The organism is Brevundimonas sp. KH_060 (genome assembly GCF_057838275.1).
This window is the reverse complement of record NZ_CM174463.1, coordinates 3240043-3349032: the sequence shown is the minus strand read 5'-3', so window position 1 is coordinate 3349032 and position 108990 is coordinate 3240043. Positions and strand designations below refer to the sequence as shown.

Below are 108990 nucleotides of genomic sequence, written 5' to 3'. Positions count from 1 at the left end.
TCCGCGAGGTGTTCTGCGCCTCATCGACGATGATGAAGGCGTGGCTCAGGGTGCGGCCGCGCATGAAGGCGATGGGGGCGGCTTCGATCTCGCCCTTCTCACGACGACGGCGCACGTCGTCGACGCCCAGGATGTCGTTCAGCGACTCCCAGATCGGGGCCAGATAGGGGTCGACCTTCTCGTTCAGATCGCCCGGCAAGAAGCCCAGCTTCTCGCCCGCCTCGACGGCCGGACGAGTAATGACCAGCCGGTCCACCTGCCCCCGCTTCAGCAGGGAAGCGCCATAGGCCGCCGCCAGGAAGGTCTTGCCCGTACCGGCCGGGCCGACGCCGAAGGTCAGCTCGCAGCGGCCCAGCATTTCCAGATAGCGCGCCTGCGACGCCGTCTTGGGCGCGATGGCGCCGCGGCGGCCGACCGGCAGGGCCGCGCCCTCCGGCACGCTGCGACCGGCGCTGCGGCCCGCGGGTTCGGCGCGCGGCTGGGTCACGGCGGCGCCCAGGGCGGTGCGCACGTCGGCCTCGGTGATCTCGGCGCCCCCCTCGGCCCGGTTCGACAAGGCCTCGATCACCCGGCGCGCCTGCGCCCGATCACGCGTCGAGCCGTTGATCGACACCCCGCCGCCCGGCGTCTCGACCAGCACCTTGAAGGCGTCCTCGATCAAGGCCAGGTGGCGGCTGTTCGGCCCGATGACGGCGCGCAACGCCGCATCGCTGAGGGACAGGAACTCGGACTCTCGCGCCATGAAGTCTCCTTAAGAGTCCCTATCGCCTCGCACGCGGTGCGAGGCTGCTTGAGGGACGATATTGAGTGTTCCTAACGCCTCACGCACGGCGTGAGACTGCTTGAGGAACGTAGCGTGGGGCCGCTCGCGACACATGCGTTGAGAGAAACCCGTCAGTTCGTCTGGATCAGGCGACCGCTCAGGCTGTTCTGCTGGCCGCTGATGATCTCGACCGGAACGATCCGGCCGATCAGTTGATCCGCGTCGTCGACGTGGACCGATTGCAGATAGGGCGAGCGGCCGACGGCCTGGGCGCCGTGGCGGCCCTTTTTCTCGAACAGCACCGGCAGGACGCGCCCGGCCAGCGACTGGTTGAAGGCGGTCTGCTGCTCGGTCAGCAGGGCCTGAAGGGCGTGCAGCCGCTCTTTCGCCACGGCGTCCGGGACCTGGGCCGCCATGGTCGCGGCGGGCGTGCCGGGACGCGGCGAATACATGAAGGAGAAGGCGCTGGCGTAGTTGACCCGCCGCACCAGATCCATGGTGTCCTCAAAATCGCGGTCCGTCTCGCCGGGGAAGCCCACGATGAAGTCGCCCGCCATCGCCATGTCAGGCCGCGCCTCGCGGATGCGGTCGATCAGATCGAAATACTTCTGACGCCCGTGCTTGCGGTTCATCAGGCGCAGGATGCGGTCCGACCCCGCCTGAACCGGCAGGTGCAGATAGGGCATCAGGGCGTCCAGCTCCCCGTGCGCGGCGATCAACTCGTCCGACATGTCATTCGGGTGGCTGGTCGTATAGCGGATGCGATCCAGCCCCGGAATCTCGGCCAGCGCATAGGCCAGCTTCGCCAGGGTGAAGGGCTTTCCGTCCGGCCCTTCGCCGTCATAGGCGTTGACGTTCTGGCCCAGCAGGGTGACTTCGCGCACGCCCCGGTCGGCCAGGGACCGGGCCTCGGCCAGCACCGCCGCCACCGGCCGCGACCACTCAGCGCCGCGCGTATAGGGCACGACGCAGAAGGTGCAGAACTTGTCGCAACCCTCCTGCACCGTCAGAAAGGCCGTGACTCCTTCCGTACCGCGCGTTGCGGGCAGGGCGTCGAACTTCTCGTTCGGCGCAAAGTCTGCGCCGATGCGCTCGCCGCGCGCCCGCGCCGTGCGGGTCAGAAGTTCCGGCAGCTGATGATAGGCCTGGGGGCCGACCACCAGATCGACCGCCGGCTGGCGCTTCATGATCTCCTCGCCCTCGGCCTGGGCGACGCAGCCGGCCACGGCGATCGTCATGCCGTTCCGCCCCTCCGCCAGGCGCCGATCCCGCATCTCCCGCAGCTTGCCCAGCTCGGAATAGACCTTTTCCGCCGCCTTCTCGCGAATGTGGCAGGTGTTCAGGATGACGAAGTCGGCGTCTTCAGGCGTTTCGGTCGAGGCATAGCCCAACGGGCGCAGCACATCCGCCATGCGCTCCGAGTCATAGACGTTCATCTGACAGCCATAGGTCTTGATGAACAGGCGCTTGGGCGCGGCGCTCGCGTCAGATGCGCCAGCGTCCGCCGGGGCGGGAGTGTCGAGCGTATCAGTCATGCACGGCTTATGATCGCCGAAATCGACGACGGCAAGACGATGTGAAGACTGACGGCGGTCAGTCTTCGGTCTCGTCGCGCGGGCGGCGCTTGTAGATCAGGCCCTCGCGCTCCACCGGCTCCGCGCCGGGGATGACGTGGCCGTAGAGCTCCAGCTTGTGACCGACCAGCTCATAGCCCAGCTTGCGCGCGATCTCGGCCTTCAGCCGCTCGATCTCGGCGTCGAAGAATTCGATGACCTCGCCCGTCTTGGTGTCGATCAGGTGGTCGTGGTGGTCGTCGCCCGCCTCTTCATAGCGGCTGCGGCCGTCGCCGAAGTCGTGCTTCTCGACCACGCCCGCCTCTTCGAACAGGCGAACGGTGCGATAGACGGTGGCGATGGAGATGTGCGGGTCGATCGCCGAGGCGCGGCGATACAGCTCTTCCACATCGGGGTGGTCTTCGGCGTTCGACAGGACGCGGGCGATCACCCGACGTTGCTCAGTCATGCGCATGCCGCGTTCGGCGCAGAGTTTTTCGATCCGGTCCATGGCGGCGAAGATAGGCTGTACCGTCGCCTTATGGAAGCTATCGAGAGAAGTTCAGGACAAGCGTCAGCGCGTCCTCGCGGCTTCCGTCCGCGTGCGAATAATAGCCGCGACGGCGCCCCATCTCGACGAAGCCGCTTCGGGCGTAGAGGGCGCGGGCGGCGGCGTTGCCCTCGGCCACCTCCAGGAACATCCGCTCGGCCCCCAGGGCGGCGGCCCGAACCACCGCCGCCTCGACCAGGCGCCCGCCCAGACCCGCGCGCCGCGCCGAGGGCCGCACCGCCAGGGTCAGGATCTCCGCCTCATCGACCACGACGCGGATCAGGATGAAACCCTCCTCCTCGGCCACGGCGAACACGCCCGGCGAGGCCAGTAGTTCAGACAGGGCCGCTTCATCCCACGGCGCCGCGAAGGCCTCGGCGTGGATCGCGGCCAGGCGCGCTGGATCGGCCGGCGGGAACAGCGTCGCGCTCACGCGGCGGGCTGGCGCGGCTGGCCCGGCAGGCGGCTGGGCGGGGTGGCGTCGGGCGCGCGCAGATAGAGCGGCTGCGGCGGCGAGGTCGCCGGATCGGCGGCCAGGGCCAGCGCCGCCAGCGCCTCCGGCGTCGGAGCGGGCAGGGGATGCAGGTCCGCATCAGCCAGTGCAGGGAAGGCCTCGGCCAGAAGCGCCGCCCCGCTGCCGACCAGGGTCGGCCGTGCGGCGCCCGCGGCGGCCAAGATACGGTCGCGCGCCGTCTCCAGCGGCAGGGCCTCAGCCTCGCCCAGCGGCGCGCCGTCGCGGAACAGGCGCGCATAGACCTGACCCCGGCGCGCGTCGATCACGGCGGCGACCAGGCCCAGATTGTCTGTCGGCAAAGACGCGGCCAGAGCATCCAGCGTCGAGATTCCGACCACCGGCCGGTCCAGCGCCGCGCCCAGACCCAGCGCAAAGGAAAGGCCGACCCGCAGGCCGGTGAAGGAGCCCGGCCCGACCGTCACGCCGATGCGGTCGATCCCGTCGAAGCCCCCCGCTTCGGCCGCTGCATCGCGCGCCAGACCGCCCAGACGCTCCTGATGTCCCTTGGCCATGACCTCCGCGCGCACGCCCAAAGCCTGGGGCAGGGCCGTGCCCGCCTGACTCGTAAACACCCCGACGGCGCAGGCGCCCAGCGCCGTGTCGATGACCATGACCTTCATGGCTCTGTCCCTAATGCGAAACAGCTTCGGATGCGACCGCCACGACGCCAGGCGCCGATCAGCCGCCCGCCATGGCCTGGGCGACCCGCGTCAGGGCGCGGCGCGCGCCTGCATCGGGAATGCGGGCGAAGGCCTCGGCCAGACCGCGCCCCTCGGCGCTGGCCAGGACCGGATGGACCAGTTCGACGTCTCCCTCGACGCTCGGGCGCGCGGGAAAGAAATCGGCCACCGAACACCCCATGGCGGTGGCCGCCTGATGCAGACGCGAGGCGGAGACCCGGTTGGCCCCGGTCTCGTATTTCTGAACCTGCTGGAAGCTGACGCCCAGTTCCCTCCCCAACACGGACTGGGACCAGCCCAAGGCGGACCGCCGGGCGGCGATGCGCAGGCCGACGGCCTGGTCGATATGATGACTGCGACGCGACATGACCCCTCCGATTTCAACCAGAGAGTTTCATAGCTCGCACCGAAATACAACTATTTCGTTTCATTCATCATCAAAACGGCCGGTCACCGCCGACATCGACTGGATGTTCGAACGCGCGATCCGCTCCGACCGATCCAGGCCGCCCGCGCCGAAGACCACCACTTCAGCATCGTCAGCGCGATCATAGAGGCGAACCTTCTGAACACCGTCGTCCATCTGGATAATGCAGCCCTGTCCCCGGCGCGGCCAACGCCCCGGCGCATATTCCAGCACCGTCCCGGCGGAGGCCCAGGGGGTCAGTTCATCAGTCTCCAACCGCAGCCGACGCGACGCGATGGGAGCGCCCTCGAACGCCCGGCCGCGCGCCGAAACTCCATTGGCGGCAAGGACTTCAGGTGAAGCCGGATCGCCTTCCAGGTGCAGAACCAAGGCCTCGGGCGTGGCGTCCAGGGCGCCGGTCAGGCGGCGCTGGACGTCCGGACGGAACAGGCTGGAGCGCTTGCCCGCCTCATACAGGCCCCAGCCCTGGCTGGTCATGCCGATCCGCTGGCCCGCTTCGGCCTGGCTCAAGCCGCGCTCGCGCCGCAGCGCCGCCAGGGCCTCGCCCAGGGCGCGCGCCTGGGATGTCTCGTCCGAACCGCTCATGACGCCATCATGCCCGACGGCGCGCCGCCCGACGAGTGTTTCATGTGAAACAGGGCGGCGCTTACAGCACCTGTTCGACGCTGGTCACTTCGGGGACGTAGTGGCGCATCATCTGCTCGACCCCGGCCTTCAGCGTGGCCGAGGAGGAGGGGCAGCCCGCGCAGGCGCCGCGCATCCGCAGACGCAAGACGCCCGTTTCCTCATCGAAATGATCGAACAGGATGTCGCCGCCGTCCTGAGCCACGGCCGGACGAATGCGGCTGTCGAGCAGGCTCTTGATCTCAGCCACGATCTCCGTGTCCTCGCCGGCGTCCTCGGTCGCCGTCTCGCCTTCGCGCACCAGCGGCGCGCCCGAGACGAAATGATCCATGATGACCGACAGGATCGGCGCCTTCATCTCGCTCCAGTCCGGGCCTTGAGCCGCGCGGGTGACCGAGACGTAATCGGCGCCGAAGAAGACGCCCTCGACCCCTTCCAGTTCGAACAGGGCCTCGGCCAAGGGCGAGGCGGCCGCCTCGTCGATGGTGCGGTACTCCAACACGGCCTGCGGAGCGACGTCGCGGCCCGGCAGGAACTTCAGGGCGTTGGGATTGGGCGTGGCTTCGGTCTGGATGAACATGAACCCCAGATGCGCCCTGCCGCGCCCCGGTTCAAGTGGGCGTCCGGCCCCAAGGCGAGGCGTCTCGTCGCGTCACCCCCTTACGCATGAGCGCGCCCACGTCGCTCAAGCCGCGAGGCCCCGCGGGCCGAGCATAGCGACTCTAAAAATCAAGCCAGATCCAGAATCTCCGCCTCGGTCAGTTCGCCGGGGACGATGGTGACGGGCAGCTTGCGGCCGGTGAAGGCGGCGCCCTGTTTCAGCACCGTCGAGACCAGGGGGCCGGGGCCGCGCCCGTTGGCGCCGGCCGCCAGGATCAGGATCTTGATGTCGGGATCGTCGCCGACCGCCTTGCGGATGGCGGCCTGGGGATCGCCCTCCTCGATCAGATAGACGGGCGGCGCGCCGGACGTCTCGGCGACCTTTTCTCCCAGCCGGGCCAGCAGGGCCTCGGCCTCCTCGCGTTGCTGACGACGGATTTCGTCGCGGACGCCGGACCAGTGCTCATCCGATCCGCCGACCAGGGCGCGCAACAGCACCACATGGCCCCCGGTCGAGCGGGCGCGGCGCGAGGCGTAGGCCAGGGCGGCGTCCAATTCGGGAGTGTCGTCGACGACGACGAGGAACTTCCTGGGCATGGGCCCTCCGGTTCGCTGAACAGCAAGGGCCACCTAAACCGACCTCGCCCCAAACGCCAAGGCCCGCCCGCCTCGCCAAACGACGAAACGGACGGGCCTTAAAAAGCGACTTCACGACCATCGCTCACTTTTCAAGCGCCTCATGCGCTCATGAAGCGAGCCGCCGCGCGACAAGCATAACGCCCCCAAAAGGCGCTCAAGCAGTGAGCGACCGCGTCGCGAACGTAGCGCGTGACGCCGGGCTCTCGCCCGGCGTCACCTCACTTAGGAAGCCGAAGCCAGCACCTCGCGGATCTCGCCGTTGGCGATGGTCAGCTTGGCGAACGTCCAGCCGGAGCCCGAGGTCTCGATCTCATCGACCGAGCCGCGCAGGGCCTCTACCTGATCCATACGGGCGCCGATCCAGGCATCGACCGCCTGTTCCGCGCTGTCCTCGCCGGCGCCCGCCGCCTGGGCCGAGGCCTTGGCCACGGCGCGGGTCAGTTGCTGCTGCTCGGTCATCAGATCCTGGATCAGGCGACGCACGGCCAGACGATCGAAACGATCGCCGGACGGCACCGACCCGGCCGCCACACGCAGGCGGTCGAAGTCGAAGGCGGCGCCGACCTGGTGATAGACGCGGGCCATGGCCGGAGCGTCCCAGCCCAGTTCGCCGGACAGGTCGCCGATGTCGGCCGTGGCCACCATCGGACGCAGCATGGCGATGTCGCGGGCCAGGTCTTCCGGCGCGCCCAGGCCGATGAAGGTCTGGACCCGGCTTTCGTAGCGGGCGTGCTCATAGCGCGACAGCACTTCAGGACCGGCGGCGCGCAGTGCGTCGGCGGCGGGCTGATAGGCGGCGATCATGCCGCCGACCGTCGTCTCGGTGCGAGCCGCGCGGCGCGCCAGCCAGAAGGTCTGGCGACGCAGGACCAGGGCGATCTCCTGATAGAGAGCCGTCTGGGCCTCGGCCGGGATCTTGAGGTCCAAGGCCGACACCGCCTTCCAGGCCTCGTCGAGGCGGAAGACGTGGCGGGCGGTCTCGAAGGCCGTGACCATGGCCGCGGTGTCGCATTCCGCCGCCGCGCGCAGGCGGTCGGGGAAGGTCGGCCCGGCCATGTTGACGATCTCGTTCGACAGCACGGTGGCGATGATGTCGCGACGCAGACGGTGGCCCTTCATGTCCTCTTCGAACTGGGCCAGCGGCGCCGGGAAGTATTCCAGCAGCAGGCGTTCGAAGAAGGCGTCGTCCGGCGCCGCCGAGCCGACGATTTCGTCGAACAGCTCGAGCTTAGAGTAAGCGGTCAGCACCGCCAGCTCCGGCCGGGTCAGGGCCTGGCCCTGCAGCTTCATCTCGGCGATGCGGGCGTCGTCGGGCAGGTATTCGACCGCCCGGTTCAGCTTACCGATCGAGGACAGGTGCTGCATGAAGGCCTGCTGGGCGTCCAGCGCGGCGGCGCCCTCGGCCTGTTGCAGGGTCAGGGCCAGGGTCTGGTCGTAGTTGTGAGCCAGCACCTTGTCCGCCACCTCATCGGTCATCGACTTGAGCAGGGCGTTGCGGTCCTCGGCCTTCAGATGGCCCGAAGCGATGGCGCCGCCGGTCAGGATCTTGATGTTCACCTCATGGTCCGAGGAGTCCACGCCGGCCGAGTTGTCGATGGCGTCGGTATTCAGACGCACGCCGGCGCGCGCCGCCTCGATGCGGCCCACCTGGGTCGCGCCCAGGTTGGCGCCTTCGCCGACGACCTGGGCCCGGATCTCGCCGCCGTTGATGCGGATGGCGTCGTTGGCCTTGTCGCCAACCTGCAGGTTCGTCTCGCCGGCGCCCTTGATGTAGGTGCCGATGCCGCCGAAGTAGAGCAGCTCGGCGCGCGCCCTGAGGATGGCCTGCATCAGGGTGACCGGGTCGACGGTGTCGGCCTCGATATCCAGCAGTTCCTTGATCTGCGGCGTCAGGGCGATCGACTTGGCCGAGCGCGAGAAGACGCCGCCGCCTTCCGAAATCAGGCTCTTGTCATAATCCTGCCAGCTGGTGCGCGGCGTCTCGAACAGGCGCTTGCGCTCAGCCCACGACTTCGCCACGTCCGGGTTCGGGTCGATGAAGATGTCGCGGTGATCGAAGGCGGCCACGACCTTGGTCGCCTGCGACAGCAGCATGCCGTTGCCGAAGACGTCGCCCGACATGTCGCCGACGCCGACCACGGTGAAGGGCTCGGTCTGGATGTCCTTGCCGATCTCACGGAAGTGACGCTTGACCGCCTCCCAGGCGCCGCGCGCCGTGATGCCCATCTCCTTGTGGTCGTACCCGGCCGAGCCGCCCGAGGCGAAGGCGTCGTCCAGCCAGAAGCCGTAGGATTGGCTCACGCCGTTGGCGATGTCCGAGAAGGTCGCCGTGCCCTTGTCGGCGGCCACGACCAGATAGGGGTCGTCGCCTTCCCAGGCCACGACATTGGCAGGGCGCACCGGCGCGGCCTCGCCCGTGATGTTGTCGGTGATGTCCAGCATGCCCGACAGGAAGGTCTTGTAGGCGCGAATGGCTTCGGCCTGCGTCTCCTCGCGCGTGCCGCCGACCGGCAGTTGCTTGGGATAGAAGCCGCCCTTGGAGCCGACCGGCACGATGACCGAGTTCTTGACCTGCTGAGCCTTCACCAGACCCAGAACCTCGGTGCGGAAGTCGTCGCGGCGGTCCGACCAGCGCAGGCCGCCCCGCGCCACCGGGCCGAAGCGCAGGTGCGAACCCTCGATGTGCGGCGCCCAGACGAAGATTTCGCGGAAGGGCTTGGGCAGGGGCAGGTCGGCCAGTTCCTGACCGGCGATCTTGATCGAGATGTGAGCCTTGGGCGTGCCCTCGGCGTCGGCCTGATAGAAGTTGGTGCGCTTGATCCCGTCGATCAGGGCCGCGATGCGGCGCAGGGCCCGGTCATGATCCAGGCTCTTCACGTCCTGCAGCAAGGTCTCGATCTTGGCGTCCAGCTCGGCCACGGCCGCTTCACGCTCGGCGACCGAACCGCCGTGGGCCGGGTCGAACTTGGCCTTGAACAGCGACAGGATGGCGCGCGCCACGTCGGGGTATTCGCGCAGGGCGGCTTCCTGCACCGACTGCGACGGGTCCAGACCCGTCTGCTGGCGATAGCGGGCTAGGGTGCGGATCAGAGCCGCCTCGCGCCAGTCGACGCCCAGTTCGAGCACCAGACGGTTGAAGCCGTCGCTCTCGGTGCGGCCGTTCCACACGGCCTTGAAGGCCTCTTCAAACGGGATCTTGAGGTCGGCGAACACCAGATCGGCGCCGCGCGGATCTTCCAGCAAGAAGTCGTGGATATAGATCGGCTCCTGGCCGGTCGTGCGCACGACGTGGTCGGATTCCTCCAGCGTCTTCAGGCCCATGTCGGCCAGGATCGGCAGAACGTCCGACAGCGGCACGGCCGAACCGCGGCGGTACAACTTGAAGCGGAACTGCAGATTGGTCTCGTCCGCCGTGCGGAAGGCGCGCACGGCGACCGGCTCGGCGTGGACGCCGTCGGCGGCTGAGCCGTCGTTCAGGCGGTCGAACTGCTCCAGGTCGGCCACGGCCTCGGCCGCGTCATAGCGGGCGCGGAAGGCCACGCCGAAGCCCTCGGCCCAGCGGGCGCTGGTCGGGCCGACAGCGGCCTCGTCCACGCCGGCGAGGCGCAGAGCGCTTTCGAAACGGTCGATCCAGCTACGGCCGGCCTCGGCCACCTCGGCCTCGAGGGCCTTGAGATCCGGGATCGGATGGTCGCCCGGCGTCACGCCGATGATGTAGTGGACGCGGGTCAGCGGCTGGTCGGTCAGCTGCGGATACCAGGCCGAGACGCGACCGCCCCAGGCCCGGGCCAGGATGCCACCGATGCGCTGGCGCAGGCCGGCGTCAAAGCGTTCGCGCGGAATGAAGCACAGCACCGAGACGAAGCGGTCGAACGGGTCGCGGCGCGTGAACAGGCGGATACGCGGCCGATCATACAGGTGCAGGATGCCCAGCGCCGTATCCAGCAACTCGTCCTCGCCGATCTGGAACAGCTCATCGCGGGGATAGTTCTCGAGAATGTTCTTCAGGCGCTTGTAGTTGTGGCTGCCCGGCGTCTTGCCGGCGCGTTCCAGCGCATTGGCGACCTTGCGCCGGATCAGCGGCGCGTCCTTGGCCATCTTGTCGTAGGCTTCGGCGGTGAACAAGCCGACGAAGCGGGTCTCGCCGGTCGCCCTGCCGTCAGCGTCGTAACGCTTGACCCCGACGTAATCCATGTAGGCGCGGCGGTGCACGCGCGAACGCATATTGGCCTTGGCCACAGTGACCGGATCGCTCTCGTCCAGCTGGCGCTGCATGGCGGCGGTCAGGACGGCGGGCTCGGAGGCGCGGCGCAGGACGCGGCGCTCGGGATCGCTGAGAACGCCCAGGCCGTCGCTGGACTGGTTCAGGGGCGCTTCGGCCTCATACGAACCCGAAGCGTCACGCGGATAGTCGTAGTCGCGCGCGCCCAGGAAGACGAAGTGATCGCTCTTGGCCCAGCGCAGGAACTCGAGGTTCTCCTTCAGCACTTCGGGGTCGACGCCCTTCGGCGGGGCGGCTTCAAGACGTTGGACCGCGTCGCGCATGGTCTGGACCATGGCGCTGTGGTCGCGCACGGCGACGCGCACGTCGGCCATGGCCTGGGCCAGGCCCTCGCCCAGGGCGTCGCGGCGCTCCTGCGGCAGGGGATCGATGACGACGATGATCAAGGAGTCGCGACGGCCGGCTTCGACCTCGACGATCGGGTGGAACAGGGCGCGGACGGTGACGCCCGCCTCAGCCAGCTCGCCCAGAACGCTGTCGACCAGGAAGGGGCCGTCGTCCTGCAGGATCAGGATCTGGTCATAGCCGGTGTTGACGCCGGCGGCGTCGGCCAGCGGACCGACGGTGATGCGGGCGGGCTCGCCCGCCTTGCGGGCCTCGGCGCCGCGCCAGGCGCCAGCCAGCAGGACCGCCAGGTCGTCGCCGCCCAGCTCGGGCGTCTCATCGGCCGAATAGTCGTCGAAGGCCTGAGCCAGCAGAGTCTTCTCCGCCGCGCCCGGCGGCGCCGCAATCCGCGCGTAGGCCGCCTCCAGCGCTCCCAGGTCAGCGGGAACGGCGGGAACGATGCGCGAAGCAGCGGACATGACTCAGGTCTCGAACGGCGCGGCGGAAAACCGCTGGGGAAAACAGCCGCACCTTAGCGTCCCCGGCGAGAACGGCTAGGCCGCGAACGCCCCGAAAGACAGGGAATTTCAGTGTGCACCGCACCATGTGGCGCGGGAGGCCCAGTTGTGGACTGTTTTAGCTACCGCCGCCGCAGAACAGAGAAATAAAAGCCCCAATTCAGCCGTGATCGGACAGAAGCGCGCGTCAGGGCTGAAGGAAAATGGGGCCCAGAAACGAACAAGGCCGTCGAACGATGTCCGACGGCCTGCTCGGTCCGGCGCTCAGGAGGGGGAGGGGAAGCGCCGGCCTGGGACGTCGCGGTCCGGGAGGGGGAGGGGAGGACCGCGTCGTCGTGTGAGGATCAAATAGGCGGCGATTGCGGCAGTTCAAGGACAAGAAGACGAATATTTCTAGCTTTAAGCCTGCGGCGGGACGTCGCGGCCCCGTATACGATTCAACAGGGAAGAACCGCCCCGTTTCTTGGGTGAAGACTCAGTTTTCTTATCCTGTTTCTTTGGATGTTTGGCGGCATAGGGCTCGCCGTCGCCCGACAGCAGCACGGCGATCCAGCGCGAGCCCTTGAACTCGGCCAGGATGGCCATGGCCATCACCGCCAGCGGGGTCGACAGGAACATGCCCGCCACGCCCCACAGCTTGCCCCAGAAGGCCAAAGCCAGAAGGACGACGATGGGGTCGATATTCTGATTGTCGCCCTGCATCCGCGGCTGGACCAGATTGCCGACCAGGAAGAGCAGGGTCTGCAGACCCACGAACAGAATCAAGGCGGGCCAGTAGCTCTCAAACTGGACCAGGGCGAACAGCGGCGGGGCGCAGCCCGCCACTGCGCCGCCCAGCACCGGAATAAAGCCGACGATGAAGATGACGAAGGTCCAGAACTCGGCGTTCTGGAGCCCTACCGCCCGCATCAGCACCCAGGCCACGGCGCAGATCATGGCCCCGGTCACGGCCTGAACCCACAGATAGCCCTCGACCCCGCCGCGCACGCGCTCGAACACCTCCAGCGCCTCCTGGCGCGGGCCGCGGTCCGGGAACATGCCCACCATCTTCTTGCGAAAGCCGGCTTGCGAGGCCAGCAGGAAACCCAGGTAGATCATGACGAAGAAGGCGCCGGTGGCCGCGCCCTGCACCTGGAAGGCCGTGCTAGTCAGCCAGCCGCGCACGTCGATGCCGGCGATCATGTCCTGCAGGGTCGGCGGATCGCTGACCCCGACCAGGGCCGAGACGTCGCGGCTGATCTGGTCGATGCGCGGACCGATGCTGCCCGCCACGCCCGAGGCGTCGGTGAAGAAGCCCGCCGCGCCGTCGACGATGATCCAGATCGAGGCCAGGAAGCCCAGCACGACCAGGATCAGGGCCGCCGCCCCGGCGAAGCGCGGCGGAATCGGCGTGCGCCGCTCGATGGCGCGCTTCACCCCGTCGATCATGATCATCAGGAACAGGGCCATGGCCAGCGGCGTCAGGATGTCTCTGAGCCAATAGAGAGCCGCCCCCGCCGCCACGACGGCGATCAGGACCACCGCATTGGCGGCCGGGGAGGAATGACTGACGGTGATCGGAAGCTTCATGGCTGAACTGTCGTCGTGGCCGGGAACGGCGTCAATCGCTGTAAACCGCCGAGGTTCCGCCTTGCGGCGGCGGCGCGGTCGATTAAGCATGGAAAGGCACGCAGGAGACCCTCTTCATGACCGACGCCCCCGCCCTGTTTCTCGGCCAGTCCTTCGAGGGCCTGCCCGAACGGTTGCTGCTGAACCGGGCAAACCGCCACGGCGTCGTCGCCGGCGCCACCGGCACGGGCAAGACCGTGACCCTGCAGATCATGGCCCAGGGCTTCTCCGAAGCCGGCGTCCCCGTCTTCTGCGCCGACGTGAAGGGCGACCTGTCCGGCATCAGCCAGGGCGGCAATGTCGAAAAATTCTCCGAGCGCGCGGGCAAGATGGGCCTGACGCTGAACGGCAAGTCGGCCCCGGTCGTCTTCTGGGACCTGTACGGTCAGAAGGGCCATCCGATCCGCGCCACCGTGACCGACGTCGGCCCCGTGCTGCTGGCCCGCATGCTGGAGCTGAACGACGTGCAGGAGGGGGTGCTGACCGTCGCCTTCCACGTCGCCGACAAGGAAGGCCTGTTGCTGCTGGACCTGGAGGACCTGCGCGCCCTGCTGGCCTATGTCGGCGAGAACGCCCAGACCATCGGCCGCGAAGTCGGCAATGTCTCGCCCCAGTCCATCGCCGCCATCCAGCGCTCCTTGCTTCAGCTGGAGCAGCAGGGCGGCAAGGCCTTCTTCGGCGAACCGGCCCTGCGGCTGGAGGACATGATGCGGACGGCCCTCGACGGCCGGGGGCAGGTGAACGTGCTGGACGCCACGCGGCTGATGAACAGCCCGCGCCTGTACGCCGCCTTCCTGCTGTGGCTGCTGTCCGAGCTGTTCGAGCAACTGCCCGAGATCGGCGACCCGGAGAAGCCGCGACTGGTCTTCTTCTTCGACGAGGCCCACCTGCTGTTCAACGATGCGCCCAAGGGCCTGCTGGAAAAGGTCGAGCAGGTGGTGCGCCTGATCCGCTCCAAGGGCGTCGGCGTCTACTTCGTCACCCAGAACCCGGCCGATATTCCCGACAGCGTCCTGGCTCAGCTGGGCAACCGGGTGCAGCACGCTCTGCGCGCCTATACCCCCGCCGAGCAGAAGGGGCTGCGCGCCGCCGCCCAGAGCTTCCGCACCAACCCCGCCTTCGACACCGCCGAGGCCATCCAGGCTCTGGGCGTGGGCGAAGCCCTGGTCTCGACGCTCGATGAAAAGGGCGCGCCGACCGTGGTGGCCCAGACCAAGATCCGTCCGCCGGACTCGCGCCTGGGTCCGGCGACCGAGGCCGAGCGCGCAGCCAGCCTGGCCGCCAGCCCGGTGCGCGGCGTCTATGACACGGCAGTCAACCGCGAGTCGGCCGAAGAGGTTCTGAAGGCCCGCCGCGCCCAGGCGGATCGCATCGAAGCCGAAACCGCCACAGCGGCCGCCGAGGCCAAGGCGGCGGAGAAGGCGGCGCGGTCAGCGCCTGCACCGGCGCGAGAACGCGCCGCCCCGCGCGCCCGGACCTCCAGCCGCCAGACGCCGATGGAGGCCCTGACCAAGTCCGTGCTGCGCACCGCCGGTTCGACCATCACCCGCGAGCTTTTGCGCGGCGTGCTGGGCAGCCTGAAGAAACGCTAGGGCTTCAGCCCAGCTCGACCGGGCGGCCGTCCTTGTAGACGTCCGTGACCTTGATCCCAGCCAGGCGGTCGGGATCGATGGTCATGGGGTCCGCATCCAGAAGGACCATGTCCGCCAGCTTGCCGGCTGTGAGCGAACCTTTGCGGTCGTCCTCATAGTGCTGCCAGGCGGCCCACAGGGTCATGGCCTTCAGGGCGACCTCGACCGGCACGCGCTCGTCCGGCCCCAGGATGTCGCCCGAGCGCGTGCGCCGCGTGACCGTGGCCGACAGCACCCGCAAAGCGTCGGGATTGGCTACCGGGGCGTCATGGTGGCTGGTGAAACGCATCCCGCGCCGCCAGGCCGAGCCGCAGGGCGAGATGACCTCGGCCCGGCGCGGCCCCAGCACGGAATCCCGGTGCCAGTCGCCCCAGTAGAAGGTGTGCATGGGGAAGAAGGAGGGGACGATCCCCAGGGCCTTCAGATCGTCCAGCTGGTCCTCTCGCGTGGTTTGGCCGTGGATCAGCACCGGACGACGGTCGCGCGCGCCGTGCTTGCGGCTGGCCTCGCGCACGGCGGCGATCATCAGGTCGATGGCGGCGTCGCCGTTGGCGTGGACTTCGATCTGCCAGTCATTGGCGAAAGCCAGGTCCACGGCGTCCAGCGCCTGTTGCTCCGTCACCGCAGGATAGCCGCGCCAGGAGGCGGGCTGGCCGTCGGGCGGGACGAAGTAGGGCTGGGACAGCCAGGCCGTCTTGGCCTGAGGCGAGCCGTCCAGCGTCAGCTTGACCCCGCCGATGCGATAGCGTCCCTCATAGGTCCGCCGGTACAGAGGCGTGGCCATGATGTCGGTCGAGGTCAGGATGTCGGGAAACGACAGGATGTCGATAGGCAGGGCGCCGGCCTGAGCCAGGCCCGCGATCATGCGGCAGGTGTCGGTGGACGACCGCCCGTCCTGGGCCGTGGTGTAGCCGAACCGGGCGTAGTAGCGAGCGCCCTCGACGATCATCTGGCGGTTGGCCTCGGCGTCCAGCCGGGTGAACAGAGCGCCCATGACAGCGAACAGGGCCGTTTCCTCCAACACGCCGTCGGGTTCGCGCGAGCCCGCCTTGCGTCGGATCACCCCGCCGTCCGGATCGGCCGTATCCGCCCCGATCCCCGCCGCAGCCAGGGCCGCGCCGTTGGCCGCGCCCAGATGGCTCGACTGATGCAGGAACAGCACCGGCACGGCGTCGGATATGGCATCCAGCTCGTCCCGCGTGGGGTGGCGTCGCTCCTTCAACTGGGAGTCGTCATAGCCGAAACCGATGATCAGGCCGGTGTCGCGCACCAGCGCCTCGTGTCGGTTCATCCAGTCGCGCGTGATCCGCTGCAGAGCCGGAATGTCGTTCCCTTCGCCGTCCGGCGCGGGCAGGAGGTTGGCGTAACGCGCCTGCAGCCCGACCATGGAGACGTGGCCGTGCGGGTCGAAGAAGCCCGGCAACAGGGTCCGCCCGTCAAGATTCACCAGACGCGCGCCTCGCCCCGCCGCCGCCCGCACTGCGTCCAGGGCGCCGACCGCCAGGATCGTCTCACCGCGCACCGCCACGGCCTCGGCCGAAGGTTGCGCATCGTCCATGGTGCGGATCGGGCCGCCGTGAAAAATCGTCGTCGCGGCCGCGCGAGCCTGGGCAGCGCCCCCCGACATCAGACCGCTGGCGGCGGCGCCGGCCATAAACAACCGCCGGTCCAGATAGCTCCAGGCCCCCATCGGCATAACCGCTTCTCCCTGTTTGAACGGCAAGGCTTGAACCCGCCTTTGCGGTGGCCGGTTCCGCCGTCAGGAATCCGGCGGTCTGTGAACCGGCCTGGGACCAGGAACCAAAGCCTGCAGCGGGACATTCATGACGGTCTCAAGCTGGGCCATACAGGACCTCCCCCATGTTGTTCACGCCTTTCGCCTCTCTCGCTCTCATGGCCCTCGCCCCCCTGCCTGTTCAGGTCGGCAGCGTCGATCTGGGTCCGAACCTGATCGAAATCGCCGGCGAGGGGCACAAGCGGACTATTCCGTGCCAGGGCCGCCGCGTCGAAATCCAGGGGACCAACCACGACATCACCCTGACCGGCGTATGTGCGGGGCTGGAACTGGCGGGCGTGGACAACAAGGTCTCCATCACCCTGACGCCCGATGCGGTTCTGGAAGTCTCGGGCACGGGGCAGATCGTGCGCTGGCGGTCTTCCGGCCAGCCGCGTCAGATCCTCGACGGCTTCGACAATACCGTCACGCGCGTTCGCGACTGATCAAGGCGGCGGCTGATTAACCGCGCGGGATTAGCCGCCACATCCGCAAGGGGTGGCGCACGGCACCCGCCTCATGCCCCGCCGCGTCGCCTCGGCCGATATAGAGGTCGGCGCGCACCGGCCCGCGAATGGCCGAGCCGGTGTCCAGCGTCATGACCAGACCGCGATAACTGGCGCGTGCGCCGCGCAGATTGCCGCCGTCCGCCTCGATCCAAGCCGCCTCGCCATAGGTCCAGCGCGACGGATCGACCGCCACCGAACGCCGCGCGGGCAGGGGCACGCCCGCCGCGCCCGTCGCCTCATTGCCGTCGTCGGCGCTGGTGGTGAAGAAGATGTAGCGCGGGTTCAGCGCCATCACGCGACGCGCCTCGGGTCCGCGATGGGACGCCAGCCAGGCGCGGATCGCCTCGCCCGACGTCCCGTCGCGAGGCAGCAGGCCTTCCTCGGTCATCGGTCGGGCGATGCCGACGAACTTGGCCCCGTTGTCGGCGGCGTAGGCGGCGCGCAAGCGGGCGCCGTCGGAGAAGGTCAGGGTTCCCGAGCCCTGAATTTGCAGGAAGAACAGATCCTCCGCCTTCATCCAGGCCAGGGCCGAAGACTGGGCCGAGCCCGCCTCGATGGCCGCGCGATCGCCTACGCTGGACAGATTGGCCGGACGACTGAGAACCGGCGCGTCAAACTCGGCGTCCGGGACGCGGCGAGCCGGATATTCGGGAGCGAAATAGGCGGTCAGCAGGCCGCGCCCGCCATCATCCGTGCGAACCTCGGCGGCGGTGAAGCGGCTTTCCAGGAAGCTGCGAGCGTCGCTGGGATTGGCGCGGGCGGCCAGGGCGCGGGCGTCGCGGCAAGTCTCGACGGCGATGCGCGACGGGCCGCAACCGGCGGCGTAGGCGCGCAGGGCCGCCAGGTGGTCTTCTTCGGCCCAACCGGGCAGGGCGGCTAGATCGAGGTCTCCGGCGACCGGCGGAACCGGCGGCGACACCGGCGGGGGCAGGGGAACGGGATCAGGCGTCGGAACCGGGCGCGGCGTCGAGGCGCAGGCCGCCGCCAGAAGCGTCAGAGCCAAAACGCCGGACAGGCCGCCCAGTCGTCCAAGCGGAGCCGTAAAGAGACGGGCCGCGCCCGTCTGATCGAGGGGCGCGGACCGTGCGATCATCAGGCGGTCGCCGGCTCGACCCGGGCCAGGGCCCAGTTGGGGTCCGAGGCGCCCAGACGGCGCTCGAAGGTCCAGATCTCGGCGGTGCGGCGCTCCTCGGTGACGGTCTCGCCGCCCGACGGCGTGACCGAGCCGCGCACCTCGGCCAGGAAGCGCACCTTGGCCAGGGCGCGATCGCCCTCGGTCGTCGCCAGCTCCAGATCGGCGCGCGGGGCGTGAACCAGTTCGGCGCTCTCGGCGTCGCCGCGCGCTTCTCGCGCTGCGATGCCGGCCTCGAACGAGCCCATGACCTTCTCGGTCAGCAGCGGACGCAGGGCGTCGCGGTCGCCCTTGGCGTAGGCGCGGACGATGGTCTCATAGGCCTGACGCGCGCCTTCCAGGAAACGATGCGGATCGAAGTTCGGCTCGCGCGCCTTCAGCCCCGCGATCGCCGCCGTCAGGGCCGGATCGACGACCGGGCCGCGCGGCGCCTCAGGCGCGCCGGCAGGAACGGCGGGAACCGGCACAGGCTTGGGATTGTCCTCCGGCTGGCGGCCGACCTTCTTGCCCAGCACATTATAGAGCTGGAACAGCAGAACCGCCGCGATGACGGCGAAAATCACGATCTGAAAGGTCACCGGCACGGTGGGTTCCTCGACTAGTCAGGCCTCATCTTCCCTGCAGGGAAGCGCCTCTGGTTTCTCCCCAAAGGCGAAAGGGCGGCTCATACAACGTGATTAGGGGTCGATCCGGGCGGGCGCAAGGCGAAGCGAGAGGCGAACGCGGGTCTCGGCGTTGCGACACAGGGTCTCGCCATGCTACCGCCGCCCCCTCAGACCCGCCTCCAGGGGGAGCGGGACACTCCATTCTTGCAAGACGGTTTTCAGACTCATGACCGACGCCACGCCGCCCGCCGACGCCAACGGCCAGACGCCCGACCAAGCCCAGCCTCAGGGCGGCCAACCGCAAGGCCCCGGCTTCCGCATCCTGGCCCAGTATGTCCGCGACCTGTCGTTCGAAAACCCCAAGGCGCCGGACAGCCTGCGCATCGACGGCAAGCCCGCCATCGACATGGGCGTCGAGATGAACGCCCAGGGCCGCCCCGACGGCCTGTTCGAAGTGGACCTGAAGCTGTCGATCAAGGCCACGGCCGACGATCAGTCGCCGGTGTTTCACGTGGAACTGCTCTACGGCGGCCTGTTCGCCCTGCAAGGCGTCCAGCCGCAGGACATCGAGCCCCTGCTGCTGATCGAATGCCCGCGCTACCTCTTCCCCTTCGCGCGCCAGGTCATCGCCCAGGCCACCATGGACGGCGGCTTCTATCCGCCCTTCATGGTCGATCCGATCGACTTCGCCGCCATCTACGTCGCCCGCCAGCAGCAGATCGCCGGCGCCCCGGCGGAAACCGGCCAGGCTTGATTTAGGTCGCTAACGCGAGGCGCGCGGCGCCTCGCTGCTTGAGCGACCATGTGTAGGAGGGGCGTCCGGTCGGGCGCCCCTTTTCATTTCCAAGGACAGCGTAGTGCTCAAGGTCATCGCCGAGGACCTCATCAAGCCCGAGCATATCGAGGCGGTGCGGCCCCTCTATGCCGAACTGGTGCGGCTGACGCGGCAGGAGCCTTTGTGCCGAGCCTATGATCTGTTCGAGGATCGCAAGCAGCCCGGCCATTTCATCTTTATCGAGGAATGGCCCGACCAGGCCGCGCTCGACGCCCAATGCGCCAGCGAGCATTTCCGACGCCTGGTCCCCCTGATCGACGCCCATCAGATCCGGCCCGGAACCTATATCCTGATGAACCCCATCCCGGCGGACGACGCCGATCAGGCGGCTTCTTCAGCCTCGGTCTCGACCGTCACGCCATAGCCCGCCCACAGGCTGAAGTCCTTGAGCGTCGCCTTGAGGAAGGCTTGGTGAGCGGCGTCTTCCTCGGCCGTGACGAAGGCGGGCAGGGGACGCGGCCGGGCGCCGTAGGCGACGCGCTCCGCCGTCTCGGCCGCGCCGCCGCGGGTCGAGGTCAGGTCCAGCGCCCGCTCCTTGCCGCCGCGCAGCTCCAGATAGACCTCGGCCAGCAGACGGGCGTCGATCAGGGCGCCGTGCAAGGTGCGCTCGACCAGGCTGATCTTGTAGCGCTTGCACAGGGCGTCCAGCGAGTTGGCCATGCCCGGAAACCGCTTCTGGGCCAGGGCCAGGGTGTCGATCCAGCGGTCCTGCGGCGGCGGCTTGCGGCCGATACGGCCGATCTCGAAATCGATGAAGTTGCGGTCGAAGTTGGCGTTGTGCGCGATCAGCGGCGCATCGCCCAGAAACTCCATCAGGTCATCGACGACCTCATGAAACTTGGGTGCGTCCTTCACCTTGTCGTCGGTGATGCCGTGCACCTTGATGGCGTCAGGCGGGATCAGCCGCTCGGGGTTGATGAAGCGGTGAAAGGTTCGCCCCGTCGGCAGCAGGTCCTCGATCTCGATGCAGCCCACTTCGATCAGCCGGTCGCCCGTCTTGGGATCGAAGCCGGTGGTTTCGGTGTCGAGAACGATTTCGCGGGTCATGGCCCTTAATGCCGGGGTTCGGCCTTCAACGAAAGGGTTCAGCCCTCCAGCGCACGACGGATCGCCCGGGCGACCGCCAGACTGCGCTCCGCCTCTTCGTGGTTCTCGTCCTCCAGGTGCCAGGCGGCGGAGAGGCAGGCGTGGCAGAAGCCCCAGGCCATGACCGCCTTCGCAGGCCGCCCGACCGCCGGCCCCAGGGTTTCGGCCAGGCGGCGCGCCCGTTCGGGATCGGTCCTGAGATCCTGCCGCTCCAGCGGATTGTAGAGCAGATTGGCCGCGTCATAGGCCGGATCGCCCAGGACGCCATGCGGATCGATCGCCAGCCAGCCGCGCGGCCCGTGCAGGATGTTGTCGTGATGAAGATCGCCGTGCAGCGGCCGGATCGGCGCCCCCTCGGCCATCAGGCCCGCCGCCATGACGTCCGCCTCGCCAAACAAACCGCCCTGTCTCGCCGCCTCAAGCCTCAAGGCGGCGAAGCGGTCCTCCATGGTCTGAAGGCCCTCGGCCGGGCGATCCGACGGCGCATGAAGAGCGCGCAGCACATCAGCGGCGATGCGGGTCGCGGCGTCGTCGCCCTCCGACTCCAGCACGGCGGTCAGGGTGCGGTCGCCGGCGTCCTCAAGCCATTGCCAGGGCCCTTGAGCGCCCAGCAGCCGGATCGCGCCCGATCCGTCGCGCCAACGCAGCCAGGCCAGGGCATGGAGCGCATCCGGCGCCGCCTGCGGGCTTACGCGCTTGATCACGCTGGTGCGGCCGTCGGCCGCGACGGCCCGCCAGGCCGTTCCGCCGACGCCCTCGGCCAGCAGGCTCAAACGACTCAGGCCCCAGGCGGAAGGCGGCGCAGGCTTCCAGTTCGGCTGCAGAATCTTCGCCACAACGGCTCGCACTTGGTCACGCGCGGCCTCCAGGCCGCGACCTGTGTCGATCAGGAAGTCGGCGCGGGCGCGTTTTTCGGCGTCCGGCGTCTGGCGCGCCAGGATGGCGTCGAACCGCTCGCGCGTCATGCCGGGTCGCGCCAGGACGCGCTGGGCCTGAATCTCGGCGTCCGCCGTGACCACCGCCACAGCGTCGACGAAGGCGTCGCCGCCCGTCTCGAACAGCAGGGGAATGTCGACAAGCGCCAGACCCGCGCCGCCTTCCGCCGCCGCCTTCAGCGCCTCGGCGCGGTCGGCGGCGACCAGGGGGTGGACGATGGCCTCCAGCCGTTGGAAGGCCGCCTCGTCGCGCCCCAATACTTCGGCCAGGCGCGGCCGGTCGACCGCGCCGTCCACGACCACGCCGGGGAAGGCCTGCGCCAGCGGTGCGACCGCCGCGCCGCCGGGGCCGTAGAGGCGATGAACGGCGGCGTCGGCGTCCCACACCACGGCGCCCTCATCGGCGAACATCTGGGCGGTCGTCGACTTGCCCATGCCGATCGAGCCGGTCAGGCCCAAGACGATCATGCCGTCTCTCCCAGATGGTTCAGCAGGATGGCGCGCAGGTTCAGCGATGGCGGCGGACGGCGGAAGATGGCCTCGAACGACGGCGCCGCCTGGCCGATCAGCATGGCCAGCCCGTCCACGGTCGCCAGGCCTCGCGCGCGGGCCGCCGCCAGCAGGGGCGTGACCACGGGCTTGTAGGTCATGTCCATGACCACGGCCGAAGGCTTCAGCGCCGCCAGCGTGATATCGGGCGCGATGCTCAAGGCGTTGATGACCAGATCGGCGCCCTCCAGCACGCTCGCGTCCGGGGCGACCGTCACCGCTGGGCCGAGGTCGGCGGCCAGGGCCTCGGCCCTTTCGCGCGTGCGGTTGAGAATGGACAGGGCGGCGCCCGCCTCGATCAGCGCACCTGCGCCCGCCCGCGCCGCGCCGCCCGCGCCCAGCATGACGACGCTAGCGTCTTTCAGCTTCAGCCCCGGCGCCTGTTCGGCCAGGGCGTAGAGCACGCCCGCGCCGTCGGCGCTGTCCGCCCGCACCCGGCCGTCCTCGAACACCAGAATGTTGGCCGAGCCTGTCGTCCGCGCCGCCGCCGCAGCCTCATCCGCCAGGGCGAAGGCCTGTTCCTTGAACGGCGCCGTGACGTTGACGCCCGCGATCAGCCCCGCACGGCCCGCCGCGACCAGGGCCTCGAACCCCGCGGCGTCCCTGGGCGCGAAGGCGACGTAGGCGCCGTCGATCCTCCCCGCCTCCAGCCAGGCGTTGTGGATCACCGGGCTGAGCGAATGGCTGACCGGATTGCCGACGATTCCGCCCAGCAGGGCGGCGCCGGTGATGCGGCTGACTGACGCCCCGCTCATGACGCGATCACGCCCGCGCGCCGCAGTTCGGCCAGAACGGGCCACAGCGGCAGGCCCAGAACGGTGAAGTAGTCGCCCTCGACCGCCTCGAACAATTGCGAGCCCAACCCCTCCAGCCGATAGGAGCCGACGCAGGCCAGCAAGGCCTCGCCCTCCGCCGCCAGATAGGCGTCGAGGAAGGCGTCGGAAAAATCGCGCACCTTCATCTCGACAGTGTCCACGCCGGACCAGACCACCTGGCCGTTGCGGGCCAGGGCGGCGCCGGAATGCAGTTGGTGCGAACGGCCGCGCATGGCGCTCAGGCGTTCGCGCGCGGCCTGCATCGTCGGCGCCTTGGACACCAGTCCGCCCTCGAACGACAGGGTCTGGTCCGCGCCCAGCACCCAGGCGTCAGCGTCATGACGCGACACCGCCAGCGCCTTGGCCCGCGCCAGTTCAACCGCCAGCTCGACCGGATCGACGCCCGGCGTCTTCAGGGCGTCCTCGTCCACATCGGCGACCTGCACGGCGAAGGGCACGCCGGCGTCGGTCAGCATGGCGCGGCGCGCGGCGCTCTTGGAGGCCAGGATCAGGCGTTCGCCGTCGGTCGTCGTCACATCGGGGCTCCCAGCTTGCGGCCGCGCCGCTCGCTCAACAGATTGATGATGGCGGCCGCTGTCTCTTCGACCGAGCGGCGGGTCACGTCGATGGTCGGCCAGCCGCGCCGTTCGAAGGCGCGGCGCGCCTTGATGGTTTCCTCGCGCACGGCGTCATGGTCGACATAGGCCGAGGCGTGGCCCGCATTCAGCCCGTCCAGCCGGTTGCGGCGAATCTGCACCAGCCGATCGGGCGATACGGTCAGGCCGACGACCAGCGGTTTCTTCAACGCCGTCAGCCGCTCGCCATCCTCCTGGCCGGGAACCAGAGGCACGTTCGCCGCGCGAATGCCCCGGTGCGCCAGATAGATGCAGGTCGGGGTCTTGGAGGTCCGGCTGACCCCGCACAACACCACATCGGCCTGCTCCAGCTGTTCCAGCGTGCCCTGGCCGTCGTCGTGGGCGATGGCGTAGTCGAGGGCGCCCATGCGGTTGAAATAACCCGTGTCCAGGGCGTGCTGCGCCCCGACCCGCGCCGAGACGTCCGCGCCCAGATAGCGCGACAGGGCGCCGACCAGCGGATCCAGAGCCCCGATCTGCGGCATCTGAAGCTGACGACAGCCTTCCTCGAGCTGCTCACGCAATTCACGGTCGACCAGGGTGTGCAGCACCACGCCAGGGGCAGACGCCACCTCTTCCAGCACCCGATCCATCTGCTTGGACGATCGCACCAGGGCGTAGATGTGTTCGATGGGAATAACGCCGTCAAAGCGGGCGACGACAGCCTTGGCCATGGCGTTCAGCGTCTCGCCGGTCGAGTCCGACACCAGGTGGACGTGGAAATAGGTGGCTAGGCGCGAAGCGCCGATCGGGCGGGCGGGGCTCATGAGGACGGCGTCTCCTTCTGGGCGGCGGTCGGATCATCCCCGCGCCCTGTTGAAAAGCCGGGGCGCCGTTCGTGAAAGACCGGGCGCCGAATCCTCTAGCAAGCCCAGCCGTCAGTCGCGAGCGGGGATCACGGGCGCCGTTGGGGCGATCGGCGCCGGAGTCGTCCGCCTGGGCGCCGAGGATTCATCCCATGCTGGGGGCAGGACATTTTGTCCAACAACGGCGCCCGCGGATTCACCCACAACGGCGCCCAGAGGCAAGCCAGAGTCTGACGGGTGTTTCACGGCTTATCCCCATAACTCACACCCCGCCTTGTAAACGGCGGGATTTCCACGCCTCCGTCAGGGGACAAGAAGGAGTCCAACCGGGACTGTCCGCAGTTATCCCCGTGCTCCACGGCCCTGCTTCCACCTACCAATTCTTTCAATTCTTAAATCTGAATAGGGATTGAGGCTTGGGGGTGTGCATCCTAAAGCCCGAAGCATGAGCACGCCCCTTCTGATCCAGGCTCTCCAGGGCCAAACCCTTTCCCGCCCGCCCGTGTGGTTCATGCGTCAAGCCGGGCGCTACCTGCCGGAATACCGCGAGCTGCGAGCCAAGGCGCCGGACTTCATCGCCTTCTGCCTGAACCCGGAAATGGCGGCGGAAGCGACCCTGCAGCCGATGCGCCGGTTCGGCTTCGACGCCGCCATCGTTTTCGCCGACATCCTGCTGATTCCTGGCGCCCTGGGCCAGAAGGTTTGGTTCGAGGCGGGAGAGGGGCCGCGCCTGGGCGCCCTGCCGTCAGTGCAGTCGATGGCCGACAAGGCTCAGCAGGCTGGAGAAGCTCTCAAGGCCGTGGGCCAGACGTTGACCCTCGTGCGTGCGGAACTGGAGCCTGAACGCGCTCTGATCGGCTTTGCAGGAGCGCCGTGGACGGTCGCGACCTATATGCTGGACGGTGAAGCCCGCACCATCGGCAAGGGCGAGCGCGCGACCGCTCGCACCTATGCCTACACGAACCCCGAGCTGGTGGCGGGTCTTCTGGACGTGCTGGTGGAGTCCACCGCCCACTATCTGAAGATGCAGCAGGACGCCGGCGCCCAGGTGCTGAAGATCTTCGAGAGCTGGGCCGAGGGCCTGCCTGACGATTTGTTCGAGACGCTGGTGCTGAAGCCGCATCAGAAGCTGGTGACCCGCGCTCGCGAACTGGGCGTCACGGTGCCGCTGATCGGCTTCCCGAGGGGCTCGGCGGCGCTTGCTGAGCGCTATGCGCGCGAATGCGACATGCAGGGCGTGGCGCTGGACACCGCTTGTCCGCTGGAAGTCGGCAGGCGCGTTCAGGCGATCAAGCCCATTCAGGGCGCGCTGGACCCCCTGTTGCTGCGGGCGGGCGGCGAGGCGCTGGATCGCCGCGTCGATCAGTTGATGGAGGCCTGGGGCCAGGGTCCGTGGATCTTCAATCTGGGCCATGGCATCCTGCCGGACGTGCCGATCGCCCATGTCGAGCAAGTGTTGAAGCGGATCGGCGCCCAATGACCCGGACCGCCACAACCCCCGAGGGACGACCCAACCGGCGCGTGGCGGTCGTTCTGACCAATCTGGGCGGTCCTGATCGCCCGGAAGCGGTCAAACCCTTTCTGTTCAATCTGTTCAACGACCCGGCCATCATCGGCCTGCCGGGGATGTTCCGCACGCCGCTGGCGAAACTGATCTCCAGTCGTCGCGAGACCTCGGCCCAGGCCAACTACGCCCTGATGGGCGGCGGATCGCCCCTGCTGCCCGAGACGCAGAAGCAGGCCGAGGCCCTGTCGCGCGCCCTGGCCGACGCCGCACCCGGCGACGACAGCCGCGTCTTCATCGCCATGCGCTACTGGCATCCGCTGACGGAGGAGACGGCGGCGGCGGTCAAGGCCTTCCAGCCGGACAAGATCGTTCTTCTGCCCCTCTATCCGCAGTTCTCGACCACCACGACGGCCTCGTCGCTGAAGAAGTGGACCGAGTGCTACGACGGACCGGGCGAAACGCACGTCGTCTGCTGCTATCCGGACGCCGAGGGGCTGATCGAAGCGCAGGCTCGCCTGATCCGGCAAACGCTGGACAAGGCCGAAGGCAGGCCGGTGCGCGTGCTGTTCTCGGCTCATGGCATTCCGGAAAAGCTGGTCGCCGCCGGCGATCCTTATCAGGCTCAGGTCGAGGCGACCGTGGCCGCCGTGGTCGAGCGCATGGGCCTGACCGACTGGGCCATCTGCTACCAGAGCCGGGTCGGCCCGTTGAAATGGCTGGGCCCAGCCACGCCTGACGCCATCGAACAGGCCGCTCGCGACGGCGTGGGCGCCGTCGTCGTGCCGATCGCCTTCGTCTCCGAGCATATCGAGACCCTGGTCGAACTGGACATGGAATACGGCGAGCTGGCTCATAAAGTCGGTTGCGCGCCTTATCTTCGCGCGCCGACGGTCAGCGCCGACCCGGTTTTCATCACCGCCCTGGCCGATGCGGTCGAGCGGGCGCTGGAAACGCCCGGCGTGGCGCCGCAGGGCGCTTCTGAGGGGGGACCATGCGCCCACTTGAAAGCCTGCCCGTCTGGCTGTTCAAAGGCCTCCAGGGCGGCCTGAGGGGATCGACATGGACTATTACAATCTGGCCCGCGGGCTTCACATTCTGGCGGTGATCGCTTGGATGGCCGGCATGCTCTTTCTGCCGCGGCTGTTCGCCTATGACGCCGAGCAGAACGCCAAGTCTGAACCCCTGCGCGGCGAGATGCAGACGCTGCTGCGCGTCTGGCAGACGCGGCTGCTGCGCATCATCATCAATCCGGCGATGATCCTAGCCTTCATCTTCGGCGGCTGGCTGCTGTGGCTGCGCAGCGGCGACGGCGCCGACTGGTCCTTCGCCCACCAGCCGTGGATGATGACCAAACTAATCGGCGTCTTCCTGCTGGCGGGCTGGCACGGCTTCCTGGCGGGACAGCGCAAAAAGATCGCGGCGGGAACGTCCAAATATTCGGGCCGTTTCTGGCGCATGACCAATGAAATTCCCTTCGTCCTGGCCATCATCATGGTGCTTTCGGTGACGATGGAGTGGAGTTTCTAGAGGCCCTAGCGCGAGCGACGCGGTCGCTCGCTGCTTGAGGGCTCTTGACCGGCACCGGCCTTTCGTGGTTCCGCTGCGGTGAACCGTGCGGCCGGTCCGTGCAGTGCGGTCCCTCTCTTTTTGCGACGCCTGCCGGTTTGAGCCTGCGGGAGACCGTCGCCCTCCCTCCCAGCCCTTGCGGCTGAAGCCATCGACGACCTTCTGCTCCTGGCCGCCTTGCGGTGTCCGGGCGCGCGAACGAGCACGCCATCATGACCGATACGCCTGACACTCCGGAAACCGAAGTCGCTGAAAATGCAAGAGAAACGCCTGCCGAACGCCCGCGCCGCACCCTGAGCCTGGGTGGAAGCCGCGCTGCGGCTCCGGTCGAGGAGGCCCAACCTGAAGAGGCTGTCGCTCCGGTTGTCGCTGAACACGACGATCACGGCGTCGACACCACGGCTGAGGATGATGAGGACGACGACGGCGAGCCCATCGTTCCCAATGGCCGCATCACCCTTCAGGAACTGAACGAGAAGACGCCGGAAGACCTGGTCGCCTTCGCCGAGGGTCTGGACATCGAGAACGCCGGCAACCTGCGCAAGCAGGATCTGCTGTTCGCCATCCTGAAGACTCTGGCTGACGAAGAGGTCGAGATCATCGCCTCGGGCGTGCTGGAGATCCTGCCAGACGGATTCGGCTTCCTGCGTAGCCCCGACGCCAACTACCTGCCGGGTCCGGACGACGTCTATGTCTCGCCGTCGCAGATCCGCCGCTTCGGCCTGCGCTCGGGCGACACAGTGCACGGCGCCGTGCGCGGCCCGCGTGAGGGCGAACGCTACTTCGCCCTGCTGAAGGTCGACACGATCAACTTCGAAGATCCGGAGATGGTCAAGACCAAGGTCCTGTTCGACAACCTGACGCCGCTCTATCCCGAAGAGCGTCTGCACATGGAAATCCAGGACCCGACGCTGAAGGACCGCTCGGGCCGGGTCATCGACATCGTCGCCCCGCTTGGCAAGGGCCAGCGCTGCCTGATCGTCGCCCCGCCGCGCGTCGGTAAGACGGTCATGCTGCAGAACATCGCCAAGTCGATCGAGCGCAACCACCCGGAAGTCTTCCTGATCGTGCTGCTGATCGACGAACGCCCCGAAGAAGTCACCGACATGCAGCGCACGGTGAAGGGCGAGGTCGTCGCCTCGACCTTCGACGAGCCCGCGACACGCCACGTCGCCGTCGCCGAAATGGTGATCGAAAAGGCCAAGCGTTTGGTCGAGCACAAGAAGGACGTGGTGATCCTATTGGACTCCATCACCCGTCTGGGCCGTGCCTACAACGCGACTGTCCCGTCTTCGGGCAAGGTCCTGACCGGCGGCGTCGACGCCAACGCCCTGCAGCGGCCCAAGCGCTTCTTCGGCGCCGCGCGTAATGTGGAGCAGGGTGGTTCGCTCACCATCATCGCCACGGCCCTGATCGACACGGGCAGCCGCATGGACGAGGTGATCTTTGAAGAGTTCAAGGGCACCGGCAACTCGGAAATCGTGCTGGACCGCAAGGTCGCCGACAAGCGCATCTTCCCGGCCATCGACGTGCTCAAGTCCGGCACCCGCAAGGAAGACCTCATCACGCCGAAGGATCAGCTGGCCAAGACCTATGTCCTGCGCCGCATCCTCAACCCGATGGGCCCGCAGGACGCGATCGAGTTCCTGCTCGACAAGCTGCGCCAGTCCAAGAACAACGGCGACTTCTTCCAGTCGATGAACACATAATTCCTGCCCTAGCGCCGCCCGCACGGCGGGCGGCTGCTTGAGGGCGTGTTTCACGTGAAACAAGTGAGGGCGTTATGAAGCTGAACATCGAGATCGACTGCACCCCGGCCGAGGCTCGCGCCTTTCTGGGCCTGCCGGACGTGACGCCGCTTAACGACCATCTGGTCGCTGAAATGCAGAAGCGCATGGACGCCAACATGGCGGCCATGCAGCCGGACGAGCTGATGAAGACCTGGACGTCGTTCGGGGTTCAGGCCCAGGACCAGTTCCGTCGCTTGATGGAAGCCGCCGTCACAGGGGCGGCGAAGCCGTGAAGCGGACGACGTGACTGACACCATCTTCGCCCTCGCCACGCCGCCGGGGCGCGGGGCCATCGCTGTACTGCGCCTGTCAGGCCCGATGACTGAAGCGGCCCTGACCGCCTTGGGCGCAGGGAGGCTGACTCCGCGACTGGCCTCCGTCCGTAGTCTGAGCCATGAGGGCCGTCTGATCGATGAAGCGCTGGTTCTGCGCTTTGTGGCGCCGCGTTCTTATACCGGCGAAGACTCTGCCGAACTTCACCTGCATGGCGGGCGCGCCGTGGTCGAGGCGGCCAGCACCGCCCTGATCGCCCTGGGCTTGCGTCCGGCGGAGCCGGGCGAGTTCACCCGTCGCGCCTTCCAGAATGGGCGCATGGATTTGGCTCAGGCCGAGGCTGTCGCCGATCTGATCGATGCGGAGACCGAGGCGCAGAAGAGCCAGGCTCTCGGCCAACTGGACGGCGCCCTGTCAGCGGCCTACGCCGGGTTTCGGCGCGACCTGCTCAAGGCCCTGTCTCTGGTCGAGGCCGAGATCGATTTCCCCGACGAGGAAGTGCCCGACAATCTGGCGCGCACCGCTGGCCCGGTGCTGGATCAACTCGCCGCTGACCTGCGCGCGGCCTTGGCGGATTCCGATCGGGGACGACGGGTGCGCGAAGGCTATCGCATCGTCCTGATCGGCGAGACAAATGCGGGCAAGTCGTCGTTGTTCAACACGCTGGTGGCGCGTGAGGCGGCGATTGTCACCCCCATCGCTGGGACGACGCGGGACGTTCTGGACGCCGACATCATGATTGGCGGTTACGCCGTGACCCTGTCGGACACGGCGGGTCTGCGTGAGAGCGATGATCTGGTCGAGGCCGAGGGCATCCGCCGCGCCCGACTGCGCGCCGAGGGCGCCGACCTTCGCCTCTGGGTTCGCTCGCCGTCTTCACAGGACGTCGAAGACCCGGCCGCCGCCTTTGTGGGTCCGTCCGATCTTCAGGTTCTGAACAAGGCGGATCTGGGCGCCGTGACGCCGACGGCGAGTGTGGAAGCCCTGACGGTCAGCACGATGACGGGGCAGGGGCTGGCTGAACTGCACGATTGGATCGCGGCGCGTCTGGCCAGAGATCTGTCCGGCGCCGACTTCCCTGCCGTGACGCGTGAGCGGCATCGTCGCCGCCTAGCGGAGGCCCTGGCCGATGTTGAAGCCGGGCGCCGGGCGCTGGACATTGCGCCTGAGATGGCGGGGGACGACCTGCGTCGTGCGGCTGACGCCCTGGCCCGCGTCACCGGCGCTATCGGCGTCGAGGATATTCTGGGCGAGGTCTTCTCCTCCTTCTGCATCGGTAAATAGGCCCGGCTTTCGCCTGTTTCACGTGAAACAACGGTTCTTCAGCCGGTGGCGATTCCGGCTCGAATGGACTATGTGGACGCCATGAGTTCGACCCCCGATCACACCTTCGACGTCATCATCATCGGCGGCGGCCACGCGGGTTGCGAGGCTGCGACGGCGGCTGCCCGCGCCGGAGCACGCACCCTGCTTTTGACCCAGAAGCTGGAAACCATCGGCGAGATGAGCTGCAACCCGGCCATCGGCGGCTTGGGCAAGGGCCACCTGGTGCGCGAGATCGACGCCCTGGACGGCGTCATGGGCCGCCTGGCCGATGTGTCGGGCATCCAGTTCCGCCTGTTGAACCGCTCGAAAGGCGCCGCCGTGCGCGGGCCTCGCAGCCAGATCGACCGTCGCCTCTATCGCGAGGCCATGCAGGCCGAGCTGGCGGACTATCCGAATCTGACGCTGATGGCGGGCACGGCCGAGGGGTTGATCCTGAATGGCGACCGGGTCACGGGCGTCAAGACCGGGGCAGGGCAGATGATCCGTGCGGGCGCGGTCGTGTTGACGACGGGCACCTTCCTCAACGGCGTGATCCATCGCGGCGACCTGCGTATTCCGGCCGGACGCTATGGTGAGGATCCGTCGACCGGTCTGGCTGGTGATCTGCACGCGGCCGATCTGATGATGGGCCGTCTGAAGACCGGCACGCCCGCGCGCCTGGACGGTCGCACCATCGCCTGGGACCGGCTGGAGATGCAGGCGGCGGACGATCAGCCCGTGCCGTTCAGCTTCCTGACCGACCGGATCGAGGTGCCGCAGATCGCCTGCGGCGTCACCCACACGACGGAAGAGACGCACCGCATCATCGCCGACAACCTCGGCGAAAGCGCTGTCTATGGCGGGCGTCTTTCGGGCCGCGGGCCGCGATACTGTCCGTCGATCGAGGACAAGGTGGTCCGGTTCGCGGACAAGACCAGTCATCAGGTCTTCCTGGAGCCGGAAGGTCTGGATGATCCGACCGTCTATCCGAACGGCATCTCGACCTCGGTGTCGGACACGACCCAGTTGGCCTTCCTCCATACGATGCCGGGCCTGGAGCAGGTCGAGGTCTTCCGTTTCGGCTACGCCATCGAATACGACTATGTCGATCCGCGCGAACTGACGCCGGCGCTGGAAGTCAAGAAACGTCCCGGTCTTTACCTTGCGGGTCAGATCAACGGCACGACCGGCTATGAGGAGGCGGGGGCGCAAGGCCTGATCGCAGGCCTGAACGCCGCCCGCGCCGCCGCCGGTTCTGATCCGCTGATCCTCGGCCGAGATCAGGCCTATATCGGAGTCATGATCGACGATCTGGTGACTCGGGGCGTCACCGAACCCTATCGCATGTTCACGAGCCGGGCTGAGTATCGACTGACGCTGCGTGCGGATAACGCCGACCAACGCCTGACGCCGATCGGCATTGAGGCGGGGATCGTCGGTTCGGAGCGCGCGCGAGTATGGCTGGATAAGGCTGACCAGTTAGACCGGGCGAACCGTGTTTCACGTGAAACGCAGTTCACGCCCAAGGAGGCGGGGGCTCTGGGCATCACCGTTAACGCGGATGGCCAGCGGCGTTCGATCCGTGATCTTCTCGCTTTCCCGGATGTGACGCTGGATCAGTTTGTCGCCGTTCGACCTGAAATCGGGGACTGGTCGCCTGCGGTGCGGGATCAGGTGGAGATCGACGCGGTGTACGCCAGCTATCTGGATCGCCAGACACAGGACGCGGAAGCTCTAAGGCGGGAAGAAGGGCTGTCGCTTCCGGCCGACCTCGACTACGCCGCCATCGGCGCTCTGTCGAACGAGGTGCGCGAGAAGTTGGCCCTGATCCGCCCGCTGACGCTCGGCCAGGCTGGCCGCATTGAAGGCATGACGCCAGGCGCCCTGACGGCGCTTCTGGCCCATGTGAAGAGGGTCAAGGACGCAGAGGTCGATCTGGCGGCGGTCGTCGCCTGATGTCCGACGCCATCCAGACCTTCCGCGCTCAGACGGGCGCCAGCGACGCCAACATCGCCGACCTGCAGACCTTCCTCGGCATGCTGACCGAGGCCAATGAGGTGATGAATCTGGTGGGGCCGGATTCCATTCCCGACTTCTGGAACCGCCACGCCTGGGACAGCGCTCAGCTGCTGAGTTTGGCGCCGGAAGCCAAGACCTGGGCCGATCTGGGCGCAGGGGCGGGCTTCCCCGGCGTGGTGCTGGCCATCCTGCTGAAGGGACGACCGGGCGCACATGTCTGGCTGGTCGACAGCCTGGGCAAGCGGTGCCGTTTTCTTCAAACCATCGTGGATGCGTTGGAACTGCCCGCGACCGTGGTCTACGGCAGGGCGGAAGAGCAGGCGATCACGGTGGATGTGGTGACCGCCCGCGCGGTCGCGGCGATGGAGAAGCTGCTGGGTTATGCACAGCCCTACTTCCAACGCGGTGCAAAAGGCCTGTTCCTCAAGGGAGAGAAGGCCGAGGCTGAGTTGAAAGAGGCCCGTCGGGTCTGGCAGTTTGAAGCTGAGCTTACGGTCTCGCGCAGCGATCCGCGCGGCCGCATCGTTTCACTGGGGGGTCTTCGTCGTGTCCGTTGAGTCCGTAAAGCAACCCCGCGTTTTGGCGGTCTCCAACCAGAAGGGCGGGGTGGGCAAGACCACGACCGCCATCAACCTGGGCACGGCCCTGGCGGCTATCGGCGAGAAGGTGCTGATCGTCGACATGGACCCGCAAGGCAATGCCTCGACCGGGCTGGGTGTTCCACGTGAAACACGTCGGGTGACGATCTACGACGTCATCGTCGACGGCCGTCCGGTGGACGAGGCTGCTATCGAGACCGCCGTGCCGGGCCTGTTCATCGTCGCGGCCGACGCCGACATGTCGGGCGTCGAGATCGAGCTGAGCCAGGCGGATCGTCGTTCCTATCGGCTGCGCGACGCCCTGGCGAAACAGGGGGGCAACGGCCATTCTCGGTATGACTATGTGCTGATCGATTGCCCGCCCTCGCTGAACCTGCTGACGCTGAACGCCATGGCGGCGGCGGACGCTGTTCTGGTGCCGCTGCAGTGCGAGTTCTTCGCCTTGGAAGGCCTGACCCAGTTGATGCGGACCATCGACATGGTGCGCCAGAGCCTGAACCCGGCGCTGGAAATCCAGGGCCTGGTGCTGACCATGTACGACCGTCGCAACGCCCTGTCGGGCCAGGTGGCGGCCGATGTGCGCGCCCATTTCGGCGACAAGGTCTATGACAGCGTCATTCCGCGTAACGTGCGGGTGTCCGAGGCGCCGTCCTTCGGCAAGCCGGCGCTCATCTATGATCTGAAGTGTGCGGGCAGCCAGGCCTATCTCAAGCTGGCCCGTGAATTGGTGGCGCGCGAGCGCCAGCGTCGTCAGGCCCTGGCCGCCTGATCGGCGGCCTGATCCGATAAACAATAACGGAATCGATATTTTGTCTGAACGTCAGCGTGGTCTGGGCCGGGGTCTCTCGGCTCTCATGGGAGAAAACGCGCAGGAGCCTGTCGCCGTTGACGTGACCGGTCCGGCGCCGGCCGGCGTGCATCGGGCGCCGATCGAGGCGCTGAAACCCAACCCGGACCAGCCGCGCAAGATCTTCACCAAGACGGATCTGGACGAGCTGACGGCCTCCATTCGTGACAAGGGCGTGCTTCAGCCCATCCTGGTCCGCTCCCAACCGGGCGAGCAGAACGTGTGGCAGATCATCGCCGGCGAGCGTCGTTGGCGCGCCGCTCAGGCCGCCCGCCTGACGCAGGTGCCGATCGTCGTGCGTGAGATGGACGACATCGAGGTGCTGGAAGTCGGCGTCATCGAAAACGTCCAGCGTGCTGACCTGAACCCGATGGAAGAGGCCAATGCCTATGCCGTCCTGATGGAACGCTTCGGCCGCACCCAGGACGCCCTGGCGGGCGTGGTGGGCAAGAGCCGCAGCCATGTCGCCAACACCCTGCGCCTGCTGCAACTGCCTGAGGCCGTGCGCGAACATGTGGTGCGCGGCGATCTGTCGGCGGGCCACGCCCGCGCCCTGATCACGGCGCCGAATGCTGAGGCGCTCGCGGCCGAGGTCATCGCCAAGGGGCTGAACGTTCGCCAGACCGAGGCCTTGGCGCGTCGCGCGGCGGAAGGGCCGAAAACGCCCAAGGCCAAGCCGGTCCTGAGCGGGGAGGGCGCGGCGGACATCGCCGCCCTGGAACAGGATTTGTCCGACGCCCTGGGGCTCAAGGTCTCGCTGGCCGACAAGGGCGGGAAGGGCGAGATCACCGTCAAATACGGCACCCTGGAACAGCTCGACGACCTGTGCCGACGCCTGATGCGCGGTTGAGGCTCTACGAAAAAGCCCGTCCTGGCTATGCCGGGACGGGCAAGTCGGGGATGAGAGCGAGTGCTGAGCGCCAGCAGGTGAGGACGCGCATGACTCGATCGATGATCGAGGATCGATCAGCGCTATAGAAATACCTTATATACGTTTATGTCAATACTGTGCGGTTGACGCCATCTGTCAGGACCCAACACTCTAAGAAGAAAGAGACGCGTGAAGGCCGTGCAGAGGCTTGTTTTTCACGCATGGCTGCTAGGATCAGTTCATGAGTGAAATTTCCAAGAAATCGAGTGCTGCTGAAGCGCTCAAGCGTGTGCTGGCTGCGAAGAAGGCGGTGCTAAAGGACAGTGGCGACTTCGGCGGCGTCGATGGATCTCGTAAGGCGGAGCAGTCGATGCAACGTCAGGCGGCGGCCTTGAACAAACCAGCTTTCCGTCGGGCCTCCAAGCGAGGTTGAGACGGCGTTCTGGCGGCCGTCACGGTCCTGTGTGCGCCTTAAAGCCCCATGCGCTTGGCGCGGGCGGCGATTTCCAGCAGCAGGCGTTCGGCGATCAGGGCCTCGGGCATGCCTGTGGTCTTGGTCATGACGTCGGCGGTGTTGACGCTGTCCTGCACCTCGTCGAGCAGTTCGAGCCGCCAGGCGCGCGATTGGCGCAGCATTTCCGCTTCCTGTTTCCAGAAGACGCCGGCGGCTTTGGCGGCCTCCTTGGCGCCCGCGCCATTGGTCTGCAAGATATTGATCCGGCGAAGTTTTCCGAGGTGAAGCGAGGCCATGCGCACGGCCATGACGGCGCTTTCGCCCTCGGCCAGGGCGCGGCGCAGGCCCGCCTGGGCGGGGCCGGGGCGGCCGCCGAAGGCCTGCAAGGCGGCGTCGGACAGGGAGGCGTCGGGCTCGACCCCCAGGTGGGCGTCCAGCTCTTCCACATCGATGGTGCGGCCGGATCCGGGGCCGATGTAGAGGATCAGCCGCTCGATTTCTTGGCGCATCAGGCCGCGTTCGCGAGGCAGGCGGGCGACGAAGCGATCCAGGGCGTCGGAAGACAGGCCCACCTTGTCGGCCCCCAGGGCCTCGCGCGTCATGCGGGCGACGTCGCCGACCTCATCCTCATAACAGGCGATGGCGACCGCGCCCTGGGCCTTTTCGGCGGCCTTGCGCAGGGCGGATTCGCGGCCCAGCGCCCCGGCCTCGATCACCAGCATGGCGTCGGGGTTGTAGGCGCCCTCGGCGTGGGCGGTCAGGGCGGCGGCCACGGCCTTGTCCACGCCTGCCTTGCCGTCCGACATTCGGATGCGCACCAGGCGCCGCCCGCCGATCATGCTGAGCGCCGTCAGCGCCTCTTCCAGGCGCAGGGCGTCGCCGTCGATGTCGGCTTCGGTCAGCAGGGTGACGTTGAAGGGGTCGTTCAGATCCGGGGTGATCGTCTTGCACAGCGTCAGGGCGCGCTCGGTCACGCCCGAGCGGTCCTTGCCGTGGATGACGGCGGCGCGGACGCCGGCGTCCGGCGCCTTCAGGAAGCGGTCGACGTCGGGCCGCTTGGACAGGATCATGCGAAGACCTTCAGCGCGCGGCCAGGACGCGCATCATGTCCAGGCGGATCAGGCGAGCCAGGTCGGCGGCGGCCCGGTCCTCGCCGTCCTGCTGGGCGGCGATGGCGGCGTAGGGCTGGTCCGCGGCGGCGTAGGTGACGGTCGTGGTCTGAACGCCCTTGATCGTCTCTCCGCCTGCCATGGGGGTCAGCGCCCAGGCGGCCTTGACCGTCAGCTCATAGCGGCTGGCCGTGTCGTCGATGCGGCGGCCCAGGGGGCGGCGGCTCTGCTCGACCTCGGTCGTCAGGCGATAGAGGGGCGCCTGGGCGCCGTCGCGGCCGAAGGCGTCCTCCAACTGTTCGCGCAGGCGATAGCCCAGGCGGTCGTCCGGGGTGCTCACGGCGATGCGCGACAGGCCGCCGCTGACGCCGGTCTCGCCGTACATGGGCGTGAAGCCGCAGGCGGACAGCAGGCTTGCGCCCGCCAGGACACCGAACAGGGCCAGCCGACGCATCAGCCGGCCACCAGATTGACGATACGGTCGGGCACCACGATCACCTTGCGGACGCTGAGGTTGTTGGCGGCAAGGTAGGCCTGAACCGTCGGATTGGCGAGGGCGGCGGCTTCGACTGTCGCATTGTCCGACCCGCGCGGCAGGACGACCTCGCCCCGACGCTTGCCGCCGATCTGGACGGGCAGGGTGATCTGGTCGTCAGCGGCCAGGGCCGGGTCATAGACGGGCCATGGCGCGTCCAGAACCATTCCGGCCTCGCCCAGCTGGGTCCAGGCTTCCTCGGCCAGGTGCGGGGTGAAGGGCGCCATCAGTCGCGCCAGGGTCGACAGGGCGGTCTTCTTCGCCTCGGCGCCCGCCTTGTCGTGCTGACGGATGGTCGCCAGGAAGGCGTAGAGCTTGGCCACGGCCGAGTTGAAGCGGAAATGCTTGACGCCCTCGCTGACGGCCTTGATGGCCTTGTGCGTCTCGCGGATCAGGCTGGCGTCAACATCGGCGTTTGCGGGCGCGGCGGCGTCGAAGGCTGCGTACTCGCCCCAGACGCGCTGGACGAAGCGGGCGGCGCCTTCGACCCCGCCGGTTGACCACTGGATGTCGCGTTCAGGCGGGCTGTCGGACAGGATGAACAGACGCCCGGCGTCCACGCCATAGGCGGTGATGATGTCCTGCGGCGCGACCACGTTCTTCTTGGACTTGGACATCTTTTCGATGTCGCCGATCGTCACCGGCGCGCCGGTCGACAGGCGCGTGGCGACACGCTGGCCGTCCACGGTCTCGATGCGCACGTCCGACGGCTCGACCCAGCGCGGCTTGCCGCTGTCTTCATGGCCGTCGAAATAGGTTTCGTGGATCACCATACCTTGGGTGAACAGCCCGGCGAACGGCTCCTTCACGTCCATCAGACCGGCGTCCGACAGGGCGCGGGTGATGAAGCGGGCGTAGAGCAGGTGCAGGACCGCGTGCTCGACGCCGCCGATGTATTGGTCCACCGGCAGCCATTTGGCGGCGGCGGCCTTGTTGATCGGCTCGGCCGCCTTGGGGTCGGCGAAGCGGGCGAAATACCATGAGCTGTCGACGAAGGTGTCCAGCGTGTCGGTCTCGCGCCGGGCGGCGCCGCCGCACGACGGGCAGTTGACGTGTTTCCACGTCGGATGGCGGTCCAGCGGGTTGCCCGGCACGTCGAAGGTGACGTCCTTGGGCAGTTCGACTGGCAGCTGGTCGGCCGGCACCGGCACGACGCCGCAGGCCTCGCAGTGAATGACCGGGATGGGGCAGCCCCAGTAACGCTGGCGGCTGACGCCCCAGTCGCGCAGGCGATAGATGGTCGCGCCTTCCCCCGTTCCGGCGGCCTCGATGCGGCGGATCGCCTCGGCCTTGGCGGCCTCGATATCCAGACCGTTCAGGAAGTCGGAATGGAAGATGGAGCCGGGGCCGGTGTAGGCCTCGTCCGCCACGGCGAAGTCGTCGCCCGCGCCCTCGGGGCGGACGACCGGGATCACCGGCAGGTCGTATTTGCGGGCGAAGTCCAGGTCGCGCTGGTCATGCGCCGGGCAGGCGAAGATGGCGCCCGTGCCGTAGTCGGACAGGATGAAGTTGGCGATCCAGACCGAGACTTCGGCGCCGGTGAAGGGATGGATGACCTTCAGCCCCGTGTCCCAGCCGATCTTCTCGGCCTGTTCGATGTCGGCCTGGCTGGCGCCGCCCTTGCGGCATTCGGCGACGAAGGCGGCGACCTCGGGGTCGGCCTCGGCCAGTTGCTTCGAGATCGGATGATCGGGAGCCAGGCCCATGAAGCTGGCGCCGAACAGGGTGTCCGGGCGGGTGGTGTAGATCTCCAGCCCGTCGTCGAAACCGGCCAAGGTCTGGGCTGGAGCGGCGCCCGACCAGGCCCATTTCATCTGCAGACCCTTGGACCGGCCGATCCAGTTTTCCTGCATCAGGCGGACCTTCTCGGGCCAGCGGCCTTCCAGTTCGGCCAGGCCGTCGATCAGATCATCCGCATACTGAGTAATGCGCAGGAACCACTGGTTCAGCTTGCGCTTCTCGACCACGGCGCCCGAGCGCCAGCCGCGCCCGTCGATGACCTGCTCGTTGGCCAGGACGGTGTTGTCGACGGGATCCCAGTTGACCACGCCGTCCTTGCGATAGACCAGGCCGCGCTTGAACAGCTCCAGGAACCATTCCTGCTGCTTGCCATAGTATTCGGGATCGCAGGTGGCGAACTCGCGGCTCCAGTCCAGTGATAGGCCCAGCAGCTTCAGCTGGTCGCGCATCGTCGCGATGTTGGACCAGGTCCAGTCGCCGGGATGGACGCCGCGCTCCATGGCCGCGTTCTCGGCCGGCATGCCGAAGGCGTCCCAGCCCATCGGGTGCAGGACGTCGAAGCCTTGCGCCCGTTTGTGACGCGCCACCACGTCGCCCATCACATAGTTGCGGGCGTGGCCCATGTGGATGTTGCCCGACGGATAGGGGAACATCTCGAGCACATAGTATTTCGGACGGCCGGTGTCGGCGTTGGACACCGAAAAGGCGTCGGCCGCGGCCCATCGGGCCTGCTGGCGGGGTTCGGCGGTCTTAGGCTCGTAACGGGCCACGGCGTATCCTGAGGCGGCGCCTCAGGCGCGAAGCTTGAGGCGGGCCTGAGGACGCGTTGAAGACGAAAGGTGAGGGGCGGCCGGTCTTAGCGACGGGCCGCGTTGGCGAGGTTGAGCTGGCGCGCCTTGGTCAGGATGGCGTTCTCCAGATCGGTTTCGGTCTGAGCCGCGACCGGCGCCGAGACCCAGGCGCCGGCGGCGTCCTTGACTTCCTTGGTCACGGCGACGTTCAGGGCGTCGGCGCGCAGGCGGCGATCCAGGATGAAGACGGTCGCCTTGAAGCGCTCGTTCGGCGCCTGCGGATTGACGTACCAGTCATAGTTGACCACGCCGCCCCACGGATCGGCGCTGGTCAGCGGCATGAAGGACAGGGTGTCCAGGGTGGCGCGCCACAGATAGGCGTTCACGCCGATGCCCAGCTGGGCCTCCATGGTGGGCGCCTTGGCCTTAGAGCCGCCGCCGATGAGGGGCAGGCTGGAGCAGCCCCCGAGCAGCAGGCCCGAGGCGATCAGGGCGACCGCAGCGCCGCGAACAAGAGCCATTCCGTGATCTCCGTGAAAGGGTTTGACGGCGCATGAGGGAGCGTCGCCTAGCGACGCCCACGCACGCTCGCGTCAGCAACGCTCTATAACACGGCGAAAAGGGGCGATGACAAGGCGATCTGGCATCAGACTCGACCGATAGAGGCCTTGGTCCGGCCCTTCTGCGTGACAAGGGCGCCACAGCCCGCGCCGGAGTCGCCTGGAACCTATGCCATAGGGCCACGTTCCGTTGACCGTAGGAATGCAGTCCATATCTTATCCCCAGATCGGACGCGGCTCGTTCAGGCGCGTTCTGAGGTCGTCAACAAGGATCGCCGCAGAAAACGAGCGGTCCATAGGGTGGGTGAAATGCGTTTCGTCGCCGTCATCGCTGCAAGCGTGGGCGCCCTGGCCTTGGCCGGGGTGACGACCGACGCCGCTGCGCAGACGCGCGGTCGCGCCCCTGCCGTCAGCCTGACCGACATCGCCGCCCAGTCGCCCAGCACCCCGACCGCCGCCCAGCGCCGCGGCCTGCGTTGGAACGAGAACGGCCGCTGGGGCCTGAACTTCAACCTGAACCAGCCCGTCGGCCGCGAAGCCGACTGGGGCGACGTCGAGGCCGGGGCCTATTACCGCCTCAGCCCGCGCTTGCGCGTTGGCGCCGCCGCCAACCTGGCCTCGCCGGAAGTCGATCCGGCCCGCGCGCCCGAAAGCGCCGCTGATCGCCGCGCCGCGCCGCGCGTGCGCCTCGAGACCATTTTCAAGTTCTGATCCTGAGCGGCCTCTCTCAGCGAGAGGTGAATGCTGTCTGGATCGCCTCCACGCCCGCCAGACCGCACGCGCCTGATTCGCTGAGGGCTTCGGCGTTGCGCGCCGTGATCCCGCCCAGGGCGTAGATCGGGCAGGGGGCCAGGGCCGCTAGCCCCGAGAACCGCTCCACCCCCAGCGCGAGCTTGACCGCTGAAGCGCCGCCGGCGGGAAAGACGGGCGACAGCACCAGGGCGTGCAGGTCGCGCGCGCCGCGCACGGCCGCTTCCGAATGCGCCGCGCCGGTCAGCAGCCAATCCGGTCGCCGTCCCGACAGGGCGTAGGCCGAGGACAGGGCGCGTTCGGGCAGGTGCACGCCGTCGGCCTCCACCCGCTCGGCCAGGGCGGCGTCCAGTCCGACCAGCAGAAGCACGCCCGCCGCCCGCGTCGCCTCGCGCAGACGAAGCCCGGTCTCGACGGCGTCGGCGGCGCCGAAGGCGCGGTACACGACGCCCGCGCCCGCTGGCAGGCGCGCCGCCGCTTTCCAGGGGCGGGGCGTGCGCTCGGGGTCGGTGAAGAACAGCAGGGGCGGCAGGGGGCTCGGGCTGACAGGCGCCGCCGCGAGGGCTACAGACTGCGACAGGGCCTGAGCCGCCGCCCACAGGGTGCGCGCGTCCTCGGCCATGAGTTCGGACAGGGTCATGACCGCCACTACGCCCGCTTTCGCTGTTTCGTCCATCGCCGACCGCTTCGCCGAGGTGCGCCGCCGTATCCATGACGCGGTCCTGGCGGCGGGGCGCGACCCCGCCTCTGTGGTGCTGACGGCGGTGTCCAAGACGCAGGGCGACGCCGCCCTCGACGCCGCTCTGGCGACCGGCCAGCGCGTGTTCGGCGAGAACCGGGTGCAGGAGGCCAAGGCTCACTGGGACGAGCGTCGCGCCGCCCTGCCGGACCTGAAGCTGCGCCTGATCGGCCCCTTGCAGACCAATAAGGCGCAAGACGCGGTCGAACTGTTCGACGTCATCGAGACCCTGGATCGCGAACGCCTCGCCGCTGCCCTGGCCGCCGCCGCGCACAAGACAGGCCGTCGCCCCCGTGTGCTGGTTCAGGTCAATACCGGCGCCGAACCGCAGAAGGCGGGGGTGCTACCGGAAGACGCCGACGCCCTGATCGCCGCCGCGCGCGACGTCCACGGGCTGACGGTGGAGGGGCTGATGTGCATTCCTCCGGCCGATGAAGACCCGGCGCCGCACTTCGCCCTTCTGGCCGCGATCGCCGCTCGCAACGGCTTGAGCGTCCTGTCGATGGGCATGAGCGGCGACTATCTGACGGCGATTCAGGCGGGCGCGACCCATGTTCGGGTCGGTTCGGCCCTGTTCGGGGAACGAAATATGGTCCCTGCGGCCTCTTAGGACGCAATATCGCGTTTGGCGCCCTTGGCGTTCGGCCCAAGCCTCGCCATTCTAAAGAGACCATGCGCACGCCCAAGACCATTCTGATCATCGATGACGACAACGACCTGCGCGAGGCCTTGGCCGAGCAGTTGGCGCTTCACGAGGAATTCCGCCCTGCCCAGGCCGCGACGGCGACCGACGGCGTGCGCCAGGCCAAGGAGGCGCGGGCCGACCTGATCCTGCTGGACGTCGACCTGCCCGACATGGACGGCCGCGAGGCCTGTCGCCTGATCCGCAAGGCGGGCGTGTCCACTCCGGTCATCATGCTGACGGCGCAGTCTTCGGATTCGGACGCCATTCTCGGCCTCGACTCCGGCGCCAACGACTATGTCACCAAGCCTTTCCGCTTCGCGGTTCTTCTGGCGCGCATCCGCGCCCACCTGCGCAGCCACGAACAGTCCGAGGACGCCGTCTTCCAGGTCGGCCCCTATGAGTTCCGTCCGGCCTCCAAGCTGATGGTCGACGACAAGGGCAAGAAGGTCCGGCTGACAGAAAAAGAAACCAACATCCTCAAGTACCTCTATCGCGCCGGGGCCAAGCCGGTGTCGCGCGAAGAGCTGCTGACCGAGGTCTGGGGCTACAACGCCGGGGTCACCACCCACACCCTGGAAACCCACATCTATCGCCTGCGTCAGAAGATCGAGGTCGAGCCGGGCCAGGCCCGCCTGCTGCTGACCGACGCCGGCGGCTACCGCCTCCAGCCCTGACCCTCAGATGAGCGAGCGTCGCCCGACCCCGCCGCTGGTGGCGCTTCGGGCGTTCGACGCAGCCGCCCGCCTTGGCAGTTTCCGCGAGGCGGCCGAGGAGCTGGGCGTCACCCCCGGCGCCGTCAGCCGCCATGTGAAGGCGCTGGAGATGCGCCTGGGTCTGCGCCTGTTCGATCGCTTTAACCGTTCGGTGCGCCTGACCGCCGACGGCAAGCGTCTGGCCCAGGGCGTGGCCGACGCCTTCGAGCGGTTGGAAAGCGCGCTGGAGGCCGTGCGGCCGGGCCGCTCGCGCCAGCTGCGCATCACCGCTCTGCCGTCCTTGGCCAGCAAATGGCTGTCGCCGCGCCTGCATCGGTTCAGCGAGGAAAACCCGGATCTCGATCTGATCGTCTTCGCCGAGGACCGCATCGCCGACCTGTCGAACGGCGAGGCCGACGTGGCCCTGCGCTATGGTGAAGGTCCCTATCCGGGCCAGGTGGCGCGGCGGCTGGTCAATGAGCGGCTGATCCCGGTCTGTGCCCCGTCCTTCGCCGCCGCCCGGCGGTTGAACCAGCCGTCCGACCTGCTGGACGTGGTGCTGATCCACGAGACCTGGCACGACATGCCCTACGCCGACCGCATGGGCTGGAAGGCCTGGTTCGAAAGCGCCGGCGTCGATGATCCGCGCGTGAGCCACCTGCGTGGCCCGCACTTCAGCCACAGTCATCTGGCGCTGGAGGCGGCCCTGTCGGGGCGCGGCGTGGCCCTGACATCGGCGCCCCTGGCGGCGGACGACCTGCGCGAGGGGCGGCTGATCCAGCCGGTCGATCACGCCCTGACCAACGACCTGGCCTATTGGGCGGTGGTCCTGCCGGAACGGGCGGATGAACCCAAGCTGCGGCGCTTCCTCAACTGGATCGTGGCTGAATCGCGGCTGGATGAGGACGCAGATAAGGTTCGAGTGACCTGAGATCACTTGAGACGGCCTAACCGTGGTTTGTCCCCCACAGCAGCGCCGCCTATCTTGAGACCGTTCGGAACTCCCCCGCCGAAAGGAACCAAGTCATGAAACTCGTGCATCCCCGCGCTTCGAGCTTCTCGTTCGAAGGCATCGTCGTCTTCACCGGCAGCGTCACCCTGATCCTGCTGGGCGTGCTGGCCGGCGCCAAGCTGCTGGGCGCAGCCTGAGCTTAAGTCAACGCGGGCGCCATTCGCTGAGAAGGGCGCCCGTGGCCCCATCCTCGAAGGCCAGCCGGTCGAGCCGCAGGGCGGCGATGCAGACCGGACGGCTTTCGGCGTCCTTCTGGACGCAATGGACGGCCTTGCCGTCCGCGAAGGCGGTCAGCCGTCCTTCCAGCCGCAGCGCATAGCCGCGCGGCGCCGGCGTCGGAGCGACGTCCTTTTCTCCCCGAATGACATGGACATAGGCCTGGCCCTGACGACGGCCCAGGCGCGATCCGCCCGCTTCGAACACGGCGGCCAGCCCGGCGCTGCGCTCGGGTTGGACGAGCGGCGGTGTCACGACGTCCTCAACGGCTTTAGCCTCAACCGCCTTGGCCTCAACGGTCTTGTCCTCGGCGGCCGTCTTGTTTGACGCCTGAGCCGTTGGAGGCGCAGGGGCAGGGGCGGCCGGGGCCGTTGACGCCGGACAGGCGTCCAGGCCGCTCCATGGCCGGGCGATCCAGAAGCCTTCGACCGCCTCCCACTTGTCGACCGCCCCCTCGCGGGTCGCGGGGACCAGGGACGACGCGACCAGATCTTCCGGCGTGACCGTTAGGGTCAGGCTTCCGTCCGCATTGCGGACGAGGCGGGGCAGGCCGCCGGCCTCGCCGGCGACGGTCGCTGCGCCGCCGCAGCCGAAAGGCAGGCGCACCGACACCGTGCGGCCGGTCAGGGCCGCGTCGCGGGTCTGGCCGTCGGCCAGGGCCGTCCCCGCTTCGGTCAGCGCGGCCAGCAGGGCGGCGCGGTTCAGCGTGGAATCCAGCACGACCGTCGGCGGCGGGGCCGGTTCCGCGGGCGCGGCCGGTTCCGGCGGTCGTTGGCACCAGGTCAGAAGCGGCAGGGCCGCCGCCAGGGCGAGCGGCGCGGCGAGACGGGTCGTTGTGATCGACATGGAACCAGCCTAACACGGGAAACGCTGATTGGCGCCCCGACCCGTGATCGTGGTCGCGGCGATGGCTGATAAAGGGGTTCTTGCGCGGGTGACGCTGGACCAGATCATCGCGCTTATCGTTCTGATCGCCGTGGTCGGCGTGATGATCCACGGTCGGATGCGCTCGGACGTGGTTGCGCTCAGCGGCGCGGCGGCCCTGCTGCTGTTCGGCGTGGTGCGCCCGGTCGAGGTGCAGAGCGCCTTCGCCAGCCCGGCGGTCATCGCCCTGGCCGGCCTGTTCGTCATCGCCTACGCCATTGAGCTGTCGGGTCTGCTGGGCCTGATGATCCGCAAGGCGACGGCGCTGTGTCAGCGGTTCGGCGCGACGGGCATCTGGGTGGTGATCGGCCTGTGCGGCTCGGTCGGCGGCTTTCTGAACAATACGCCGGTGGTGGTCCTGGCCGCGCCGGTCGTGCGCGACATGGCCAAGTCGCTGAAGCTGTCGCCCAAGCGGTTCCTGATGCCGCTCAGCCATGTGACGGTCCTGGGGGGCCTGCTGACCCTGATCGGCACTTCGACCAATCTGCTGGTCAACGACATGGCGCGCAACGCGGGCCAGCCGGTCTTCAGCCTGTTCGAGATCACGCCGGTGGGCCTAGTCATCGCCCTGGTCGGCGGACTGTGGCTCTATTTCTTCGGCGCGCGCCAACTGGGACGCACGGCGACCGCCGAGGAGGAGGCTGAGGCCGAACGCGAACGGCGCGAGGCGGAAGCCCAGGCCGAAAAGGCGTCGCGCCAAGGCCGATGGCGCCTGCCCTTCTCACTGTCGTCCCTGACCCGCCTGGGCGAAAGCCGCAGTCAGCGCGACGGCACGGGGGACGCGCATCTGGGCGACGTCGACCTCTACGCCTCGGCCGACCGGCCCTTGCAGTGGAAGCGGGCGTTGATCGCCCTGGCCGTGTTCGTGATGGTTGTGGCGGCGGCGGGGCTGGGGATCGCGCCCATCGCGGCGGCCGCCTTCGCCGGAGCGGTGGCGTTGATCCTGCTGGGCGTGCTGACGCCGGAAGAGGCCTATTCGGGTCTCAAGCCGGACATCCTGCTGTTGATCGCCGGCATGGTGGTGGTCGGCACCGCCATCGAAGTGACGGGGCTGGCGGCGCAAGGCGCGGGTCTGCTGATCGAGGTGATCCGTCCGTTCGGGCCTCTGGGCGCGCTGATCGTGCTCTACGGCGTGACCCTGTTCGCGACCGAGCTCCTGTCCAACGCCACGGTGGCGGTGCTGGTGACGCCGATCGCCGTCGCCCTGGCCGAGAGTCTGGGGGTTGATCCACGCCCCTTCCTGGTCGCGGTGATGATGGCCGCCTCGGCCGCCTTCGCCACCCCCTTCGGCTATCAGACCAACGTCCTCGTCTATCAGATGGGCGGTTACAGCTACATGGACTTCGTCCGCGTCGGCACGCCGCTGAACCTGATCACCTGGGCGGCGGCCATGGTCGCCATCCCGATCTTCTTCCCCTTCTGAGGCGGGCTCAGACGTCCAGGTCCATCACGACCGGGGCGTGGTCGCTGGGCCGTTCCCATTCGCGCACCGTGTCCAGGATGCGGGCGCTTCCCTTGACCACGGCGGGCGTCAGGCCGGGCGAGGTCCATAGATGGTCCAGCCGCAGGCCCCGGTTCGACTTGCGGAAGTCCTTGGCGCGATAGCTCCACCAGCTGGCCAGCTTGACCGGATCGGGGATCTGGTCGCGCAGCACGTCGGTGAAGCCGCCGGCGTCCTGAAGTCGGTACAGGGTCTCGACCTCGCCGGGGGTGTGGCTGACCACCTTGGACATGAAGCGGTGGTTCCAGACGTCGTTCTCGCCCGGCGCGATGTTGAAGTCGCCGGCCAGGACCAGGGGCCGCTGGCGGTCGCGGGTCTTCATCTCGGCGGTCAGCCGCTCATAGAAGTCCATCTTGTGATCGAACTTGGGGTTCAGCGCCCGGTCCGGCAGGTCGCCGCCCGCCGGGATGTAGAAGTTCTGCACCTCCACCCCCTCGACCACAGCCGAGACGCAGCGGGCGTGGCCCTCGCGGCAGACGTCCAGCTTCGGACTGTCGACGATGGGCAGGCGGCTGGCGATGGCCACCCCGTGCCAGCCCTTCTGGCCGCCGATCCGCAAGTAGGGCAGGCCCATGTCGATGAAGGCCTGACGCGGGAACTGGTCCTCGGTGCATTTGATCTCCTGCAGGCACAGGACGTCCGGGGCGTGTTCGGCGACTAAACGGGCGACCTGCTCAATGCGCAGGCGGACCGAGTTGATGTTCCAGGTGACGATGCGAAGGCTCATGCGACGGGCCTTAGCAGCTTGACGGGGCGGGGTCTAAGCCGGTCGTCTCGCGCATTAAAAAAGCGCCCGGAGCCAGGTCCGGGCGCATGAAGTTCGTCTCTCTCGCCGCCAGGCGGGGATGAATCCGTGGCGGGCGGGACGGCCGCCGCCGTCCTGTGCCCAAAGTGTCACGCCTGGCGAAAAAGGTCAAACTGTCACAAATTCGCCCTGCTTCTTTTCTGGCGACGGATCAGTTGCGGCGGTTGCGACGCGTCGGATCGCGCAGCTGGAACAGGCTGGCGGCCAAGCCGGGCGCCGGTTGCAGCGTGGTCAGCTGCACGCGGGTGCGCGACCCTTGCGCGTCGGTGATCGTCCATTCTTGCAGGCGCACGGGCGAACCGGCGAAGGCCAGGATGACCGAGCCTTCATTGGGACGGCGCGCGTCGCGGGCCGTGATGGCGAAGGCGCCGGAGTCCATGCGCGTGATCCGGTCGATCTTCACGCCCTGATCCAGCCGGACCTCGCGCGCCAGGAAGGTGGACAGCGGCGTCTGGCCCAGCGGCGCCTGGCGGAAGACGTTCAGGCGCGGATCCCAACGGCTGACGTTGTTGCCGTCGGCGACGACCAGCAGGCCTTCCGGCTCGGTGTATTCGAACCGCATCTTGCCGGGGCGTTGCAGATAATAGCGGCCGGCGCGGCGCTGATTGTTCGGCCCGGTCTCGACGAAGGTCCCCTGGGCCGTGGTCATGGCGGTCAGATAGGTCTGGGCCTGACGCAGCACGGCCTGATCGTCGGCCGACAGCCCGGCTTGCGCCAGGACGGCGGCGGGGGCGGCGGCGAGCGCGACCAGGGCGGCGGAGCCGAGGCCGAAGGCGCGGCGGGAAATGCTCATGTCTTTTCTTCTCCCGTTCTGAACGGTTTTCGACCCGATGAGGGTGAGGGCTTCATCCGGCAGGCTGATGACGCCAGCCTGACCATATTCCGGCGCTCCGATGAAGCGGTGTTCATTGTTTAGTGTCCTATCGCTCGCCGCGCGGCGGCTCGCTGCTTGAGGACGTGAGGCGTTTAAGCGTCGATTGAAGCGCGTGGTTCCCGGCTTGCGCTCGCGCCCGGCGCTCAAGCAGCGAGCGACCGCGTCGCGAGCGTAGCGCCTCGGCGGAGCCGACAGTCAAACCATGGGAGGCGGCCCGGCCAGCACCTCGCGCTTGCCGGCGTGGTTCGCCGGGCTGACGACGCCTTCCTGCTCCATGCGTTCGATCAGGGTGGCGGCGCGGTTGTAGCCGATCTGCAGACGGCGCTGGACGTAGGAGGTCGAGGCCTTGCGGTCGCGCGTGACCACGGCCACGGCGCGATCATACAGGTCGTCGCCGGTGCCGCCGCCTTCATCGCCATAGGCGCCGTCGCCGTCGCCGTCCGGCTCGTCGGTGATCAGATCGAGGTATTCCGGCTCGGCCTGGGCGCGCAGGTGTTTGCAGACCTCCTCGACCTCCTGATCGCCGACGAAGGGGCCGTGCAGGCGGGTGATGCGTCCGCCGCCCGCCATGTAGAGCATATCGCCCTGACCCAGCAGCTGCTCGCCGCCCTGTTCGCCCAAGATGGTGCGGCTGTCGATCTTCGACGTGACCTGGAAGGAGATCCGGGTCGGGAAGTTGGCCTTGATGGTGCCGGTGATAACGTCCACCGACGGGCGCTGCGTGGCCATGATCAGGTGGATGCCGGCGGCGCGGGCCATCTGGGCCAGACGCTGGACGGCGCCTTCCACATCCTTGCCCGCGACCAGCATCAGGTCGGCCATCTCGTCCATGACCACGACCAGATAGGGCATGGGCTCGGGGCGGATCTTCTCGCTCTCGTAGACGGGGCGGCCCTGTTCGTCGAAGCCGGTCTGGACGGTGCGCTCGAAATGCTCGCCCTTCTCCTGGGCCTCGCGGGCGCGGTCGTTATAGCTGGCCACGTTGCGGACGCCGAGCTTGGACATCCGGCGATAGCGGTCCTCCATCTCGCGCACGGTCCACTTCAGGGCCACGACCGCCTTCTTGGGATCGGTCACGACCGGCGCCAGCAGGTGCGGGATGCCGTCATAGACCGACAGCTCCAGCATCTTGGGGTCGATCATGATGAAGCGGCACTCGGCGGGCGAGTGGCGATACAGGATCGACAGGATCATGGCGTTGACCCCGACCGACTTACCCGAGCCGGTGGTGCCCGCGATCAGCAGGTGGGGCATCCGCGCCAGATCGGCCACATAGGGCTCGCCGCCGATGGTTTCGCCCAGGGCCAGCGGCAGCAGATGGCTCTTCTTGTCGTATTCGCCGGACGCCAGCAGGTCGCGCAGGAAGACGGTCTCGCGCTTGGCGTTGGGCAGTTCGATGCCGATGGCGTTGCGGCCCTGAACCACGCTGATGCGGCAGGCGCGGGCCGACATGGAGCGGGCGATGTCGTCGGCCAGGGCCACGACGCGGCCGTGCTTCACGCCGGGCGCGGGCACCAGTTCATACAGGGTGACGACGGGGCCGGGGCGGATCTGGTCGATCTGGCCGCGCACACCGAACTCCTGAAGCACGCCCTCCAGCATCTTGGCGTTGGCCTTCAGCGACTCCTCGTCGACGGCGCCGCCGCGCTGGCCGGGCTTGGCCAGGATGCCCAGCGGCGGCAGCTCGAAGCCGCCCTCATTGGCGAAGTCGAAGGCCTGTTGGTCGGTATCGCTGCGCACGGGCTTGGGCGCTTTGACGGCCGCCACCTTGGGCTCGTTCGACTTGGGCGCTCGGGCTGAAGGCGGGGCGATGGGGGCCGGGGCCGCATCCTCCCACGGCGGGGTGTAGGCGTCGGCTTCATCGGCGTAACCGTCCGCATCGTCGTATGCGTCTGCGGCGGGCGCAAAGGCGGCTTGAGCCTGAACGGGCGCGGCGAGAGGGCCGTCGGCCTCTATCTCGTCGGCGTCGGGCAGGCGGTGACGCGGCTTGCGGGCGGCGGTTTCAGCCACGGCGCGCGGCGCCTTGCCCGGCTTGGCGGCCTTGGCGGGTTTCGACCCCTTGGCGGCGCGGGCTTCGGCGCCCTTCTGGGCGGCCCAGCCGGCGGTGTCGGTGAAGTCGCGCAGGCGCAGGCCTACGGTGTAGGCCAGGCTCCACAGCGCCAGAACTAGGAACACCACGCCCAGGATGATGCGCGCGCCCGGCACCTTCAGCGCGCCCAGTCCATTGGCGGCCAGGCCGGTGACGGCGTCGCCCCATAAACCGCCCATGCCCGCCGCCAGCGGCCATTTCGCGGGCGCCGCCGGGGCCGACAGGGCGGCCGACAGCAGCAGCACGCCCACGACGGCGCAGAAGACCTTGAACGGCGTCGGCTGCAGCCGGTGCTGCAAGGCGTCGCCGATCGCCACCGCAAGTCCGAAGGCGATCAGCAGCAGGACGGCGGGCCAGGCGGCCAGCCCCAGCGACTGCATGACCAGATCGGCGAAGGTCGCGCCGGCGCCGCCCAGCCAGTTGGTCGGCGCCTGGATCGAGGCGGCGTTCCAGCTGGGATCGGCCGGGTTCCACGAGATCAGGGCCACCAGAAGCAGGGCGGCCAACATGGCTTGCAGCACGCCCCTGAACCGCACGGCGAAGGGCGCCGCCCAGACGATGCAGGCGGTGCTCCAGACGCGTTGGCCGAGCGCGATGGCGGCGGACATGAAGGCGGACCCCCAGAAACGGGATTCTAAACAGGACTCTCGCCCTTACTGCCTCGCATAAGGTTAAAGCTGCATTTACCAGCTTGGCCTTTGCGGACGGAGATGAGCCCTTATGTCCCATGGCGGAGGCGGGCTGCTGGTAGCGTGACGCGCGATACGGGCCTAGAACGACACCATGAGCGGATCGGACGACTACGACATCATCATCGCCGGCGCAGGCCTGGTCGGGGCGACCTTTGCGCTGGCGGCGGCGCAGGGGGGCTTGCGCTCCGTCATGGTGGACCCCCAGCCGTTCACCGCCCAGCTGGCGCCGACCTTCGACGGGCGGGCGACGGCGATTTCCTACGCCAACTTCCGCATGTTGAAGGCGCTGGGGCTGGGCGAGGCGCTGGAGCCGCACGCCTGCCGCATGGACCGCATCCTGGTGACGGACGGCCGCCGCCCCGGCGCCGCCAGCCGAAAACCTTCGGCCGCCTATATCCGCTTCGACGCGGATGAGATCGGCGACCGCAACGGCGGCGAGCCGCTGGGCTATATGGTCGAGAATCGTCGCCTGCGCGTCGCCTTGGCTGAAGCTGTCGAGGCCCGAGGCCTGGAGGTCCGCGCCCCCGCCGCCGTGGCCGATGTGGCGGTCGGGCCGGGCCGGGCGACGGTGACGCTGAAGGACGGTTCAACCCTGTCGGCGCCGCTTGTGATCGGGGCCGAGGGCCGCAACTCGACCGTGCGGCGCGCGGCGGGCATCGACGTCTTCGGCTGGACCTATCAGCAGAGCGGCGTGGTCTGCACCGTCCGCATGGAAAAACCGCACGGCAACGTCGCCCATGAGTATTTCCTGCCGGACGGTCCCTTCGCCATCCTGCCGCTGACGGAAAACCGGGCCAATCTGGTCTGGACCGAGAGCACCCGCCGGGGCGCGGCTCTGCGCTCGGCCTCGGATGAGGCCTTCCACGCCCATCTGACGCGGCGCTTCGGCGACTTCCTGGGCGGGCTGACGATCGAGGGGCCGCGCTTCGTCTATCCCCTGTCGCTGCAATTGGCCGAGAGTCTGACCGCGCCGCGCATGGCCATCATCGGCGATGCCGCCCACGGGGTGCACCCGGTGGCGGGGCAGGGGCTGAACATGGGTCTGAAGGACGTCGCCGCCCTGTCGGAGGTGCTGACCGAGGCCGCCCGCATCGGCGAGGACATCGGCTCGGAACTGGTGCTGGAGCGTTACGCCCGCTGGCGCCGGTTCGACAACGCGGCGCTGGCGGCAGGCTTTGACGGCTTCGTGCGCCTGTTCTCCAACGACATCGCCCCGGTGCGGCTGGTCCGCGATCTGGGCATGGCGGCGGTCAACCGCATCGCCCCCCTGCGCCGCGCCTTCATGCACGAGGCCGGCGGGGCGACGGGAGACCTGCCCCGCCTCCTGCGCGGCGAGAGTTTGTAAGAGGGCCTGCCCGCCTCGGGCTGCTTGAAGCTTGCCTGGGGTTTAGCGGCTCGAGGGTCAGTCGTGAGTGTGCAGCAGCACGTCGGCGTCGTCGCGGCGGTCGGCTTCTTCCACCGCGCAGCGCAAGGCGGAGGCCCGGTTCTGGAACAGGCCGAAGAAGAGCCCGTCCGAGGAGGTCAGGCGCCAGACGCGGCCCAGGCGGCGAATCTCGAACAGGACGGGCCGGGCCTTGGCGCGAGCGGCGCTCATGAGCGGGGCTCGATCGGGTTCAGCCCGTCAGCCTGACGCTGCAGCTGACGGGCGATGCGCACGGCGGCCTCGCGGTCCTTGAAGGGGCGGGTGGCGCAGTCGTCCAGGGTGACGCACCAGCCGCCGTCGCGGGCGACGACGCCATAGGCGCGGTGACGGTGAGGGGCGGCGGGGCGCCCGTCGGGATAGCCGCTCATCATCGTGGGCGGCTCCCGTTGCGGGGCATGCAGCCGAGATAGAGGGCCAGCACGGTCTGGGCCATGCGCCAGACGCTGGGGGCGGCGGGTTCGGTCGGGCCTGGGCGGCTCAGCGACTGGTTCAGCAGGGCGCGGCGGCTCATGGGGGGCTCCTTCATGAGACGAAGAAACACCCGAGGGCCATAAGGGCGCGATGAGGAAACCGGGCTGCCGCCTAAGCGCGGCGTAAGGGTTCGGCGCCCTGACGATCAGTCCAGCGGGCGGGCGTCTTCGGCCAGCATGATCGGCACGCCGTCGCGGATGGGGAAGGCCAGCTTGGCGCCCGCCGAGACCAGTTCATTGCGCTCGCGGTCATAGGTCAGGCGGCCGCGCGTGACCGGACAGACCAGCACTTCCAGCAGGCGGGGATCGACCGAGACGGGGGTGTTGAAGGCGTCGCTCATGATTTTAAGTGCCCTATCGCTCGCCGCGCGGCGGCTCGCTGCTTGAGGGCGTCGGGCGCCCTGTTCTGTTGGTCGCGTGTTTATCGCGTCGAGAGCGCTCAGACTACTGCATCGCCGGACCGGGTTCGTCGTCGTCGGGGGCCACGGCTTCGATGCGCAGGAGGGCGGTCAGGGCTGCTTCGCGCTCGGTCAGGGTCAGGGCTTCCAGCAGGGCCTGTTTCTCGGGCGGATCAAAGGGCAGGGCCATGGCCAGGCTGTTCACCAGGGCTTCCTGCGGCGCGGCGCGGGCGGTGTCCCAGTCGATGTCCATGCCGCGTCCCGCCAGATAGGGCGCCAGGGCCGAGAGGAAGGGCTGGCGGTCGAAATCCTCGGTCGGGTCCGGGGCGCGCAGGTCCGACTCATAGGGCAGGAAGTCGACCCGCGCCTGGCGGTAGGGGGTGCGGACCTGCATTTCGGTCGCCACGGCGAAGCGGCACACCCCGGTCAAGGTGATCAGATAGCGCCCGTCCGAGGTCTCGGCGAAGCTGGTGATCCGCCCGGCGCAACCGACGCGGGTCAGGGGCGGACGCAGGCCTGCGGGGCCGACCGGCTGGATCAGGCCGATCATCCGGTCGCCCGCCATGGCGTCGTCCACCATGTTCAGATAGCGCGGCTCAAAGATGTTCAGCGGCAGCTGCCCCCGCGCCAGGAGGATGGATCCCGGCAAGGGAAACACCGGGATCACCTGGGGAAGTTCGCTGGCCTTGACGTAGCCCTGAGCCATGATCGCGCCGTTAGGAGAACAGGATGGAGGACAGGCGTCGTCGTCCGTCGCGGGCGACTTCGCTGGTCGGGCCGGCGGCCTCGAACACGGTCAGCAACTGCTTGCGCGCGGCCTGGTCGTTCCACTCGCGCTCAGCCTGGACGATGGTCAACAGGTGGTCGACCGCGCCCTTCAGATCGCCCGCCGAGGCCAGGGCCTGGGCCAGGTCGAAGCGGGCCTCGTGGTCGTTCTTGTTCGCGGCCAGCCGGGCTTCCAGCTCGGCGGTCGCGCCCGTCGGGGCGGCCGAGGCCAGCGACAGCTGGGCGCGCACGGCCTGGACTGTCGGCTCGGTGGAATCGGCGGGGGCCATGGCGATGGTCTGGGCCGCCTGTTCGGCGTCGCCCTCGGCCAGATAGACGCGGGCCATGCCGGCGATGGCCTTCTGATTGTCCGGCTCCATCGTCAGGACGTGGGCGAAGGCCTGGGCGGCGCCGCCCAGGTCGCTGAGGCCCAGGGATTCCTCGCCCAGCGACAGCAGTTGCTCGACGTCGGTGTTGACGCCTTCTCCGCCGGTCAGCTTGTCGATGAAGGCCTTGATCTGGCTGTCGGGCACGGCGCCCTGGAAGCCGTCGACCGGCTGGCCGTTGACGAAGGCGTAGACGGTCGGGATCGACTGCACCCGCAGCTGGCCCGCATAGGCCGGGTTGGCGTCGACGTCGATCTTGACCATCTTCACCGCCCCCTTGGCGGCGCGCACGGCCTTCTCCAGCGCGGGGCCGAGCGTCCGGCACGGCCCGCACCAGGTCGCCCAGAAGTCGACGATGACCGGCTGATGCTTCGAGGCCTCGATCACGTCGGTCATGAAGGAGGCGTCCGTGCCGTCCTTGATGAGGTCGGGCGGGGTGGTCAGGGACGGGTCGGCGAAGGTCATGGTCGGGTCCGCAAGGCAAGACGAAGGAAGGTAACGGATCAGATGGCGTCGGGATGCCTCGCCATCAAGCCGAAAGCGCGCCTTGCCGCAGGCGAAGGCGAGGAGAGCGGAAAAAACAGAGTCCAATTCGTCTGAATCGTCTGAAATCTCCGTCCTCGACCGGAGTAGATGGCGAACCAGCATCCTTCTCCCCTTGAGGGAGAAGGTGGGCGCCGGAGGCGCTCGGATGAGGGGTGTTGGGGCGAGGTTTGATTATTTTCGCTCCGACACGATGCAGAATCGGACGTCGGGGCGCTCACACCCCTCATCCGTCTCGCTCCGCGAGCCACCTTCTCCCACAAGGGGAGAAGGAAGAGGAGGGCGGCTTCGTCATGCCGTAGCAGGCCGGTGCGTCAGAACGGGGCGTAGCGCGCCTTACAGCCGATCCATCCGCAGCCAGCGGGCGTCGCCCAACCAGGCGATCTTGAGGGCCTGGTCGGCGGCGGCGGCTTCGGCGGCGCGGCCCTGGGCGGCTTCGGCGCGGGCCAGGCCGTAGAGCGCCCAGCCGTTGTTCGGCGTCTGGGCCAGGGCCAGGCGGAAGGCGTCGGCGGCCAGGTCCGGACGCCCGGCCTGATAGAGGGCCGCGCCCAGCGACTGATGCACCGGATAGTACCAGAAGGCGGGCTCCATATAGGGCAGGGCGGCCTCCAGATCGGCGGCGCGACGATAATGCTCCGTCGCCTCGGCGGGGCGGCCGCGCGCCATGGCCATGCGCCCGTAAGCCACGGCCTCGGCCAGGGCCAGAAGATCGGGCGCGGGCACGCCCTGGGCGACCATCTCGGCCAGGGCGGGGGAGGCCTTCAGCGCGTTCAGGGCCGCCATTTCACGGTCGAAGCTCTTCTGATCGCGCAACTGGGCGTGGGCGACGGCGCGGGCGTAATGGCGCATGGCGGCGGCGTAGGGCAGGCGGGCGTCGGGCGCGGGCGCGGCCAGGACAGCGCGCGGTTCGGCGAACTGGGCCAGGGCCTGATAGGGGGCGGCGTCGATGACCTGGACCCAGGCGATCCGCGCCGAGGTCGCCGGGTCCAGCACGGTGCGCAGGCGCCGCGCCTCGCGCAGGGCGGTGTCCATGTCGCCGGCCATCTGGGCCGAGGCGACGATGAAGTGGATGTTGTGCGGATAGTAGCCGTAGCGGACCAGGCTCTCGTCGCCCGCATCGCGGATGAAGGCCTCGTCCGCGCGCGCCGCCGCGACGTTCAGGCGCATGGCCTCGGCGTAGCGGCCGCGCCGCAGATAGATGTGGCCGGGCATGTGCACCAGATGGCCCGCGCTGGCGGGACGCGCGGCGGCCAGGCGGTCGGCCGCCGCCTCGGCTCGCGCGGGATCGGCGGCCTCCATCAGGTGGATGTAGAGATGGGCCGCCTGCGGATGGTCGGGGCTGCGGTCCAGGACGGTCTCGATCAGGCGGATCGCCGCGCCGATGCGGCCGACAGGGGTGCGCTGGTCGGCCTCCCAATAGTTCCAGGGCGTGGTGTCCATCGCCGCCTCGGCGGCCAGGACGGCGATGTCGTCATTGTCGGGAAAGCGGCGCGCGGCGACCAGCATGGCGTCGGCATAGGCGGCGTCCAGGGCGGTGCGGTCGGCCGCCGGATCGTCGGAGTAGCGCAGGCCCAGGGCGTCGATCAGCGCCTGCTCGTGCGGCGCGGCCTCGGCGCTCAGGACCAGGGCGCGGTTCAGGGCCTTGAGCGCCGCCGCCCGGTCGCGTTTGTCCATCGGGGCGTTGATGTTGGGGCCCAGGGCCATGGCCTCGCCCCACCAGCAGGCGGCGCATTCGGGATCGCGGCTCTGCGCCTCGCGGAAGGAGCGCACCGCCCCGGCGTGGTTGAAGCCGTAGGCCAGCGTCAGCCCCTGGCTGAAATAGGCCTGGGCGCCGGCGTCGTCGGTCGTCGCCTTGAACGGCGAGGTCGTCAGGTCGAGATAGAGGGGGATGGGCTGGACCTGACTGGCGGGCGCGGCGACGGCCGAGGCGACCAGCAGGCTGCGGGCCAGGGCGCCGCCGCCTGAACCCGGCCCGCAGACGCCGCCGAACAGACGCTCAAGGCGCAGCGCCGTTGCGGCGTCGGACGCGGGGAGGGCGGTCATCGGCCCGGCCAGCACCAGACCCGCTCCGCCCACGGCGAAGGCTTTCCAGAACAGTCTCATGCACCGTCCCCTTCCAGGGCCTGACGCGATGAACGTCCGCCGCGCAGGCGCGCGTGATGAAGTCGAGAACGGCGATATTACGCCTCGCCGCCTTCCTTAGACAGTGTGATTCCGGGAAACGGGACTTTCCTGGGAGGGCGGCTCACAGGCGGAAGCGGTTGGGGTCTGCTGCGGGTGGAAAGCGGAAGTGACCAATCCCGAAGGAGTGTGTCAGCACCCTGCCGTGGCGCAGGAATCCAAAACACTGCCGATCATTGCCAACCAAAATGCGACGACTACTAACGGTGCCAAGAGAAGAACGCGCAGGCCTTTTCGGCCATTCTTGCGAACGTCGAAAACTGCAAGTGCGATCCACGCGATAGCTATCGCGACCTGAAGGTAAAGCCAGGGCGGTTCCGCTATCGGAAGAATGTAGAACAGCATTGTCACCACCTCGGATTGGAGTGGCGATAATCAACGGCTAGCAAGGCGTGCGCAATGTCCGCAGCGGGTCGCTTCCAGACATAGCCTACAGTCTGCGAAGTCGCCGTTCAGTCCAGCGCGTCGAAGTCCACTACGATCGGCTCGCGGTCCAGCAGCGCTAGGACGCGACGGAAGCTGTCCTGGCTCAGGGCGGTGGTCGCCGTATTGGCCAGGGGGTGGAAGTTGACGACGGCCGCCTCCCACAGGCGTCGGTCCAGCACGAAGGTGACGCGGCGCTCCGCATCGTTGATCAGGCCCAGGGCCGTGACCGATCCGGGGCGCACGCCCAGCGTCTCCCACAGCAGGGTCTCATTGCCGAAGGACAGGCGGTCCGAGCCCATGGCGCGGTGGGCGCGCTTCAGGTCGATGACCGTGTCCTGGGCCGCCGAGATCAGCCACAGTCGACCCTTCTTGTCCTTGAGGAACAGGTTCTTGGTGTGCAGGCCCGGCAGGTCGGCCTTGAGGTCCAGCCCTTCCTCGACGCGGAAGACGGCGGGGTGGTCGTGGGTGGTCTGTTCGATGCCGTGCTCGGCCATCCAGGCCAGCAGGCGGGCGGGGTCATACGCGGGCTCGTGCAGGACGTCGGAGGCAGGATCGGCGGCGATGGCGGTCATCTCGGTCTTGTCGGGCGGGCGGCGGGGGCGATAGGGGAGAAACAGACCCTCGTCATCACCCCCCTGTTCGTCAAGTTTGGGAGCCGCGTCTTGGAACTGGAATGTTATCCGATGAACGCTCGGCCGTGCGATCTCGTGCCGGGCCGCCAGTCGCGCAACTGGATGGACGCCTTCGCCAGCCGTCACCCCTATCGCTGTCTGCCGCTGACCATGGCCAACACCACAGGGTGGGAGATCTTGTGCCCGTTCGGCTTCACGGCGGAGTGGAACGGCGGGCCGTCGCAGACGGACATCAAGATCACGCCAGACCGGCCGCAGCCCGAGCTGGATCACTTCGTCACCTCGCACTTCTCGCGCGGGGTGCTGACCATGCACCCGCAGTATCTGTTCCGCACGCCGCCGGGCTGGGGGCTGATCGCGCAAGGCTCGCCCAACCACGTCAAGGACGGCATCCAGCCGCTGAGCGGCCTGATCGAGACGGACTGGCTGCCGTTCCCCTTTACGATGAACTGGATCTTCACGCGGCCGGGGCGGATCAAGTTCGAGAAGGGCGAGCCCTTCTGCTTCATCCTGCCGGTCGAGCATCGCAAGGTGGAGCAGTTCGAGCCGGTGATCCGTTCGCTGGAGTCCAACCCCGGCATGAAGGGGCAGTTCGAGGCCTGGAACCGATCGCGCACCGACTTCAACACCCGCCTTGCCTCGGGCGACCCCGACGCGGCCAAGGAGGCGTGGCAGCGCTTCTACTTCAAGGGCGAGGTGCCCGAGGCCCTGGGCACGGCCCCGGCGACCCATGCGAACAAGCGCCGGCTGAAGAATCCGCGCATCGGCTGATGCAAGCCGCTTGATGCAGAAACGCCCGCCTCCGTCGCCGGAAGCGGGCGTTGTCATGTCTGGCGCCTCTCGCTGCTTAAGCGACGCAGTTCGCAGCAAGGGCCGCTCAAGCAGCGAGCCGCCGCGCGGCGAGCGTTAGCGGCCTACTTAAGAAGCCGGACGGGTCACGCGCGGGCTGAGGTTGCGGATGACCTCGCGGGCGTCGAAGGCGTTGACGTCGCCGGCGGGCTTGGCGCCGCGACCCATGACGATCTCGGCCGTGGCCTCATAACGGTCGACCTGGCGGATGTCGCGGTCCCGGCCCCAGTACGGATCCCAGGTGCTCCAGTAGCCGCGCTGGTAGAAGCGCCAGGACGGACCCCAATAGGGGCCGTAGCGGTCGTAGTAGAAGGGATCCGGCGTCGTGTAGAACCGGGTGTCGCGGTCCGTGGCGCGGGTGACGGTGGCGAACCAGTCGTAGCCGTTCTCGACCGTCAGTTCGGCCGAGCGCAGCAGCAGGGACATCTCGACCTGGTCGCGCGAGGTGACCGAATTGCCCGAGAAGCTGACGGCGTAGCGGTTGGACTCCAGGCGCTGCTCGGCATAGCCGCCCTGACCCTTCGAGCCGGCCGGCTGATAGGGGGTGGCCGTCGCGCAGGCGCCCAGGGCGAGCGCGCCCGCCAGGGCGATCAGCACCGGGGTTTTGCGAAGCTTCATCATGGAAAACTCTCCTTGAGCGCTCATTGAACGCCCGTCGGTCTGAACGGGGGGTGAATGGTCAAGTTCCGAACCGCCCATCGCGCGCCCATCACAGACGCGAGACGATGAGGACGGCGGCGAGGAGCAGAAGGCATCCGACCACAATGCCGAAACCCTTGCGGAAACGCGGCGCGGTCATCTGTCGCGCCAGTGCGGCCCCGCCCAGGCCGTAGGCGCACATCGACAGGCCGTCCATGCCGACGGTGGTCACGGCGAACAGGGCCAGTTGGGGCGCCAGCGGGCGGTTGATGTCCAGGAAGGGCGGCAGGACGGCGGTGAAGAACAGGATGGCCTTGGGGTTGGCGATCTGGACCATGAAGCCGTCGACCAGGGCGCTGCGCCCGCGCTTGACCTCGATGTGCGCCGGTTCGGCGGCGGTGGCGAAGGCGCCGCGCAGGGCCTTGATCCCGAGCCAGGCGACATAGAGGGCGCCGAGGACGGCGATGACGCGGAACACCTGGGGGAAGGCGATCACCAGGGCGCCCAGACCCAGGGCGGCGGCTCCGAACCACACCAGGGTGGCGGTGTTCATGCCCAGGACGGCGGTCAGGGCGGCGGCCTTGCCCTTCTCCATGCCGGTGGCGACGGCGAAGATGTTGGCCGGGCCGGGCGTCACCGCCATCACGGCCATGACGCCGAGAAAAGCCAGGTACAGATGCGGATCGACAGGAAGCGCGGCCATAGGGCCCTTTCGGGCGCAAGCGGGCTCAGGTCAAGCCGGGTCTTGGGTCAGGCGGTCCTGCTCCGCCAGCCCCGTTCAGGCAGTCCCGTTCAGGCGGGGCAGGGGACCGGGCCGTCGGAGTCCAGCGGCGGCGCCGCCAGGGCGGTCTCCTCCAGCGCGTCCAAGGCCAGGTCGAAGCCGTACTGGGCCACCAGGCCGTAGGTGACCATCTGTTCGGGGTCGATCTGGGCCCAGGCGCCGTTGGTCGTCAGGCCGTGAACCACGGGTTCGACCTCGGCCATGGCTTCGCGAACGATGGCTTCGACGTCGATCTCGGCCAGGGCCGCCTCGGCGATCTGACCGGCCTGGCGGGTGGCCTCGGCGGTGAAATCGACGACGTGGGGCTGATAGCCGGACCACAGAGCCGCGACGCGCAGGCCCTTCTGGGTTTCGGTCAGGCCGGGATCGGCCTGGATGCGCTCGGCGCGGGCGCCGAACTCCTCCATCTTCTGCTCGAAGACGGCGGCGGCGGCTTCCAGACGGGTCTCGGCGGGGGTCTTCTGCTCTTCGGCCACGGCGGTCGAGACCGGCAGAAGGGCCAGGGCGGCGGCTAGGGAAAGCGAGGCGAGGGGGAGGGCGCGGGTCATGACGAAGCTCCTTCGGCGGACGCCGCGCAGGGTCCGCCGAAGGGGGCCTCGGCTCAAGTGAAATCGCGGTAAGGCGCGATCTCGCGCTCAGGCGTCTTAGTCGACGGCGGGCGGGGCCGGCGGGGCGGCCAGGGCGCCTTCGATGGCGGTGCGGATCTGGGCGGGCACGCCGCGCAACTGAGCCGAGGCGCCGTCAGCGGCCGCCAGAATTTCGGCCTTCTTGTCAGCGTTCTCAGGCTTTTCGGCCATGACGCGCAGGAAGGCGCCGTATTCGTCGGCGAAGGCGGCGAACTTGGGCTCGTACTGGTTCAGGACCGCGTCGGTGCGGGTCTTCTTGGCCGCGGCGTCCAGGCTGGCGTCGTCCATGATCGTCTCAAGCTCGGCGCCCATGCGCTCGGCCTCGGCGTTGAAGGCTTCGCCCTTGGCCGCGAAGGCGGCTTCCTCGGGCGAGAGAGCGGGCTGGGCGGTGATCGCCGGGGCGGGCGGCGGCGGGTCCTGAACGGCGGCGAAGGCGGGGGCGGCGAACAGGGTCAGCGCCGCGGCGGCGGCGAGGGGAAGACGGTTCAACGGAGAACTCCGGCTGGCGACGGCTGAAGCCGTCAAGAAGGATACGCCGGACGATCGACCGGAGATGGCCGCAAGTTGGCCTTGCCACCGGGCGAGCGCAAGCGTCAGCATGGAGGAATGAAACCGACTCCGCGCGCCGCCCCCGCCTTCGCTCTCTCCGTCGCCTTGGCCTCAGCCCTGGCGCTGACGGCCGGCCTGGCGCCGGGCGACGCCCGCGCTCAGGCGGGCGCGCGGAGCTACGCCGTCGAGGGCGACTGCGACGGGCGCCCGGCGACCGGGGTGCGGATGGCGCCCGGCTATTGTCTGGGGCTGGTGTGGCAGGGCGGCGGGCAGGAAGGACCGCGGATGCCGCGCGGCCTGATGCCTCTGGAAGGCGGCGACTGGCTGGTCACGGACCTGGGCGCCTGGGAGGCGGGCAAGGGGGCGGTGTGGCGGTTGTCGTTCGCGGCGGACGGCAACGCGCGCTGGCGGCGGCTGGCGGGCGGCCTGTCCATGCCGCACACGGTCAAGCGCGGACCGGACGGGCGCATCTATGTGTCCGAGATGAACCGCATCCTGACGCTGGACCCCGACGCCGCCGGGGCGCAGGCCAGCGTCCGCACCGTCATCGGCGACCTGCCGGACAACCGACTGCACGACAACCGCCACCCGCTGTCCAGCTTCGTCTTCGACGGGAACGGCGACCTGCTGGTCAATGTCGGGGCGCCCAGCGACCGCTGTCTCGATGCGGCGGGCAAGCCGAAGGTCGATGCGCGCGGAGCCTGCACTGAGGATGCAGCGACGGCGCAGGTGCGGCGTCACGCCTATCTGGGGAACGGCCGCTGGGCTGAGGACAGCAGCGTCTTCGCCAGCGGGCTGAGGAACTCCATCGCCCTGGTGCGGCACGCCTCGGGGACGGTGCTTCAGGCCGAGAACTCGGTCGATCTGGACACGCCGAACCACCCCTATGACGAGGTGAACGTCCTGATCCAGGGGCGTCATTACGGCTGGCCCTATTGCGTCGATCTGGCCACGCCCCTGCCGGGCTGGCCTGCGCGACAGGCGCGCTGTGGGGAGCGCGAGAAGCCGATCGCCCTGTTGCCGCCGCATGCGGCGCCGCTGGACCTGATCTATTACGAGGGGGCGATGTTCCCCGAGCTGCAGGGACGGCTGCTGATGACCTGGCACGGTTTCCGCCGCGCGGCCGGGCGTATCGTGGCGGTCGAGACGGACGAGGCGGGTCGGCCCCTGACCGACATCGGCGGACGCTACGCCATCTATCCGCGCGGGGCGCTGTCCTATCCGGCGGGGGCGCCCAGCGTGAACGGCAAGGTGCTGACGCCGGGCTGGGACAAGATCGCCGGGCGCCATCCGCGCGGCTCGCCGGTGACGATGGCGACGGCGCCGGACGGCTCCATCTGGGTCACAGATGATAGAAGCCGGGCGATCCTGAGAATCGCCCGGCCCCGGTAGGCTTGGGTTTTTTGAGAGGGCGCTTTAGCCCTTCTGGCCGTCCCGCTTGGCCAGGACGCGCAGGCGCAGGGCGTTCAGCTTGATGAAGCCCTCGGCGTCCTTGTGGTCATAGGCCTGGACGCCTTCCTCGAAGGTCACGAGGTCCTGGTCGTACAGGCTGTTGGGGCTTTCGCGGCCGATGATGGTGATGTTGCCCTTGTAGAGCTTGACGCGGACCACGCCCGAGACCTTCTGCTGGCTGTGGTCGATGGCGGCCTGAAGCATCTCGCGCTCGGGGCTGAACCAGAAGCCGTTGTAGATGAGCGAGGCGTATTTCGGCATCAGCTCGTCCTTCAGGTGCATGGCGCCGCGATCGAGCGTGATTGACTCCATGCCGCGGTGGGCGGCCAGCAGGATGGTCCCGCCCGGGGTCTCATAGACGCCGCGCGACTTCATGCCGATGAAGCGGTTCTCGACCATGTCCAGACGGCCGACGCCGTTGTCGTGGCCCAGCTGGTTCAGCTTGGTCAGCAGGGCGGCGGGCGACAGGGCCTCGCCGTCGATGGCGACCGGATCGCCCTTTTCATAGGTGATGGTGATGACGGTCGGCGTGTCGGGCGCGGCTTCGGGCGAGATGGTGCGCTGGTGCACGAACTCGGGCGCCTCGACGGCCGGGTCTTCCAGCACCTTGCCCTCGGACGAGGAGTGCAGAAGGTTGGCGTCGACCGAGAAGGGGGCCTCGCCGCGCTTGTCCTTGGAGATCGGGATCTGGTGCTTCTCGGCGAAGTCCAGCAGGGCCTCGCGGGACTTGAAGTCCCACTCGCGCCACGGAGCGATGACGCGGATGTCGGGCTCCAGCGCATAGTAGCCCAGCTCGAAGCGGACCTGGTCGTTGCCCTTGCCGGTGGCTCCGTGACAGACGGCGTCGGCGCCGACCATGCGGGCGATCTCGATCTGGCGCTTGGAGATCAGCGGGCGGGCGATCGAGGTGCCCAGCAGATACTGGCCCTCATAGACGGTGTTGGCGCGGAACATCGGGAAGACGAAGTCGCGCACGAACTCTTCGCGCAGGTCGTCGATGAAGATGTTCTCGGGCTTGATGCCCAGCTTCAGCGCCTTCTCCTTGGCGGGGGCGAGCTCTTCGCCCTGGCCCAGGTCGGCGGTGAAGGTCACGACCTCGGCGCCGTATTCCTCCTGAAGCCACTTCAGGATGATCGACGTGTCCAGCCCGCCCGAATAGGCGAGGACGACTTTCTTGGGGGCGGGCTTGCTCATCGGTCGGTGAATCCTTTCAGGAGGCGCAAGGGTCAGGAGACGCGCGGGGAGGCGTTCGGCGCGCTTAAAGGACCAGACGCGCCGCGATGCAAGGGCGGGATTGGAGCGCGGGCGCCCCAATGCGTCGAGGGCGCCGCGAACTGATCCGCGACGTCCTCGTTTCAGGCTGGATTTTCAGCCGCTTAGAGGCGTCAGGCCGCCAGGGCCTTGAGGGCGTCGACCAGGTCGGTCTTTTCCCAGGAGAAGCCGCCGTCGGCGTCCGGCGTGCGGCCGAAATGGCCATAGGCGGCGCTGCGTCGATAGATGGGCTTGTTCAGGCCCAGATGCTCGCGGATGGCGCGCGGCGAGGCGCCGCCGATCAGCTTGGGCAGTTCGGTTTCCAGCACCGCCTCGTCGATCTTGCCCGTGCCGTGCAGGTCGACGTGGACCGACAGGGGCTTGGACACGCCGATGGCGTAGCTGATCTGGATGGTGCAGCGGTCGGCCAGGCCCGCCGCGACGACGTTCTTGGCCAGGTAGCGGCAGGCGTAGGCGGCCGAGCGGTCGACCTTGGTCGGATCCTTGCCCGAGAAGGCGCCGCCGCCGTGCGGGGCCGCGCCGCCGTAGGTGTCGACGATGATCTTGCGCCCGGTCAGCCCGGCGTCGCCGTCCGGCCCGCCGATGACGAAGGTGCCGGTCGGGTTGATGTGCCATTCGGTGTCGGCGGTGATGAAGCCTTCCGGCAGCACCTGTTCGACATAGGGCTTCACGATGGCCGCGACCTGATCCTGGCTCAGATTGGCCTTGTGCTGGGTCGAGACGACAATGGAGGCCGCACGCACCGGACGGCCGTTCTCGTAATAGAGGGTGACCTGGCTCTTGGCGTCGGGCTCCAGGCCCGGCTCCTGGCCCGAATGGCGGGCGTCGGCCAGGGCCTTCAGGATGTTGTGGCTGTATTGCAGGGTGGCCGGCATCAGCTCGGGCGTCTCGTTCGAGGCGTAGCCGAACATGATGCCCTGGTCGCCTGCGCCTTCGTCCTTGTCGGCGGCCGCGTCGACGCCCTGAGCGATGTGGGCCGACTGCGGGTGCAGGTTGTTCTCGAAGCGGAAGGTCTTCCAGTGGAAGCCGTCCTGCTCATAGCCGATGTCGCGCACCACGCCGCGCGCGGTCTCTTCGATCTCTTGTTCGACGCCGGGCGCCCAGTGGCCTTCCGTGTCCATGATGCCCTTGCCGCGGATCTCGCCGGCCAGCACCACCAGATTGGTCGTCGTCAGGGTTTCACAGGCCACCCGCGCTTCGGGATCCTTGGACAGGAACAGGTCGACAATGGCGTCCGAAATCTGATCGGCGACCTTGTCGGGATGGCCTTCCGAGACGCTCTCGGAGGTGAAGAGGAACGACGAACGGGCCAAGGCAGGCTCCTGCGTGACGATAAGGCCGCCAGACATATAAAGATATGCTTATACGTGCAAGGCGGCTTCTGTCGTGGGGGCGACCTCTCGGGTTGAATATCCTTGATGCGACTTCTCCAAAGCGTCGCACTTTCAAGCGCCTGTCTGTCATCAATCTTCGGCAAGGGGACGGCGACTGAAGGTTGGGAGCGCGCCCATGGACGTCTTCTATTGTCTGATCCACACGCCCGAGGCGATCACGCCGGAGCTGTGCGTCCTGCCCGGCGCCACCGAGGTCGAGGCCGTGCGAGGCTTGACCGAAGTCGCGCGCGACTGGCCGCGCCTGAAGCGCATCGACCTCTATCGCGGCAACCACGAAGTCCGCAGCTTCGCCCCGTCCGACCTCGCGCCGGCCCGCCCTATCCGCGCCCTGGCGGCCTGACGTTCAGGCGTGAGGATGCGCCGTCTGAGGCGTGGGGGCGATACTGAAGGGCGAAGAGAGAAGTGGTGCCGCTTAGGTGACGCGGTTCTTACTGGAGCGGAAAGTCAATAAAGTCGGTATTTACAGGGCCTTGTGGGTCAAACTGCTACACCTCCGCCCATGGCAAAGCCCCCCGCAGGAAGACCCGTAAGCGTCCCGACCCCGATTAAGCGCAAGGGTTCGCGCTTCTACTACATCCGCGTAAAGGTCCCCCAGGGAGCCCGTGAGGCCTTGGGAAGGACCGAGCTGTGGCAATCCCTGGAGACGGAAGACATCGCCGTTGCTCGCGCCCGTGCGGTGGTCGAGGTCGGACGGATGCGGGAACAGATAGAGGCTGCCCGCCGGAACCCTGACGGGACCCGCAAGGACGCCAAGGGAGACCCGACGGCTGAGCAGAAGAAGGCCGAGGCGTGGTGGGCGGAGCGCCGTGTCCCCGATCCTCAGCGGCCCGGGCGCTATGCAATCCCTAAGGACTTAGAGGAGTCTTGGGACGCCACGGTTGAGGGGCTGCTAGGCGACCCCGTAAACGAGGACGACGGCGTGGCCGCTCCCCGATACGACGCCGACAAGGAGCGGGCCGCTTTGGCGCTGGTCGGAAAGGTGACGGGCGACATGGTTCCCGTCGCGGAGGAACTGGACCGCTACATGGTTCAGGAGGGCGTGAAGGCGAGCTATGCCGCGCGAACGAGGACGGCGACGAAGGCCCTGACCAAGTGGCTCGCCGCCAACCGCCACGCCGACAACGTCCACGCGGTGACGGGGCGGGTCGCGGACCAGTTCGCAGACAGCGCCGCGTCGGGTCGGACCACCCAGACGCTGAACTCCTACATCTCAGCCCTATCGGCTTACTGGAACTGGATGCGCCGTCGCCATATCGTGGCGTCGAACCCGTGGGCTGGCCTGTCTCGCCGGGAGGTGGACCGCAGGACGAACGCTGAGAAGCGGCCGTTCACGGACGACGAGATCAAGGCGCTTCTGTCAGGACCCGCCAAGGCCACGCTGAGGGACATGATGCTTCTCGCTGCCCTGACGGGGATGCGTCAGGCCGAGATCGGAAATCTGAGGGTTCGCGATGCCGAGGGCGGCGTCTTTGTCGTCATCAGGAGCAAGACCACCGCCGGTGAGCGTTCGGTCCCGATCCACCCCGACCTGACCGCTCTGGTCGCCCGACGCGTTGAGGGCAAGGCGGCCGACGCCTACCTGTTGGAGGAGCTGACAGCTCCCGCCAGTCGGCCGGAGCGGCGGGGTTACAAGGTCGCGGAATGGTTCACGGCCTACCGTCGCGACCTCGGCCTGGACGCGCGCCAGGACGGACGCCGCCAGTCGGACGCTGACTTCCACTCCTTCCGTCGGTGGTTCGCCACCAAGGCTGAGCAGGCGGGCCAGCCGCCCCACGTCATCTCGGCCGTCCTCGGCCGCAAGGAGGGCCGCCAAGGCATGACATTGGGAGTCTACTCGGCGGGGCCGTCGCTAGAGCAGCGAAGGTCGGTGGTGGAGGCTGTGCCTTCCTCGAGAGCAAGTTGGCGAATCAGGCTCTGAGAGCCGTTAGATTTAACTTCCACCTTTGGGGGCAGATTACCGCAGAGGTACCTTAGATGACCCTTAGGTACCTGAGGATGTGCTTAGGTAGACCTGAGGGGCCGCCGATGCAGGGAACTGCGCGTTGGTGGGGAATGGTCGTCACGACAACGTCGAACGGATCGGGGGCGCGAATAAAGTTGCACCCTAGGAGATGAGATGACCCTGCCGCCCCCGGTTAGGACCCACAGAAGATCCCTTAGGTAACCTAAGGTCCCCTCATGAGCCCTCTGGTTACCGTGGGGGAGGCTGAGCCAGATGGTGGGTGAGTACCCCTCCACCACGCCATAGGTCGATGGTTTATGGGTCACTCATCCGCGAGCCTATAAGCGTGCTGGCCCTTCTCTGCATTCCCCCCATGGCGGGGGCACCCCCTATTCGGTGCGAGCGCGGCGGAAGACCCCAACCTGGATCACTTGCTCATACGCCACGGTCAGGACGCCGCTGACGGACCATCGCGGTGCCTAAAATGGGGGCATTTATCCAGGTTGCAGCTCCATACAAACTCCCCTAACGCTCGTTAAATGGATTTGTATGGAGGCTGAGATGGCCAAGGCGGTGGCGTACTTCCGGGTCTCGACGGCGGCGCAGGGGCGCAGTGGTCTGGGGCTGGAGGCGCAGAAGGCGGCGGTGGCGGAGCTGGCCCGGCAACGGGACTGGCAGGTGCTGGCCGAGTTCACGGAGGTGGAGAGCGGCAAACGGAACGACCGGCCGGAGCTGGTCAAGGCGCTCCACCACGCCAAGGTGACTGGGGCCGTCCTCGTAATAGCCAAGCTCGACCGCCTCAGCCGCAACGCCGCCTTCCTGCTGACCCTCAGGGACAGTGGGGTGCGCTTCATGGCAGCGGACCTGCCGGACGCCTGCGACCTCACCGTGGGGGTTCTCGCGGTCATCGCTCAGGCGGAGCGGGAAGCCATCTCACATCGAACGAAGGCGGCCCTTGGGACGGTGAAGGCGAAGCTTGCAGCCGGGGAGGCCTACGTCTCCCGTCGCTCTGGCCTGCCGGTCACCCGGCTGGGCAACCCTCAGGGAGCGGACGCGCTCCGGCGGGCCGCCCGGGGGAATGCTGCTGGGCTGGCGGCGGCGAAGGCCAACGCCGATGCTCACGCCCGCGACCTAGCCCCGGTGGTGGAGCGACTCCGCGCTGAGGGTTGTGCCTCCCTCGCCTCCCTCGCGGCGGGCCTCAACGCAGCCGGGGTACGAACCCCTCGGGATGGGACGTGGCATGCGTCGTCTGTCAGGAACCTGCTGGCGCGGTTGAGTGTCGCTCGCTCCACTGGCCATGAGGCTCTGAGGGTTGGGCGGTAGCGTTCCTCCGAACGCCTGGGTCTTCCCCTGCTTTTTTAGGCCTTGCTATCTAGCCAGTCGGCTAGGGGTTGAAGGTCGTGGGACCAGAACACCAAGACGTCGCTATCCAGGAGGCGAGCGACGTCTTTGTAGGCGATTACTCCCTGAAGGAGTGCTGCGGTCTGAATAAAGCCGCCCCAATTGTCGTTCCAAGCCTTGGTCTTGTCCATCACGTCGCTGACGCGCTTTACGGAGTTGGTGGCGTCGTTCGAAACTTTGCACTCCATGGCCATGATCAAGCTCGGGTTCACGCCGCAAGCGATGTCCACTTCCTTCGTTGCCGTGCGGGTTTTGCATCGTGTTTTCCGCATGAAGTGCTGGGGCGGCAAATCGGCGGGATTGTTGACCGTGTGGGACGACGAACGCGCCCACCCCTTGGCCTCGAGTAAGGCGACAACTGCTCGCTCCTGATCGTCAGACAGTCGATTTCGCCGGACAGTGTTGAATATCTGGCTGCTGATCATCGGCGTAAGCGTATCGAGTAGCCTTTTGACCTGCCGCCGGTTTGGGTCGGCGTTGGTAGCTAGCCATGTCGTCAGGCGCTTGTCGCGACGCGCCGAGAAGGCGGAGGCGAAGTCGTTGGCAGCCTGTTGGGTGAGGGGGGAGGCGGTCTTCTCCGCCCCCTTCGGGTAGGAGGGAAGAATGAGCTTCAGTTGATCTTGGCTGATGGGCGGAGCGAAAAGGTGTCTGAGAACCCGGAGATGACTACCGGTCTTTGTTAGGGAGCCCTCCAGATCGCGTAGGCCCTTCGTCTCCACCAAAGTTTGCAGGATTTCCTTGCGCACAGCGCGACAGACTTGCCTCCACTCGGAAGCGAGAGGATCGGGAGCCATGCCGCTGATATAAATCTGAACTGCTTTGTTGGCGGCTTCCTGATGGTAGGCAGTCATCAAGCCTGTCGGTGTTGCGGTCATGCGAGGATCGCGACGCGCCGCTTCACCGGAGCCTCTCTACGCGACGGGCCGTTGCGGCGCTCTTCACGCCGCGTGTATTCGATGGCGGATTGCAGACGCTCTGGCAACGGCGTCGGTGCGGTCCACTTCGCCGCGTTGCCCGACCCTTCGCAGGAGGATAGGAGCGCGGCCCCTACAGCTTCCGCCAGGCGCGGGGGGACGGCGTTGCCGATCAAGCGATACTGGTCCACGCGCCGACCTGCGATAACCCAGTCGCTCGGGAAGCTTTGAATGGCTGCGCACTCTCTTGGGGTCAGCCTGCGGAGTCCCAGACGGGGGTCCCTGATCCAATCCTGTTGCGCGTTGGCGGTGACGGTGCGCGCGGCTAGTGCAGGATCGGCAACAAATGCGCCTTGCTTGTAGCCCCAATGGCCTCCTGGCCGCGTAGCTTCGGCCTTGCCGGGGCTCTTCACGCCTGATCCAGGCTTGATGTTCGCCAGGTCAACAGCGAGCTTGCCGGAGGGTCTGATCACCTCGTCGTCGGTGAGGGGCGGCAACGCGTTGATGCACTGACCCAGGGTCACCCACGGCAGCTTTCCGGGTTCGACGCTCTTGGCGTGGGTAGCTTCGGGCAGGCGGGGTTGGTCGCCTGTGCGGTAGCCTACCAAGACCACGCGAACGCGGCGCTGGGCTACGCCATAGTCGGCGGCGTTGAAAAGCTCGACGTGGGTCTGCCAGCCCAGCGCGAACAACTGTTCCCGCAGCCAAGCCAGCGCGGAGCCAGGCACGCCGTCAGGGCCGCGCGCGGTGACAAGGCCTCGGACGTTTTCAAATAGGAGGTAGCGGCAGTCCAGCTCCGAAGCGATGCGGAGATAGTCTTTGATCAGTTGGCCGCGAGGGTCGTCGAAGCCGAGTTGGTGGCCTGCACTGCTCCATGACTGGCACGGAGGACCTCCGGCCAAGAGGGTGATGCTGCCACGTCGTTGGCCTGCCTTGGCGAGAATGTCGTCGCCCCGGATCGTCTGCACGTCTCCAACTTCGATGTGCGCGTCGGTCATGAAGCGGCGGCCGTTGCTGATGGGGCTGCCTTGGTTGGCGTGCAGGCTTTCAACGGCGCGGGGATCAATATCGGCCGCGTAAACGCAGTCCCAGCCCGCTGACTCCAGGCCCAGGTCGAGTCCACCTAGGCCGCTGAAAAGCGACACAACTTTCTGCATCTGCCTGCCTCCACTCACTGCACGTCCGCAATCCGCCACCTACTCAAGAGGCGTGACCGCTTGCGCGGCAGTGCGCTCTACAATCCGTTAAGAGGCGGTGTTTCGCTCCGCCCGTCAATCCGGGCCACGGTTCGGTTCGGTCCTGTGGTGGCCAGAACAACAAGCTCTATGTTCTTGGATTGTTCCAGTCAAGGACTGCTACACCTCTGATGCCCGAAGCTGCTACACCACCGCTCAGGGTGGCCTCAAGAATATACTGATTTCATTGATATTTTTCCACGAGGGAAAAGGTGGTGCCGCTTAGGTGACTCGAACACCTGACCCCCTCATTACGAAATCGACTCAAGCGCGCCGCCTAAATCCTATCGTGGCAAGGGTTTGACCGCTATTTTGGGGCCGTAAAAACAGCTCCTCCCACCCACTTCCCAGATTGGCTTGAAGGCGCGATTCGACCGTTTCCTAAGTTACGATCGTTAGCTCAGTCCGATGCGAAAATTCGACCTGCGCCATACCCACGGCGGTGCAGTTGTCACGGATGCTCTATCTGCCCGGAGACGGCCTTGCTACGCCAGAACCGGCGATCACGAATGTCGGCGATGGGTGGGAAGCGGACATCAACCGTCGGGCGCGCGGTCGGTTCTCCAGCACACCTGATCGCCATAGTAGCTTACGCTGGGCGCACCAGGCTCCAACCGCACAACGTACCAAAACTCGTCGTTCCAGATGACCCGGCTGCCATCGGTCGAGCCACTCAGCGTCAAACGTCCGTCAGCCTCGCGATCTACAGTGAGCACCGGCCAAGTCATTTTGTGACCTTTGATAACGACGTCGATCACGCCATCCCACTCGTCTGTGGGCCTGAAGTGCAACGAATAGGGACCGTCCGCGCCGGAAACTGAAATGTCGAAGGGGGCGGGCGCTCGCTCTCTCATCGCGTTAGATTGCGACGCCAGGCGGATGTCCGCAACGGGTCGGTTTGTGAGCTTGGCGTCTGCGCTGCAACCAGACATTCGAGGGCCTCGACCGCAGGCTGACGTCTTGGTCGCCAAAAAAAAGAGGTGCTCCACCCGCACCCTGACGTGATGCCAGGATGCGGGTGAAAGTGCTCGGGTCAGAAGGCGGCTTGTTTTAATGCTCCCGCCTCAACGGCTTTCAGCAGGGTGTCGTTCGCGAGGTGGCTGTAGCGCTGGGTCGATTGATAACTGGCATGACCCAGCACCTTGCCGACCGCGAACAGATCGACGCCGCTATTCACCATGTTACTGGCCGCGCTGTGACGTAGGTCATGAAGCCGCAGCCCCGGCAACTTCGCCTCCGCAATCGCATGTTGCCAGCTATGCTTGATCGACACGAACGGAAGGCGGGTTTCCGGGTTCGGCACCAACCATGGGCACCCCTTGAAGCGAGGCAGCTTCTCGATGATTGCCACAGCGGGCGTGGATAGCGGGACATAGCGCGACTTGCCGGTCTTGCTGGTCGGAATGAACCACGACCGACGCGCCACGTCCACGTTCGCCCATTGGGCCTCCAGCAGTTCCCGCAGCCGCGCCCCTGTCAGGAGCAGCAGGCCAACGATGTGCTGAAGCTGAGGGTTCTGAGATGCCTCCACCGCCGCCTTCAGCCGGAGTGTCTCCTCGGGGGTTAAGAAGCGCTCACGGCTGTTGTTCAACGGCTTTCTCGGGATACCCCGTGTCGGGTTCCTTTCGGTGCCTGGAATGTCCCAGCTGGCCCCCAGGACGAAGGATCGGCCGAGGATCACGCGCAACTTCTCGACCGACGCCGGGGCCAAGCCGCTGATACGCTTCTCATTCAGCCACTGACCGACGGACTGGCTGGTCATGTCTGTGAGGCGGGTCTTGCCCCACTTCGGAATGATGTGGACGCGCATGCAGGATTCCAGATCGTCGTAGGATTTGAGGTGGAGCTTGGCGAAGGCGAGGTGTTTGGCGGCGAGTTCGCTGTAGAGGGGGATGGACTTCGCCAGGGCCTTCTTCGCGCCGGGGTCGCCGCCCATCACCACCTCCGACCGAAGCTGCTGAGCCTTCTTCCTGGCGGCGGCGAAGGTGACGTCGTTAAAGCCGCCGATCTTGTGCTGCTTCTGGCCGCCAGCCTGATCGATATAGCGCAGATAGTAAGTCTTGCCGCCGGTGCAGCGGCATTCAAGCACAAAGCCTGTTACGGTATCATCATACCAATCTGTCTTTTTCTTACCGACTTCACAACCGGCATTGGCGACGAAGGCTTGGGTCAGACGAGCCTTGGGCATGGGTAGATTCCTTGCATGATTGATGGTCGGCGGACGAGCGCCGTGAGCCGCCGGGGAGGCGGTCGGATGGGGTGGGGAGGTCTGGAGCGGGTCTGGCCCGCGTGGCCCCCGAGACGGCCGCAGAGGGCGCGCATCGGAGGCGGGGATGGACGGGCTATGGGAGGCCCGTAGCGAGCCCAGGCGGGCTGGGCTCACTGTCGCTCGGGTGGCGGGAGCCGGGTCAAAAGAGGGGAAGGGGCGACTCCCCCTTTTCCCCCTTCGGTCGGCCCCCGCCGGGTCCGGTGCGGAGATGGAGGCGTTCCGCTATCCGACAGCTATTCTCCAGGAGCGTCGTTCGGTGCTGTCGCCAGCCTCAATGCGAAGCTGGTCAGCCCTTCGGCCTCGGTTCTTGCTGAGAAACCAACCAAGCTTGCCCCGGTTGATGTACCGGCCGTCCATGATGGGAAGGTCCTCAAGGGCCTCCATCAAGGCGGGGTTTTCTTCAGCCTTGGCGATAATCTGGCGAACGGTCACAGATTTGGTGCCGAAGATATCGAACCAAACCTCCAACAGAGCGGCCAGCGCCTGCCGGTCAGGATCGTGTGAGACCTGATCGATCAAGCTTTGAGCCGGGTCGGGCAGTCCCATCCAGATCAGGGGCTGTCGGCACAGACGCGACCATTCATCGTATGTGCCGACCGGAGAACATGCCGCCATCGGCTCGCCCGCTGCGCGGAACGCCGAGATGATGGTCAGGACGCAGGCTACAGCTCGGGCTCGGTCGCTCTTCATGACGCCCACCGGATCGTTGCGAAACGACCGAAGGGCTGGAGTCTCATGACGAGGAGCGAGACGTATCGAAACCACCCGCCGCCTGAGATCGCGCTCTGGTTCGATGTTGTTGCCCGTACCGAGAAACAGCGCCCGTGTAGGGACTGTAGCGCTGCGGTTGGTGCCCAACATACGTTCCGTCGTGGTGGGGCTGGTCAGCATCCGGTTGATCGCACCGAACGGCTTCCAGTTGGTCTGCATATCGTCAAAGACGACCGCAGCTGGTTTCTCATTCAGCACGGTGACGATCAGCTTGCCTGCTTCGTCGGCCCCTGTCGGGTAGCTGACCCGGTAAGGCTCATCCGGACCGGCGAACAGCGCGATGATGTCCGCCAGATAGCTTTTACCGCTGCCAGACGTCGTCGCGGTGATGTTGAACGCCGGAGCGACGGACAGAGCGGGACGGACCACGGCGGTGAATATCGCTGACAGTGCAGCGGATCGGTCCGCATCCGTCTCGAATTCGAACTCATCCAGGAGATGGTTCAGATAGTCCATCGCGGGTTCGGCATAGTCCCTGCTGGCGTTCTCCAACCCGCGATAATCCGACGGATCGAAGGCCCCATACACCCCCGTTCCAGGATCATAGCCTGGTAGGATCATCAACGCGCCGTCCTCACCGAAGTAGGGCTGGCGGGCTATCCCGTTCAGCGGCTGGAGGTGGTGACGGTCCTGGCCGAACAGCAGCGCTTTGACGATGCCTTGAGGCGGATCGCAGCGAAGCCAGAGGTTGTCCCGCCCCTTCCGTTCCCAGTTTATGGAGGCGGAGAGGAAGGTTCTCAGGGTCTGTTCGTTCACCAGTTCGGTTGTGATCCCGCCGCCAGCCTTTTTGACGATCCGCAGCAGGCCGCTTCCGCTGGTGTAGTAAACGCCGGTGTCGGCCAGCACCTTCTCGGCATCGGAACAGTTCAGGTGCATCTCACCCGGTGAAACACGGATAGTCGGTTTGTCCGGATGGGAGCCTGGATCGGCTATATTCGGTCCTGGTGGACTGATGGGTGGTGCGCCGCCATCGGTCGGCGGGGAGCTCCTTTTTTCAATGTCATTTTCATTGGGATTTGGCTCGGTCATAGATCCTCGCAGAGCCCTTCCACGGGATGTGGTAAAAAGGGTTAAATCAACGGGATCGCGGGCGTCGGAAAAAGAGACGTGTAATCAGGACGTTGTGGCGCTTTCGAAGAATGGCGCGAACGGCCCTGAATTTGGCTTCAAATCCGTCTGTGTCCTGAGCTTATTTCTCGGCTGACTTGCTGGAGATATGAAGCGGCTGAGTCTGACGTCTTCGCTTCGCTAGAATGATAGCTACGCCTATCACCGTGAATGCAACGATGAAGGCGAGGGGCTGGGCTACGGCTAGGGCGGAGAAGCTGAGGGTGGCAAGGAACACCATCGTCTCCCGAGGTCGCGTGACGAACGCGTGGACCAGCACCAGCAGCAGGACGACGGCCAGCACCATCAGCAGGGCGCGGACCAGCGCAAAGGCTAGGCAGAGGACGAGGAAGGCGAGCAGCTTCTTCACCATCAGCAGCAAGCCTCCTCGGCCCAGAAGTAGGCCAAACATCTGTAGTGAAGGCCCAGTTCGCTGCCTGGACCGTTCTCGACGAACAGTCGGACGGACGGGCCGAAGGGAGGGGTGACGACGACCTCAAACCAGAAGCCGTGGTCTTTCACCCAATCAAAGGCCAGGTCGTCCGCATGTTCGCCGGTGAAGGCGAATCCAAGGGCGGTGTTGATGACGTCCGGAGTGTCGCCGCCGTGGATGACGACCAGGCGGGTGTCGGGATGGTGTTCTGAATGGCCGTAGAAGCGCCAGCCCCGAAGGGCCAGCAGACGACGCAGATCGGGATCAAGGTCGGGATCGCTCAGGGCGCTCGCCACCTCGGCAAGGGTGTTCAGGCAGAGCATAGGGGAGGTGTCCTTCAGGCATGAAAAAAGCCCTCGGGCGAAGTGCCGGAGAGCTCGGGTCGGATAGATTGTTGGTCGCCTGTCGGCGGTGGTGGTTCAGGTCTTGTCGGCGGCCGGTGGTCGATCAGCGACGCCAAGGCAGTTGAAGCGGAGGGTGTCGTTGGTTTCGGGATGGTCCGGCACGAAGACCAGCATCCCGAAGTCGTCGGTCAGGATGTAGGCCAGCTCGAACCATGAGCCGTGGTCGTTGAACCACTCCCAGCCGGGCTGCTCGGCCTGGTCCCAGCAGATCGGATAGCCGACGGCGTCATGGATCACCTCGGCTGGATCGCCGGGCTGGACGACGACGATCTGCAGGATGTCCTTCAGCGGACGCCTGCGGTCGGTGTCCACCTGCCAGACCCGGAGGCCGATCAGGGCGCGAAGGTCGGCGTCCAGGGCCGGGTTCGTCAGGGCGGCGGTGACCGCGTCACGGTCGATAAGCGAAAGCATGGTCTGGATAGCCTTTCCGGGCATAGAAAAACCCCCGCAGCGCGTGGCCACGGGGGTCGGGGATGTTGAGCTTGAGAAGCCCTAAGGCGGGCGCAGTGAACGGGCTCAAAGTCTATGAAGGGCTACGACTTCTTGCCCTCGCAGACGGAGGAAGGCTGAGGCGGATGCTGACTTGGAGCTAGGAGTGGCCCCCGACGCAAGGCCATAATCGGCTACTTTGGATCCCATTCGTGGATCACCGATCCATCGCGCTTGTCGATCACCTGGTAGGTTTCGAGTAGGCCGGTCAGAAAGCACGATCGCACTTCGAGTCCGGCACTCAAATCGCGACTATCGTTGACACACAGGGTGTTGCGATCCTGACGCCAGGGCTGCGCCTTACCCAACACGCGTAACTCCAACTCCCCCGACAACGCCCGTGCCGCTTCCGGTTCGATCGAAAACGTGTGTCGGAACACGCGGACATCCGGCCTTCGACCGGGTACAGGATTGGTCTGAACTTGGCCGAAGCCGCTCACGTGCATGATGCGGACTGGGATTTGTCGCCCACCGACCAACTCCATTCGGGGTGGGCTGCGTCGTGTGCTAAGTGACCAACCACGCATGGTCAGAAACACACTTGGTGGTGTTTCGGCCGCACGGGCGCGGCCTGCCGCCACTCCTTCATTCTCAGACGCTACGATGGTCATCGTTTGGGCCTCGCGATCGTAGGTCCAGTAGGTTGTCCTCAAACCCGTACGGGCTGGGATTGGAAAGGTCAGGACAATGTTTTCTGCCGGCAGAGGTGGCGTTATCGCGATAAACGGATCTTCGATCACCGTCCTGTCGGGACCGAAGGTCGTCAGGTAATCGACGAGTTCTGTGTTGCGCCAGGTTGCATTCTTATCTGTATCCTGTACCTGATCAATTTCAGATACTTGAGCAAGTATCATCAATGCCAAAAACGATTTCAGCACTTCTCTTCTCCTAAATTTTGGATGTTTTTCCAGTATATCGACTGGTCAGCTTGGAAAGACGGTGAACCGCACAGCTTTTGCTGAGGTCGTCTTTGATTGACCGCTGACGCCGCGAAGGAGCTTGAGCTAGGCGACCTGAGATTTACCGCCACGGGTTAGGAACAAGACGCCGCCACCAGCGCCTAGAGCCAAGCTGCCCCAGAGAAGAATGGAGCCATACCGACGGACCTTCGCTTGGTTGTCAGGATAGCTCAGGGCGTCACGCATCTGTTGTTCAAAAGCCTTCTGGTTGCCAGATAGAGATGGCCCTTCGACACTGGCATTGAAGCGTTGCACCGGGATGTAGGCCTGTAGAAATAGGCCGCCGACAACGACGTAGAACGCTGCAATAGCGGCAAGCACCATGCGTTTGGTGTTGGTATTCATCTGGTGTTTTCTCATTGTCATGTGTGAGATGCGCCAGGATTTGCACATCATATAAGATGCCGAGATTTGCGCTCGGTGTTGCATCAGGCGTGATCTTGATTGGCTCGCACTTGAGCAGCCGCGACGTTCCCCCGATCGTAAATAACCCGATCTGGGATATCCTAATTTAGGTTTTAGCGGAAGTGCCTCACCTCGGAGGGGCGCTCGTTGCCGTCATCGATTTTCACGCAGCGGCATCAGGAGTTCATCGCCTTCATCGCTTCAGTGCGGAAGGCGGCCGAGATCACTCAGGTCGAGCTCGCGGAGAGGCTGGGGAAGCCACAGAGCTTCGTGTCGAAGATGGAGCGCGGTGAGCGCCGCCTGGACGTGATCGAGTTCTGTCAGGTTGCTGAGGCACTCGGTCGCGAACCAGCAAAGTTGCTCCAAGAGTTTATTGTCCTAGCGTCCAGATGATACCGCGTTAGCTATGCGGCACAGTGCACCGCTGGGGGCAGGAGCAGGGTGCCTAGGTACAGCTAGGGAATTGTAGACTGAACGATGTTCTCAGCGTAGCTTGCTGATAATGATTCCGTCTCTGCGGAGTTCTCGGTGGTGCGACGCTATTGGATTTGGCATTCGAAGATAAGGCGCTTCGCTATGTCTGCGAGAACCTCGTGAAAGCCCGCAAGAAGATCGGCAAAGAGCCCGCTGCTGCGCTTCACGCTCGTCTTGCGGATTTGGAAGCTGCCGATAGCTTGCACGATCTCACATGGGTTGCGACAGAGTTTGGCGCGGCGAGCGCGCGTGTGCCATTTCATACAGGTTATCACTTGATCGTCGCTCCAAACGGAGCCAAAGCGCCCGTGGGTGACGAAGGTGTTGACTGGACGAGAGTAGATCGCTTGCTGTTGAAGAAGCTCGAACAGTTATGACCAGCTGCTTAGCATTCGAACACGATTGGCGAGTGCCGCCAGGTGAGACGGTTCGAGAAATAATGGATTCGCAAAATCTTTTGCGAGGCGACGTCAGCGCTCAGCTTGACCTCTCTCTGGAAGATTTTGACGGGCTACTCAATGGTAGCATGCCGATTGACGTAAGCCTCGCTCTGAGACTGGCTGAAGTGCTCGGGCCGAAGGCACCCTTTTGGATGAAGCGGGAGCAGCTTTTCCGTGGTGGAAGCGCTGATCGTGTCAGCTTAGAAGAATCTAAAGTAGCGTTCCTCAAGCTGTTGCCTCTTCGTGACATGCGCGCATTCGGATGGTTGCCGGAGGACGATGGCCTGTCCAAACACGAGGCAGCACTTCGCTTTTTCGAGGATGATTTTGGAGACTGGCGGCGCAACGGTAGAGATCTCGTTCAAGCCGTAGCGTTTCGGACATCAGCGACCCTAGAAGCCAATTCCACCGCAGTGGCGGCGTGGTTGAGGCAAGGGATTATCCAAGCCCGTTCGATCAGGTGCGAGGATTGGTTGCCGCAGAAGCTGGCTAATGCTGTGGAAGAAATACGGCCATTAACTCGCGTCAAGAATCCGACTGTTTTTTTTCCACAGCTGGTTGAAATCGGCCAACGAGCGGGAGTCGCAATAGTGTTCGTTAGAACGCCGAGCGGCTGCAGAGCCAGTGGAGCCACCCACTTCTCGCCGTCTGGAACGCCCATAATCCAGCTCAGCTTCCGCTACCGATCTGATGATCATTTCTGGTTCACAGTGATGCACGAGATTGGCCATCTGGTGCTGCATCCATCATCTCCGATGTTTGTCGAAGGCAGCGACTATGTTTCTGGTGAGGAGGAGGCTGAAGCTGATCGCTTCGCCCAAGACGTTCTCATTAGTCCGACGATGCAGGCCGAACTTTGTGATCTGGGCCGGGATTTCAAAAAGGTCATGCGATTCGCCAAGCGCACGGGGGTCTCAGCTGGCATCGTGGTTGGTCAAATGCAGAACCGTGGATTGCTGCGATACGACCAGCTTAACTTCCTAAAGACGCGATATGATTGGTCCGATCTAAAGGGTGCTAGCCTCTGAAGGCAACGTAGCGAGTGGGGGATTTCTGCCAGTTGCACAGGCTGTCCTCCATCACTTGCATGTTTACCGCAAGGAAATCGCCGAGCTCGACCACCATGGTGCTCAACGCTGAACGCGAAGCGTTACCTTCCTTAGAGCCCGTGAAGAGAAGTTTAGCCCCGGCGACTGGTCCAGTAGCCGTGCCGAAGTAGGGATGCGGTGGATCGATGTCCCAGAGCCCTAACTTCCCCATCATCGTGAGATAGTCGAACCGTGCAGTTCGGCCAAAACGGGCAACGCGCATGCCTTTGTAAAGGGCATCAAAGGTTGCGCGGGTGTCGCCGCCAGTGGAATTCGAATATTCCTCAAATAGAAGTCGATGGCCTCGATTATTTCCGACCCAATCTACATAACTTGAAACTGTGTCGGCGAGATTTTGGCCTACATCGGTCCGGATGCTTTCGTACTTTCTGTGATTGCCGAACAAGATAACTGGTTTGAACCGCTCCGGGTTTCCCGGAGGCTATTTGGTTTAAGTTATGCGGCGATGGGGACGTGGTCCATCGCCGCGTAGTAACGCTGCTCTGCCTCGGCGGGCGGGATGTTGCCGATGGGTTCGAGCAGGCGTCGGTTGTTGAACCAGTCGACCCATTCGAGCGTGGCGTACTCGACGGCTTCGAAGGTGCGCCACGGCCCGCGTCGATGGATGACCTCGGCTTTGTAGAGACCGTTGATGGTCTCGGCGAGGGCGTTGTCATAGCTGTCGCCTACGCTGCCCACCGAAGGCTCGATGCCGGCCTCCGCCAGGCGCTCGGTGTACTTGATCGAAAGATACTGACTGCCGCGATCGCTGTGATGGATCAGGCCGCCGCCGTGGACGGGGCGACGGTCATGGATCGCCTGCTCCAGGGCGTCGAGGACGAAGGCGGCATGGGCCGTCCGGCTGACGCGCCAGCCCACGATGTAGCGGGCGTAGACGTCGATTACGAAGGCCACATAGACGAAGCCCGCCCAGGTCGCGACGTAGGTGAAGTCGGAGACCCAGAGCCGGTTGGGCGCGGGCGCTTGGAACTGTCGGTTCACCTGATCCAGCGGACACGGCGTCGCCTTGTCGCTGAACGTCGTGCGCACAGGCTTGCCGCGGATCACGCCCTGAAGGCCCAGGTCCCGCATCAGCCGCTGGACCGTGCAACGGGCGACGGGGAGCCTCTCACGCCGCATCTGCCGCCAGACCTTGCGCACGCCGTAAACACCGAAGTTCTCGGTGAAGACGCGCAGCACCTCGGGCCGGAGCGCTTCGTCACGCTGGAGCCGGGCCGGACGCCGGGCCGGATCGCGGCGCCGGGCGAGATGCTCATGGTAGGTCGACGGGGCGATCGGCAGGACCCTGCAGATCGGCTCGACCCCGTGGGCCTGTCGGTGATCGTCGATGAAGGCGATCATCGCTTGAACGGGCGGTCGAGCTCCGCCTGCGCAAAATAGGCCGACGCCTTGCGGAGAATCTCGTTGGCCTGACGGAGTTCGCGGTTCTCCCGCTCCAGCGCCTTGAGCTTCTCGGCCAGGTCGGTCGGGACGCCGGCGCGCCGGCCTGCGTCCACCTCCGCCTTCTTGACCCACTCGTTCAGCGTATGCGCCGAGCAGCCGATCTTGCTCGCCACCGAAACTATCGCCGCCCAGCGCGACGGATGCTCCACGCCATGATCCAGCACCATCCGAACCGCTCGATCGCGGACCTCCGGCGCAAATTTGTTCGTCGTCTTGCTCATCGGGCTCCATCCTACTCAGGAGTTGGAGCCTCCGGGAAACCCGGGGCGGTTCAGTTCAAGGTTTTGAGCGTTTGCCATGAACCATGCGCGAAAAGCTTCAGAGTTTGGGGAAACCCTAGCCCAGGTCCAAGGGGTATCGGCCCCAAGAGCGCCGTATACCAAACGGGTAGACTGCCAGCCCGTCTGGCCGTGGTATCCAAAGTGGGTCGACAGGAAGGTCAGCCACGCCGCCTCATCAACATCCCCGTTCTTGATGTGCAGGATCGCTGCTTTGAGCGGATCAAAGAGGGTGCTTGTTGGATCGGCGCGAAGTGGGGATAGTTCTCTATCCCCAAGTCTTTGCACGTACTCGATACGATGCAAGCTATCGATCATCTGACGCACCAGGCTGGCCCTACCAGCGTCGCTGTTAATGCCGGGTAATGCGCGTCGCGTTGAGTCGAATTGTGTCAGGCGTTCGGAAAGCTCTACAGAGCGATTTTGATCGGCCTTACGCATCTGCTGAAACATTTCCCTTGATTAGGTGGTTGTCGATCAAATTAAGCTGTTCGAATTTTCTTTCAACAACTCGGGTTCGTCTTCGAATATAAGTCCGGTAATATGGAGACGAAATATCATTTTGAATGTTAATGACCTGCCTGAGCTTTTCAGGCTCTCCCTTCGACCCTTTTGTCAGCGCGTAAATTGCAAGAAGTCTGACCATGTCCGCCCAGAATGGCGTGAGCGAAGAAGTCGCTTCAAGCGCGCCCTCAACGGCATCTGGCCCATTCAACCGAAGCAGCGCTTCCTGAGCAAAGACCACATTGATATCCGGCCATTGACGCCCGGAGCTCATGCTTGGCATTGCCCTCGTAGGCTGCACGCCTTCTTCCAGAAAACGGGAGACCGCCTCGCGCGATGAATCGTAGAGGTGCAAACTACCAACTAGGTGCTTGTAGCTTCCGAGCTTGAAGCCAAGCTCATTGGCCATGATCTCTTGGATCATCGTGAACGCAAAAACATCGTGGGGAAGACCCCAGTATGCATCGTTGGATCTCATATGTACTACTAAATGCAAAACTCCATTCCTCTGAAGGAACTGTAGCGTACATGTGCATGGGACATCTTTGTGGGGTCTTTCGATGTCCTCCCTATCGAATAACTGTATAATTGCTTGTCTGGATGTGGGTTTATCTCGAAGTGTTTGAAGAACTATTTCGTATTGTGATCGCTCTCCACCAAAAATGCGTGGTCCATACGCTCCCCAAATAGTTCCATCGTCCTCAGCAAATTCCCGGTATCTGCTGAGGTAATACTCCATTTGCTTAGATGAATTAGAGCAAGAAACGTACCACAAGAATTCTCCGAGACAGCTAAAAATAGTGCCCTTGGCTTCGGTTCTGCTAAGGCGGGCTCTAGGTTGTTTCAGTTCTAACACTACGCCAGAAATTTCGACATTTTCACCCTTAGTCGCTTTAATCCTCTCGTTACTTTTAAGAAGCTTCTCGAAAACCTTAGCCAAAAGATCGTCAAGCGTTGCCGCTCTGAGGTGCATAGCCCCACCCTTTGTCCCCGACTCGCTAGTGGCAGTTTGCGCTCAACCCGTCCCGGTTGCGAGCATTTTGGTGAACCGTGAAATGGGAAGATAGCGAGAACCCGTCGGCAGAAGTCTCCCGTGGCTTTAAGTGGCTTTTCAGTGGGAACCCACGCCACTCCCAAGCGGAAGCGCCTTCCGGCTGATCCCGGCCGGGCGTCAAAGCTAGTGGTGCTCTGGAAAGGTGGTGCCGCTTAGGTGACTCGAACACCTGACCCCCTCATTACGAATGAGGTGCTCTACCAGCTGAGCTAAAGCGGCCCCGGCGTCGTCCGCGCATGGAGGCGCGAGCGAGCGAGGAGGGCTCTTTATACGGGAGCGGCAGGCTTGCCAAGAGCCGATAGCATCGCTGGTTCGTCCGGGGCGGCGGCGATGCGGATTTCGGCGAAATCGAAGGGGCGCAGGGGCGCGGCGGCGGCTTCGGAGATGCAGATGGCGACGCGGCCGGATGCGGCGGCGAGGGGCAGGTCGGCCGCCAAGGCGCGGGCGGCGCGAGGCGAGTGGAGCATGACGGCGTCGAAGGTTTCGGGAGCGGGCGTATGGGTCTCGAAGGCGGCGTAGACGGGCAGGCGCTGGACCGGGCGGTCGGGCAGCAGGGCGGGCAGGTCGCCCGCCGGTTCGCGGGCGCCGGGCGCCAGCAGCGGGCCGGGCGGGGCTTCGGCCGCGATCAGGCGGGCCAGGGCGTGGATGTCGCCGGAGGCCGAACGCACGTTGGCGAAGCCCGCGGCGTGGGCGGCTTCGGCGGTGGTGTCGCCGACGGCGAAGACCGGGTGGTTGCGGAAGCGCGGGATCAGCGGGGCGAAGGCCTCGACGCCGTTGGGGCTGGTCAGGGCGAGGGCGGCGACGGCGGCAGGGTCAGGCGCGGCGTCGAGGGCGCCGGGCAGGGGGGCGAGCGTCAGCAGAGGGACGACGAGCGGGGTGAAGCCCAGCGCCGCTAGCCGGTCCGCCGTGCGGGCGGCGCCCGGTTCGGCGCGCGTGACCCAGACGCGGCGGATCGGCGTCATGGCCCTAGAGCGCGATCTTCTGGTCGCCGGCGACGGCCTGAATCTGGCCGCCGAGGTCGAGGCCCAAAGCGCGGGCGGCGGCGTGGCCCGTGATAGGGTCGACGTCGGCGGCGATGTCGCCTGAGCGGGTCCAGCGGCCTGAACCGTCGGGGCTGAGCATTTCAGTACTGAGGTGCAGGCGGCCGTCCGTAATGTGGGCGTAAGCGCCGATGGCGGTGCGGCACGAGCCTTCCAGCGCGGCCATGGCCCCGCGCTCGGCGGCGACGGCCAGGGCGGTGGGGGCGTGGTTGAGGGCGCGGGTCCAGGCGGCGTCGACGTCGCCCTCGCGCGTCTGCAGGGCGAGGGCGCCCTGGCCCGGCGCGGGCAGGAAGGCGTCCAGCGGCAGGCGCTGGCGGATGACGTCGCCGAGGCCGAGGCGGTTGAGGCCCGAACAGGCCAGCAGGATGGCGTCGAAGTCGCCGTCGCGCAGACGTTTCAGCCGGGTGTCGACGTTGCCGCGAAGCATCTCGATGTTCAGGTCGGGGCGCAGGGCCAGGGCCTGCGCCTGTCGACGCAGCGAAGCGGTGCCGAAGCGGGCGCCCTGGGGCAGGTCGGCGAAGGTGGCGTAGTGATCGCTGATGAAGGCGTCGCGGGGGTCTTCGCGCTCGGGCACGGCGGCGATGGCTAGGCCGGGGGGCTGTTCGGCGGGGACGTCCTTCATCGAGTGGACGGCGACGTCGACGCGGCCGTCGAGCAGGGCTTCCTCGATCTCCTTGGTGAACAGCGCCTTGCCGCCGATTTCGAGCAGGCGGCGGTCCTGGATGCGGTCGCCGGTGGTGACGATCTCGACCAGGGGCACCAGGGTTTCGACCTCGGCGTCGGGCACGCCCAGGGCGCGGCCGATGGCGCGCTGCATCATGCCGGACTGGGCCAGGGCCAGGCGCGAACGCCGGGTGCCGATGCGGAGGAGGGGTTCAGTCACGTCGAGACGCCGTTGCGAAAGAGGGGGCGGGTCGCTAACTCCGCCCAATGAAGATGGACGCGGACTATAGCAGGGCGGCGGGCGGAGCAACCGAACGACGGTCGGACGGTTTGACCGTGCTGGGCCTGGAGACCAGCTGCGACGAGACCGCCGCTTCGGTGGTGCGGCTGTCGGCGGCGGGCGCCGAGGTGCTGTCCAGCGTCATTCACAGCCAGATCGACGACCATGCGGCCTATGGCGGGGTGGTGCCGGAAATCGCCGCCCGCAGCCATGTGGAGATGATCGACGGCGTGACGCGCCGGGCCATGAGCGAGGCCGGGCTGGACTGGAGCGCGCTCGACGGGGTAGCGGCGACAGCGGGGCCGGGGTTGGTCGGCGGGGTCATGGTGGGCCTGTCCTACGGCAAGGCGGCGGCGCTGGCGCGGGGGCTGCCGCTGATCGCGGTCAACCATCTGGAAGGCCATGCGGTGTCGGCGCGGCTGGGGGCGGAGACGTCCTATCCCTTCCTGCTGCTGCTGGTGTCGGGCGGGCATTGCCAGCTGCTGGAGGTGCGCGGCATCGGCGATATGAGCCGGTTGGGCACGACCATCGACGACGCGGCGGGCGAGGCCTTCGACAAGATCGCCAAGGCCATGGGGCTGGGTTATCCGGGCGGTCCGGCGCTGGAGAAGCTGGCGGCGTCAGGCGACGGGTCGCGGTTTGAGCTGCCGCGGGCGCTGCTGGGGCGCAAGGACTGCGACTTCTCCTTCTCAGGGCTGAAGACGGCGGCCTCGCGGCTGGCCCAGACCTGCGAGACGGAACAGGACAGGGCCGATCTGGCCGATGCGGTTCAGAAGGCGATCGCGCGCCAATTGGCCGAACGCACTGAGCGGGCGATGAAGGATTACGCCGAGGCACACGAACATCGCCTGTTCGTGGTGGCGGGCGGGGTCGCGGCGAACAAGACGATCCGGCGGACGCTGGAGGATCTGGCCACGAAACATGGCTTCGCCTTCCTGGCGCCGCCGATGGCCTATTGCACCGACAATGCGGCGATGATCGCCCTGGCGGGGGCCGAACGGCTGGAAAAAGGGCTGACCTCCGACATCGATGTCGCGGCCCGGCCGCGATGGCCTCTGGACGAGACGCGCGCGAGCGTTGATCCTGTGCACAAGAAAACGGGCCGCAAGGGCGCCAAGGCTTAAAGCGGCTTGGCTCTCGGCGGGGGTCGGGGGACCGGAGAAGACATGGAATTCCATACGGCAGGCGTAATTGGCGGCGGCGCCTGGGGCACGGCCCTGGCGCAGAGCGCGGCGGCGGCGGGTCTGGCCGTCGTCCTGCAGGCGCGCGAGCCCGAGGTGATCGAGAGCATCCGCGCGCGCCGGATGAACGACGCCTTCCTGCCGGGGATCGAGCTGGATTCGGCCATCAACGTCACTTCGGACCTGGCGGACCTGGCCGACTGCGACCTGATCCTGGCCGTGCCGCCCGCCCAGCACATGCGGGCGACGCTGACGGCCTTTGCGCCCTACGCGCGTCCGGGCCTGCCGATCATCCTGTGCTCAAAGGGCATTGAGCGCGGCTCGCTGAAGCTGATGACCGATGTGCTGGCCGAGACGATTCCGTCGGCGACGGCTGCTGTGCTGTCGGGGCCGAGCTTCGCCGCCGAGGTGGCGCGGGGCCTGCCCAGCGCCGTGACCCTGGCCTGCGCCGATGCGGCGATGGCCGAGGCTCTGGCGGGCGCCCTGTCGGGGCCGGTCTTCCGCCCCTATTACGCCGACGACCTGATCGGGGCCGAGACGGGCGGGGCGCTGAAGAACGTGCTGGCCATCGCCTGCGGCATCGTCGAGGGCCGCGAGCTGGGCCGCAGCGCTCACGCCGCCGTCATCACCCGCGGCTACGCCGAGATCGTCCGCGTGGCCACGGCCCTGGGCGGCAAGGCCGAGACGGTGGCGGGCCTGTGCGGCGTCGGCGATCTGGTGCTGACCTGCTCCAGCCCGCAATCGCGCAACATGAGCCTGGGCCTGGCCCTGGGGCAGGGCTTGAGCGTTGAGCAGGCGCTGGAAGGCAAGCGCTCGGTGGCCGAGGGCTATGAGAGCGCGCCGGCCGTGCGCGAACTGACGCGCAAGTTGGGCGTCGATACGCCGATCTGCGAGGCGACGGCGGCGGTGCTGGCGGGCGAGCTGACGGTGGATCAGGCGATCGAGAGCCTGCTGACCCGTCCGTTGAAGCCCGAGCGCGAATAGTGACTGAAGAGGGGCCGGCGGCCGAGACGCAGGAGCGCAAGCGGGTCTGGAAGACGCCGCCGAACGTGGCCCTGTGCCTGGAGGCGGACATCGCCGATCCCGGCTCGCGCGGTTTCGTGCTGCAGATCGGCGAAGCCTTCTTCCACGGCTTCGTGGTCAGGAAGGACGGCCGGGTCGCGGGCTGGGTGGATCGCTGCCCCCACGCGGGCTTTCCCATCGCAGTGGAGCTGGATCGCTATCTGACGCCGGACGGGTCGCTGATCCTGTGCGGCTGGCACGGGGCGGCGTTCGAGCCCCTGTCGGGCGCCTGCGTCGCCGGGCCCTGCGCGGGCGGCAAGCTGACGCCCTGGCCGGTTGAGGCCAGGGACGGAATCATCCGCACGGCGTGAGGGCGGAAGGGGCGTTAGAGCCCTATTCCTTCGGCACCAGCTTGGGATCCTTGGTGAAGGCTTCGTCGACCTCTTCTTCGGTGATCCGCTTGGACGGGTCGCCCGGCTGGTTGAGGTTCTGCTCCTCGGTGCCGTCGCCCATCATGCCGGGGTAGGGCTCTTTCGGGTCTTTCTCGGCCATCGCCGTCTCCTTCGCATTGATGCAAAGGCAATCCGGTGAAGGCCTCGGGCGTTCCATCACGCCCGCGCGAGACTAGCGTTTCAGGCGTCGCGCATTGGCCGTGGCCGTGGCGTGGACGGGGGCCAGGGTGCGCCCCTGCGCCTTCAGCGCCGCGCCGTAGAAGGACCAGCCGTCGTTCATCGCCCGGCTCCAAGCGCCCATGGCCCAGTCGGTCTGGGCGGCGGCGAAGGCGAAGGGCGTATCGGCGCGGGCCAGTCGGGCCAGGCAGTCGGCGGCCTCGGCCCCCTCGCGCGCGGCCAGGCGTCCGGCGCGTTCGGCCAGGTCCAGCGCGCCGGCGCAGGCGGCCCCCGCCGAGGCCGTCATGGCCTCGACCTTCTCTGCGCCCATGCGGCTGAGTTCGGCGTGGTCGGCGCGCAGGGGGTCGGCCAGAGCCTCGCCCATGATCTCGAACCGCCGCGTGATGACGGCGGCCGAGGCCTGGGCCAGTTCCTGACCGGCTTGCGCGTTGCGCAGGGCGTTGCGGGCCGTCTTCTGCATGGGGCTCATGCGACGACCCTGGGCTGGTTTCAGGCGACCGGCAAGACTTCTTGCGCGAAGTCGGTCAGGTCGCGGATCAGGGCCGGGACGGCGGCGTCGATGATGCGCTGGCCCTTTTCCGGGGTCGCCTGCGCCGGGTCCGAGCCGATGCGGCCGTCGGGGAAGCGGGCGCGATAGTCGTTGGCGTCGCGGATCGGACCGAAGGGGGCGATCTTCGGCTCATAGGCGGCGGTCTTGATCCGGTCGGGATAGCCGGCCTGGGTCACGGCGATCTCGGACGGCGTGGCGTGGCTGCCGTGGCCGGTCGGGAAGATGTCCTCGCACAGCTTCTGCACGCCCGGCAGATCCCACCAGTTGCGCAGCTTCAGCACGAAGGGCGGACGTTCGGCCCAGGGCTCGGGCGTGAAGGACCAGTCGGCGTAGATCTCGGCGAAGGCGGCCTCGATGGTGGCGACGTTGCCGCCGTGGCCGTTCAGGAAATAGATGCGCTCGCAGCCGTGGCGCGTCAGCGACGACACCCAGTCGGCGATCGCCGCCATGAAGGTCGACGGGCGCAGGGTGATGGTGCCGGGGAAGGCCAGGTGGTGCTGGGCCATGCCGATGTTGAAGGTCGGGGTGACGACCAGGCTGTCGTCGCCCTTTTCGGCGGCGTGGGCGATGATCTCGGGGCACAGCCAGTCGGTGCCCAGCAGGCCGGTCGGTCCATGCTGCTCGTTCGAGCCGATCGGCACGATCACCGTCTTGGACAGAAGGGCGCCCGACTTCAGGCGCTCGTCGATCTCGGGCCAGGACGACAGGTGGATCAGCATGGGAAGAACTCCGGCGGGCGGGAGGTGAGGGGACTGAGGGCGGCTTTACGCTGATCCGCCTTCAGGGCCAACTTGGGCGCGGGCGTCTATTCCGACGCGAAGGCCCGCACGAAGCGATGGGCGGCTTCGCGGGCGCGGGCGGGGATGTCGTCGATCTCGGGGTGGGGCAGGCCCAGGACCGAGCGCAGATGGCCGTGGCCCAGCACCATGCCGGTGAACATTTCAGCGGCGGCGACGGGATCGGGCGCGGACAGGCGGCCCAGACGGTCCTGCTCCTCCAGCCAGACGGCCAGACGGCGCAGGTTCTGGCCGGGGCCGGCGTCATAGACGACACGCGCCAGTTCGGGCGCCTCGGGCGAGGCCAGGGCCATGCCGCGCAGGGCGACGCCCCGCCCCTCGATGCAGACGCGGCGGATCAGGGTCTCGGCCAGGGTCGCCAGGGCGGTCTCGATATCCATGTCCGAGGCGAGGGGGGCGAGGGTCTCTTCGGAGCGCTGGGCCGCCAGGTCGCGGGCGATGTCGGTCTTGGTCGGATAGCGGTTGTAGAGGGTCTGTTTGGACACGCCCGCGCGTCGGGCGACCTCGGCCATGGAGACCTTGGCGCCCTTTTCCATGAACAGTTCGGCGGCGGCGCGCAGGATGGCGCGGCTCTTGTGTTCGTCGATCTGACCGAGGGCGCGGGGCATCAGTGGGCGTCCGAAGGAGCGGCGGAGGGATTGGGCTTGGCCGGTTTGGACAGCAGGGTCAGGAAACCGGCGCAGGCGCAGCCGATGGCTAATAGGGCGAAGGCGTCGCCGAAGGCCAGGGTCGTCGCCTGTTTCTGCAACATCCCGTAGACGGCTTTCATCGCCGAGGCCTGAGGGTCGATGGATCCGGCGAAGCGCACGGCCATGCCCGCCATCATGTCGCGCACCCCCTGATGGGTCTGGTCGATGGCGCTGGTCAGCTCGACCATGTGCAGGGCGGTGTTCTGGGTCAGGGAGGTGTTGAGGATGGCCAGGCCGAAGGCGCCGCCGACGTTTCGGCTGAGGTTCACCAGGCCCGAGGCGTTCTTGACCATGTGCGGCGGCAAGGTGGCCATCGTCACCTGCTGCGAGGCGATCATGGCGATCATGACCCCGGCCCCGCGCATGGCCTGGACCCCGGCGAACTCCCAGAAGCCCCACTGATCCGTCACGATGCGGGCGTCCCACATCCCCCAGGCGGCCATCATGAAGCCGAGGAACATCAGGATGCGGGCGTCGACCTTGCGCACCAGCCGCCCGGCGATGGGGCCGGTGGCGAACATCGCGAGACCCGAGACGATCATGGTCGTGCCGACCTCGGCCGCCGAATAGTCGCGCACCCGGCCAAGGAACAGCGGCAATAGGAAGGTGCCGCCGAACAGGGCCGCGCCGACGATGAAGGTCATCATCACCCCCACCACGAAGTTGCGGTTGCCGAAGGCGCGCAGCTCGACGATCGGATTGCGGTAGCTGAGCGAGCGCCAGACGAAGGCCGGGCCGCAGACGGCGGCGACGACGCTGAGCAGCAGGATCCGGTCATCGGCGAACCAGTCCTCCTTGGCCCCTTCCTCCAGCACGAACTGCAGGCTCATCAGGAAGGCGGCCATCAGCATCAGGCCCAGCCAGTCGAACCCCTTGGACAGGCTGGGGTCGCCCTTGTCGAAATGGGCGTAGCGCCCGACCAGGAACAGGACGATCGCGCCGGGAAAGACGTTGATGAAGAACAGCCAGCGCCAGCTGAGCCATTCGGTCAGGTGCCCGCCCAGGGTCGGGCCGACCGTCGGCGCCAGCGTCACGATCAGGCCCATGATGACGCTGGCCGTCACCCGCTTCTCGGGCGGGAAGGCGGTGAAGGCCACGGCGAAGACCGTGGGGATCATGGCTCCGCCGACAAAGCCCTGAAGCGCGCGGAAGACGATCATCATCTCGATCGACGACGACAGGCCCACGGCCACGCTCATCACCAGGAAGCCGACGCAGGAGGCCAGGAACACCTTCTGCGTGCCCCACAGGCGCGACAGGTATCCCGACAGGGGGATCATCACGACCTCGGGGATCAGATAGGCGGTCTGGATCCAGCTGATCTCATCGGCCGAGGCGCCGACCCCGGCCTGAATCTGCGGCAGGGAGGCGGCGACGATCTGGATGTCGAGGATGGCCATGAACTGGCCGATGACCATGCCGGCGAAGCCGAGCAGCAGGACGGTCCAGTTGATCTCGGGCGGGACGGCGGGCGCCGCCGGAGCCGAAGACGCGGCGGCGTCCGTCACCGGGCGGAGCTCGGATTGGCGGCCTGGGCCAGCGCCGTCTCGCCCATGTGGGCTTCGGCGAAGGCAGGCCCGCCCTGGCTCTTCAGGTCGACCTTGACCTCGACCGACAGGCCGGGCCGCAGGACGATCGGCTGGCCCGAGGCGTCGCGCTGGACAACGATGCGGACGGGCACGCGCTGGGTGATCTTGGTGAAGTTGCCGGTGGCGTTCTCGACCGGGATCAGGGCGAACTCCGAGCCGGTGGCCGGGGCGAAGCTGTCGATGCGGCCTTGCAGCGACCGGCCGGGGAAGGCGTCGGCCTTGATCTCGACCGCCTGGCCCAGACGCATCCGCCCGACCTGGGTCTCCTTGAAGTTGGCGACGACATAGGCATCCGTCAGCGGCACCACGGACATCAGCTGCCCGCCCGCCTGCACCACCTGGCCGACGCGCACGCCGCGCGCGCCGACGACGCCGGCCACAGGGGCGCGAATGACGGTGCGGTCCAGCGTCAACTGCGCCTGATCGACAAGGGCTTGCGCCTGTTCGACGGCGGCCACGCTCTGCTGGCGCGACGACCCGAGGACGGCGGCGGTGCGCTGTTCGGCCGTCAGGGCGGCCTGGGCCTGAGCGACCGAGGCGTGGGCGGTCTCGGCGGTGGCGCGCTGGGTGTCGATGCGCTGCTGCGACACCCAGCCCTGATCGGCCAGCTTGCCGTAGCGGTCGACCTCGGCGCGGGCCAGGTTCGCCTGGGCCTGAGCCTGGGTCACGGCGGCGGCGCGGGCGGCGATGGTCGCCTGCTCCTGCTCGGTTCGGGCGTCGACGTTGGCGACGGCGGCGGTCAGGGCCGCCAGATTGGCCTGGGCCTGGGTCAGGGCGGCGCGGGCGTCGGCGTCGTCCAGCCGGACCAGCACCTGGCCAGCCTCGACGCGCTGGTTGTCCTTGACCAGAACCTCGACCACCTCGCCGCCGATGCGCGGGCTGACGGCCACGGTGTCGGCCTGGACGAAGGCGTTGTCGGTGCCTTCCCAGCGCTGCTTGCCCTGCCACCAGACCACGCCGCCGACGACGAGGCCCAGGCCGACGACGCCGGCGACGATCAGGGGCAGGCGCTTCTTGAGCGGGGCGGGGAGGGCCATGGGGGAGACAGCTCGCTTCGATTTCGCGCGTAAAATGGACGGTGCGGTCCAGAATACAAGGCGCGACTGCGATTTTTTGTCGCAGCGCGGCGAGCGCGCGACATTGACGCCGGGCGCGGGGAAGGCGAAGCGGGGGCATGGCTCCGATGAAATCCGCCTCCCGTCAGAAGAAGGCCGTCCAGAAGGCCGGGCTGACCCCGCCGCCAGGCAAGCGCTCGCGTCAGCCGAAGAAGGCCCCTGTCGGCGCGATTATCAGCTGGCCGCCGGACGAGGATCGGGTGGAGGAAGTCTTCGTTCGCTTGTCAGGCGTCATGCCTGATCCGAAGACCGAGCTGGATTTCGTCAATCCTTACACCCTGGTGGTGGCGGTCGCCCTGTCGGCCCAGGCGACGGACGTGGGGGTCAACAAGGCGACCAAGGCCTTGTTCGCCGTCGCCGACACGCCGCAGAAGATGCTGGCCCTGGGCGAAGAGGGGCTGATCCCCCTGATCGCCTCCATCGGCCTTTATCGCACCAAGGCGAAGAACGTCATCGCCGCCGCGCGGATGCTGGTCGACAAGCATGGCGGCGAGGTTCCGCTGAACCGCGCCGACCTGCAGGCCCTGCCGGGGGTGGGACGCAAGACCGCCAGCGTGGTGCTGAACGAACTGGGAATCGAACCGGCCATCGCGGTGGACACTCACGTCTTCCGCGTCTCGCACCGGCTGGGCCTGGCCAATGCCGCGACGCCGGACAAGGTGGAGCAGCAACTGCATAAGATCGTGCCCGAGGCCTGGCTGCCCAAGGCGCACCACTGGCTGATCCTGCACGGCCGCTACACCTGTCTGGCGCAGCGGCCGAAATGTCCGGGGTGCGTGATCTCGGACCTGTGCCCCTCACGCGCCAGCTTCATGGGGGTATAATCTAAGAAGCCGTCACCCTCGGGCTTGTCCCGAGGGCCCATTCGTAACCCGAACGCTGAAGTGGGGCTGTTGCGTATGAGCGTAGGTGCGGTAGGCGCTCAGCTTAGTCATGCCATGGGCCCTCGGGACAAGCCCGAGGGTGACGACTGTGTTTTAGCGCTCCAGACGCGCCCGCACCGCCTGACCGAAACGGGCGCCGGCTTCAGGCGCGGCGGCCAGGTAGAAGTCCGGCTCGATCAGTTCGGCCTCCATCAGCACCCATTCGCCGTCGTCGTCCTTGGTCATGTCGATGCGGGCGTAGAGCAGGTCTTCGTCGATGGCGGCCAGGGTGCGTTCGGCCAGATCGAGCGCGCCTTGGGGCGCGGCCTTCAGCGCCTGGTACCGCCCGCCGTACTGGGTCTGGATGCGGAACTCGCCCGCCGCGCCGGGGCGCTTGTTCACGACGTGGCTCAGTTCGCCGCCGAAATAGAGCAGGGAGGTTTCGCCCTCGGTCTCGATGGCCTTGAGATAGGACTGGATCATCGTCCCGCCGACGGGCGCGTCCGCCAGGGCCGTGTCCAGCATGTCGCCCGCCGCCACGCGCAGGGTGCGCCAGGCGCCGCCCGAGACGGTCGGCTTGACGATCAGGGTCTCGGCGCCCGTGGCGGCGAAAGCGGCCTCGACCACGGCGGCGTCGACATGGTCGGCGAAGATCGTCTGAGGCGCGGCGACGCCCTTTTCCGCCAGGCGGGCCAGATAGCGCTTGTCGGCGTTCCAGCGCAGGGTCGCGGCCGGATTGGCCAGGCGCGCGCCCGCCTCGGCCCAGGTCGTGCAGGCCTGCACCCAGCGGTCGTGATCCTGGTGATAGCCCCAGACCAGCAGCGGCAGGACCAGCGGATAGTCCATCAGGGCGCGGGCGTTCTCGACATGGTCGGTCCAGGGCGTGGGCCGGGCCGTGATCCCCGCCGTCGCCAGCGCCTCGCCCAACCGGTCCAGCACGCCCGGCCACAGGGTCGAATAGGTGGGATCGGCCGGATCGGGGGTCAGGACGGCGACGTCGGTCATGGGCGCGGCTCCGCAAGGCCCGGCGGGGCCGTCTGCAAGGGGAGATCTGGACTTAGGCCGCCGATAGAGCGGCGTGAAGGGCCGCTTTTCGCACGGCGGCGGGGCCGGCGCACTGGCGCGCGGCCGTCTCGCCCGTTATGGGGCGGACATGACCCAATCCCTGCCCGCCTTCGCCCAAAACGCCCGCTTCGACGTCTGCGCCCTGGGCAACGCCATCGTCGATGTTCTGGCTCCGTGCGAACCGGCCTTCCTGGAAGCCAAGGGCCTAGTCCCCGGCTCGATGCAGCTGGTCGACGAGACGCAGAGCGCGACCCTGTATGACGCCATGGCTGCCGGGGTCGAGGCGTCCGGCGGTTCGGCGGGCAATACGGTGGCGGGCGTCGGCTCGTTCGGCGGGCGCGCCGCCTATATCGGCAAGGTGGCCAAGGACACCCTGGGCGAGGTCTTCAGCCACGACATCCGCGCCGTCGGCGTTCACTTCGACACCCCTGTGCTGGAAGACGGCGCGGGGAACGGCTTCGGCACCGGCCGCTGCCTGATCAACGTCACGCCGGACGGCCAGCGCACCATGTGCACCTTCCTGGGCGCCGCCAACCAGCTGACGACGGCTGACGTCGACGCGGGCGTGATCGGCGACAGCGCCATCGTCTATCTGGAAGGCTATCTGTTCGATCCGGCGCCGGCCCGCGCCGCCTTCGAGGCCGCCGCCGCCGCCGCCCATGCGGCGGGCCGCAAGGTCGCCATCACCCTGTCGGACAGCTTCGTCGTGCACCGCTGGCGCGCCGAGCTGCTGGCCTTCATCGAGAGCTCGGCCGACATCGTTCTGGCCAATGAGGGCGAGCTGCACGCCCTGTTCGAGACCGAGGACTTCGACGCCGCCGCCGCCCACCTGGGCCGCATTGTCGAGGTGGCCGCCGTGACGCGCGGCGCCGCCGGTTCGGTGCTGTTCCGCGGCGGCGAACGGGTCGAGGTCGCCGCCTATCCGGTCGAGAAGGTCGTCGACACCACGGGCGCCGGCGATCAGTACGCGGCGGGCGTGCTGCTGGGCCTGTCGCGCGGCCTGTCATTGGCGCAGGCCGGGGCGCTGGGTTCGCTGGCCGCGTCGGAAGTCATCGCCCACTGGGGGCCGCGCCCGATGGTCGGACTGAAGGGCCTGGCCGCCCAGCACGGCCTGAGCCTCTAAGAGACGCAGCGCTCCAACATCGTCACCCTCGGGCTTGTCCCGAGGGCCCATGGTCCGGCGATGCGCAACGACGGGCTGGCCCAGCCCAGGCGTGAAAGCGGTTCACCGACAGGGACGCCCCGCGCTGAATCCTCGGGACAAGCCCGAGGATGACGGAAAGAAAGAGAAGAGCCGCGACAAAGGGTCGGAGGCGCCGCCCGCTTGCCGTGGGGCGCTGGGCCGCGTAATCGGCGGCCCATGTTCGGCCTCGCCAATCCCGACCGCTTCATGCGCTTCACCGGCCCCCTCGTTCCGGTGTTGTGGATCTGCGCGCTCGGTCTGCTGCTGCTCGGGACGTGGTTCAGCTTCACCGCGCCGGGCGACTATCAGCAGGGCGACACCGTCCGCATCATGTTCATCCACGTTCCGGCCGCCAGCCTGGGCCTGATGGCCTATGGGGCGCTGGGCGTGTCCAGCTTCTTCGCCCTGGTGTTCCGCCATCCGCTGGCCGATGCGGCGGCGCGGGCGGCGGCGGTGCCGGGCGCGGCCTTCACGGCTTTGGCCCTCGTCACCGGTTCCCTGTGGGGCCAGCCCATGTGGGGGACGTGGTGGGTATGGGATGCACGCCTGACCAGCGTGCTGGTGCTGTTTCTCTTCTACCTCGGCTACATGGCCCTGCGCGCCTCGATCGACGATGAGGCCAAGGCCGCGCGGGCGGCGGCGGTGCTGGGCCTGGTCGGCCTGATCAACCTGCCGATCGTCAAGTTTTCGGTCGACTGGTGGAACACCCTGCACCAGCCCGCGTCGCTGCTGCGGTCGGGCGGGACCAGCGTGGACCCGGTCTTCCTGCCCGCCCTGCTGACCATGATGGCGGCCTACGCCGTGCTGTTCGGGGCGATCTGGCTGACGTCGATCCGCACCGAGGTGCGGCGTCGCCGCGTTCTGACCCTTCGCGCCCGCGCGGCGCTGGAAGCCTGATGGAGTTGTCGCTTGCTTGATCTGGACATGAGCCCTTACGGCGCCTTCGTCTGGCCCGCCTGGGGGATCAGCGCCGTGGTGCTGGCCGCCCTGTCGGCCCGCGCCCTGATCGCCGCTCGCCGCTGGAAGCGCGAGCTGGCCCGGCTGGAGGCCGCGCGCAAATGAAACGCTGGCTGGCCCTTTTGCCCATCGCCGTCCTGGCGGCGCTGGGCGTCTTCCTGATGACGCAGATGGACCGGATGGCGGGCGATCCCGCCGCCGGCCCGACCTATAAGCCGGACGCCCTGGTCGGCCAGCCGATCCCCGAGACGACGCTGCTGCCCATCCTGGTGGACGGCAAGGCCAGCGACGACCTGTTGGACCTGAAGACGGCGGGTGTCGGCAAGCCGATGATCGTCAACCTGTTCGCCAGTTGGTGCGCGCCGTGCCGTCTGGAGCATCCGCACCTGATGACGTTGAAGGAACAGGGGATCGCCGTGGTCGGCGTGGCCTATAAGGACGACCCCGTCGCCACCGACGCCTTCCTGGAAGAGCTGGGCGATCCCTATCGCCTGGTGCTGGTCGACCGCGAGGGCCGGGCGGGGCTGGACCTGGGCGTCTCGGGCGTGCCCGAGAGCTTCGCCGTCGACGCCTATGGGACCATTGTCGCCAAGTCCTCAGGGCCGATCCTGACGGACGCCGACCTGAAGAAGCTGACGGACGCCCTGAACGCCCCCGCGCGCTGAGGCGAGCACCCTAAACAGGGTGAATCGGACGTTAACCATATCTAGACGAAGGGCGGGCATTTTTGGCCCATGTCCGCGATTTCGTCCGAGCGGCCGGCCTTTCCGCCCCAGGCGGGCGGTGCGGCCCATGCCCTGAGAACGGCCCAGTCGGCCTTCTTCCGCCAGGCCATGGGGCTGGCGGCGCCGGCGGCGGTCGAAGAGACGGCGCGTCCGGTTGCGGCGGTTTCGGCTCAGGTTGAACAGGCGGCGCCGGCGTCGCGCCTGCAACGCCCCGGCTCCCTGCTCGACATCCGCGTTTAGGCGGCAGCCTCAATATCCGCTCATCCCGGCGGAGGCCGGGACCCAGGGCTTTGGCTGCAACCGCCGCCCTAGCGGAAGGGGAGGACTTAGCCTTCCGCGGCGCCCTTGAGCGGGACCACGACGGTTTCGGCCGCGGCGTCGGTCTGCGGTTGGTCTGCAGCGGCTTCAGGCGCGCCCTTTTTCTTCTTCTTGCCGCGTCCGTCGGCCTTGCCGTCGCCCTTGCGCGCGGCCTTTTCCGCCTTCTTGGCGTCCTTGGCGGCTTTCTTCGCCGCCTTGATGTCGGCGCGGGCCTGTTCGGGGGCGGCGTCGGCGGCGTCGGACAGGCTGCACAACAGGTCCAGGAAGCTGTCGCGTTTGGACTTGGGCAGCAGGCCCATGATCCGCTTGTCGGCGGCCTCGACGCGCGGGCGGGCGGCCAGCAGGGCGGCCTCGCCCTCGGGCGACAGGCGCACGGCCTTGGCGCGGGCGTCCAGCGTCGAGCGTTCTCGCTCCAGCAGGCCCTTGGTCGTCATGCGCGCCACCAGATCGGCGAGGGTCGAGCGGTCGATGCCCGTGGCCTTGACCAGATCGGTCTGCGTCAGGCCCGAGCGGGCGGCCACGGCCTCCAGTACGGCGAACTGGCGCTGGGTCAGACCGTCCGGCCCGGCTTCCTCGGCGTAGATGTCCAGCGCCAACTGCAGCGCCCGGTGCATCAGGTGGCTGGGCGATTCCGCCAGCCCGCCCTTGATCTTCGCCTGCTTGCCCGACTTGATCATCGTCTTCGTTCCCGAACAGCCCGATACCGGCCGTGGCCGGATGATGCTGCAACAGCTAACAGTCTGGCTTAACGCTTTGACGACGTTAAGGCTGACGGTTTGAAGACATTTAAGTGGGCCTACCGCGCGTTCGCGCTGCTTGAGGCCGTTGTTGGCGGGCCTAACGGGCTTCGCCCTACTTGAGGCCCGATTGGAGCGCGTAGGGGAGGTGGGCCGGTTTATGGCCCACGCTTTCGGATCAGAGGCCGGTGTCGGGCGAGACGGGGCCGGGCTCTTCGTCCTTGGTCATGTTCTTCAGGATCAGCGGCACCTGCGACAGGCCGAAGATGGAGGCCGCGATCCACAGCACGCCGCGGAAGGCTGTCCAGACGCCGTTGGGATCGGGCGTTCCCAGGTTCAGGGCCGACCAGATGGCGGTGACGGCGGTCGGGCTGCGGAACACCTCATTGGCGATGGCGACGGCCAGGAAGTAGAGGCCGTAGCGGAAGGTCAGCTTGCGCCAGGCCTCGTCCGTCACCTTGATGGCCGAACCCAGCAGGGCCTTGAACGGGTATTTCTTCAGCGGCAGCGAACCCAGCAGGACGGCGGCCAGCAGCCCGTTCTGCACCGTCAGCTTCAGCTTCACGAACAGGTCGTCGTCGGTGACGATGGTCAGGATCCCGAACACCAGGGCGAAGCCGCCGGTGATCAGGGGCATGGGCGCCAGGCGCCGCTCCAGGATGAAACCGACCGCCAGGGCGATCATGGAGGCGATGACCAGAACCCAGGTGGCCTTGATCATGTCACGGGTGATGAAATAGGCGGCCATGAAGGCGACCAGGGCGCCGAAGTCGACGGCCTGACGAATCCATTGCGGGCGCTTGGTTTCGGTCGCTTCACTCATACGCTTCAGTCCTCAAGCCCGACCAGGGATCGGGAAAACGCGCGGGCGTCGAAAGGTTGCAGGTCCTCGACCCCTTCGCCGACGCCGATCAGCTTGATCGGGGCGTCCGAGGCCTGGGCCACGGGCACCAGGACGCCGCCGCGCGCGGTACCGTCCAGCTTGGTCATCACCACGCCTGAGACATAGGCGGTGCGGCCGAAAATCTTTTCCTGCTCCAGCGCATTGCGGCCGACGGTGGCGTCCAGCACCAGCAGGGTCTCGTGCGGGGCGTCAGGGTCGACCTTCTTCAGCACGCGCACGATCTTCAGCAGTTCGTCCATCAAGGTGGACTTGTTCTGCAGCCGCCCGGCCGTGTCGATCAGCACGACATCGAAGCCTTCTTCCTTCGCCTTGGCGAAGGCGTCGAAGGCCAGGCCGGCGGCGTCGGCGCCGTCGCGGCGGCTTTCGAAATGGGCGCCGGCGCGGTCGGCCCAGACCTTGAGCTGTTCGCGGGCGGCGGCGCGGAAGGTGTCGCCGGCGACGATCATCACCTTGGCGCCCTTGGCCGTCAGGTCCGAGGCGATCTTGCCCAGGGTCGTGGTCTTGCCCGAGCCGTTCACGCCGACGAACAGGACGACGTAGGGCTTCGGCCCCGACAGCGGGTCGAAGGTCGCCTGACGCGGCGTCAGTTCGGCGGCCACGGCTTCGGCCAGGGCCTCCTTGATCTCGCGCTCGTCGGAGGTCTTGCCGAAGCGCAGCTCGCGGAAGCGCTCGACGATGCGGGCCGAGGCGGCGGGGCCGAGGTCGCTCTCGATTAGATGCTCCTCCAGCCGCTCCAGCGCCTCTTCCGAGAGGGGCTCCTTCACGAAGGTCGAGACGACCTGATCGGTCATCTGTTTCGAAGACCGGGACAGGCCTTCGCTCAGCCGCTGGAACCAGCCTTTTTTGGGCGTATCGCTCATGGTGTGAGCCTTAGCCGAGAGCGGTTCGCAGGTCACGTGCGATCATTTCACCCGCTCATCCCGGCGGACGCCGGGATCCAGTGCTTTGGCTTCATCGCGCAACCCTATATTGATCCCGCAGGCTGTAGGGTCAGTGCCTGTGGCTCTCACTGGATCCCGGCGTCCGCCGGGATGAGCGGAAAGATTGATGGCGAAGTCCAAGACGCATTCCTTCCACGCCCCGCGCAGCCACGGCTTCGTGCGCGTCGCCGCCGCGACCCCGGTGGTTCATGTCGCCGACCCGGCCGCCAACGCCGAAGAGCACGAGCGGCTGATCCGTCAGGCGGGCGAGCAGGGCGCAGACCTGCTGGTCTTTCCCGAACTGTCGCTGAGCGCCTACGCCATCGACGACCTGCACATGCAGGCGGCCCTGCTGGAAGAGGTCGAGCGCCAGGTGGCGCGGCTGGCCGAGGTCGCGGACGAGGCGGGTGTGATCGCCGTGATCGGCGCGCCGATCCGCAACGGCGACGCCCTGTTCAACTGCGCCGTGGTGCTGGGCGGGGGCGAGGTGCTGGGCGTGGTCCCGAAGACCTATCTGCCCAACTATCGCGAATACTATGAGAAGCGCTGGTTCGCCTCCGCCGCCAGCCGCAGCGAGGACGCTGTCGTCCTGAACGGCGAAAGCATCGATTTCGCGCCGGGGCTGATCTTCGAGGCGACCAACCGCCCCGGCTTCGTCTTCGCGGTCGAGATCTGCGAGGACTTCTGGGCGCCGCAGCCGCCGTCGACGCGGGCGGCGCTCGCGGGGGCGCGCATCCTGTGCAACCTGTCGGCCTCCAACATCGTCATCGGCAAGGCGGACGAACGCGCCCTGCTGTGCGCCAGCCAGTCGGCGCGGACCCTGTCGGCCTATGTCTTCGCCGCCTCGGGTTGGGGCGAAAGCACGACGGACCTGGCGTGGGACGGTCAGGCGACGATCCACGAACTGGGCGCGCGGCTGGCCGAGGGCGAGCGCTTCGCCCTGCACAGCCATCTGACGATCGCCGATGTGGACGTGGACCGCATCGGTCTGGATCGTCTGCGCAACGGCACCTTCGCTGACTGCGCCCGGCTGGAGGGCGAGGCCGCGACGGTCGTTCCGTTCGAGGCGGGACAGGGGCCGACCGACGCCCTGATCCGTCCGCTGGACCGCTTCCCCTTCGTGCCGGACGATGCGGCGCGACTGGATCAGGACTGTTTCGAGGCTTTCAACATTCAGGTCCAGGGCCTGATGCGGCGGATGACGGCGACGGGGTCGAAGACGCTGGTGATCGGCGTCTCGGGCGGGCTGGATTCGACGCAGGCGCTTCTGGTCGCCTGTCGCGCCTTTGACCGACTGGAGCTGCCGCGCACGGGCATTCTGGCCTTCACCCTGCCGGGGTTCGCGACGTCGGAAGGGACGAAATCCAACGCCTGGGCGCTGATGCAGGCTCTGGGCGTCACCGGCGCCGAGATCGACATCCGCCCCGCCGCCGAACAGATGCTGCGCGACATCGGCCATGCTTTCGCCGACGGGGAGCCGGTGCACGACATCACCTTCGAGAACGTGCAGGCGGGCCTGCGCACCGACTATCTGTTCCGCCTGGCCAATCAGAACCATGGCTTCGTGCTGGGCACCGGCGACCTGTCGGAACTGGCGCTGGGGTGGTGCACCTATGGCGTCGGCGACCATATGAGCCACTACAACGTCAATGGCGGGGTGGCGAAGACCCTGATCCAGCACCTGATCCGCTGGGTGGCCGGGCGCGGTCTGGTGGGGGAGGCGGCGACCCCGACGCTTCACGCCATTCTGGCGACGGAGATTTCGCCCGAACTGGTTCCTGCGGGCGCCGACGGAGCGATCCAGTCGACGCAGAGCATTGTCGGCCCCTATGCGCTGAACGACTTCTTCCTGTTCTACATCAGCCGGTTCGGCCTGAAGCCGTCCAAGGTCGCCTATCTGGCCCATCAGGCCTGGGGCGATGCGGCGACGGGAAGCTGGCCGCAAGGCTTGCCGCAGGGCGAACGGGTCGCCTATGACCTGCCGACCATCAAGGGCTGGTTGCGGAAGTTCCTGATCCGCTTTTTCCAGACCAGCCAGTTCAAGCGCTCGGCCGTGCCGAACGGGCCCAAGGTGGTCACGGGCGGGTCGCTGTCGCCGCGCGGCGACTGGCGCGCGCCGTCGGATTCCTCGGCGCGGGTGTGGCTGGACGAACTGGACGCCAATACGCCGGACTGATGCGCGCGAGGGTTGAAACGACTCGCCTGGGGTTTACGCGTCTGCGGGACGCGGGTTAGCGTTTCGACCTCCCCGCCCTCTGTGAGCCTGACACACCCGGTCGTGCGGGAGAGCCCGGATCTGTCCGGGTCAGCCTTGGGCTGAGCGTTCGGGGTTGAAGAAGGATACGCCATGCGTTTTGCAACGGCCGCCGCCCCGACCGCCATTCTGGCCGCCCTGTTCCTGACCGCCGCGCCCGCCCTGGCGCAGGACGCTGCTCCAGCGCCCGCCGCCGCCCCTGCCGCAGCCGGTGAACCGACCGACGCCGAACTGAGCCAGTTCGCCGCCGCCATGAAGACGGTCCAGAGCGTGGCCGCGACCGTCCAGAACGGAACCCCGACCGAGGACCAGCAAGCCCAGATGGCCGCCGCCGTGCAGAACTCGGGCCTGGCCGTCGAACGCTTCAACGCCATTTCGGCGGCCGTTTCGGCTGATCCGGTGCTGCAGGCCCGCGCGGCTGTGGCGGGCGCGACGCCGTCCGCGCCCGGCTCGGTCGGGGCCGGCGTCACCGACGCCGAAGCCGGTCAGTTCGCCGCCGCCATGGGCGAAATCTCGGGCATCGCCCGCGCCCTGAACGGCGCCCAGCCGAACGCCGAACAGCAGGCTCAGATGGCCGCCGCCATTCAGAACTCGGGCCTTGAGATCGAGCGCTTCAACGCTATTTCCGCCGCCACGGCGCAGGACGAGCATCTGCAGGCGCGCATCGCCCTTGCCCAGACGCGTCAGGGCGAATAGGCCCATGGGAGGCGGGCTGTCGCGGAAGCGACGGCCCTCTCTCTCTTTCAGGCAGGATCGACCATGACCGACGACGTGACCAAGGACTCCAACGGCAACCTCCTGGCCGACGGCGACAGCGTGACCCTGATCAAGGATCTGAAGGTCAAGGGCTCGGGCGGGGTGACGCTGAAGCGCGGCACTCTGGTCAAGAACATCCGTCTGACCGGCGACCCCGACGAGATCGAGGCCAACGTCGAGAAGGTGCGCGGCCTGGTGCTTCGCACGGAGTTCGTGAAGAAGGCATAATTTAAGAGGGCCTACCGCGCTTCGCGCTACTTGAGGCCCGTTTTAAGCGGATCTGCCGGGCTTCCCTCTTCTTGAGGCCCGGTTGGCGTGGTGTTTCAGCCCTCGCCCGCCAGAAACTCGAAAATGGCCGCGCGCGCCTCGGGCTCGTCCAGCATGGGGGCGTGGCCGACGCCCGGAACCTCGACATAGGCCATGGCGGGGGCGGCCTTCTTCATCTTGTCGGCGATGGCGGGGCTGAGCAGGTCCGAGGTTCCGCCGCGCACCAGCAGGGTCGGCTTCTTGCGCGCCAGCGCCCGGAACGCGGGCCACAGGTTGGGAACCAGGGCCTTGGACCCCGCCGCCTTGATCGGCGCGGAGATATCCGGGTCATAGTCCAGCACCGGCGCGCCCTCGGTCCCTTCGCGGAAGACGCGGCGGGCGAAGGCGGCCCAGTCGGCGTCCGTATAGTCGGGGAAGGCCGCCTCATTGATGCGCCGGGCGTAGGCCATGGCGTCGTCCCAGCTCTCGATCACGACGGGCTGGCCGGTATAGGCGGCGATGCGGGCCAGACCTTCGGTCGCGACCTCGGGGCCGACGTCGTTCAGGATGGCGGCGGCGATGGCCTTGGGCTTGATGGCCGTCAGCGCCAGGGTGATCAGCCCGCCCATGGAGGTGCCGAGGAAGACCGCCTTCTCGATCCCTGCCTGCTCCATCAGGGCCACGACGTCCTTCGCATAGACGTCCGGCGTATAGGTCATGGGGTCGGGCGCACGATCCGACCGGCCGCGCCCGCGCACGTCGATCGCCAGGACGCGGCGACCGCTGTGGGCGATCAGACCCGCGATGACGCCGAAATCGGCGCTGTTGCGCGTCAGGCCGTGGATGGCGATGACCGGCAAGCGCGCCGGACCTTCGGCCGGGGCGTAGTCGCGCGCGTAAAGGTTCAATCCGTCCGGCGAGGTCCAGCGCCGCTCGACAAAGCGGTCGGCCAGCGGGGTGGTCATCGGCATGGATCGTCTCCGAACAGCAGTTCCGTTCCGGCGACGTTAATTCATCAAATGTAGAATAGCGATCAGCCGGGCGCTAGATCGCGGATGAATTGATCGAGATCGCCCTGGGTGAAGCGATGGCCCGCCACGCCCGCGCGCCGCGCCGCCTCCATGTCCGAAGGCTGGTCGCCGATCATCAGCGAGCGGGAAAGGTCCAGGTCGTGCTCGGCGGCGGCCCTCAGCAACATGCCGGGGTTGGGCTTGCGGTCGGGGTGGTCGGGGTGGCGATAGCGTTCGTCCGCCGCTTCTGAATGGAAGGGGCAGGCGTAGACGGCGTCGATGCGCCCGCCGCCTTCGGCCAGCCGCGCGATCAGCTGACGGTTGAAGTCGTGCATGGTCTCTTCGCTGAACATGCCGCGGGCCACGCCGGATTGGTTGGTGACGATGACGGTCATGTAGCCCGCGTCGTTCAGCCGCTTCACCGCCTGTGCGGCGCCGGGGATCAGCACCAGTTGATCGAGCCGGTGCGGATAGCCGCTGTCGACGATCAGCACGCCGTCGCGGTCGAGGAAGGCGGCGGGGCGCTGGGTCATGCGGGCTCCGTCAGCAGGGCCGAGAAGGCCGTCATCAGATGGTAGAGGCTGGAGGCGGGAACGGCGGCGTCCTGGGGCCGTCCCTCGGCGTCAAAGGCGTCGATCCACAGGCCCTGTGTCTCTGTCGCCAGATGGGTCTCGAACAGGCGCTCGATCAGCCTGGCCGCCCTGACGTGTTCGCCGCGCGTATGCAGGGCGCGCAGAAGCTCGGTCTGGGCCCACAGGCGCACGCCGCCGTCGCGGACCTGGCCGATCCGGTTGATCTCGCGCACAGCCAGCCCATCCGTGCGGACCCCGCAGGTCAGGGCGCTGGTGTAGAGGGCGCGCGCGGCGGAGCTCAGGTCCGCCAGGCCGAGGCGTGCGGCTTCGCCCAGCAGCCAGACCCATTCCATGTGGTGTCCCGGCTCGATGCATTGGCCTTCGGAGCCGGGGCGCGGGCTCCAGTCGGTCTCGTAGAACTCGCCCAGCATCAGATGTTCGCGATCGAAGAAACGTCGGTTGAACAACTCCAGCACCGACCGGGCCGCCGCCTCGAAGGCCGGGTCGGGCGCCGTCGCCTGCCAGGCCAGCAGGGCCTCCAGCATGTGCATGTGCGGGTTCTGGCGGCGCGGCAGGACGGGCGGCAGGGCCTCCTGCCAGCCGCCGTGAACGGGATCGGCCATCTGCGTCTGGATGGCGGCCAGGGTCTCCAGCGCCAGCGGCCGTGCGCGTTCGTCCTTCAGCACGCGGTGCGCGCCGGCCAGGGCGAACAGGACGAAGGCCAGGTCGTAGAGATCGGGCGTGGCGTCGATCACGGTTCCCGCGTCGTCCGTGGCCCGCGCCCACAGGCCGTCGTTCCGGCGGTTGCGGCGGATCAGGGCGTCCAGCGCGGCGCGGGCGACGGGTTCGGCCTTGATCCAGCCCAGCGCGGCGGCCTGGATGAAGACATAGGTCTGTCGCGCCTGCACGCGGGTGCGGCGGGGGACGCCTGTGACGGGCCGTCCATCGAAGTCCAGCTTCTCGAAGAAGCGGCCATCGCCGTTGATCCCCGCCGCCGCCCACAGCGGCAGGGCCTGGCCGAACAGCCAGTCATGGACCCGGTTCCTGGCGGCGGCGTCGAAGCTCATGGGTCCGGCTTAGGCGGCGCTCCGGCCTTTGCCAAGTCGCCGTTTCGTTGCATCCGGCAACGCGAAGTGACTCGGGGGGGTTTGTTCAGCACCCCGCCGCTTTGCTAGGACGCAGACTGACACAGACGACCCGCCTTCGCGTCCGCGCCCCGGAGCCTTGGACTTCCGCCCGCGCCGGCCCCATCGAGAGAGCGACATCGCAATGACCATTCCCTTCATCGACCTTCAGGCTCAGCGCCTGCGCCTCGGCGGCAAGATCGAGGCCGCCGTTCAGGAGGCCGTCGTCGGCGGCGCCTGGGTCATGGGCCCGCAAGTGCGCCAGTTCGAGGCCGACCTGGCCGCTTTCGGCCGGGCGAAACACGCCCTGGGCTGCGCCAACGGCACCGACGCCCTGGCCCTGCCGCTGATGGCCTGGGGGATCGGGCGCGGCGACGCCGTCTTCGTCCCCAGCTTCACCTTCGCCGCCACCGCCGAGGTCGTGCCCTGGTTCGACGCCGAGCCGGTCTTCGTCGATGTGGACGCGGACACCTACAACATGGACCCGGCCGCGCTGGAGCGCGCCATCGAGGGCATCAAGACCGAGGGCCGCCTGACCCCGCGCGTGGTCATCGCCGTCGACCTGTTCGGCCAGCCCGCCGACTATCCGGCCATCAAGGCGGTCTGTGACAAACATGGCCTGAAGCTGATCTCGGATTCAGCGCAGGGCTTCGGCTGCACCATCGACGGCGCGCATCCGCTGAAATGGGCCGATGTGACCACCACCAGCTTCTTCCCGGCTAAGCCGCTGGGCTGCTACGGCGATGGCGGGGCGGTGCTGACCAATGACGACGAACTGGCCCAGCTGATGGATTCCATCCGCGTCCACGGCAAGGCGGTCGGCGTCGACCTGAAGGACCGGACCTTCGACCACGACCCCAAATATCTGAATATGCGCGTCGGCCTGAACAGCCGTCTGGACACCATCCAGGCCGCTGTCCTGATCGAGAAGCTGAAGGTCTTCGCGCAGGAGATCGAGTGGCGCAACGCCGCCGCCGCCCGCTATAACGAGGGCCTGAGCCCCCACGTCGCCAAGGTGCCGGACGTCCCGGCGGGCAATGTCTCCAACTGGGCGCAATACACGGTCGAGCATTCGGACCGCGACGCCCTGGCCGCGCATCTGAAGGATCAGGGCGTGCCGACGGCGGTCTATTATCCGATCCCGCTGCACCTTCAGCCCGCCTATGAGCACTATCCGCGCGGCGCGGGCGGCCTGCCCGTCACCGAGCGGTTGAAGGACGTGGTCGTCAGCCTGCCGATGCACGCCGATCTGGACGCCCAGACGCAAGACCGCATCATCGCTGCCGTCGCCAGCTTCAAGGCCTGATCCTCATGACCCTCCAGCAGACCCCTCTCAAGATCGGCGTCGCGGGCGCCGGCGTCATGGGCCGCAACCACGCCCGCGTCCTGGCCGAGCTGCGCGACGTCGAGCTGACGACCGTCTTCGATCCCGACGCCGTGACGGCCGAGGGCGTGGCCGCCGCCTATGGCGCGACCGCCGTGACGACCGCCGAGGCCTTCGTCGCGGCCGGGCTGGACGCCGCCGTCATCGCCACGCCGAACCGCTATCACGCCGAACTGGGCGTGGCCCTGCTGAACGCCGGGGTTCATGTGCTGGTCGAAAAGCCCATCGCAGCCACAGTGGCCGACGCTCAGGCCATGATCGACGCCGCTAAGGCCAATGACCGCGTGCTGATGGTCGGCCATGTCGAGCGCTTCAACCCGGCGGTCGAGACGGTCAAGCGCGCCATCGACGGCGACGAGATCATCTCCATCCAGATCACCCGCGTCGGCCCCTTCCCGCCGCGCATGGGCGAGGTCGGGGTGGTCATTGATCTGGCGGTGCACGACATCGACATCATCCGCCACCTGACGGGGGCGGAGATGACCGAGGTCCAGTCGCTGCTGGGCCACACCCACGCTTCGCGCGAGGATTCGGCCCTGCTGCAGTTCCGCATGGACAATGGGGTGATCGCCCACATCACCACCAACTGGGTTACGCCCTACAAGACCCGCGTCCTGCAGGTGGCGACCAAGAACCGCTTCATCGTCGCCGACCTGATCACCCGCCAGGTGACGGAATTCT

115 protein-coding genes, 1 tRNA gene, 2 pseudogenes and 1 other annotated feature (2 of these 119 cut by a window edge) are annotated in these 108990 nt (G+C 67.2%); of the genes and pseudogenes, 44 read left to right on the top strand and 74 right to left on the bottom strand.

What is annotated here, in order from left to right:
• From AC3IPP_RS16585 to AC3IPP_RS16535, 11 genes are all read right to left on the bottom strand, one after another.
• Nucleotides 1-742 carry the 5' portion of a PhoH family protein gene (locus tag AC3IPP_RS16585; RefSeq protein WP_489149746.1) on the bottom strand. The gene continues 266 nt to the left of window position 1, outside the view, so 742 of the gene's 1008 nt are visible here — the first part of the coding sequence; its start codon is at nt 740-742; its stop codon lies off the left edge, out of view.
• A gap of 152 nt (nt 743-894) precedes the next feature.
• Nucleotides 895-2199: a tRNA (N6-isopentenyl adenosine(37)-C2)-methylthiotransferase MiaB gene (miaB, locus tag AC3IPP_RS16580; protein ID WP_489177468.1), complete on the bottom strand. Its 1305-nt coding sequence runs from the start codon at nt 2197-2199 to the stop codon at nt 895-897.
• Nucleotides 2200-2356: 157 nt separating this feature from the next.
• Nucleotides 2357-2827 carry a Fur family transcriptional regulator gene (locus AC3IPP_RS16575; RefSeq protein ID WP_003166535.1) on the bottom strand — a complete coding sequence of 157 codons (471 nt, stop codon included), beginning with the start codon at nt 2825-2827 and terminating at the stop codon, nt 2357-2359.
• A gap of 37 nt (nt 2828-2864) precedes the next feature.
• Nucleotides 2865-3299 carry a ribosomal protein S18-alanine N-acetyltransferase gene (gene rimI / locus AC3IPP_RS16570; RefSeq protein ID WP_489149744.1) on the bottom strand — a complete coding sequence of 145 codons (435 nt, stop codon included), beginning with the start codon at nt 3297-3299 and terminating at the stop codon, nt 2865-2867.
• Nucleotides 3296-4000 (bottom strand): tRNA (adenosine(37)-N6)-threonylcarbamoyltransferase complex dimerization subunit type 1 TsaB, encoded by a 705-nt coding sequence (tsaB, locus tag AC3IPP_RS16565; protein ID WP_489149743.1) that lies wholly within the window; start codon nt 3998-4000, stop codon nt 3296-3298. The genes rimI and tsaB overlap by 4 nt, the downstream gene beginning before the upstream one ends.
• Before the next feature lie 58 nt (nt 4001-4058).
• Nucleotides 4059-4427 carry a helix-turn-helix domain-containing protein gene (locus tag AC3IPP_RS16560; protein ID WP_489149742.1) on the bottom strand — a complete coding sequence of 123 codons (369 nt, stop codon included), beginning with the start codon at nt 4425-4427 and terminating at the stop codon, nt 4059-4061.
• Nucleotides 4428-4487: 60 nt separating this feature from the next.
• Nucleotides 4488-5072 (bottom strand): helix-turn-helix domain-containing protein, encoded by a 585-nt coding sequence (locus tag AC3IPP_RS16555; protein WP_489149741.1) that lies wholly within the window; start codon nt 5070-5072, stop codon nt 4488-4490.
• Between the two features lie 61 nt (nt 5073-5133).
• Complete coding sequence (locus AC3IPP_RS16550; RefSeq protein ID WP_087140122.1) at nt 5134-5691, bottom strand: NifU family protein; 558 nt, start codon at nt 5689-5691, stop codon at nt 5134-5136.
• A 149-nt stretch (nt 5692-5840) separates the two neighbouring features.
• Nucleotides 5841-6308: a universal stress protein gene (locus tag AC3IPP_RS16545; RefSeq protein ID WP_489149740.1), complete on the bottom strand. Its 468-nt coding sequence runs from the start codon at nt 6306-6308 to the stop codon at nt 5841-5843.
• Between the two features lie 264 nt (nt 6309-6572).
• On the bottom strand, nt 6573-11435 hold the full coding sequence (locus AC3IPP_RS16540) for an NAD-glutamate dehydrogenase (RefSeq protein WP_489149739.1): 4863 nt from the start codon (nt 11433-11435) through the stop codon (nt 6573-6575).
• 438 nt (nt 11436-11873) lie between these two features.
• Complete coding sequence (locus AC3IPP_RS16535; RefSeq protein ID WP_489149738.1) at nt 11874-13043, bottom strand: AI-2E family transporter; 1170 nt, start codon at nt 13041-13043, stop codon at nt 11874-11876.
• Between the two features lie 116 nt (nt 13044-13159).
• On the opposite strand from AC3IPP_RS16535, the gene AC3IPP_RS16530 reads away from it, so the two are divergent.
• Nucleotides 13160-14674 carry a helicase HerA-like domain-containing protein gene (locus tag AC3IPP_RS16530; protein WP_087140128.1) on the top strand — a complete coding sequence of 505 codons (1515 nt, stop codon included), beginning with the start codon at nt 13160-13162 and terminating at the stop codon, nt 14672-14674.
• A gap of 4 nt (nt 14675-14678) precedes the next feature.
• On the opposite strand, the gene AC3IPP_RS16525 is transcribed toward AC3IPP_RS16530, so the two are convergent.
• Complete coding sequence (locus AC3IPP_RS16525; RefSeq protein ID WP_489149737.1) at nt 14679-16409, bottom strand: amidohydrolase; 1731 nt, start codon at nt 16407-16409, stop codon at nt 14679-14681.
• Between the two features lie 164 nt (nt 16410-16573).
• On the opposite strand from AC3IPP_RS16525, the gene AC3IPP_RS16520 reads away from it, so the two are divergent.
• Nucleotides 16574-16933, top strand: coding sequence for a DUF3060 domain-containing protein (locus AC3IPP_RS16520; protein WP_489149736.1), 360 nt, complete (start codon nt 16574-16576; stop codon nt 16931-16933).
• 16 nt (nt 16934-16949) lie between these two features.
• On the opposite strand, the gene AC3IPP_RS16515 is transcribed toward AC3IPP_RS16520, so the two are convergent.
• Together AC3IPP_RS16515 and timA are read right to left on the bottom strand one after the other, a co-directional pair.
• Nucleotides 16950-18089 (bottom strand): MltA domain-containing protein, encoded by a 1140-nt coding sequence (locus AC3IPP_RS16515; RefSeq protein WP_489149735.1) that lies wholly within the window; start codon nt 18087-18089, stop codon nt 16950-16952.
• Nucleotides 18089-18706 carry a TIM44-related membrane protein TimA gene (gene timA, locus AC3IPP_RS16510; RefSeq protein ID WP_489149734.1) on the bottom strand — a complete coding sequence of 206 codons (618 nt, stop codon included), beginning with the start codon at nt 18704-18706 and terminating at the stop codon, nt 18089-18091. The genes AC3IPP_RS16515 and timA overlap by 1 nt, the downstream gene beginning before the upstream one ends.
• 253 nt (nt 18707-18959) lie before the next feature.
• Here timA and secB point away from each other — a divergent pair, with 253 nt between their 5' ends.
• Both secB and AC3IPP_RS16500 read left to right on the top strand, forming a co-directional pair.
• Entirely contained in the window at nt 18960-19487 is a 528-nt protein-coding gene (gene secB / locus AC3IPP_RS16505) for a protein-export chaperone SecB (protein WP_087140133.1), read from the top strand.
• A gap of 103 nt (nt 19488-19590) precedes the next feature.
• On the top strand, nt 19591-19932 hold the full coding sequence (locus AC3IPP_RS16500) for a putative quinol monooxygenase (protein WP_489149733.1): 342 nt from the start codon (nt 19591-19593) through the stop codon (nt 19930-19932).
• Here the strand turns inward: AC3IPP_RS16500 and dnaQ are convergent.
• From dnaQ to AC3IPP_RS16470, 6 genes and pseudogenes are all read right to left on the bottom strand, one after another.
• Entirely contained in the window at nt 19890-20615 is a 726-nt protein-coding gene (gene dnaQ / locus AC3IPP_RS16495; RefSeq protein ID WP_087140136.1) for a DNA polymerase III subunit epsilon, read from the bottom strand. The two genes, AC3IPP_RS16500 and dnaQ, sit on opposite strands and share 43 nt — an antisense overlap.
• A 38-nt stretch (nt 20616-20653) precedes the next feature.
• A pseudogene (locus AC3IPP_RS16490) lies at nt 20654-21382 on the bottom strand (aminoglycoside phosphotransferase family protein); the annotation flags it as partial.
• Nucleotides 21383-21469: 87 nt separating this feature from the next.
• Nucleotides 21470-22057 (bottom strand): annotated as a pseudogene (coaE, locus tag AC3IPP_RS16485) (dephospho-CoA kinase); the annotation flags it as partial.
• Nucleotides 22054-22893, bottom strand: a complete 840-nt coding sequence (locus AC3IPP_RS16480) for a shikimate dehydrogenase family protein (RefSeq protein ID WP_489149732.1) — start codon at nt 22891-22893, stop codon at nt 22054-22056. The pseudogene coaE and the gene AC3IPP_RS16480, both read right to left, overlap by 4 nt.
• Nucleotides 22890-23489 (bottom strand): Maf family protein, encoded by a 600-nt coding sequence (locus AC3IPP_RS16475; protein WP_489149731.1) that lies wholly within the window; start codon nt 23487-23489, stop codon nt 22890-22892. Before AC3IPP_RS16475 ends, AC3IPP_RS16480 begins: the two co-directional genes overlap by 4 nt.
• Nucleotides 23486-24355 carry a pyruvate, water dikinase regulatory protein gene (locus AC3IPP_RS16470; RefSeq protein ID WP_087140143.1) on the bottom strand — a complete coding sequence of 290 codons (870 nt, stop codon included), beginning with the start codon at nt 24353-24355 and terminating at the stop codon, nt 23486-23488. Before AC3IPP_RS16470 ends, AC3IPP_RS16475 begins: the two co-directional genes overlap by 4 nt.
• 484 nt (nt 24356-24839) lie before the next feature.
• Between AC3IPP_RS16470 and hemE the strand changes: the two genes are divergently transcribed.
• The 11 genes from hemE to AC3IPP_RS16415 all read left to right on the top strand — a co-directional run bounded on the left by hemE (nt 24840) and on the right by AC3IPP_RS16415 (nt 35604).
• Nucleotides 24840-25874 (top strand): uroporphyrinogen decarboxylase, encoded by a 1035-nt coding sequence (gene hemE, locus AC3IPP_RS16465; protein WP_489149730.1) that lies wholly within the window; start codon nt 24840-24842, stop codon nt 25872-25874.
• Nucleotides 25871-26950: a ferrochelatase gene (hemH, locus tag AC3IPP_RS16460; protein WP_489149729.1), complete on the top strand. Its 1080-nt coding sequence runs from the start codon at nt 25871-25873 to the stop codon at nt 26948-26950. Before hemE ends, hemH begins: the two co-directional genes overlap by 4 nt.
• A 10-nt stretch (nt 26951-26960) precedes the next feature.
• Complete coding sequence (locus AC3IPP_RS16455) at nt 26961-27428, top strand: CopD family protein (RefSeq protein WP_489149728.1); 468 nt, start codon at nt 26961-26963, stop codon at nt 27426-27428.
• A 251-nt stretch (nt 27429-27679) separates the two neighbouring features.
• A complete protein-coding gene (rho, locus tag AC3IPP_RS16450) occupies nt 27680-29176 on the top strand; it encodes a transcription termination factor Rho (protein ID WP_489149727.1) in 1497 nt (498 codons plus the stop codon).
• A 74-nt stretch (nt 29177-29250) separates the two neighbouring features.
• Nucleotides 29251-29490 carry a DUF6489 family protein gene (locus AC3IPP_RS16445; protein WP_003166554.1) on the top strand — a complete coding sequence of 80 codons (240 nt, stop codon included), beginning with the start codon at nt 29251-29253 and terminating at the stop codon, nt 29488-29490.
• A gap of 10 nt (nt 29491-29500) precedes the next feature.
• Complete coding sequence (gene mnmE / locus AC3IPP_RS16440; protein WP_489149726.1) at nt 29501-30814, top strand: tRNA uridine-5-carboxymethylaminomethyl(34) synthesis GTPase MnmE; 1314 nt, start codon at nt 29501-29503, stop codon at nt 30812-30814.
• Between the two features lie 63 nt (nt 30815-30877).
• Entirely contained in the window at nt 30878-32791 is a 1914-nt protein-coding gene (gene mnmG / locus AC3IPP_RS16435; protein WP_489149725.1) for a tRNA uridine-5-carboxymethylaminomethyl(34) synthesis enzyme MnmG, read from the top strand.
• Nucleotides 32791-33411, top strand: a complete 621-nt coding sequence (gene rsmG / locus AC3IPP_RS16430) for a 16S rRNA (guanine(527)-N(7))-methyltransferase RsmG (protein WP_489149724.1) — start codon at nt 32791-32793, stop codon at nt 33409-33411. Before mnmG ends, rsmG begins: the two co-directional genes overlap by 1 nt.
• Nucleotides 33401-34222: a ParA family protein gene (locus tag AC3IPP_RS16425; RefSeq protein WP_087140157.1), complete on the top strand. Its 822-nt coding sequence runs from the start codon at nt 33401-33403 to the stop codon at nt 34220-34222. Before rsmG ends, AC3IPP_RS16425 begins: the two co-directional genes overlap by 11 nt.
• Nucleotides 34223-34262: 40 nt before the next feature.
• On the top strand, nt 34263-35150 hold the full coding sequence (locus AC3IPP_RS16420) for a ParB/RepB/Spo0J family partition protein (RefSeq protein WP_489149723.1): 888 nt from the start codon (nt 34263-34265) through the stop codon (nt 35148-35150).
• 262 nt (nt 35151-35412) lie between these two features.
• Nucleotides 35413-35604: a hypothetical protein gene (locus AC3IPP_RS16415; RefSeq protein ID WP_489149722.1), complete on the top strand. Its 192-nt coding sequence runs from the start codon at nt 35413-35415 to the stop codon at nt 35602-35604.
• Between the two features lie 38 nt (nt 35605-35642).
• Here AC3IPP_RS16415 and holA read toward each other — a convergent pair whose 3' ends face one another.
• From holA to AC3IPP_RS16395, 4 genes are all read right to left on the bottom strand, one after another.
• Nucleotides 35643-36695, bottom strand: a complete 1053-nt coding sequence (gene holA / locus AC3IPP_RS16410) for a DNA polymerase III subunit delta (protein ID WP_489149721.1) — start codon at nt 36693-36695, stop codon at nt 35643-35645.
• A 10-nt stretch (nt 36696-36705) separates the two neighbouring features.
• Nucleotides 36706-37188: an LPS assembly lipoprotein LptE gene (gene lptE / locus AC3IPP_RS16405; RefSeq protein ID WP_489149720.1), complete on the bottom strand. Its 483-nt coding sequence runs from the start codon at nt 37186-37188 to the stop codon at nt 36706-36708.
• Nucleotides 37188-39779 (bottom strand): leucine--tRNA ligase, encoded by a 2592-nt coding sequence (leuS, locus tag AC3IPP_RS16400; RefSeq protein WP_489149719.1) that lies wholly within the window; start codon nt 39777-39779, stop codon nt 37188-37190. Before leuS ends, lptE begins: the two co-directional genes overlap by 1 nt.
• An 86-nt stretch (nt 39780-39865) precedes the next feature.
• Nucleotides 39866-40321, bottom strand: a complete 456-nt coding sequence (locus tag AC3IPP_RS16395; RefSeq protein ID WP_087140170.1) for a DUF3576 domain-containing protein — start codon at nt 40319-40321, stop codon at nt 39866-39868.
• A 348-nt stretch (nt 40322-40669) separates the two neighbouring features.
• On the opposite strand from AC3IPP_RS16395, the gene AC3IPP_RS16390 reads away from it, so the two are divergent.
• On the top strand, nt 40670-41071 hold the full coding sequence (locus AC3IPP_RS16390; protein WP_087140172.1) for an NtrZ family periplasmic regulatory protein: 402 nt from the start codon (nt 40670-40672) through the stop codon (nt 41069-41071).
• Between the two features lie 16 nt (nt 41072-41087).
• Here AC3IPP_RS16390 and AC3IPP_RS16385 read toward each other — a convergent pair whose 3' ends face one another.
• On the bottom strand, nt 41088-41750 hold the full coding sequence (locus AC3IPP_RS16385) for a thiamine phosphate synthase (RefSeq protein WP_489149718.1): 663 nt from the start codon (nt 41748-41750) through the stop codon (nt 41088-41090).
• Here AC3IPP_RS16385 and AC3IPP_RS16380 point away from each other — a divergent pair.
• The 4 genes from AC3IPP_RS16380 (at nt 41749) to AC3IPP_RS16365 (ending at nt 44375) form a co-directional block, all read left to right on the top strand.
• Nucleotides 41749-42459 (top strand): YggS family pyridoxal phosphate-dependent enzyme, encoded by a 711-nt coding sequence (locus tag AC3IPP_RS16380; protein WP_489149717.1) that lies wholly within the window; start codon nt 41749-41751, stop codon nt 42457-42459. The genes AC3IPP_RS16385 and AC3IPP_RS16380 overlap by 2 nt on opposite strands.
• 62 nt (nt 42460-42521) lie before the next feature.
• On the top strand, nt 42522-43208 hold the full coding sequence (locus tag AC3IPP_RS16375; RefSeq protein ID WP_003166566.1) for a response regulator transcription factor: 687 nt from the start codon (nt 42522-42524) through the stop codon (nt 43206-43208).
• Between the two features lie 7 nt (nt 43209-43215).
• A complete protein-coding gene (gene gcvA, locus AC3IPP_RS16370) occupies nt 43216-44157 on the top strand; it encodes a transcriptional regulator GcvA (RefSeq protein ID WP_489149716.1) in 942 nt (313 codons plus the stop codon).
• 95 nt (nt 44158-44252) lie between these two features.
• Nucleotides 44253-44375, top strand: a complete 123-nt coding sequence (locus AC3IPP_RS16365; RefSeq protein ID WP_256375772.1) for a hypothetical protein — start codon at nt 44253-44255, stop codon at nt 44373-44375.
• A 7-nt stretch (nt 44376-44382) separates the two neighbouring features.
• Here AC3IPP_RS16365 and AC3IPP_RS16360 read toward each other — a convergent pair whose 3' ends face one another.
• Entirely contained in the window at nt 44383-45300 is a 918-nt protein-coding gene (locus AC3IPP_RS16360) for a hypothetical protein (protein WP_489149715.1), read from the bottom strand.
• 28 nt (nt 45301-45328) lie between these two features.
• Between AC3IPP_RS16360 and AC3IPP_RS16355 the strand changes: the two genes are divergently transcribed.
• Nucleotides 45329-46801, top strand: a complete 1473-nt coding sequence (locus AC3IPP_RS16355) for an SLC13 family permease (RefSeq protein ID WP_489149714.1) — start codon at nt 45329-45331, stop codon at nt 46799-46801.
• A 7-nt stretch (nt 46802-46808) separates the two neighbouring features.
• Here the strand turns inward: AC3IPP_RS16355 and xth are convergent, their stop codons facing one another.
• From xth to AC3IPP_RS16340, 3 genes are all read right to left on the bottom strand, one after another.
• Nucleotides 46809-47606, bottom strand: coding sequence for an exodeoxyribonuclease III (gene xth, locus AC3IPP_RS16350; protein ID WP_489149713.1), 798 nt, complete (start codon nt 47604-47606; stop codon nt 46809-46811).
• Nucleotides 47607-47835: 229 nt separating this feature from the next.
• Nucleotides 47836-48477, bottom strand: a complete 642-nt coding sequence (locus AC3IPP_RS16345) for a LolA family protein (protein WP_087140184.1) — start codon at nt 48475-48477, stop codon at nt 47836-47838.
• A gap of 276 nt (nt 48478-48753) precedes the next feature.
• Nucleotides 48754-51255: an FtsK/SpoIIIE family DNA translocase gene (locus tag AC3IPP_RS16340; protein WP_489149712.1), complete on the bottom strand. Its 2502-nt coding sequence runs from the start codon at nt 51253-51255 to the stop codon at nt 48754-48756.
• 175 nt (nt 51256-51430) lie between these two features.
• On the opposite strand from AC3IPP_RS16340, the gene AC3IPP_RS16335 reads away from it, so the two are divergent.
• Complete coding sequence (locus AC3IPP_RS16335; protein WP_489149711.1) at nt 51431-52684, top strand: UbiH/UbiF/VisC/COQ6 family ubiquinone biosynthesis hydroxylase; 1254 nt, start codon at nt 51431-51433, stop codon at nt 52682-52684.
• A gap of 57 nt (nt 52685-52741) precedes the next feature.
• Here AC3IPP_RS16335 and AC3IPP_RS16330 read toward each other — a convergent pair whose 3' ends face one another.
• The 9 genes from AC3IPP_RS16330 to AC3IPP_RS16290 form a co-directional block, all read right to left on the bottom strand.
• Complete coding sequence (locus AC3IPP_RS16330) at nt 52742-52933, bottom strand: hypothetical protein (protein WP_087141470.1); 192 nt, start codon at nt 52931-52933, stop codon at nt 52742-52744.
• A complete protein-coding gene (locus AC3IPP_RS16325) occupies nt 52930-53130 on the bottom strand; it encodes a hypothetical protein (protein WP_489149710.1) in 201 nt (66 codons plus the stop codon). The genes AC3IPP_RS16330 and AC3IPP_RS16325 overlap by 4 nt, the downstream gene beginning before the upstream one ends.
• Nucleotides 53130-53273: a hypothetical protein gene (locus AC3IPP_RS16320; RefSeq protein ID WP_489149709.1), complete on the bottom strand. Its 144-nt coding sequence runs from the start codon at nt 53271-53273 to the stop codon at nt 53130-53132. Before AC3IPP_RS16320 ends, AC3IPP_RS16325 begins: the two co-directional genes overlap by 1 nt.
• Nucleotides 53274-53378: 105 nt before the next feature.
• Entirely contained in the window at nt 53379-53573 is a 195-nt protein-coding gene (locus tag AC3IPP_RS16315) for a Trm112 family protein (RefSeq protein WP_003166576.1), read from the bottom strand.
• Between the two features lie 103 nt (nt 53574-53676).
• The gene (locus tag AC3IPP_RS16310; RefSeq protein WP_087141468.1) at nt 53677-54336 is read right to left on the bottom strand and encodes an LON peptidase substrate-binding domain-containing protein; all 660 of its coding nucleotides are present in this window, start codon (nt 54334-54336) and stop codon (nt 53677-53679) included.
• A 10-nt stretch (nt 54337-54346) separates the two neighbouring features.
• Nucleotides 54347-55246, bottom strand: coding sequence for a thioredoxin (trxA, locus tag AC3IPP_RS16305; RefSeq protein WP_489149708.1), 900 nt, complete (start codon nt 55244-55246; stop codon nt 54347-54349).
• Nucleotides 55247-55660: 414 nt separating this feature from the next.
• Nucleotides 55661-57427 carry a hypothetical protein gene (locus AC3IPP_RS16300; protein WP_489149707.1) on the bottom strand — a complete coding sequence of 589 codons (1767 nt, stop codon included), beginning with the start codon at nt 57425-57427 and terminating at the stop codon, nt 55661-55663.
• Between the two features lie 210 nt (nt 57428-57637).
• A complete protein-coding gene (locus AC3IPP_RS16295) occupies nt 57638-57850 on the bottom strand; it encodes a hypothetical protein (RefSeq protein ID WP_489149706.1) in 213 nt (70 codons plus the stop codon).
• A gap of 107 nt (nt 57851-57957) precedes the next feature.
• Entirely contained in the window at nt 57958-58503 is a 546-nt protein-coding gene (locus AC3IPP_RS16290; RefSeq protein WP_489149705.1) for a prolyl-tRNA synthetase associated domain-containing protein, read from the bottom strand.
• Nucleotides 58504-58593: 90 nt separating this feature from the next.
• Here AC3IPP_RS16290 and AC3IPP_RS16285 point away from each other — a divergent pair, with 90 nt between their 5' ends.
• Nucleotides 58594-59334, top strand: coding sequence for a DUF6065 family protein (locus tag AC3IPP_RS16285; RefSeq protein WP_087141461.1), 741 nt, complete (start codon nt 58594-58596; stop codon nt 59332-59334).
• 147 nt (nt 59335-59481) lie between these two features.
• Here the strand turns inward: AC3IPP_RS16285 and AC3IPP_RS16280 are convergent, their stop codons facing one another.
• From AC3IPP_RS16280 to AC3IPP_RS16265, 4 genes are all read right to left on the bottom strand, one after another.
• Complete coding sequence (locus AC3IPP_RS16280) at nt 59482-60033, bottom strand: CC0125/CC1285 family lipoprotein (RefSeq protein ID WP_373407979.1); 552 nt, start codon at nt 60031-60033, stop codon at nt 59482-59484.
• 88 nt (nt 60034-60121) lie between these two features.
• Nucleotides 60122-60754 carry a LysE family translocator gene (locus AC3IPP_RS16275; protein WP_087141459.1) on the bottom strand — a complete coding sequence of 211 codons (633 nt, stop codon included), beginning with the start codon at nt 60752-60754 and terminating at the stop codon, nt 60122-60124.
• 89 nt (nt 60755-60843) lie between these two features.
• A complete protein-coding gene (locus AC3IPP_RS16270) occupies nt 60844-61380 on the bottom strand; it encodes a hypothetical protein (protein WP_489149704.1) in 537 nt (178 codons plus the stop codon).
• A 96-nt stretch (nt 61381-61476) separates the two neighbouring features.
• Complete coding sequence (locus tag AC3IPP_RS16265; protein ID WP_256968303.1) at nt 61477-61947, bottom strand: translation initiation factor IF-2; 471 nt, start codon at nt 61945-61947, stop codon at nt 61477-61479.
• A 117-nt stretch (nt 61948-62064) separates the two neighbouring features.
• Between AC3IPP_RS16265 and AC3IPP_RS16260 the strand changes: the two genes are divergently transcribed.
• Nucleotides 62065-63399, top strand: a complete 1335-nt coding sequence (locus AC3IPP_RS16260; protein ID WP_489149703.1) for a PQQ-dependent sugar dehydrogenase — start codon at nt 62065-62067, stop codon at nt 63397-63399.
• Between the two features lie 24 nt (nt 63400-63423).
• Here the strand turns inward: AC3IPP_RS16260 and AC3IPP_RS16255 are convergent, their stop codons facing one another.
• The gene (locus AC3IPP_RS16255) at nt 63424-64653 is read right to left on the bottom strand and encodes an argininosuccinate synthase (RefSeq protein ID WP_489149702.1); all 1230 of its coding nucleotides are present in this window, start codon (nt 64651-64653) and stop codon (nt 63424-63426) included.
• 191 nt (nt 64654-64844) lie between these two features.
• Nucleotides 64845-66044 carry a methionine adenosyltransferase gene (gene metK, locus AC3IPP_RS16250; RefSeq protein ID WP_489149701.1) on the bottom strand — a complete coding sequence of 400 codons (1200 nt, stop codon included), beginning with the start codon at nt 66042-66044 and terminating at the stop codon, nt 64845-64847.
• 196 nt (nt 66045-66240) lie between these two features.
• On the opposite strand from metK, the gene AC3IPP_RS16245 reads away from it, so the two are divergent.
• The 3 genes from AC3IPP_RS16245 (at nt 66241) to AC3IPP_RS16235 (ending at nt 69390) form a co-directional block, all read left to right on the top strand.
• On the top strand, nt 66241-66465 hold the full coding sequence (locus tag AC3IPP_RS16245; protein ID WP_489149700.1) for an oxidoreductase: 225 nt from the start codon (nt 66241-66243) through the stop codon (nt 66463-66465).
• 159 nt (nt 66466-66624) lie between these two features.
• Nucleotides 66625-68043: a DUF6538 domain-containing protein gene (locus AC3IPP_RS16240; protein WP_489149699.1), complete on the top strand. Its 1419-nt coding sequence runs from the start codon at nt 66625-66627 to the stop codon at nt 68041-68043.
• A gap of 585 nt (nt 68044-68628) precedes the next feature.
• A complete protein-coding gene (locus tag AC3IPP_RS16235) occupies nt 68629-69390 on the top strand; it encodes a recombinase family protein (RefSeq protein WP_489149698.1) in 762 nt (253 codons plus the stop codon).
• 35 nt (nt 69391-69425) lie between these two features.
• On the opposite strand, the gene AC3IPP_RS16230 is transcribed toward AC3IPP_RS16235, so the two are convergent.
• The 10 genes from AC3IPP_RS16230 to AC3IPP_RS16185 all read right to left on the bottom strand — a co-directional run bounded on the left by AC3IPP_RS16230 (nt 69426) and on the right by AC3IPP_RS16185 (nt 78394).
• Nucleotides 69426-70343 carry a XamI family restriction endonuclease gene (locus tag AC3IPP_RS16230; protein ID WP_489149697.1) on the bottom strand — a complete coding sequence of 306 codons (918 nt, stop codon included), beginning with the start codon at nt 70341-70343 and terminating at the stop codon, nt 69426-69428.
• Nucleotides 70340-71539: a DNA cytosine methyltransferase gene (locus tag AC3IPP_RS16225; RefSeq protein WP_489149696.1), complete on the bottom strand. Its 1200-nt coding sequence runs from the start codon at nt 71537-71539 to the stop codon at nt 70340-70342. The genes AC3IPP_RS16230 and AC3IPP_RS16225 overlap by 4 nt, the downstream gene beginning before the upstream one ends.
• 614 nt (nt 71540-72153) lie before the next feature.
• Nucleotides 72154-72375 (bottom strand): hypothetical protein, encoded by a 222-nt coding sequence (locus tag AC3IPP_RS16220; protein ID WP_489149695.1) that lies wholly within the window; start codon nt 72373-72375, stop codon nt 72154-72156.
• Between the two features lie 275 nt (nt 72376-72650).
• On the bottom strand, nt 72651-73805 hold the full coding sequence (locus tag AC3IPP_RS16215; protein WP_489149694.1) for a site-specific integrase: 1155 nt from the start codon (nt 73803-73805) through the stop codon (nt 72651-72653).
• 303 nt (nt 73806-74108) lie between these two features.
• A complete protein-coding gene (locus tag AC3IPP_RS16210; RefSeq protein ID WP_489149693.1) occupies nt 74109-75686 on the bottom strand; it encodes a hypothetical protein in 1578 nt (525 codons plus the stop codon).
• 160 nt (nt 75687-75846) lie between these two features.
• Entirely contained in the window at nt 75847-76137 is a 291-nt protein-coding gene (locus tag AC3IPP_RS16205) for a hypothetical protein (RefSeq protein WP_489149692.1), read from the bottom strand.
• Nucleotides 76137-76520, bottom strand: a complete 384-nt coding sequence (locus tag AC3IPP_RS16200; RefSeq protein ID WP_489149691.1) for a hypothetical protein — start codon at nt 76518-76520, stop codon at nt 76137-76139. The genes AC3IPP_RS16205 and AC3IPP_RS16200 overlap by 1 nt, the downstream gene beginning before the upstream one ends.
• A 96-nt stretch (nt 76521-76616) precedes the next feature.
• On the bottom strand, nt 76617-77012 hold the full coding sequence (locus AC3IPP_RS16195) for a hypothetical protein (protein WP_489149690.1): 396 nt from the start codon (nt 77010-77012) through the stop codon (nt 76617-76619).
• Nucleotides 77013-77224: 212 nt separating this feature from the next.
• Nucleotides 77225-77968, bottom strand: a complete 744-nt coding sequence (locus AC3IPP_RS16190) for a hypothetical protein (RefSeq protein ID WP_489149689.1) — start codon at nt 77966-77968, stop codon at nt 77225-77227.
• Nucleotides 77969-78094: 126 nt separating this feature from the next.
• Complete coding sequence (locus AC3IPP_RS16185) at nt 78095-78394, bottom strand: hypothetical protein (RefSeq protein ID WP_489149688.1); 300 nt, start codon at nt 78392-78394, stop codon at nt 78095-78097.
• Nucleotides 78395-78601: 207 nt separating this feature from the next.
• Here AC3IPP_RS16185 and AC3IPP_RS16180 point away from each other — a divergent pair, with 207 nt between their 5' ends.
• From AC3IPP_RS16180 to AC3IPP_RS16170, 3 genes are all read left to right on the top strand, one after another.
• Nucleotides 78602-78847: a helix-turn-helix domain-containing protein gene (locus tag AC3IPP_RS16180; protein WP_489149687.1), complete on the top strand. Its 246-nt coding sequence runs from the start codon at nt 78602-78604 to the stop codon at nt 78845-78847.
• Nucleotides 78848-78996: 149 nt separating this feature from the next.
• Entirely contained in the window at nt 78997-79305 is a 309-nt protein-coding gene (locus AC3IPP_RS16175) for a hypothetical protein (protein WP_489149686.1), read from the top strand.
• Nucleotides 79306-79367: 62 nt separating this feature from the next.
• Nucleotides 79368-80396: an ImmA/IrrE family metallo-endopeptidase gene (locus tag AC3IPP_RS16170; protein ID WP_489149685.1), complete on the top strand. Its 1029-nt coding sequence runs from the start codon at nt 79368-79370 to the stop codon at nt 80394-80396.
• Here the strand turns inward: AC3IPP_RS16170 and AC3IPP_RS16165 are convergent.
• From AC3IPP_RS16165 to hemC, 7 genes are all read right to left on the bottom strand, one after another.
• Nucleotides 80386-80862 (bottom strand): alpha-glutamyl/putrescinyl thymine pyrophosphorylase clade 3 protein, encoded by a 477-nt coding sequence (locus AC3IPP_RS16165; protein ID WP_489149684.1) that lies wholly within the window; start codon nt 80860-80862, stop codon nt 80386-80388. The genes AC3IPP_RS16170 and AC3IPP_RS16165 overlap by 11 nt on opposite strands.
• Nucleotides 80863-80912: 50 nt before the next feature.
• Nucleotides 80913-82141 (bottom strand): IS3 family transposase gene (locus tag AC3IPP_RS16160; protein WP_128114971.1). Its coding sequence is split into 2 segments (ribosomal slippage): nt 80913-81853 and nt 81853-82141, totalling 1230 coding nucleotides; the frame shifts between segments, so codons are not numbered across the junction.
• Nucleotides 81744-81860, bottom strand: a sequence feature (AL1L pseudoknot). Its footprint overlaps the gene before it by 117 nt.
• A gap of 15 nt (nt 82142-82156) precedes the next feature.
• Nucleotides 82157-82639, bottom strand: coding sequence for an alpha-glutamyl/putrescinyl thymine pyrophosphorylase clade 3 protein (locus AC3IPP_RS16155; RefSeq protein WP_489149683.1), 483 nt, complete (start codon nt 82637-82639; stop codon nt 82157-82159).
• Nucleotides 82632-83675 (bottom strand): thymidylate synthase, encoded by a 1044-nt coding sequence (locus AC3IPP_RS16150; RefSeq protein ID WP_489149682.1) that lies wholly within the window; start codon nt 83673-83675, stop codon nt 82632-82634. The genes AC3IPP_RS16155 and AC3IPP_RS16150 overlap by 8 nt, the downstream gene beginning before the upstream one ends.
• A gap of 224 nt (nt 83676-83899) precedes the next feature.
• Nucleotides 83900-83975 (bottom strand) — tRNA-Thr (locus tag AC3IPP_RS16145).
• Nucleotides 83976-84022: 47 nt separating this feature from the next.
• On the bottom strand, nt 84023-84718 hold the full coding sequence (locus tag AC3IPP_RS16140; RefSeq protein ID WP_489149681.1) for a uroporphyrinogen-III synthase: 696 nt from the start codon (nt 84716-84718) through the stop codon (nt 84023-84025).
• A 4-nt stretch (nt 84719-84722) separates the two neighbouring features.
• Nucleotides 84723-85616, bottom strand: a complete 894-nt coding sequence (gene hemC, locus AC3IPP_RS16135) for a hydroxymethylbilane synthase (protein WP_489177467.1) — start codon at nt 85614-85616, stop codon at nt 84723-84725.
• Between the two features lie 110 nt (nt 85617-85726).
• Between hemC and tsaD the strand changes: the two genes are divergently transcribed.
• The 3 genes from tsaD to AC3IPP_RS16120 are packed head-to-tail and all read left to right on the top strand — an operon-like array spanning nt 85727 to nt 88293.
• Entirely contained in the window at nt 85727-86863 is a 1137-nt protein-coding gene (gene tsaD, locus AC3IPP_RS16130) for a tRNA (adenosine(37)-N6)-threonylcarbamoyltransferase complex transferase subunit TsaD (RefSeq protein ID WP_489149679.1), read from the top strand.
• Nucleotides 86864-86905: 42 nt separating this feature from the next.
• The gene (locus AC3IPP_RS16125) at nt 86906-87904 is read left to right on the top strand and encodes an NAD(P)H-dependent glycerol-3-phosphate dehydrogenase (RefSeq protein WP_087141452.1); all 999 of its coding nucleotides are present in this window, start codon (nt 86906-86908) and stop codon (nt 87902-87904) included.
• Nucleotides 87904-88293: a Rieske (2Fe-2S) protein gene (locus AC3IPP_RS16120; protein ID WP_489149678.1), complete on the top strand. Its 390-nt coding sequence runs from the start codon at nt 87904-87906 to the stop codon at nt 88291-88293. Before AC3IPP_RS16125 ends, AC3IPP_RS16120 begins: the two co-directional genes overlap by 1 nt.
• Nucleotides 88294-88315: 22 nt before the next feature.
• Here AC3IPP_RS16120 and AC3IPP_RS16115 read toward each other — a convergent pair whose 3' ends face one another.
• The 6 genes from AC3IPP_RS16115 to AC3IPP_RS16090 all read right to left on the bottom strand — a co-directional run bounded on the left by AC3IPP_RS16115 (nt 88316) and on the right by AC3IPP_RS16090 (nt 93213).
• Nucleotides 88316-88474 carry a hypothetical protein gene (locus AC3IPP_RS16115; RefSeq protein WP_256968395.1) on the bottom strand — a complete coding sequence of 53 codons (159 nt, stop codon included), beginning with the start codon at nt 88472-88474 and terminating at the stop codon, nt 88316-88318.
• A gap of 72 nt (nt 88475-88546) precedes the next feature.
• Entirely contained in the window at nt 88547-89011 is a 465-nt protein-coding gene (locus AC3IPP_RS16110; RefSeq protein WP_087141913.1) for a phasin family protein, read from the bottom strand.
• A 29-nt stretch (nt 89012-89040) separates the two neighbouring features.
• The gene (locus AC3IPP_RS16105) at nt 89041-89820 is read right to left on the bottom strand and encodes a creatininase family protein (RefSeq protein ID WP_489149677.1); all 780 of its coding nucleotides are present in this window, start codon (nt 89818-89820) and stop codon (nt 89041-89043) included.
• 86 nt (nt 89821-89906) lie between these two features.
• Nucleotides 89907-90506 (bottom strand): TetR/AcrR family transcriptional regulator, encoded by a 600-nt coding sequence (locus tag AC3IPP_RS16100; RefSeq protein WP_489149676.1) that lies wholly within the window; start codon nt 90504-90506, stop codon nt 89907-89909.
• Nucleotides 90506-92095: a DHA2 family efflux MFS transporter permease subunit gene (locus tag AC3IPP_RS16095; protein WP_489149675.1), complete on the bottom strand. Its 1590-nt coding sequence runs from the start codon at nt 92093-92095 to the stop codon at nt 90506-90508. The genes AC3IPP_RS16100 and AC3IPP_RS16095 overlap by 1 nt, the downstream gene beginning before the upstream one ends.
• Nucleotides 92092-93213, bottom strand: coding sequence for an HlyD family secretion protein (locus tag AC3IPP_RS16090; RefSeq protein WP_489149674.1), 1122 nt, complete (start codon nt 93211-93213; stop codon nt 92092-92094). The genes AC3IPP_RS16095 and AC3IPP_RS16090 overlap by 4 nt, the downstream gene beginning before the upstream one ends.
• 146 nt (nt 93214-93359) lie before the next feature.
• On the opposite strand from AC3IPP_RS16090, the gene nth reads away from it, so the two are divergent.
• On the top strand, nt 93360-94115 hold the full coding sequence (gene nth / locus AC3IPP_RS16085; RefSeq protein ID WP_489149673.1) for an endonuclease III: 756 nt from the start codon (nt 93360-93362) through the stop codon (nt 94113-94115).
• A gap of 153 nt (nt 94116-94268) precedes the next feature.
• Here the strand turns inward: nth and AC3IPP_RS16080 are convergent, their stop codons facing one another.
• Entirely contained in the window at nt 94269-95159 is an 891-nt protein-coding gene (locus AC3IPP_RS16080) for an ATP-grasp domain-containing protein (protein WP_489149672.1), read from the bottom strand.
• A 148-nt stretch (nt 95160-95307) separates the two neighbouring features.
• Here AC3IPP_RS16080 and AC3IPP_RS16075 point away from each other — a divergent pair, with 148 nt between their 5' ends.
• The 5 genes from AC3IPP_RS16075 (at nt 95308) to AC3IPP_RS16055 (ending at nt 98324) form a co-directional block, all read left to right on the top strand.
• On the top strand, nt 95308-96342 hold the full coding sequence (locus tag AC3IPP_RS16075; RefSeq protein WP_489151073.1) for an adenosine kinase: 1035 nt from the start codon (nt 95308-95310) through the stop codon (nt 96340-96342).
• A gap of 237 nt (nt 96343-96579) precedes the next feature.
• On the top strand, nt 96580-97299 hold the full coding sequence (gene ccmC, locus AC3IPP_RS16070) for a heme ABC transporter permease CcmC (RefSeq protein WP_087141919.1): 720 nt from the start codon (nt 96580-96582) through the stop codon (nt 97297-97299).
• Between the two features lie 12 nt (nt 97300-97311).
• A complete protein-coding gene (gene ccmD / locus AC3IPP_RS16065) occupies nt 97312-97464 on the top strand; it encodes a heme exporter protein CcmD (protein WP_003166605.1) in 153 nt (50 codons plus the stop codon).
• A complete protein-coding gene (locus AC3IPP_RS16060; protein WP_489149671.1) occupies nt 97461-98024 on the top strand; it encodes a DsbE family thiol:disulfide interchange protein in 564 nt (187 codons plus the stop codon). Before ccmD ends, AC3IPP_RS16060 begins: the two co-directional genes overlap by 4 nt.
• Before the next feature lie 69 nt (nt 98025-98093).
• Complete coding sequence (locus tag AC3IPP_RS16055; protein WP_087141921.1) at nt 98094-98324, top strand: hypothetical protein; 231 nt, start codon at nt 98094-98096, stop codon at nt 98322-98324.
• An 86-nt stretch (nt 98325-98410) separates the two neighbouring features.
• Here the strand turns inward: AC3IPP_RS16055 and AC3IPP_RS16050 are convergent, their stop codons facing one another.
• The 3 genes from AC3IPP_RS16050 to ftsY all read right to left on the bottom strand — a co-directional run bounded on the left by AC3IPP_RS16050 (nt 98411) and on the right by ftsY (nt 100903).
• Nucleotides 98411-99079 (bottom strand): MarR family winged helix-turn-helix transcriptional regulator, encoded by a 669-nt coding sequence (locus tag AC3IPP_RS16050; RefSeq protein WP_087141922.1) that lies wholly within the window; start codon nt 99077-99079, stop codon nt 98411-98413.
• Between the two features lie 238 nt (nt 99080-99317).
• Complete coding sequence (locus tag AC3IPP_RS16045; RefSeq protein WP_489149670.1) at nt 99318-99962, bottom strand: inner membrane-spanning protein YciB; 645 nt, start codon at nt 99960-99962, stop codon at nt 99318-99320.
• 5 nt (nt 99963-99967) lie between these two features.
• On the bottom strand, nt 99968-100903 hold the full coding sequence (gene ftsY, locus AC3IPP_RS16040; protein WP_076224632.1) for a signal recognition particle-docking protein FtsY: 936 nt from the start codon (nt 100901-100903) through the stop codon (nt 99968-99970).
• A gap of 187 nt (nt 100904-101090) precedes the next feature.
• Between ftsY and AC3IPP_RS16035 the strand changes: the two genes are divergently transcribed.
• The 3 genes from AC3IPP_RS16035 to AC3IPP_RS16025 all read left to right on the top strand — a co-directional run bounded on the left by AC3IPP_RS16035 (nt 101091) and on the right by AC3IPP_RS16025 (nt 104201).
• Nucleotides 101091-103139 (top strand): NAD(+) synthase, encoded by a 2049-nt coding sequence (locus AC3IPP_RS16035; protein WP_489149669.1) that lies wholly within the window; start codon nt 101091-101093, stop codon nt 103137-103139.
• 171 nt (nt 103140-103310) lie between these two features.
• A complete protein-coding gene (locus tag AC3IPP_RS16030; RefSeq protein ID WP_087139660.1) occupies nt 103311-103913 on the top strand; it encodes a DUF4168 domain-containing protein in 603 nt (200 codons plus the stop codon).
• Between the two features lie 63 nt (nt 103914-103976).
• The gene (locus AC3IPP_RS16025; protein ID WP_039245979.1) at nt 103977-104201 is read left to right on the top strand and encodes an alkylphosphonate utilization protein; all 225 of its coding nucleotides are present in this window, start codon (nt 103977-103979) and stop codon (nt 104199-104201) included.
• Nucleotides 104202-104296: 95 nt separating this feature from the next.
• Here the strand turns inward: AC3IPP_RS16025 and AC3IPP_RS16020 are convergent, their stop codons facing one another.
• The 3 genes from AC3IPP_RS16020 to AC3IPP_RS16010 all read right to left on the bottom strand — a co-directional run bounded on the left by AC3IPP_RS16020 (nt 104297) and on the right by AC3IPP_RS16010 (nt 106868).
• On the bottom strand, nt 104297-105190 hold the full coding sequence (locus AC3IPP_RS16020) for an alpha/beta fold hydrolase (protein ID WP_489149668.1): 894 nt from the start codon (nt 105188-105190) through the stop codon (nt 104297-104299).
• A gap of 62 nt (nt 105191-105252) precedes the next feature.
• Nucleotides 105253-105762 carry a D-glycero-alpha-D-manno-heptose-1,7-bisphosphate 7-phosphatase gene (locus AC3IPP_RS16015; protein ID WP_489149667.1) on the bottom strand — a complete coding sequence of 170 codons (510 nt, stop codon included), beginning with the start codon at nt 105760-105762 and terminating at the stop codon, nt 105253-105255.
• Nucleotides 105759-106868 carry an AGE family epimerase/isomerase gene (locus AC3IPP_RS16010; protein ID WP_489149666.1) on the bottom strand — a complete coding sequence of 370 codons (1110 nt, stop codon included), beginning with the start codon at nt 106866-106868 and terminating at the stop codon, nt 105759-105761. Before AC3IPP_RS16010 ends, AC3IPP_RS16015 begins: the two co-directional genes overlap by 4 nt.
• 202 nt (nt 106869-107070) lie before the next feature.
• On the opposite strand from AC3IPP_RS16010, the gene AC3IPP_RS16005 reads away from it, so the two are divergent.
• Nucleotides 107071-108231 carry a DegT/DnrJ/EryC1/StrS family aminotransferase gene (locus tag AC3IPP_RS16005; RefSeq protein ID WP_489149665.1) on the top strand — a complete coding sequence of 387 codons (1161 nt, stop codon included), beginning with the start codon at nt 107071-107073 and terminating at the stop codon, nt 108229-108231.
• Nucleotides 108232-108236: 5 nt separating this feature from the next.
• A protein-coding gene (locus AC3IPP_RS16000) for a Gfo/Idh/MocA family oxidoreductase (protein ID WP_489149664.1) crosses the window boundary here: on the top strand, nt 108237-108990 show its 5' portion. Its footprint extends 179 nt past the window's final position; the window shows 754 of its 933 coding nt (coding positions 1-754); the start codon lies at nt 108237-108239; the stop codon falls past the right edge of the window.

Coding starts and splice junctions, on each gene's coding strand:
- miaB (WP_489177468.1), bottom strand. CDS start 2,199: ATGAACGTCTATGACTCGGAGCGCATGGCGGATGTGCTGCGCCCGTTG.
- AC3IPP_RS16575 (WP_003166535.1), bottom strand. CDS start 2,827: ATGGACCGGATCGAAAAACTCTGCGCCGAACGCGGCATGCGCATGACT.
- tsaB (WP_489149743.1), bottom strand. CDS start 4,000: ATGAAGGTCATGGTCATCGACACGGCGCTGGGCGCCTGCGCCGTCGGG.
- AC3IPP_RS16560 (WP_489149742.1), bottom strand. CDS start 4,427: ATGTCGCGTCGCAGTCATCATATCGACCAGGCCGTCGGCCTGCGCATC.
- AC3IPP_RS16555 (WP_489149741.1), bottom strand. CDS start 5,072: ATGAGCGGTTCGGACGAGACATCCCAGGCGCGCGCCCTGGGCGAGGCC.
- AC3IPP_RS16550 (WP_087140122.1), bottom strand. CDS start 5,691: ATGTTCATCCAGACCGAAGCCACGCCCAATCCCAACGCCCTGAAGTTC.
- AC3IPP_RS16545 (WP_489149740.1), bottom strand. CDS start 6,308: ATGCCCAGGAAGTTCCTCGTCGTCGTCGACGACACTCCCGAATTGGAC.
- AC3IPP_RS16540 (WP_489149739.1), bottom strand. CDS start 11,435: ATGTCCGCTGCTTCGCGCATCGTTCCCGCCGTTCCCGCTGACCTGGGA.
- AC3IPP_RS16535 (WP_489149738.1), bottom strand. CDS start 13,043: ATGAAGCTTCCGATCACCGTCAGTCATTCCTCCCCGGCCGCCAATGCG.
- AC3IPP_RS16530 (WP_087140128.1), top strand. CDS start 13,160: ATGACCGACGCCCCCGCCCTGTTTCTCGGCCAGTCCTTCGAGGGCCTG.
- AC3IPP_RS16525 (WP_489149737.1), bottom strand. CDS start 16,409: ATGCCGATGGGGGCCTGGAGCTATCTGGACCGGCGGTTGTTTATGGCC.
- AC3IPP_RS16520 (WP_489149736.1), top strand. CDS start 16,574: ATGTTGTTCACGCCTTTCGCCTCTCTCGCTCTCATGGCCCTCGCCCCC.
- AC3IPP_RS16515 (WP_489149735.1), bottom strand. CDS start 18,089: ATGATCGCACGGTCCGCGCCCCTCGATCAGACGGGCGCGGCCCGTCTC.
- secB (WP_087140133.1), top strand. CDS start 18,960: ATGACCGACGCCACGCCGCCCGCCGACGCCAACGGCCAGACGCCCGAC.
- dnaQ (WP_087140136.1), bottom strand. CDS start 20,615: ATGACCCGCGAAATCGTTCTCGACACCGAAACCACCGGCTTCGATCCC.
- AC3IPP_RS16480 (WP_489149732.1), bottom strand. CDS start 22,893: ATGAGCGGGGCGTCAGTCAGCCGCATCACCGGCGCCGCCCTGCTGGGC.
- AC3IPP_RS16470 (WP_087140143.1), bottom strand. CDS start 24,355: ATGAGCCCCGCCCGCCCGATCGGCGCTTCGCGCCTAGCCACCTATTTC.
- hemE (WP_489149730.1), top strand. CDS start 24,840: ATGAGCACGCCCCTTCTGATCCAGGCTCTCCAGGGCCAAACCCTTTCC.
- hemH (WP_489149729.1), top strand. CDS start 25,871: ATGACCCGGACCGCCACAACCCCCGAGGGACGACCCAACCGGCGCGTG.
- AC3IPP_RS16455 (WP_489149728.1), top strand. CDS start 26,961: ATGGACTATTACAATCTGGCCCGCGGGCTTCACATTCTGGCGGTGATC.
- rho (WP_489149727.1), top strand. CDS start 27,680: ATGACCGATACGCCTGACACTCCGGAAACCGAAGTCGCTGAAAATGCA.
- AC3IPP_RS16445 (WP_003166554.1), top strand. CDS start 29,251: ATGAAGCTGAACATCGAGATCGACTGCACCCCGGCCGAGGCTCGCGCC.
- mnmG (WP_489149725.1), top strand. CDS start 30,878: ATGGACTATGTGGACGCCATGAGTTCGACCCCCGATCACACCTTCGAC.
- rsmG (WP_489149724.1), top strand. CDS start 32,791: ATGTCCGACGCCATCCAGACCTTCCGCGCTCAGACGGGCGCCAGCGAC.
- AC3IPP_RS16415 (WP_489149722.1), top strand. CDS start 35,413: ATGAGTGAAATTTCCAAGAAATCGAGTGCTGCTGAAGCGCTCAAGCGT.
- holA (WP_489149721.1), bottom strand. CDS start 36,695: ATGATCCTGTCCAAGCGGCCCGACGTCGACCGCTTCCTGAAGGCGCCG.
- lptE (WP_489149720.1), bottom strand. CDS start 37,188: ATGCGTCGGCTGGCCCTGTTCGGTGTCCTGGCGGGCGCAAGCCTGCTG.
- AC3IPP_RS16395 (WP_087140170.1), bottom strand. CDS start 40,321: ATGGCTCTTGTTCGCGGCGCTGCGGTCGCCCTGATCGCCTCGGGCCTG.
- AC3IPP_RS16390 (WP_087140172.1), top strand. CDS start 40,670: ATGCGTTTCGTCGCCGTCATCGCTGCAAGCGTGGGCGCCCTGGCCTTG.
- AC3IPP_RS16380 (WP_489149717.1), top strand. CDS start 41,749: ATGACCGCCACTACGCCCGCTTTCGCTGTTTCGTCCATCGCCGACCGC.
- AC3IPP_RS16385 (WP_489149718.1), bottom strand. CDS start 41,750: ATGACCCTGTCCGAACTCATGGCCGAGGACGCGCGCACCCTGTGGGCG.
- AC3IPP_RS16375 (WP_003166566.1), top strand. CDS start 42,522: ATGCGCACGCCCAAGACCATTCTGATCATCGATGACGACAACGACCTG.
- gcvA (WP_489149716.1), top strand. CDS start 43,216: ATGAGCGAGCGTCGCCCGACCCCGCCGCTGGTGGCGCTTCGGGCGTTC.
- AC3IPP_RS16365 (WP_256375772.1), top strand. CDS start 44,253: ATGAAACTCGTGCATCCCCGCGCTTCGAGCTTCTCGTTCGAAGGCATC.
- AC3IPP_RS16360 (WP_489149715.1), bottom strand. CDS start 45,300: ATGTCGATCACAACGACCCGTCTCGCCGCGCCGCTCGCCCTGGCGGCG.
- xth (WP_489149713.1), bottom strand. CDS start 47,606: ATGAGCCTTCGCATCGTCACCTGGAACATCAACTCGGTCCGCCTGCGC.
- AC3IPP_RS16345 (WP_087140184.1), bottom strand. CDS start 48,477: ATGAGCATTTCCCGCCGCGCCTTCGGCCTCGGCTCCGCCGCCCTGGTC.
- AC3IPP_RS16340 (WP_489149712.1), bottom strand. CDS start 51,255: ATGTCCGCCGCCATCGCGCTCGGCCAACGCGTCTGGAGCACCGCCTGC.
- AC3IPP_RS16335 (WP_489149711.1), top strand. CDS start 51,431: ATGAGCGGATCGGACGACTACGACATCATCATCGCCGGCGCAGGCCTG.
- AC3IPP_RS16330 (WP_087141470.1), bottom strand. CDS start 52,933: ATGAGCGCCGCTCGCGCCAAGGCCCGGCCCGTCCTGTTCGAGATTCGC.
- AC3IPP_RS16325 (WP_489149710.1), bottom strand. CDS start 53,130: ATGAGCGGCTATCCCGACGGGCGCCCCGCCGCCCCTCACCGTCACCGC.
- AC3IPP_RS16320 (WP_489149709.1), bottom strand. CDS start 53,273: ATGAGCCGCCGCGCCCTGCTGAACCAGTCGCTGAGCCGCCCAGGCCCG.
- AC3IPP_RS16315 (WP_003166576.1), bottom strand. CDS start 53,573: ATGAGCGACGCCTTCAACACCCCCGTCTCGGTCGATCCCCGCCTGCTG.
- AC3IPP_RS16310 (WP_087141468.1), bottom strand. CDS start 54,336: ATGGCTCAGGGCTACGTCAAGGCCAGCGAACTTCCCCAGGTGATCCCG.
- trxA (WP_489149708.1), bottom strand. CDS start 55,246: ATGACCTTCGCCGACCCGTCCCTGACCACCCCGCCCGACCTCATCAAG.
- AC3IPP_RS16300 (WP_489149707.1), bottom strand. CDS start 57,427: ATGAGACTGTTCTGGAAAGCCTTCGCCGTGGGCGGAGCGGGTCTGGTG.
- AC3IPP_RS16295 (WP_489149706.1), bottom strand. CDS start 57,850: ATGCTGTTCTACATTCTTCCGATAGCGGAACCGCCCTGGCTTTACCTT.
- AC3IPP_RS16290 (WP_489149705.1), bottom strand. CDS start 58,503: ATGACCGCCATCGCCGCCGATCCTGCCTCCGACGTCCTGCACGAGCCC.
- AC3IPP_RS16280 (WP_373407979.1), bottom strand. CDS start 60,033: ATGATGAAGCTTCGCAAAACCCCGGTGCTGATCGCCCTGGCGGGCGCG.
- AC3IPP_RS16275 (WP_087141459.1), bottom strand. CDS start 60,754: ATGGCCGCGCTTCCTGTCGATCCGCATCTGTACCTGGCTTTTCTCGGC.
- AC3IPP_RS16270 (WP_489149704.1), bottom strand. CDS start 61,380: ATGACCCGCGCCCTCCCCCTCGCCTCGCTTTCCCTAGCCGCCGCCCTG.
- AC3IPP_RS16260 (WP_489149703.1), top strand. CDS start 62,065: ATGAAACCGACTCCGCGCGCCGCCCCCGCCTTCGCTCTCTCCGTCGCC.
- AC3IPP_RS16255 (WP_489149702.1), bottom strand. CDS start 64,653: ATGAGCAAGCCCGCCCCCAAGAAAGTCGTCCTCGCCTATTCGGGCGGG.
- AC3IPP_RS16245 (WP_489149700.1), top strand. CDS start 66,241: ATGGACGTCTTCTATTGTCTGATCCACACGCCCGAGGCGATCACGCCG.
- AC3IPP_RS16240 (WP_489149699.1), top strand. CDS start 66,625: ATGGCAAAGCCCCCCGCAGGAAGACCCGTAAGCGTCCCGACCCCGATT.
- AC3IPP_RS16235 (WP_489149698.1), top strand. CDS start 68,629: ATGGCCAAGGCGGTGGCGTACTTCCGGGTCTCGACGGCGGCGCAGGGG.
- AC3IPP_RS16230 (WP_489149697.1), bottom strand. CDS start 70,343: ATGACCGCAACACCGACAGGCTTGATGACTGCCTACCATCAGGAAGCC.
- AC3IPP_RS16225 (WP_489149696.1), bottom strand. CDS start 71,539: ATGCAGAAAGTTGTGTCGCTTTTCAGCGGCCTAGGTGGACTCGACCTG.
- AC3IPP_RS16215 (WP_489149694.1), bottom strand. CDS start 73,805: ATGCCCAAGGCTCGTCTGACCCAAGCCTTCGTCGCCAATGCCGGTTGT.
- AC3IPP_RS16210 (WP_489149693.1), bottom strand. CDS start 75,686: ATGACCGAGCCAAATCCCAATGAAAATGACATTGAAAAAAGGAGCTCC.
- AC3IPP_RS16205 (WP_489149692.1), bottom strand. CDS start 76,137: ATGGTGAAGAAGCTGCTCGCCTTCCTCGTCCTCTGCCTAGCCTTTGCG.
- AC3IPP_RS16200 (WP_489149691.1), bottom strand. CDS start 76,520: ATGCTCTGCCTGAACACCCTTGCCGAGGTGGCGAGCGCCCTGAGCGAT.
- AC3IPP_RS16195 (WP_489149690.1), bottom strand. CDS start 77,012: ATGCTTTCGCTTATCGACCGTGACGCGGTCACCGCCGCCCTGACGAAC.
- AC3IPP_RS16185 (WP_489149688.1), bottom strand. CDS start 78,394: ATGAATACCAACACCAAACGCATGGTGCTTGCCGCTATTGCAGCGTTC.
- AC3IPP_RS16170 (WP_489149685.1), top strand. CDS start 79,368: ATGGATTCGCAAAATCTTTTGCGAGGCGACGTCAGCGCTCAGCTTGAC.
- AC3IPP_RS16155 (WP_489149683.1), bottom strand. CDS start 82,639: ATGCGTAAGGCCGATCAAAATCGCTCTGTAGAGCTTTCCGAACGCCTG.
- AC3IPP_RS16150 (WP_489149682.1), bottom strand. CDS start 83,675: ATGCACCTCAGAGCGGCAACGCTTGACGATCTTTTGGCTAAGGTTTTC.
- AC3IPP_RS16140 (WP_489149681.1), bottom strand. CDS start 84,718: ATGACGCCGATCCGCCGCGTCTGGGTCACGCGCGCCGAACCGGGCGCC.
- hemC (WP_489177467.1), bottom strand. CDS start 85,616: ATGATGCAGCGCGCCATCGGCCGCGCCCTGGGCGTGCCCGACGCCGAG.
- tsaD (WP_489149679.1), top strand. CDS start 85,727: ATGAAGATGGACGCGGACTATAGCAGGGCGGCGGGCGGAGCAACCGAA.
- AC3IPP_RS16125 (WP_087141452.1), top strand. CDS start 86,906: ATGGAATTCCATACGGCAGGCGTAATTGGCGGCGGCGCCTGGGGCACG.
- AC3IPP_RS16115 (WP_256968395.1), bottom strand. CDS start 88,474: ATGGCCGAGAAAGACCCGAAAGAGCCCTACCCCGGCATGATGGGCGAC.
- AC3IPP_RS16110 (WP_087141913.1), bottom strand. CDS start 89,011: ATGCAGAAGACGGCCCGCAACGCCCTGCGCAACGCGCAAGCCGGTCAG.
- AC3IPP_RS16105 (WP_489149677.1), bottom strand. CDS start 89,820: ATGCTGATCCACCTGTCGTCCTGGCCCGAGATCGACGAGCGCCTGAAG.
- AC3IPP_RS16100 (WP_489149676.1), bottom strand. CDS start 90,506: ATGCCCCGCGCCCTCGGTCAGATCGACGAACACAAGAGCCGCGCCATC.
- AC3IPP_RS16090 (WP_489149674.1), bottom strand. CDS start 93,213: ATGGCCCTCCCCGCCCCGCTCAAGAAGCGCCTGCCCCTGATCGTCGCC.
- nth (WP_489149673.1), top strand. CDS start 93,360: ATGAAATCCGCCTCCCGTCAGAAGAAGGCCGTCCAGAAGGCCGGGCTG.
- AC3IPP_RS16080 (WP_489149672.1), bottom strand. CDS start 95,159: ATGACCGACGTCGCCGTCCTGACCCCCGATCCGGCCGATCCCACCTAT.
- AC3IPP_RS16075 (WP_489151073.1), top strand. CDS start 95,308: ATGACCCAATCCCTGCCCGCCTTCGCCCAAAACGCCCGCTTCGACGTC.
- ccmC (WP_087141919.1), top strand. CDS start 96,580: ATGTTCGGCCTCGCCAATCCCGACCGCTTCATGCGCTTCACCGGCCCC.
- AC3IPP_RS16060 (WP_489149671.1), top strand. CDS start 97,461: ATGAAACGCTGGCTGGCCCTTTTGCCCATCGCCGTCCTGGCGGCGCTG.
- AC3IPP_RS16055 (WP_087141921.1), top strand. CDS start 98,094: ATGTCCGCGATTTCGTCCGAGCGGCCGGCCTTTCCGCCCCAGGCGGGC.
- AC3IPP_RS16050 (WP_087141922.1), bottom strand. CDS start 99,079: ATGATCAAGTCGGGCAAGCAGGCGAAGATCAAGGGCGGGCTGGCGGAA.
- AC3IPP_RS16045 (WP_489149670.1), bottom strand. CDS start 99,962: ATGAGTGAAGCGACCGAAACCAAGCGCCCGCAATGGATTCGTCAGGCC.
- ftsY (WP_076224632.1), bottom strand. CDS start 100,903: ATGAGCGATACGCCCAAAAAAGGCTGGTTCCAGCGGCTGAGCGAAGGC.
- AC3IPP_RS16035 (WP_489149669.1), top strand. CDS start 101,091: ATGGCGAAGTCCAAGACGCATTCCTTCCACGCCCCGCGCAGCCACGGC.
- AC3IPP_RS16030 (WP_087139660.1), top strand. CDS start 103,311: ATGCGTTTTGCAACGGCCGCCGCCCCGACCGCCATTCTGGCCGCCCTG.
- AC3IPP_RS16025 (WP_039245979.1), top strand. CDS start 103,977: ATGACCGACGACGTGACCAAGGACTCCAACGGCAACCTCCTGGCCGAC.
- AC3IPP_RS16020 (WP_489149668.1), bottom strand. CDS start 105,190: ATGCCGATGACCACCCCGCTGGCCGACCGCTTTGTCGAGCGGCGCTGG.
- AC3IPP_RS16015 (WP_489149667.1), bottom strand. CDS start 105,762: ATGACCCAGCGCCCCGCCGCCTTCCTCGACCGCGACGGCGTGCTGATC.
- AC3IPP_RS16010 (WP_489149666.1), bottom strand. CDS start 106,868: ATGAGCTTCGACGCCGCCGCCAGGAACCGGGTCCATGACTGGCTGTTC.
- AC3IPP_RS16005 (WP_489149665.1), top strand. CDS start 107,071: ATGACCATTCCCTTCATCGACCTTCAGGCTCAGCGCCTGCGCCTCGGC.